The 113,336-nt window shown below is 63.8% G+C and carries 105 protein-coding genes and 1 other RNA gene (2 of these 106 cut by a window edge); 72 read left to right on the forward strand and 34 right to left on the reverse strand.

The window, feature by feature from the left end; all coding sequences use genetic code 11:
- On the forward strand, positions 1-430 hold the 3' portion of the coding sequence (locus FJ977_RS29535) for an FAD-dependent oxidoreductase (RefSeq protein ID WP_140775733.1). It extends 1,997 nt beyond the left edge of the window; only the last 430 of its 2,427 coding nucleotides appear in the window; the start codon falls outside the window, past its left edge; the stop codon is at positions 428-430.
- Positions 431-452: 22 nt separating this feature from the next.
- Here the strand turns inward: FJ977_RS29535 and FJ977_RS29540 are convergent, their stop codons facing one another.
- The gene (locus FJ977_RS29540) at positions 453-845 is read right to left on the reverse strand and encodes a DoxX family protein (protein WP_140775734.1); all 393 of its coding nucleotides are present in this window, start codon (positions 843-845) and stop codon (positions 453-455) included.
- A gap of 201 nt (positions 846-1,046) precedes the next feature.
- Between FJ977_RS29540 and FJ977_RS29545 the strand changes: the two genes are divergently transcribed.
- Complete coding sequence (locus FJ977_RS29545) at positions 1,047-1,535, forward strand: hypothetical protein (protein WP_140775735.1); 489 nt, start codon at positions 1,047-1,049, stop codon at positions 1,533-1,535.
- A gap of 79 nt (positions 1,536-1,614) precedes the next feature.
- On the opposite strand, the gene FJ977_RS29550 is transcribed toward FJ977_RS29545, so the two are convergent.
- Positions 1,615-2,391 carry a VOC family protein gene (locus FJ977_RS29550; protein ID WP_140775736.1) on the reverse strand — a complete coding sequence of 259 codons (777 nt, stop codon included), beginning with the start codon at positions 2,389-2,391 and terminating at the stop codon, positions 1,615-1,617.
- A gap of 174 nt (positions 2,392-2,565) precedes the next feature.
- On the opposite strand from FJ977_RS29550, the gene FJ977_RS29555 reads away from it, so the two are divergent.
- The 6 genes from FJ977_RS29555 (at position 2,566) to FJ977_RS29580 (ending at position 8,018) form a co-directional block, all read left to right on the forward strand.
- The gene (locus tag FJ977_RS29555; protein WP_140775737.1) at positions 2,566-3,300 is read left to right on the forward strand and encodes a gamma-glutamylcyclotransferase; all 735 of its coding nucleotides are present in this window, start codon (positions 2,566-2,568) and stop codon (positions 3,298-3,300) included.
- 120 nt (positions 3,301-3,420) lie between these two features.
- Positions 3,421-4,785: an NAD(P)-dependent oxidoreductase gene (locus FJ977_RS29560; RefSeq protein WP_140775738.1), complete on the forward strand. Its 1,365-nt coding sequence runs from the start codon at positions 3,421-3,423 to the stop codon at positions 4,783-4,785.
- 2 nt (positions 4,786-4,787) lie between these two features.
- A complete protein-coding gene (preA, locus tag FJ977_RS29565) occupies positions 4,788-6,101 on the forward strand; it encodes an NAD-dependent dihydropyrimidine dehydrogenase subunit PreA (RefSeq protein ID WP_140775739.1) in 1,314 nt (437 codons plus the stop codon).
- A 473-nt stretch (positions 6,102-6,574) separates the two neighbouring features.
- Positions 6,575-7,105, forward strand: a complete 531-nt coding sequence (locus tag FJ977_RS29570; protein WP_140775740.1) for an Rrf2 family transcriptional regulator — start codon at positions 6,575-6,577, stop codon at positions 7,103-7,105.
- Between the two features lie 12 nt (positions 7,106-7,117).
- Positions 7,118-7,576, forward strand: a complete 459-nt coding sequence (locus tag FJ977_RS29575; RefSeq protein WP_140775741.1) for a carboxymuconolactone decarboxylase family protein — start codon at positions 7,118-7,120, stop codon at positions 7,574-7,576.
- A gap of 64 nt (positions 7,577-7,640) precedes the next feature.
- Entirely contained in the window at positions 7,641-8,018 is a 378-nt protein-coding gene (locus FJ977_RS29580; RefSeq protein ID WP_140775742.1) for a DoxX family protein, read from the forward strand.
- 8 nt (positions 8,019-8,026) lie between these two features.
- Here the strand turns inward: FJ977_RS29580 and FJ977_RS29585 are convergent, their stop codons facing one another.
- Together FJ977_RS29585 and FJ977_RS29590 are read right to left on the reverse strand one after the other, a co-directional pair.
- Positions 8,027-8,749, reverse strand: a complete 723-nt coding sequence (locus FJ977_RS29585) for an SDR family oxidoreductase (protein ID WP_140775743.1) — start codon at positions 8,747-8,749, stop codon at positions 8,027-8,029.
- Positions 8,746-9,579, reverse strand: coding sequence for an SDR family oxidoreductase (locus FJ977_RS29590; RefSeq protein ID WP_140775744.1), 834 nt, complete (start codon positions 9,577-9,579; stop codon positions 8,746-8,748). The genes FJ977_RS29585 and FJ977_RS29590 overlap by 4 nt, the downstream gene beginning before the upstream one ends.
- A gap of 104 nt (positions 9,580-9,683) precedes the next feature.
- Here FJ977_RS29590 and FJ977_RS29595 point away from each other — a divergent pair, with 104 nt between their 5' ends.
- Positions 9,684-10,556, forward strand: a complete 873-nt coding sequence (locus FJ977_RS29595; RefSeq protein ID WP_140775745.1) for a helix-turn-helix transcriptional regulator — start codon at positions 9,684-9,686, stop codon at positions 10,554-10,556.
- A 9-nt stretch (positions 10,557-10,565) separates the two neighbouring features.
- Here the strand turns inward: FJ977_RS29595 and FJ977_RS29600 are convergent, their stop codons facing one another.
- On the reverse strand, positions 10,566-11,201 hold the full coding sequence (locus FJ977_RS29600) for a TetR family transcriptional regulator C-terminal domain-containing protein (RefSeq protein WP_056571933.1): 636 nt from the start codon (positions 11,199-11,201) through the stop codon (positions 10,566-10,568).
- Between the two features lie 242 nt (positions 11,202-11,443).
- On the opposite strand from FJ977_RS29600, the gene FJ977_RS29605 reads away from it, so the two are divergent.
- The 5 genes from FJ977_RS29605 (at position 11,444) to FJ977_RS29625 (ending at position 16,387) form a co-directional block, all read left to right on the forward strand.
- Positions 11,444-12,772: an aspartate aminotransferase family protein gene (locus tag FJ977_RS29605; RefSeq protein WP_140775746.1), complete on the forward strand. Its 1,329-nt coding sequence runs from the start codon at positions 11,444-11,446 to the stop codon at positions 12,770-12,772.
- A 71-nt stretch (positions 12,773-12,843) separates the two neighbouring features.
- The gene (locus tag FJ977_RS29610) at positions 12,844-14,094 is read left to right on the forward strand and encodes a Zn-dependent hydrolase (RefSeq protein ID WP_140775747.1); all 1,251 of its coding nucleotides are present in this window, start codon (positions 12,844-12,846) and stop codon (positions 14,092-14,094) included.
- 66 nt (positions 14,095-14,160) lie between these two features.
- On the forward strand, positions 14,161-15,612 hold the full coding sequence (gene hydA, locus FJ977_RS29615; RefSeq protein WP_140775748.1) for a dihydropyrimidinase: 1,452 nt from the start codon (positions 14,161-14,163) through the stop codon (positions 15,610-15,612).
- 2 nt (positions 15,613-15,614) lie between these two features.
- Positions 15,615-15,986, forward strand: coding sequence for a hypothetical protein (locus FJ977_RS29620; RefSeq protein ID WP_140775749.1), 372 nt, complete (start codon positions 15,615-15,617; stop codon positions 15,984-15,986).
- Between the two features lie 23 nt (positions 15,987-16,009).
- Complete coding sequence (locus FJ977_RS29625) at positions 16,010-16,387, forward strand: hypothetical protein (protein WP_181180111.1); 378 nt, start codon at positions 16,010-16,012, stop codon at positions 16,385-16,387.
- Positions 16,388-16,404: 17 nt separating this feature from the next.
- Here the strand turns inward: FJ977_RS29625 and FJ977_RS29630 are convergent, their stop codons facing one another.
- Complete coding sequence (locus tag FJ977_RS29630) at positions 16,405-16,809, reverse strand: cupin domain-containing protein (protein WP_140775750.1); 405 nt, start codon at positions 16,807-16,809, stop codon at positions 16,405-16,407.
- Between the two features lie 130 nt (positions 16,810-16,939).
- Here FJ977_RS29630 and FJ977_RS29635 point away from each other — a divergent pair, with 130 nt between their 5' ends.
- From FJ977_RS29635 to FJ977_RS29655, 4 genes are all read left to right on the forward strand, one after another.
- Positions 16,940-17,731 (forward strand): ABC transporter ATP-binding protein, encoded by a 792-nt coding sequence (locus tag FJ977_RS29635; RefSeq protein WP_056571950.1) that lies wholly within the window; start codon positions 16,940-16,942, stop codon positions 17,729-17,731.
- 370 nt (positions 17,732-18,101) lie between these two features.
- Complete coding sequence (locus tag FJ977_RS29645; protein ID WP_140775752.1) at positions 18,102-18,980, forward strand: ABC transporter permease; 879 nt, start codon at positions 18,102-18,104, stop codon at positions 18,978-18,980.
- Positions 18,977-20,131 carry an ABC transporter permease gene (locus tag FJ977_RS29650; RefSeq protein ID WP_140775753.1) on the forward strand — a complete coding sequence of 385 codons (1,155 nt, stop codon included), beginning with the start codon at positions 18,977-18,979 and terminating at the stop codon, positions 20,129-20,131. The genes FJ977_RS29645 and FJ977_RS29650 overlap by 4 nt, the downstream gene beginning before the upstream one ends.
- 41 nt (positions 20,132-20,172) lie before the next feature.
- Positions 20,173-21,144 carry an ABC transporter substrate-binding protein gene (locus tag FJ977_RS29655; protein ID WP_140775754.1) on the forward strand — a complete coding sequence of 324 codons (972 nt, stop codon included), beginning with the start codon at positions 20,173-20,175 and terminating at the stop codon, positions 21,142-21,144.
- 59 nt (positions 21,145-21,203) lie between these two features.
- Here FJ977_RS29655 and FJ977_RS29660 read toward each other — a convergent pair whose 3' ends face one another.
- The gene (locus FJ977_RS29660) at positions 21,204-21,662 is read right to left on the reverse strand and encodes an Lrp/AsnC family transcriptional regulator (protein WP_140775755.1); all 459 of its coding nucleotides are present in this window, start codon (positions 21,660-21,662) and stop codon (positions 21,204-21,206) included.
- A 122-nt stretch (positions 21,663-21,784) separates the two neighbouring features.
- Between FJ977_RS29660 and FJ977_RS29665 the strand changes: the two genes are divergently transcribed.
- Positions 21,785-23,068 carry a cystathionine gamma-synthase family protein gene (locus tag FJ977_RS29665; protein WP_140775756.1) on the forward strand — a complete coding sequence of 428 codons (1,284 nt, stop codon included), beginning with the start codon at positions 21,785-21,787 and terminating at the stop codon, positions 23,066-23,068.
- Between the two features lie 156 nt (positions 23,069-23,224).
- Complete coding sequence (locus FJ977_RS29670; RefSeq protein ID WP_140775757.1) at positions 23,225-23,668, forward strand: CHRD domain-containing protein; 444 nt, start codon at positions 23,225-23,227, stop codon at positions 23,666-23,668.
- Between the two features lie 44 nt (positions 23,669-23,712).
- Here FJ977_RS29670 and FJ977_RS29675 read toward each other — a convergent pair whose 3' ends face one another.
- The 3 genes from FJ977_RS29675 to FJ977_RS29685 all read right to left on the reverse strand — a co-directional run bounded on the left by FJ977_RS29675 (position 23,713) and on the right by FJ977_RS29685 (position 27,566).
- Positions 23,713-25,362 (reverse strand): thiamine pyrophosphate-binding protein, encoded by a 1,650-nt coding sequence (locus FJ977_RS29675; protein ID WP_140775758.1) that lies wholly within the window; start codon positions 25,360-25,362, stop codon positions 23,713-23,715.
- Positions 25,359-26,534, reverse strand: a complete 1,176-nt coding sequence (locus tag FJ977_RS29680; RefSeq protein ID WP_140775759.1) for a CaiB/BaiF CoA-transferase family protein — start codon at positions 26,532-26,534, stop codon at positions 25,359-25,361. Before FJ977_RS29680 ends, FJ977_RS29675 begins: the two co-directional genes overlap by 4 nt.
- Positions 26,535-26,633: 99 nt before the next feature.
- Positions 26,634-27,566 (reverse strand): alpha/beta hydrolase, encoded by a 933-nt coding sequence (locus FJ977_RS29685; protein WP_140775760.1) that lies wholly within the window; start codon positions 27,564-27,566, stop codon positions 26,634-26,636.
- Between the two features lie 183 nt (positions 27,567-27,749).
- Here FJ977_RS29685 and FJ977_RS29690 point away from each other — a divergent pair, with 183 nt between their 5' ends.
- Positions 27,750-28,757 carry a ribonuclease gene (locus tag FJ977_RS29690; RefSeq protein WP_140775761.1) on the forward strand — a complete coding sequence of 336 codons (1,008 nt, stop codon included), beginning with the start codon at positions 27,750-27,752 and terminating at the stop codon, positions 28,755-28,757.
- 139 nt (positions 28,758-28,896) lie between these two features.
- Here FJ977_RS29690 and FJ977_RS29695 read toward each other — a convergent pair whose 3' ends face one another.
- Complete coding sequence (locus FJ977_RS29695; RefSeq protein ID WP_140775947.1) at positions 28,897-30,183, reverse strand: GGDEF domain-containing protein; 1,287 nt, start codon at positions 30,181-30,183, stop codon at positions 28,897-28,899.
- A gap of 253 nt (positions 30,184-30,436) precedes the next feature.
- Here FJ977_RS29695 and ettA point away from each other — a divergent pair, with 253 nt between their 5' ends.
- From ettA to FJ977_RS29715, 4 genes are all read left to right on the forward strand, one after another.
- Positions 30,437-32,086 carry an energy-dependent translational throttle protein EttA gene (gene ettA, locus FJ977_RS29700; protein ID WP_140775762.1) on the forward strand — a complete coding sequence of 550 codons (1,650 nt, stop codon included), beginning with the start codon at positions 30,437-30,439 and terminating at the stop codon, positions 32,084-32,086.
- A gap of 44 nt (positions 32,087-32,130) precedes the next feature.
- Positions 32,131-32,901 carry a trans-aconitate 2-methyltransferase gene (tam, locus tag FJ977_RS29705; RefSeq protein WP_140775763.1) on the forward strand — a complete coding sequence of 257 codons (771 nt, stop codon included), beginning with the start codon at positions 32,131-32,133 and terminating at the stop codon, positions 32,899-32,901.
- 111 nt (positions 32,902-33,012) lie between these two features.
- Positions 33,013-33,348, forward strand: coding sequence for a hypothetical protein (locus FJ977_RS29710; RefSeq protein WP_140775764.1), 336 nt, complete (start codon positions 33,013-33,015; stop codon positions 33,346-33,348).
- Positions 33,349-33,477: 129 nt separating this feature from the next.
- Positions 33,478-34,599, forward strand: coding sequence for a beta-ketoacyl-ACP synthase III (locus FJ977_RS29715; protein WP_140775765.1), 1,122 nt, complete (start codon positions 33,478-33,480; stop codon positions 34,597-34,599).
- A gap of 56 nt (positions 34,600-34,655) precedes the next feature.
- Here the strand turns inward: FJ977_RS29715 and FJ977_RS29720 are convergent, their stop codons facing one another.
- From FJ977_RS29720 to FJ977_RS29730, 3 genes are all read right to left on the reverse strand, one after another.
- A complete protein-coding gene (locus FJ977_RS29720) occupies positions 34,656-35,222 on the reverse strand; it encodes an isoprenylcysteine carboxylmethyltransferase family protein (RefSeq protein WP_140775766.1) in 567 nt (188 codons plus the stop codon).
- 152 nt (positions 35,223-35,374) lie between these two features.
- Positions 35,375-35,773 carry a glyoxalase/bleomycin resistance/extradiol dioxygenase family protein gene (locus FJ977_RS29725; RefSeq protein WP_140775767.1) on the reverse strand — a complete coding sequence of 133 codons (399 nt, stop codon included), beginning with the start codon at positions 35,771-35,773 and terminating at the stop codon, positions 35,375-35,377.
- Between the two features lie 19 nt (positions 35,774-35,792).
- Complete coding sequence (locus FJ977_RS29730) at positions 35,793-36,215, reverse strand: hypothetical protein (protein ID WP_140775768.1); 423 nt, start codon at positions 36,213-36,215, stop codon at positions 35,793-35,795.
- Positions 36,216-36,411: 196 nt separating this feature from the next.
- Between FJ977_RS29730 and FJ977_RS29735 the strand changes: the two genes are divergently transcribed.
- Positions 36,412-36,981: a TetR/AcrR family transcriptional regulator gene (locus FJ977_RS29735; RefSeq protein WP_246683373.1), complete on the forward strand. Its 570-nt coding sequence runs from the start codon at positions 36,412-36,414 to the stop codon at positions 36,979-36,981.
- Between the two features lie 4 nt (positions 36,982-36,985).
- The gene (locus FJ977_RS29740; protein WP_140775770.1) at positions 36,986-37,603 is read left to right on the forward strand and encodes an MOSC domain-containing protein; all 618 of its coding nucleotides are present in this window, start codon (positions 36,986-36,988) and stop codon (positions 37,601-37,603) included.
- Between the two features lie 49 nt (positions 37,604-37,652).
- Here the strand turns inward: FJ977_RS29740 and FJ977_RS29745 are convergent, their stop codons facing one another.
- Complete coding sequence (locus tag FJ977_RS29745) at positions 37,653-38,492, reverse strand: SDR family oxidoreductase (protein WP_140775771.1); 840 nt, start codon at positions 38,490-38,492, stop codon at positions 37,653-37,655.
- Positions 38,493-38,624: 132 nt separating this feature from the next.
- Positions 38,625-39,587, reverse strand: coding sequence for a D-amino acid aminotransferase (locus FJ977_RS29750; RefSeq protein ID WP_140775772.1), 963 nt, complete (start codon positions 39,585-39,587; stop codon positions 38,625-38,627).
- A gap of 156 nt (positions 39,588-39,743) precedes the next feature.
- Here FJ977_RS29750 and FJ977_RS29755 point away from each other — a divergent pair, with 156 nt between their 5' ends.
- Entirely contained in the window at positions 39,744-40,253 is a 510-nt protein-coding gene (locus tag FJ977_RS29755; protein ID WP_140775773.1) for a hypothetical protein, read from the forward strand.
- Between the two features lie 14 nt (positions 40,254-40,267).
- Here the strand turns inward: FJ977_RS29755 and FJ977_RS29760 are convergent, their stop codons facing one another.
- Together FJ977_RS29760 and tsaA are read right to left on the reverse strand one after the other, a co-directional pair.
- Positions 40,268-40,582, reverse strand: a complete 315-nt coding sequence (locus FJ977_RS29760; protein WP_140775774.1) for a DUF2293 domain-containing protein — start codon at positions 40,580-40,582, stop codon at positions 40,268-40,270.
- Positions 40,579-41,103 (reverse strand): tRNA (N6-threonylcarbamoyladenosine(37)-N6)-methyltransferase TrmO, encoded by a 525-nt coding sequence (gene tsaA / locus FJ977_RS29765; RefSeq protein WP_140775775.1) that lies wholly within the window; start codon positions 41,101-41,103, stop codon positions 40,579-40,581. The genes FJ977_RS29760 and tsaA overlap by 4 nt, the downstream gene beginning before the upstream one ends.
- A gap of 193 nt (positions 41,104-41,296) precedes the next feature.
- Here tsaA and FJ977_RS29770 point away from each other — a divergent pair, with 193 nt between their 5' ends.
- Positions 41,297-42,319: a metalloregulator ArsR/SmtB family transcription factor gene (locus FJ977_RS29770; RefSeq protein WP_140775776.1), complete on the forward strand. Its 1,023-nt coding sequence runs from the start codon at positions 41,297-41,299 to the stop codon at positions 42,317-42,319.
- Entirely contained in the window at positions 42,319-43,236 is a 918-nt protein-coding gene (metF, locus tag FJ977_RS29775; protein WP_140775777.1) for a methylenetetrahydrofolate reductase [NAD(P)H], read from the forward strand. The genes FJ977_RS29770 and metF overlap by 1 nt, the downstream gene beginning before the upstream one ends.
- 431 nt (positions 43,237-43,667) lie before the next feature.
- Here the strand turns inward: metF and FJ977_RS29780 are convergent, their stop codons facing one another.
- A complete protein-coding gene (locus tag FJ977_RS29780; protein ID WP_140775778.1) occupies positions 43,668-44,585 on the reverse strand; it encodes a DMT family transporter in 918 nt (305 codons plus the stop codon).
- Between the two features lie 211 nt (positions 44,586-44,796).
- Here FJ977_RS29780 and FJ977_RS29785 point away from each other — a divergent pair, with 211 nt between their 5' ends.
- Complete coding sequence (locus FJ977_RS29785; protein WP_140775779.1) at positions 44,797-46,017, forward strand: alanine racemase; 1,221 nt, start codon at positions 44,797-44,799, stop codon at positions 46,015-46,017.
- Positions 46,018-46,111: 94 nt separating this feature from the next.
- Here the strand turns inward: FJ977_RS29785 and FJ977_RS29790 are convergent, their stop codons facing one another.
- Both FJ977_RS29790 and FJ977_RS29795 read right to left on the reverse strand, forming a co-directional pair.
- Complete coding sequence (locus FJ977_RS29790) at positions 46,112-47,290, reverse strand: lytic murein transglycosylase (protein WP_140775780.1); 1,179 nt, start codon at positions 47,288-47,290, stop codon at positions 46,112-46,114.
- A gap of 297 nt (positions 47,291-47,587) precedes the next feature.
- On the reverse strand, positions 47,588-48,388 hold the full coding sequence (locus tag FJ977_RS29795; protein ID WP_140775781.1) for a GH25 family lysozyme: 801 nt from the start codon (positions 48,386-48,388) through the stop codon (positions 47,588-47,590).
- 289 nt (positions 48,389-48,677) lie between these two features.
- Here FJ977_RS29795 and FJ977_RS29800 point away from each other — a divergent pair, with 289 nt between their 5' ends.
- Positions 48,678-50,057 (forward strand): serine hydrolase, encoded by a 1,380-nt coding sequence (locus FJ977_RS29800; RefSeq protein ID WP_140775782.1) that lies wholly within the window; start codon positions 48,678-48,680, stop codon positions 50,055-50,057.
- A gap of 56 nt (positions 50,058-50,113) precedes the next feature.
- On the opposite strand, the gene FJ977_RS29805 is transcribed toward FJ977_RS29800, so the two are convergent.
- Positions 50,114-50,836, reverse strand: a complete 723-nt coding sequence (locus FJ977_RS29805) for a class I SAM-dependent methyltransferase (protein WP_140775783.1) — start codon at positions 50,834-50,836, stop codon at positions 50,114-50,116.
- On the reverse strand, positions 50,833-52,131 hold the full coding sequence (locus FJ977_RS29810) for a DUF3419 family protein (protein ID WP_140775784.1): 1,299 nt from the start codon (positions 52,129-52,131) through the stop codon (positions 50,833-50,835). The genes FJ977_RS29805 and FJ977_RS29810 overlap by 4 nt, the downstream gene beginning before the upstream one ends.
- A gap of 310 nt (positions 52,132-52,441) precedes the next feature.
- On the opposite strand from FJ977_RS29810, the gene FJ977_RS29815 reads away from it, so the two are divergent.
- Positions 52,442-53,014 (forward strand): hypothetical protein, encoded by a 573-nt coding sequence (locus FJ977_RS29815; RefSeq protein WP_246683374.1) that lies wholly within the window; start codon positions 52,442-52,444, stop codon positions 53,012-53,014.
- 226 nt (positions 53,015-53,240) lie between these two features.
- Here FJ977_RS29815 and FJ977_RS29820 read toward each other — a convergent pair whose 3' ends face one another.
- Positions 53,241-56,891, reverse strand: coding sequence for a hydantoinase B/oxoprolinase family protein (locus tag FJ977_RS29820; protein ID WP_140775785.1), 3,651 nt, complete (start codon positions 56,889-56,891; stop codon positions 53,241-53,243).
- Positions 56,892-57,071: 180 nt separating this feature from the next.
- On the opposite strand from FJ977_RS29820, the gene FJ977_RS29825 reads away from it, so the two are divergent.
- From FJ977_RS29825 to FJ977_RS29855, 7 genes are all read left to right on the forward strand, one after another.
- A complete protein-coding gene (locus FJ977_RS29825) occupies positions 57,072-57,278 on the forward strand; it encodes a hypothetical protein (protein ID WP_140775786.1) in 207 nt (68 codons plus the stop codon).
- 162 nt (positions 57,279-57,440) lie between these two features.
- On the forward strand, positions 57,441-58,160 hold the full coding sequence (locus tag FJ977_RS29830) for a DnaJ family molecular chaperone (protein ID WP_140775787.1): 720 nt from the start codon (positions 57,441-57,443) through the stop codon (positions 58,158-58,160).
- Positions 58,157-58,912, forward strand: coding sequence for an N-acetylmuramoyl-L-alanine amidase (locus FJ977_RS29835; protein ID WP_140775788.1), 756 nt, complete (start codon positions 58,157-58,159; stop codon positions 58,910-58,912). Before FJ977_RS29830 ends, FJ977_RS29835 begins: the two co-directional genes overlap by 4 nt.
- 211 nt (positions 58,913-59,123) lie before the next feature.
- Entirely contained in the window at positions 59,124-59,831 is a 708-nt protein-coding gene (locus tag FJ977_RS29840; RefSeq protein WP_140775789.1) for a transglycosylase SLT domain-containing protein, read from the forward strand.
- Positions 59,832-59,908: 77 nt separating this feature from the next.
- An RNA gene (gene rnpB, locus FJ977_RS29845) (RNase P RNA component class A) lies at positions 59,909-60,308 on the forward strand.
- A 165-nt stretch (positions 60,309-60,473) separates the two neighbouring features.
- Positions 60,474-60,758, forward strand: coding sequence for a type II toxin-antitoxin system ParD family antitoxin (locus FJ977_RS29850; RefSeq protein ID WP_140775790.1), 285 nt, complete (start codon positions 60,474-60,476; stop codon positions 60,756-60,758).
- 85 nt (positions 60,759-60,843) lie between these two features.
- Complete coding sequence (locus FJ977_RS29855) at positions 60,844-61,059, forward strand: type II toxin-antitoxin system RelE/ParE family toxin (protein ID WP_246683375.1); 216 nt, start codon at positions 60,844-60,846, stop codon at positions 61,057-61,059.
- Here the strand turns inward: FJ977_RS29855 and FJ977_RS29860 are convergent.
- Complete coding sequence (locus FJ977_RS29860) at positions 61,049-62,164, reverse strand: cystathionine gamma-lyase (RefSeq protein ID WP_140775791.1); 1,116 nt, start codon at positions 62,162-62,164, stop codon at positions 61,049-61,051. The genes FJ977_RS29855 and FJ977_RS29860 overlap by 11 nt on opposite strands.
- Positions 62,165-62,571: 407 nt before the next feature.
- Here FJ977_RS29860 and mraZ point away from each other — a divergent pair, with 407 nt between their 5' ends.
- The 23 genes from mraZ (at position 62,572) to FJ977_RS29975 (ending at position 90,263) form a co-directional block, all read left to right on the forward strand.
- Positions 62,572-63,030 (forward strand): division/cell wall cluster transcriptional repressor MraZ, encoded by a 459-nt coding sequence (mraZ, locus tag FJ977_RS29865; RefSeq protein WP_056573299.1) that lies wholly within the window; start codon positions 62,572-62,574, stop codon positions 63,028-63,030.
- Positions 63,027-64,061, forward strand: a complete 1,035-nt coding sequence (gene rsmH / locus FJ977_RS29870) for a 16S rRNA (cytosine(1402)-N(4))-methyltransferase RsmH (protein ID WP_140775792.1) — start codon at positions 63,027-63,029, stop codon at positions 64,059-64,061. The genes mraZ and rsmH overlap by 4 nt, the downstream gene beginning before the upstream one ends.
- 4 nt (positions 64,062-64,065) lie before the next feature.
- Positions 64,066-64,461 carry a hypothetical protein gene (locus tag FJ977_RS29875; protein ID WP_140775793.1) on the forward strand — a complete coding sequence of 132 codons (396 nt, stop codon included), beginning with the start codon at positions 64,066-64,068 and terminating at the stop codon, positions 64,459-64,461.
- Complete coding sequence (locus FJ977_RS29880; protein WP_056573290.1) at positions 64,458-66,167, forward strand: penicillin-binding protein 2; 1,710 nt, start codon at positions 64,458-64,460, stop codon at positions 66,165-66,167. The genes FJ977_RS29875 and FJ977_RS29880 overlap by 4 nt, the downstream gene beginning before the upstream one ends.
- 54 nt (positions 66,168-66,221) lie before the next feature.
- A complete protein-coding gene (locus tag FJ977_RS29885; RefSeq protein ID WP_140775794.1) occupies positions 66,222-67,676 on the forward strand; it encodes a UDP-N-acetylmuramoyl-L-alanyl-D-glutamate--2,6-diaminopimelate ligase in 1,455 nt (484 codons plus the stop codon).
- Complete coding sequence (locus FJ977_RS29890) at positions 67,673-69,130, forward strand: UDP-N-acetylmuramoylalanyl-D-glutamyl-2,6-diaminopimelate--D-alanyl-D-alanine ligase (protein WP_140775795.1); 1,458 nt, start codon at positions 67,673-67,675, stop codon at positions 69,128-69,130. Before FJ977_RS29885 ends, FJ977_RS29890 begins: the two co-directional genes overlap by 4 nt.
- 23 nt (positions 69,131-69,153) lie before the next feature.
- Complete coding sequence (gene mraY / locus FJ977_RS29895) at positions 69,154-70,236, forward strand: phospho-N-acetylmuramoyl-pentapeptide-transferase (RefSeq protein WP_126069560.1); 1,083 nt, start codon at positions 69,154-69,156, stop codon at positions 70,234-70,236.
- Positions 70,237-70,247: 11 nt separating this feature from the next.
- The gene (gene murD / locus FJ977_RS29900; protein WP_140775796.1) at positions 70,248-71,648 is read left to right on the forward strand and encodes a UDP-N-acetylmuramoyl-L-alanine--D-glutamate ligase; all 1,401 of its coding nucleotides are present in this window, start codon (positions 70,248-70,250) and stop codon (positions 71,646-71,648) included.
- Positions 71,648-72,799, forward strand: a complete 1,152-nt coding sequence (gene ftsW, locus FJ977_RS29905) for a putative lipid II flippase FtsW (RefSeq protein ID WP_056573273.1) — start codon at positions 71,648-71,650, stop codon at positions 72,797-72,799. Before murD ends, ftsW begins: the two co-directional genes overlap by 1 nt.
- A gap of 1 nt (position 72,800) precedes the next feature.
- A complete protein-coding gene (murG, locus tag FJ977_RS29910) occupies positions 72,801-73,928 on the forward strand; it encodes an undecaprenyldiphospho-muramoylpentapeptide beta-N-acetylglucosaminyltransferase (RefSeq protein ID WP_140775797.1) in 1,128 nt (375 codons plus the stop codon).
- Entirely contained in the window at positions 73,925-75,325 is a 1,401-nt protein-coding gene (gene murC / locus FJ977_RS29915) for a UDP-N-acetylmuramate--L-alanine ligase (RefSeq protein ID WP_140775798.1), read from the forward strand. The genes murG and murC overlap by 4 nt, the downstream gene beginning before the upstream one ends.
- A complete protein-coding gene (gene murB / locus FJ977_RS29920; RefSeq protein ID WP_140775799.1) occupies positions 75,322-76,287 on the forward strand; it encodes a UDP-N-acetylmuramate dehydrogenase in 966 nt (321 codons plus the stop codon). Before murC ends, murB begins: the two co-directional genes overlap by 4 nt.
- A gap of 712 nt (positions 76,288-76,999) precedes the next feature.
- Positions 77,000-77,926 (forward strand): D-alanine--D-alanine ligase, encoded by a 927-nt coding sequence (locus tag FJ977_RS29925; protein WP_140775800.1) that lies wholly within the window; start codon positions 77,000-77,002, stop codon positions 77,924-77,926.
- Entirely contained in the window at positions 77,914-78,855 is a 942-nt protein-coding gene (locus FJ977_RS29930; RefSeq protein ID WP_140775801.1) for a cell division protein FtsQ/DivIB, read from the forward strand. Before FJ977_RS29925 ends, FJ977_RS29930 begins: the two co-directional genes overlap by 13 nt.
- Positions 78,852-80,159, forward strand: coding sequence for a cell division protein FtsA (gene ftsA, locus FJ977_RS29935; RefSeq protein ID WP_010910249.1), 1,308 nt, complete (start codon positions 78,852-78,854; stop codon positions 80,157-80,159). The genes FJ977_RS29930 and ftsA overlap by 4 nt, the downstream gene beginning before the upstream one ends.
- A 66-nt stretch (positions 80,160-80,225) precedes the next feature.
- A complete protein-coding gene (gene ftsZ, locus FJ977_RS29940) occupies positions 80,226-81,914 on the forward strand; it encodes a cell division protein FtsZ (protein ID WP_140775802.1) in 1,689 nt (562 codons plus the stop codon).
- A 280-nt stretch (positions 81,915-82,194) separates the two neighbouring features.
- A complete protein-coding gene (gene lpxC / locus FJ977_RS29945) occupies positions 82,195-83,145 on the forward strand; it encodes a UDP-3-O-acyl-N-acetylglucosamine deacetylase (protein WP_140775803.1) in 951 nt (316 codons plus the stop codon).
- Between the two features lie 263 nt (positions 83,146-83,408).
- Positions 83,409-84,278, forward strand: coding sequence for an outer membrane protein assembly factor BamD (locus FJ977_RS29950; protein WP_140775804.1), 870 nt, complete (start codon positions 83,409-83,411; stop codon positions 84,276-84,278).
- A gap of 122 nt (positions 84,279-84,400) precedes the next feature.
- The gene (gene recN, locus FJ977_RS29955) at positions 84,401-86,074 is read left to right on the forward strand and encodes a DNA repair protein RecN (protein WP_140775805.1); all 1,674 of its coding nucleotides are present in this window, start codon (positions 84,401-84,403) and stop codon (positions 86,072-86,074) included.
- A gap of 112 nt (positions 86,075-86,186) precedes the next feature.
- Positions 86,187-88,391, forward strand: a complete 2,205-nt coding sequence (gene ligA, locus FJ977_RS29960) for an NAD-dependent DNA ligase LigA (RefSeq protein ID WP_140775806.1) — start codon at positions 86,187-86,189, stop codon at positions 88,389-88,391.
- Positions 88,391-89,083, forward strand: a complete 693-nt coding sequence (locus tag FJ977_RS29965) for a TIGR02453 family protein (RefSeq protein WP_140775807.1) — start codon at positions 88,391-88,393, stop codon at positions 89,081-89,083. Before ligA ends, FJ977_RS29965 begins: the two co-directional genes overlap by 1 nt.
- Before the next feature lie 158 nt (positions 89,084-89,241).
- A complete protein-coding gene (locus tag FJ977_RS29970; RefSeq protein WP_140775808.1) occupies positions 89,242-89,970 on the forward strand; it encodes an AzlC family ABC transporter permease in 729 nt (242 codons plus the stop codon).
- Positions 89,967-90,263, forward strand: coding sequence for an AzlD family protein (locus tag FJ977_RS29975; protein ID WP_056573238.1), 297 nt, complete (start codon positions 89,967-89,969; stop codon positions 90,261-90,263). The genes FJ977_RS29970 and FJ977_RS29975 overlap by 4 nt, the downstream gene beginning before the upstream one ends.
- Positions 90,264-90,324: 61 nt before the next feature.
- On the opposite strand, the gene FJ977_RS29980 is transcribed toward FJ977_RS29975, so the two are convergent.
- Entirely contained in the window at positions 90,325-92,169 is a 1,845-nt protein-coding gene (locus tag FJ977_RS29980; protein ID WP_140775809.1) for an aminopeptidase P family protein, read from the reverse strand.
- 505 nt (positions 92,170-92,674) lie between these two features.
- Between FJ977_RS29980 and FJ977_RS29985 the strand changes: the two genes are divergently transcribed.
- Complete coding sequence (locus FJ977_RS29985) at positions 92,675-96,205, forward strand: autotransporter domain-containing protein (protein WP_181180112.1); 3,531 nt, start codon at positions 92,675-92,677, stop codon at positions 96,203-96,205.
- 203 nt (positions 96,206-96,408) lie between these two features.
- On the opposite strand, the gene FJ977_RS29990 is transcribed toward FJ977_RS29985, so the two are convergent.
- Both FJ977_RS29990 and FJ977_RS29995 read right to left on the reverse strand, forming a co-directional pair.
- The gene (locus tag FJ977_RS29990) at positions 96,409-97,281 is read right to left on the reverse strand and encodes a 50S ribosomal protein L11 methyltransferase (protein ID WP_140775811.1); all 873 of its coding nucleotides are present in this window, start codon (positions 97,279-97,281) and stop codon (positions 96,409-96,411) included.
- A 65-nt stretch (positions 97,282-97,346) separates the two neighbouring features.
- Positions 97,347-97,925 (reverse strand): SCO family protein, encoded by a 579-nt coding sequence (locus FJ977_RS29995; protein WP_056573228.1) that lies wholly within the window; start codon positions 97,923-97,925, stop codon positions 97,347-97,349.
- 189 nt (positions 97,926-98,114) lie between these two features.
- Between FJ977_RS29995 and FJ977_RS30000 the strand changes: the two genes are divergently transcribed.
- The 3 genes from FJ977_RS30000 to FJ977_RS30010 all read left to right on the forward strand — a co-directional run bounded on the left by FJ977_RS30000 (position 98,115) and on the right by FJ977_RS30010 (position 100,086).
- Entirely contained in the window at positions 98,115-98,618 is a 504-nt protein-coding gene (locus FJ977_RS30000) for a CreA family protein (protein WP_140775812.1), read from the forward strand.
- A gap of 87 nt (positions 98,619-98,705) precedes the next feature.
- Positions 98,706-99,347 (forward strand): DapH/DapD/GlmU-related protein, encoded by a 642-nt coding sequence (locus tag FJ977_RS30005; RefSeq protein WP_140775813.1) that lies wholly within the window; start codon positions 98,706-98,708, stop codon positions 99,345-99,347.
- Positions 99,348-99,660: 313 nt separating this feature from the next.
- Positions 99,661-100,086: a low affinity iron permease family protein gene (locus FJ977_RS30010; RefSeq protein ID WP_140775814.1), complete on the forward strand. Its 426-nt coding sequence runs from the start codon at positions 99,661-99,663 to the stop codon at positions 100,084-100,086.
- Between the two features lie 11 nt (positions 100,087-100,097).
- Here FJ977_RS30010 and FJ977_RS30015 read toward each other — a convergent pair whose 3' ends face one another.
- Positions 100,098-100,964, reverse strand: coding sequence for an SDR family NAD(P)-dependent oxidoreductase (locus tag FJ977_RS30015; protein WP_140775815.1), 867 nt, complete (start codon positions 100,962-100,964; stop codon positions 100,098-100,100).
- A 134-nt stretch (positions 100,965-101,098) separates the two neighbouring features.
- On the opposite strand from FJ977_RS30015, the gene FJ977_RS30020 reads away from it, so the two are divergent.
- Entirely contained in the window at positions 101,099-101,380 is a 282-nt protein-coding gene (locus FJ977_RS30020) for a hypothetical protein (RefSeq protein ID WP_140775816.1), read from the forward strand.
- A gap of 15 nt (positions 101,381-101,395) precedes the next feature.
- Here FJ977_RS30020 and FJ977_RS30025 read toward each other — a convergent pair whose 3' ends face one another.
- A complete protein-coding gene (locus FJ977_RS30025; protein ID WP_140775817.1) occupies positions 101,396-101,971 on the reverse strand; it encodes a TMEM175 family protein in 576 nt (191 codons plus the stop codon).
- A 237-nt stretch (positions 101,972-102,208) separates the two neighbouring features.
- Here FJ977_RS30025 and FJ977_RS30030 point away from each other — a divergent pair, with 237 nt between their 5' ends.
- A complete protein-coding gene (locus tag FJ977_RS30030; protein WP_140775818.1) occupies positions 102,209-102,619 on the forward strand; it encodes an SH3 domain-containing protein in 411 nt (136 codons plus the stop codon).
- A gap of 66 nt (positions 102,620-102,685) precedes the next feature.
- Here the strand turns inward: FJ977_RS30030 and FJ977_RS30035 are convergent, their stop codons facing one another.
- Positions 102,686-104,158: an MATE family efflux transporter gene (locus FJ977_RS30035; protein WP_140775819.1), complete on the reverse strand. Its 1,473-nt coding sequence runs from the start codon at positions 104,156-104,158 to the stop codon at positions 102,686-102,688.
- Positions 104,159-104,402: 244 nt separating this feature from the next.
- On the opposite strand from FJ977_RS30035, the gene FJ977_RS30040 reads away from it, so the two are divergent.
- A complete protein-coding gene (locus FJ977_RS30040) occupies positions 104,403-105,197 on the forward strand; it encodes a L,D-transpeptidase (protein WP_140775820.1) in 795 nt (264 codons plus the stop codon).
- A gap of 69 nt (positions 105,198-105,266) precedes the next feature.
- Here the strand turns inward: FJ977_RS30040 and FJ977_RS30045 are convergent, their stop codons facing one another.
- Positions 105,267-106,742, reverse strand: coding sequence for an esterase-like activity of phytase family protein (locus tag FJ977_RS30045; RefSeq protein ID WP_140775821.1), 1,476 nt, complete (start codon positions 106,740-106,742; stop codon positions 105,267-105,269).
- A 297-nt stretch (positions 106,743-107,039) separates the two neighbouring features.
- Here FJ977_RS30045 and FJ977_RS30050 point away from each other — a divergent pair, with 297 nt between their 5' ends.
- Positions 107,040-109,451 carry an FAD-dependent oxidoreductase gene (locus FJ977_RS30050; protein WP_140775822.1) on the forward strand — a complete coding sequence of 804 codons (2,412 nt, stop codon included), beginning with the start codon at positions 107,040-107,042 and terminating at the stop codon, positions 109,449-109,451.
- Positions 109,452-109,463: 12 nt separating this feature from the next.
- Positions 109,464-111,017 (forward strand): trimethylamine methyltransferase family protein, encoded by a 1,554-nt coding sequence (locus tag FJ977_RS30055; RefSeq protein WP_140775823.1) that lies wholly within the window; start codon positions 109,464-109,466, stop codon positions 111,015-111,017.
- A gap of 25 nt (positions 111,018-111,042) precedes the next feature.
- Here the strand turns inward: FJ977_RS30055 and FJ977_RS30060 are convergent, their stop codons facing one another.
- A complete protein-coding gene (locus tag FJ977_RS30060; protein WP_140775824.1) occupies positions 111,043-112,377 on the reverse strand; it encodes a nitrate/sulfonate/bicarbonate ABC transporter ATP-binding protein in 1,335 nt (444 codons plus the stop codon).
- Between the two features lie 22 nt (positions 112,378-112,399).
- Positions 112,400-113,336 carry the 3' portion of an ABC transporter permease subunit gene (locus tag FJ977_RS30065; protein WP_140775825.1) on the reverse strand. 821 nt of this gene lie beyond the right edge of the window, so the window shows 937 of its 1,758 coding nt (coding positions 822-1,758); its start codon lies beyond the right edge, outside the window — the gene reads right to left on this strand; the stop codon is at positions 112,400-112,402.

Raw genomic sequence — 113,336 nt, forward strand, 5'->3', positions numbered from 1 at the left:
CAATGCGCTGCGGCTGGAGAAGAATTACGGCTCATGGGGACGCGAATACCGGCCGATCTATGGGCCGCTGGAAGCCGGGCTCGACCGTTTCGTCGCCTATGGCAAGGACGCCGATTTCATCGGCAAGGCGGCGGCGCTGGCCGAGCGCAAGCAAGGCGGCAAGCTACGGCTGCGCAGCTTCATCGTGGATGCGGATGATGCCGATGTCATCGGCGACGAGCCGATCTGGTTCGGCGGGGCGGTGCGCGGCTGGGTGACATCAGGCGGCTACGCGCATCATTCGAGAAAATCGGTCGCCGTCGGCTACGTGCCGAAGGAGATCGCCGATGAGAGCGACGGGTTCGAGATCGAATTGCTGGGCAAGCGTCACGCGGCGCGCATCCAGGCGGCGCCGCTGTTCGACGCGAACTTCGAACGGATGCGGGGGTGAGGCTCACCCCCGGCATGGGGCATCAGGCGTTGCGGCGATTGTCCAGCGCGAAGGCACCGGCGCCGGCGAAGACCAGATAGAGGAAGATGAAGCAGAAGGAGATTGCCGCATCGCCGCCATTGTTGGCCGGGAAGAAGTCGCGCGGATAGTGCGCCATGAAATAGGCGATCGCCATCTCGCCGGCCAGAAGAAACGCGACGGGCCGCGTGAACAGGCCCAGTGCCAGCAGGATGCCGCCGGCGAATTCGAGGATACCCGCGGTGAGCGACAGGCTGTTCAGGGCATGAGGTTGGGCGCTTAGCGGGAAGTTGAACAGTTTCTGGCTGCCATGCTCGATGAACTGCAGAGCGGTCATGATGCGCAGCACGCCGAGTGCCTGCGGCTGGTATCTGGCAAGGCCTTCAAAAAGTTTCATCCGAACTCCATTTCCACCCTCCCGGCCCGGCGATAGATTATCGCCCAGCGATGGACCATTCACTTCCCTTGGCATGTCATCAACAATCGGTGATTGGAAATGTTCCCCGGTATGCCCTTTCATATTATTCTCGCTTGAGTTGCATTTATATCGCTATGGTTGTATTAGCATGAGCACTCTGAACAGGTGGATCTCCTTGCCATGAAAAAAGTCATCATCAGCCTATTCGCACTCGTCGCAGGCACCGGTTTCGCCATGGCGGAGGACGCCGGCTGCGAGGCCTTCAAATGGCCGGTGACGCGGGAACAGACGTTGTTTGCCGCGGCGCCGGCAACGCCGTCCGGAGCGACGCTGGCGGTCGGCGCGGCCGCTGATCTGGCGCTGGTGCCGGTCGACAAGGCCGGCTTCGCGGTGCCCCCTGAGCATGCTCCGGGAGAGGGCACGTTTGGCGCCGTCGCCAGCGTGGCCGTGCCGCCCGAAGGCGCCATTCAGATCAGCCTGTCCGGCGAGGCCTGGATCGATGTCATCCAGGACGGAAAGGCCGTGAAATCGGCCGGTTATAGCGGTGTGAAAACCTGCCCGGGTATCCGCAAAAGCGTGCGTTTCAAGCTTGCGGCCGGCCCGGCCACCATCCAGTTCAGTGGCGCGAAAAAGGCTGAGCTGAAGGTCGCGGTGCTGACGCCGGAATAAGTCGGCCGGTAGAGGCCTGCGGCCCTCCATCGATGGTGCGATGAAGGGCGTCGCTTCGCGCCTGCGGCGTCTATTGTCGTCAGCGCACCGGCGCCATCAAGGCGAAATGCGCGCCTTGTGGGTCCTGGCATTGCACGATCCAGCTGCCGCCGGGCACCTCCATCGGCCCCATCAGGATCTTGCCGCCATTGTCGGTGACCCGTTTTGCGGCCGCGTCGATGCCGGTGACGTTGAAATAGAACTGCCAGACCGGGACGGGGATTTGCGCTGGCTTGTTCATGATGCCGCCGCCGGATTCGGGGCCGGCCGCGAAAGTCTGGTAGATGCCCATCGGGCCCATGTCGAAATCGCCGGCATCGGTCCAACCGAACTGGCTGGAATAGAACTCGAACGCGGCCTTCCAATCGCTGGTGTAGAGCTCGTGCCAGCCGATATGGCCGGGTGTGCTGGCCGGCACCGGCGGCTGCGCGGCAAGGTTCGGCTGCAGGAACATGAACATCGCGCCCTGCGGGTCGGCAACGACAGCGAAACGGCCGACGCCCGGAATATCATCCGGCGCGCGGTGGACGGCGCCGCCAGCCTTTTTGAGTGCTTGCGTCGAAGCGTCGACATCGCCGGTGTAGATGTAACCCACCCAGGCCGGCGGCATGCCCATCTTGGCGGCATCATCGGGCATCGTCATCAACCCGCCGACGCCGCGCTCGCCGACATTCATGACGATATAGCGCGGCATGCCGGGAGCCGTGTCGAAGGGCTGGGCCGTCCAGCCGACAACCTTGGTATAGAAGGCCTCGGCGGCGTCGAGGTCTGATGTCATCAGTTCGTACCAGAAGAAGGGCATTGGGGATTTGGGCATGGTCGGTCTCCTCACCGTTCAGCATCGATCGTTGTCCGATCCATCGCAGGACGATCCTGGCGACGGAAATCCGACATCCGCCCGGACGAATAATGCCGACGCATGACATGCGTTCCCGGGTTGCGCGCCCGACTTTTTTCAATTTCTCTGCGGCAAAAGAGGGGTTGTCGTTTCATGCGCCTGATGTCGCTCACGCCTGAGCTTGTCGCACTGTGCCATCGGCAAGAGGCCGATCCCGGCCCGGACCCAAGCTGGACGGAGCTGAATGACGAGGATTTCCGGACCCTTGCCATGCGGCTTGCCGCTGAAGCGGACGAGGGGCCGCTCTGGGTGTTCGCCTACGGGTCGCTGATCTGGAAGCCGGAATTCGAATCGGTGGAGCAAAGGCTCGCCACGGCCTTCGGCTGGCACCGCTCCTTCTGCCTCGACATGGTGCGCTGGCGCGGCAGTGCCGAGCAGCCAGGGCTGATGATGGCGCTGGAACGGGGCGGACGGTGCAACGGCGTGATCTACCGCTTGCAGGAGGGCGAAAAACCGGCCCAGATCGAAAGGCTGCTGCGGCGCGAGATCAGCGACCACGAGAGCATCAGCTCGGTCCGGTGGCTGCCCGTGCATACGGCGCAAGGGCCGTTGCGGGCGCTTGGCTTCTGGGTTGGCGTGAAGGGGCGGGGAACGTCATTGGATCAGCCACTGGACAAGGTGGCAAGCATATTGGCCAGGGCCTGCGGCCATATCGGCTCCGGCGCTGAATATCTCTACAACACGGTCAGTCATCTCGAAGCGTTCGGCATCCACGACCGCAATCTGTGGCGGCTGCAGGAGCTGGTCGCGGACGAGGTCCGGGCACTCCATGGCCGGCCGGTCGACGAGGGCCATCCGGTCCGGCAAGAGCAGCCGTCCACAGCATAACATGAGTAAAAAAATCATGTTTTTATCAAGCCTTTTCAGCGGCTTGCGCCGAAAATTGACCAATTGATAAAAAAATAAAACGTGCTAGCCTTCCCCAAAACAAAACATGGGGAACTGACAATGCCAGAAGGCCAGTTCAAGGAAGGTATTGCCGGCGGCCGGCTCGCGGCCGAGCAGTATGCGGATAATTTTTCCGACCTGCATCCGCCGCTCGATCACCACGAGGCGCTGGTCGAATCCGACCGCTGCTATTTCTGCTACGACGCGCCATGCATGAATGCATGCCCGACCTCGATCGACATTCCGCTGTTCATCCGCCAGATCTCGACCGGCAATCCCATCGGCTCGGCCAAGACCATCTTCGACCAGAATATCCTGGGCGGCATGTGCGCCCGCGTCTGCCCGACCGAGACGCTGTGCGAAGAGGTCTGCGTGCGCGAGGTGGCGGAAGGCAAGCCGGTGCAGATCGGCCGCCTGCAGCGCTACGCCACCGATGTCGCGATGGCCGAGAACAAGCAGTTTTATCCGCGCGCCGAGGCGACGGGGAAGACCGTCGCCGTGGTCGGCGCCGGCCCGGCCGGCCTTGCCGCCGCGCACCGGCTCGCCCGCCATGGTCATGACGTGACCATCCTGGAAGCGCGCCCGAAGGCTGGCGGCCTCAACGAGTATGGCATCGCCGCCTACAAGAGCGTCGACAATTTCGCCCAGGCCGAGGTCGACTATGTCACGGCGATCGGCGGCATCGACATCCAGAACGGCAAGGCGCTAGGCCGCGACTACCAGCTCTCCGACCTGATCCGCAATTACGACGCGGTGTTCCTCGGCATGGGGCTCGGCGGCGTCAACGCGTTGCGCGCCGATGGCGAGGGTGCCGCCGGCGTCATCAATGCGGTAGAGTTCATCGCCGAGCTACGCCAGGCCAGCGATCTCTCCGGCCTGCCGGTTGGCCGCCGCGTCGTCGTGATCGGCGGCGGCATGACGGCGATCGATGCGGCCGTGCAGTCGAAGCTGCTCGGCGCCGAGGAGGTGACGATCTGCTACCGGCGCGGCCAGGAGCACATGAACGCTTCCGAGTTCGAGCAGGATCTGGCGGCCGCCAACGGCGTCACCATCCGCCACTGGCTGCAGCCGAAGCGTGTGATCGCCGAGGCCGGCAAGGTGTCGGGTATAGAGCTCGAATACACGGCATTGAAGGGCGACAAGCTCGCCGGCACGGGCGAGACGCTGACGCTCGTCGCCGACCAGGTTTTCAAGGCGATCGGCCAGAGCTTTGTTCCAGCTGCCCTCAACGGCAGCGGAGCCTCGATCGACCTCGAAGCCGGCCGCATCAAGGTCGACGCGGAAGGGCGTACCTCGCTGGCGAAAGTCTGGGCTGGCGGCGACTGCATCTTTGGTGGTGACGATTTGACCGTCTCGGCCGTGGCGCAAGGGCGCGATGCGGCGGAATCAATCAACCGGGCGCTGACCTCGAACGGGAGGGCATGAGCATGGCAGACATCAGAAACAATTTCGTCGGCATCAAATCGCCAAATCCGTTCTGGCTGGCCTCGGCGCCGCCGACCGACAAGGCCTACAACGTCATCCGCGCCTTCAAGGCGGGGTGGGGCGGCGTGGTCTGGAAGACGCTGGGCGAGGAAGGGCCGCCGGTCGTCAACGTCAACGGTCCGCGCTATGGCGCGATCTGGGGCGCCGACCGTCGCCTGCTCGGTCTCAACAACATCGAACTGATCACCGACCGCGACCTGCAGACCAATCTGCGCGAGATGAAGCAGGTCAAGATGGATTGGCCTGATCGTGCGCTGATCGCCTCGATCATGGTTCCCTGCGAAGAGGCGAGCTGGAAAGCCATCCTGCCGCTGGTCGAGGAGACCGGCGCCGACGGCATCGAGCTCAATTTCGGCTGCCCGCACGGCATGTCGGAGCGCGGCATGGGCGCCGCCGTCGGCCAGGTGCCGGAATATATCGAAATGGTGGTGCGCTGGTGCAAGCAATATACGCGCATGCCCGTCATCACCAAGCTGACGCCCAATATCACGGATATCCGCAAGCCCGCGCGGGCAGCACATGCCGGCGGCACCGACGCGGTGTCGCTGATCAACACCATCAATTCGATCACCGGTGTCGATCTCGACAGCTTCGCGCCGATGCCAACCATCGACGGCAAGGGCTCGCATGGCGGCTATTGCGGCCCGGCGGTGAAGCCGATCGCCATGAACATGGTGGCCGAAATCGCGCGCGATCCCGAAACCCGCGGCCTGCCGATCTCCGGCATTGGCGGCATCACCACCTGGCGCGACGCCGCCGAATTCCTGGCGCTCGGCGCCGGCAATGTGCAGGTGTGCACGGCGGCCATGACCTATGGCTTCAAGATCGTGCAGGAGATGATCGCGGGCCTCGAAAACTGGATGGACGAGAAGGGCCACCGCTCACTCGACGACGTCATCGGCCGCGCCACGCCCAACGTCACCGACTGGCAGTATCTCAACCTCAACTATGTCGCCAAGGCACATATCGACCAGGATGCCTGCATCAAATGCGGCCGCTGCCACATCGCCTGCGAGGACACCTCGCACCAGGCGATCACCAACATGGTCAACGGGGTCAGGCATTTCGAGGTGATCGAGGCCGAGTGCGTCGGCTGCAATCTGTGCGTCAATGTCTGCCCCGTCGACAATTGCATCACCATGGAGCCGCTGGCCGCCGGCGCCATGGATGAACGTACCGGCAAGCCGGTATCGCCAATCTACGCCAACTGGACGACGCACCCGAACAATCCGATGGCCAAGGTGGCGGCGGAGTAGGGCTGCCTTCACAGAACTTGCGTTCCTCGCCCCGTGAAATGACTGGGCTATGCACACATCTTCTGTGACTTGCGCGACTGGTCAGCCCGAGGCTTGATTGCCACGTGGTTCCCCCAATCCGTCGCTGCTTCGCAGCGCCACCTTCCCCCCTCCAGAGGGAAAGGAAGGGAGCTTGGCTGGACGAGCGTTGACGGCAAGAAGCCTGGCGCGCCTTTCCTCTCCCCCGTCGATCGGGGGAGAGGTGGCTCGGCGAAGCCGAGACGGAGTGGGGGTCGACCAGCATGCGCCAAGCTGCCATGCACGCTATCGCCAAAGACCAACCGCTCGGAAGTGTGTGCATGCCGTTGCATGAAACGGGGTGCGAGGAACCCAAGTTCTGTGAAGCCATCGCGAACGTGTGAATTTTAGCATTTCTCTATTGCGGATAAAAATTATCCACGATAAAAGATATCCATGAATTGGAGATCGGCATCATGAGGCTTGGCGAGGGCGTTGAGGCGGCCATCCACTGTGCGGCCACGCTGGCCAGCGTGGACGGAAACAGCACAATGCCGGGTGCTGCGCTTGCCGAGTCCTTTGGGCTGTCGCCGAGCTATCTGCTGAAACATCTCAACATGCTGTGCGCGGCGCGCATCCTGGAATCGGTATCGGGGCCAGCTGGCGGCTACCGGCTGGCGCGGCCGGCGGAGAGCATCACTCTGCTCGACATCGTGCTGGCCATCGAGGGGCGTGAACCGGCTTTTCGCTGCGGCGAGATCCGCCGCAACGGTCCGGTCAAGCTCGACGCCTCGGCCTATGTCAAACCCTGCGGCATCAATGCCGCGATGCTGAAAGCCGAGCGCGCCTATCGGGCAGCGCTCGCCGAGACGAAGCTGTCCGACATCGTGGCGGACTACGCGTCGGAAGGGGACCCCAGATCGTTCGCCGCGAGCTGCGCCTTCGTCGCGCGCCACCAGCGGCCGCAGAAATCCAGTTCCACCCCGCAAAATCCAAAGCAGACATGAAAGGACATCAAGATGAAACAGAGGATGCAATTCTTCGCCAAGGCGCCCGAAATCATGAAGGCGGTGTCGGCGCTCAACAAGGTGGTCGACGAATGCGGGCTGGAGGTGAGCCTGCTGCACCTGATCAAGCTCAGGGCCTCGCAGATCAATGGCTGCTCCTACTGTGTCGAGATGCACAGCCGCGAGGCGAGGCGCGACGGAGAAACCGAGCAGCGGCTCTATCTCGTCGCGGCCTGGAAGGAATCGCCGCTGTTTTCCGAACGCGAGCGCGCCGCCTTCGCCTGGACCGAAGCGGTGACCCTGATCGCCGACAATGGCGTCTCTGACGAACTTTATGCCCGCACGCTTGAGCATTTCTCGGACGAGGAACTGGTCAAGCTGTCGGTTGCGCTCGGCATGATCAACACCTGGAACCGGCTTTGCATCCCGTTCCACGCCATCCATCCGATGCCGGCTGCCAAGGCAGCCTGATTTTCTTCCGCCATGGGAGCGCCGCCGAGGCGGCGGCGCTCCAACAGTTTCAAAGGGGCGTCTGATGCCTGTCGATTTGCCTTCGACCCTGTTGTTTCTCGGCCGCCTGTTGCTCGGCGGCGCCTTCGTCTTCGCCGGCCTGCGCAACATCCAGAACGCGGCTTTCCTGACAGGGCTGATGACCGCGCGCGGCGTGCCACGGGCGCGGCTGGCCTTGTGGGCCGGCATTGTGCTCCAGATCATTGCCGGCGCCTTGGTGATGGCTGGTCTCTGGACCGCGATAGCCTGCGCGGTGCTGGTGGTGTTCCTGGTCGTCGCGACACCGATGTTCCACAATTTCTGGGACCATCAGGGCCCGGACCGCGCGGCACGCATCAACGGCGTCGTCGGCAATGTCGCGCTGGGCGGCGGCTTCCTGACGCTGATCGCACAGTCATTCTAAAGCCGAAGTCACGCGGCAAATCGCAAGCCGCCGTCGCAGGTCAGCACCTGGCCGGTCATGAAACCGTTGGAGACGAGGAAGGCTATCGCAGAGGCGACATCCTCGGCACGGCCAACCCGGCCCACGGGCGTCTTGTTGGCATATCCGGCAAAGACCGCCTGTCGCTGCTCGTCGGGCAAGAAGTCCCACCACGGCGTGTCGATCACACCGGGCGCCACGACGTTGACGCGCAGCGGCTTCAACTCCACCGCCAGGATCGGCGCCACGGTCAACAGCATGCCGTTGATGGCGCCGATGCCGGCGATGCCTGGCATGGCGACCTGAGCCGATACCGCCGATATGAAGGTGACAGATCCGCTCTTGCTGAGCGTCGGCAGCGCTGCCTGCAGGCACGACAGTTGCGGCCGCACCTTCTCCTCGACGCCACTGCCGATGTCGGCAAGGTCGAGGGTTTCGAAGGGACCAAGGCCCTTGCCGCCGCTCGCGGCCAGAACAAGGTGGTCGAACGGGCCGAGGCCCGCGAAGAACTGACGCACTTCATCCGGCTTCGAAGCGTCGAACGCGGCCTTTTCCGCAGCGCCGCCAAGGCTCTTCCAGGCGCCGTTGAGCTTGTCCGGGTTGCGCCCGGTGATCGTTACCTTCATGCCCGGCCCAATCAGCTTGCGCGCGGTCGCCAGGCCGATGCCGGATGAGCCGCCGATGATGACTGTGTGTTCTGTCCTGTCGGTCATGAATGTTCCTCCTTCGCTGTTGCCAGCCCGACAAGGTCGAGGCTCAGGCTGCGCAATTCTTGTCTTGCCCTGGCGTCGTAGGCCTGGGCGTCGGCGCGGGATTCGCGCAGGCCGTCGAAATAGAGACCGCTGCGTCCTTCGAGCGCGGACGACGTCGCGAGGTTGACGATCGCGTCGGCGCCGGTTTCGACCGAACTCCATGGCGTCACGCCCGCCTGCCGGACCATGGTGGTGTTCATGTAGCTCGCCGGATGCAGCGCGTTGACGGTGACGCCGGTGCCTTTCAGCTCTTCCGCCAGATCGACGGTGAACAGGATCTGCGCCAGCTTGCTCTGGCAGTAGGCGCGCACGCCGCTATAGCCCTCAGCCAACATTACATCGCCGAAGTCGATTGCCTGCTGGCCGGCTGAAGCGACATTGACGATGCGCGCCGGCGCACTCGCCTTCATTAGCGGCAGAAGGTCAAAGGTCAGCAGGAAGCTGGCGAGATAGTTGACCGCGAAACGCAGTTCGTAACCGTCGGCGCTGACTTGTCGCTTGGCACCGGCAGTGCCGATGCCGGCATTGTTGATGAGGATGTGGAGCCGATCCGTTCGGGCGCGCACGGCCTCGGCGATGCGGCGAATTTCGGCCAGCGATGCGAGGTCGGCGGCCAGGAAGTCGGCTCTGCCGCCGGCGGTCTCGATTTCGGCGACGACGGCCTTGCCGCGCGTGGCATCGCGGCCGTGCACCAGCACGCGTGCGCCGACGGCGCCCAGCCTTTGCGCAACGACGCGACCGACGCCATCGGTCGAGCCGGTGATGAGGATTGTCTTGTCTTTCAGGTCCATGTCCGGAGCCTCCATTTCGTCGCTCCGAGCCGAAGATGGGACATCCGGCAGGCCTCAAACAGTTCAAACTTTATCCTGGTATCAGTACTGCTATAATAAGCGTCATGGATGCTCCCTCTCATTCCGCTGAAGACAGCCGCCGGCGCGAGCTCGGCGCTTTCCTGCGCTCGCGACGCGAGAGGCTGACGCCCTCGGCAACCGGTATCGCGACCGGCCTCAGGCGGCGCACGCCGGGCCTGCGCCGCGAAGAAGTGGCGATGATCGCCGGTGTCGGCACCACTTGGTACACCTGGCTGGAGCAGGGCAGGGACGTGCGCCCGTCGGTGGAAGTGCTGACGGCGCTCAGCGAGGCGCTGCGGCTGGACCCGGCTGAGAAGCGTCATCTGTTCACGCTTGCCGGCCGCCAGCAGCCGGAGCGGCGGCGCATCGTGCCGGCGAAGGTCGACGGGCCCTTGCTGCACATGCTGCAGAGCCTGGTCCTGCAGCCCGCCTATGTCGTCGGCCCGCGCTGGGACGTGCTGGCCTGGAATGACGCGGCCGTTGCCATTTTCGGCGATTACGGTCTGTTGGAGGGGGATGCCCGCAACATCATCCATGGCGTTTTCACCGATCCGCACCGTCGGCATCTGCTGGTCGACTGGGAGCAGGTGGCCCGCGCTACTCTCGCCGCGTTCCGTGCCGAAAGCGCGAAGTATGTCGGCGATCCGGATTTCGAGCGGCTGATCGCGCTGATGATGCGCTCAAGTCCGGAGTTCCGGGAATGGTGGCCGCAGCGCGACGTCGTGCACCGCCTGTCCGGCATGAAGCACCTGCGCCACCCCACGGCCGGTCCGATGGTGTTCGAGCATATGAGCCTGTCGATCGATGACGGCTCGGACATGAAACTGATCGTCTACACGCCGCTCGCCGAGCAGAACTCGATCGCCAAGCTGCGCAATCTGCTCGACGACCTTCCGGCCGAGCGTCGCAGCGCCTGAACCATCGGGTCAGCCCTTCGGCTTCAGCCCCTCGAGAAACAACTGCTCCAGAAACCGCGCCGCGTCCTCGAAGCGGCCGTCGCCGCCGCGGTTCGGTCCCAGCACCGCGCGGACCTGGACGTCGAAATCGGCATAGTGCTGCGTCGTCGCCCAGATCGAGAAGATCAGGTGCCAGGGGTCGGTCTTGGCGATCTTGCCGGCACGCATCCAGCCCTTGATGACGGATGCCTTCTCGTCGACCAGCGTCTTCAATTCGCCGGCCAGCAGCGGCATGATGCGCGGCGCGCCTTGCAGGATCTCGTTGGCGAACAGCCGGCTCTCGCGCGGAAAATCGCGCGCCATTTCGAGCTTGCGCCTGATATAGCTCCTGAGCTCGGTCATGGGATCGCCGATGTCGTCGAGTTCACGCAACGGCGCCAGCCAGGTGTCGAGCAGGCGCTGCATCAAAGTCTCATGAATGTCTTCCTTGCGGCGGAAGTAATAGAGCAGGTTCGGCTTCGACATGCCGGCGGCTTCGGCGATCTGGTCTATGGTCGAGCCGCGGAAGCCGTTGGTGGAGAACACCTCGAGCGCGGCCTCCAGGATGACTTCGCGCTTTTCCTGCTGGATGCGGGTGCGGCGGGGGGCTTCCGTGCCGGTGTTCACCGTTGCGGACCCTTGCTTTGCCAAATCTCGCGTTCAAGGTCATCTGGACCAATTCTCTGGACCAGTTTTTCCCCAGGCTGTGGAACGCACTTCAGGAGCCGCATTTCCGCTAGTAATCCCTTGACCGCCGACAGGGCGGTGCTAACGTTTGTCCAATCGGTCAAAAATTTGCGTAGCATGAAAATGGCGCAAAGACCAAGCGTTGGACGCACCGAAACAGGTTACAAGGGGAAGTCTTGGTCATGTCCAACCGGCTGAAAGTCACGCCGAACGATCTCAGTGCATTCTGGATGCCGTTCACGGCAAACCGGCAGTTCAAGCAGGCGCCACGCATGTTCGTGTCCGCCAAGGACATGCATTACACGACCAGCGACGGCCGCAAGGTGCTGGACGGCACCGCCGGCCTGTGGTGCGTCAATGCCGGCCACTGCCGGCCGAAGATCACTGAGGCGATCCAGCACCAGGCCGCCGAACTCGACTACGCGCCTGCCTTCCAGATGGGCCATCCGATCGTGTTCGAACTGGCCAACCGCCTGGTGGACATCGCGCCCAAGGGGATGGACCACGTGTTCTTCACCAATTCCGGTTCGGAATCGGTCGAGACCGCGCTGAAGATGGCGATCGCCTATCACCGGGTGAAGGGCGAGGGCTCGCGCACCCGCCTGATCGGCCGCGAGCGCGGCTATCACGGTGTCAATTTCGGCGGCATCTCGGTCGGCGGCATCGTCACCAACCGCAAGATGTTCGGCACGCTGCTCGGCGGTGTCGACCACATGCCGCACACGCATCTGCCGGAGAAGAATGCCTTCTCCAAGGGCGTGCCGGAACATGGCGCGGAACTCGCCAACGAGCTGGAACGCATCGTCGCGCTGCATGACGCCTCGACCATCGCCGCCGTCATCGTCGAGCCGGTCGCCGGCTCCACCGGCGTCATCCTGCCACCCAAGGGCTATCTGCAGAAGCTGCGCGAAATCTGCACCAAGCATGGCATCCTGTTGATCTTCGACGAGGTCATTACCGGTTTCGGCCGTCTTGGGGCACCGTTCGCGGCCGACTATTTCGGCGTGGTTCCCGATATCATGACCACCGCCAAGGGCGTCTCCAACGGCGTCATCCCGATGGGCGCGGTGTTCGTGAAGAAGGAAATCCATGACGCCTTCATGACCGGCCCCGAGCACATGATCGAGTTCTTCCACGGCTACACCTATTCGGGCAATCCGATCGCGTGTGCGGCCGCACTCGGCACGCTCGATACCTACAAGGAAGAAGGCCTGCTTACCCGTGGCGAGGAACTGGCGCCTTATTGGGAAGACGCGCTGCACTCGCTGAAGGGCGAGCCGCATGTCATCGACATCAGGAACATCGGCCTGATCGGCGCGATCGAACTGGCGCCGATCGCCGGCAGCCCGACCAAGCGCGCCTTCTCGGCCTTCGTCAAGGCGTTCGAGCGCGGCGCGCTGATCCGCACCACCGGCGACATCATCGCGCTGTCGCCGCCGCTGATCATCACCAAGGGCCAGATCAACGAACTGATCGACCATGTGCGTGAAGTGCTGCGGTCGATAGACTAGACTTGCTTTTATCTGGGCGGGTGGCGATGGGAACCGCCACCCGCCCAGAGCATGAAATGGAAGGATTTTGAATGGCCGCACCCGGCGAGAATCTGCGAATCAATTCAGATCGTTTGTGGGATTCGCTGATGGAGATGGCGAAGATCGGCCCCGGCATTGCCGGCGGCAACAATCGCCAGACCGTGACCGACGAAGACGGCGAAGGCCGGCATCTGTTCAAGCGCTGGTGCGAGGCCGCCGGGCTCGAAATGGGCCTCGACGAGATGGGCACCATGTTTGCCCGCCGCGAGGGCACCGATCCCAGCCTGCCGCCGGTCTATGTCGGCAGCCATCTCGACACGCAGCCTACAGGCGGCAAATATGACGGCGTGCTCGGCGTTCTGGGCGGGCTGGAAGTCGTGCGCTCGCTCAACGATCTCGGCATCAAGACAAAACATCCGATCGTCGTCACCAACTGGACCAACGAGGAAGGCTCGCGTTTCGCGCCGGCGATGATGGCGTCGGGCGTGTTCGCCGGTGTGCTCGATCAGGCCGATGTCTATGAGCACACGGACAAGAACGGCAAGAAATTCGGCGAGGAGCTGGAGCGCATCGGCTGGAAGGGCACCGAGAAAGTCGGCGATCGCAAGATCCACGCCTTCTTCGAACTGCATATCGAGCAGGGCCCGATCCTCGAGGACGAAGACATCGACATCGGTGTCGTCACCCACGGCCAGGGACTGAAATGGCTGCAGGTGACGCTGACCGGCAAGGAGGCGCATACCGGCTCGACGCCGATGCCCAAGCGCCGCAATGCCGGTCTCGGCATGGCCCGCGTCATCGAACTGGTGCACGAAATCGCCATGGACTACCAGCCCGACGCCGTCGGCGCGGTCGGCCACATGGAGGTCTATCCCAATTCGCGCAACATCATCGCCGGCCGCACCGTATTCACCATCGACATACGCTCGCCCGAGAAGGAAGTGCTGGACGCCATGGACGGCCGCATCCGCGAAGGCATCGACACGATCTGCGAGGCGCTGGATATCCAGTACAAGGTCGAGCAGGTCGGCCATTTCGATCCGGTCACTTTCGATGCCGGCTGCGTGAAGGCCATCCGCGATGCCGCCGAACGGCTTGGCTACACGCACCGCAACATCGTCTCGGGTGCCGGCCACGATGCCTGCTGGATCAACCGCGTCGCGCCGACCGCCATGGTGATGTGCCCCTGCGTCGATGGGCTTAGCCACAACGAGGCCGAGGAGATCACCAAGGAATGGGCTTCTGCCGGCGCCGACGTGCTGTTCCACGCGGTGGTGGAGACGGCTGTCATCGTGGAGTGAGCTTTAGACATCCAGATTCCAAACGCCGCTCATAAAGAAGCGCGAAAAGAACAAGGGAACAAGAAAATGACCAAAGTCATCAAGAACGGCACCGTCGTCACCGCTGACCGCAGCTGGAAGGCCGACGTGCTGTTCAGCCACGGCAAGATCGTCGCCATCGGTTCCGACCTGCATGGCGACCATGAGTACGACGCCACCGGCTGCTATGTGATGCCGGGTGGCATCGACCCGCATACCCATCTCGAAATGCCGTTCATGGGCACCTATTCGGCCGATGATTTTGAGTCCGGCACGCGTGCGGCCCTTGCCGGCGGCACCACGATGGTCGTCGATTTCTGTCTGCCGGCGCCGCAGCAATCGCTGTTAGAGGCCCTGCAGATGTGGGACAACAAGACCTCCAAGGCGTCGTGCGACTACTCCTTCCACATGGCGATCACCTGGTGGGGCAAGCAGGTGTTCGACGAGATGGCGACCGTCGTCGACAAGGGCATCACCTCGTTCAAGCACTTCATGGCCTACAAGGGCGCGCTGATGGTGGATGACGACGAGATGTATGCGTCGTTCCAGCGCTGCGCCGACCTTGGCGCGCTGCCGCTGGTGCATGCCGAAAATGGCGACGTGGTTGCAGCCCTGTCGCAGAAGCTGCTGGCCGCCGGCAACAATGGACCCGAGGGCCATGCCTATTCGCGCCCGCCGGAAGTGGAAGGCGAGGCGACCAACCGCGCCATCATGATCGCCGACATGGCCGGTGTGCCGCTCTATGTCGTGCATGTCTCCTGCGAGCAGAGCCACGAGGCGATCCGCCGGGCGCGCCAGAAGGGTATGCGCGTGTTCGGCGAGCCGCTGATCCAGCACCTGACGTTGGATGAGAGCGAATATTTCGACAAGGACTGGGATCATGCGGCGCGCCGCGTGATGAGCCCGCCCTTCCGTAACAAACTGCATCAGGATTCGCTGTGGGCCGGCTTGCAGGCTGGGTCGCTGCAAGTTGTGGCGACCGACCATTGCGCCTTCACCACCAAGCAGAAGCGCTTCGGCGTCGGCGATTTCACCAAGATCCCCAACGGCACCGGCGGTCTTGAAGATCGCATGCCGGTGCTGTGGACCCGGGGCGTCAACACCGGGCGGCTGACGATGAACGAGTTCGTGGCGGTGACCTCGACCAACATCGCCAAGATCCTCAACATGTATCCGAGGAAGGGCGCCATCGTCGAAGGCGCTGACGCCGACATCATCGTCTGGGATCCGAAGCGGAAGAAGACGATTTCCTCGAAGAAGCAGCAGTCGGTCATCGACTACAACGTGTTCGAGGGCGTCGAGGTGACCGGCCTGCCGCGCTTCGTCTTCTCGCGTGGCGAACTGTCGATCGAGGAGGCCGAGGTCAAGGCAAAGCCGGGGCATGGCCAATTTGTCGGCCGCGAGCCGAACGCCGCGGTAAACCGGGCGCTGTCGACGTGGAAAGAGATTACCGCGCCGCGCAAGGTGGAGCGCACCGGCATCCCGGCGACGGGCGTCTGAGCTTGGCGCGATCCGCGGCGCTCATCGCCCTGGTCCTGGCGACGGTTGCCGGTGGTCCGGCAACTGCTTCCGGCGTGCTGGCCGGTTCCTGGGGCAATGATGAAGGCTGCGCCGGCGTCAAGGCCGGCCATCAGGACAGCGACGGCTATATCGTGCTGACGGCGGAAGGCATCGAGACCTACGGCAGCGGCTGCCGTTTCGCGCAGCGATTGACGGTGGCGCCGGGTGCGCAATCCGTGAAGTCCAGCTGTTCCGCCGAGGGTGAGGCGGGGACAACGGCCGAAACCGTCGTGGTCACGAATAAGGGAGAGGATGGCTTCTTCGTCACCATCCCCGGCCTTGAGGAATTGGGGCCGCTGCAATCATGTTCTTGAATCTGGGCAATGGGGGAATGAGCATGCGTGGTTTTGGTCTGTCTGTTGCGATGGTTGTCATTTTGGCTGCTGGTCAGGCTTTGGCGGCAGGCATCGACCTGTCGAAACCCTATGGCGACAAATATGGCTGTATCAACCGCAATGGCCAGGAAGTCGCCGCCGACCAGATGCTGCTTTTGACCGACAAGGAATTGATCACCGCCGCCAGCGCCTGCACCTTCTCGAAGACGCAAGCGCAGGCTGACGGATCGCTGGTGGTGACGGCGACATGCGAGGCGGAAGGCGAAGACGGACAGGAGCCGACCAAGTTCACCATCAAGCACAGCGCCAAGAACGCCAAGAAGCTGACGATCACCGATGAGGACGGCAACGTCATGGGAGAAGTCGTGCCGTGCAAATGACGGCGATCCCGTCAGCCTCAGGCGACCAGGCCATCCAGTTCCGGCAGCAGGACGACGCTTTCCTGTTCGTTGGGGTCGGTGCGGGCGATGACGGCCGAGGACGGGGCGTTGCTCAGATTGGCCGGCAGATGCGGTACGCCGGCGGGGATGTAGAAGAGGTCGCCGGCCTTGACGACGATGTGGTGTTCGAGCCGGTCGCCATACCAGGTATGGACTTCGCCGGAGAGGACGTAGATCGCGGTCTCGTGGTTCTCATGCAGATGCGCCTTGGCGCGGGCGCCGGGCGGCATGGTGAGCACATGCATGCAGATGCCGGACGAGCCGACCGATTCGGTGGCGATGCCGGCGAAATAGGTCAATCCCTGCTTGCCTTCATAAGTGCTTTCAGGGCGGATAAGATGGCAAGTGGGTTTGGGCGACATCGGGGAACTCCGGGCGTCGATTTGAGTGGGACAAGACCAATGGGACTGGGCGAGTGGAAAACAACATCGCTATAAAAGCAATCGGAATCCGGACGGCGCCGCAGGGGCGGGAACAGGCAGGCGGCAGCCGATGACCGGAATTTCGCCAGCCGTCGTCGCGGCAAGCAAACTTGGCCTCACCTTCCAGACCAATGACGGACCGGTCCAGGCGCTGTCCAATGTCGACCTGACCATCGGCAAGGGAGAATTTGTCTCCTTCATCGGGCCGTCGGGTTGCGGCAAGACCACGCTGCTGCGCGTCATAGCCGACCTGGAGAAACCGACATCGGGGACGATTTCGGTCAACGGCATGACCGCGGAGCAGGCCCGCGAGAAGCGCGCCTATGGCTATGTCTTCCAGGCCGCCGCGCTGTTTCCGTGGCGCACGATCGAACGCAATGTCGCGCTGCCGCTGGAGATCATGGGCCTCTCCAGGGCGGAGCAGGCCGAGCGCATCAAGCGCACGCTCGACCTCGTCAACCTCTCGGGATTCGAGAAGAAATACCCCTGGCAGCTTTCCGGCGGCATGCAGCAGCGCGCCTCGATCGCGCGTGCGCTCGCCTTCGACGCCGACCTCTTGTTGATGGACGAGCCATTCGGCGCGCTGGACGAGATCGTGCGCGACCATCTCAACGAGCAATTGCTGCAACTGTGGGCGCGCACCAACAAGACCATCTGCTTCGTCACCCACTCCATTCCCGAAGCCGTCTACCTCTCGACGCGCATCGTGGTCATGTCACCGCGCCCGGGGCGTGTCAGCGACATCATCGAATCGACACTGCCGAAGGAGCGGCCGCTCGACATCCGCGAAACGCCGGAGTTTCTGGCGATCGCCGCGCGCGTGCGCGATGGTCTGCGGGCAGGGCACAGCTATGATGATTGAGCGGGCTCAGGACGAGGTTCCTCCTCTCCCCACCGGGGAGAGGGTGGCCGGAGCGAAGCGGGGGTCGGGTGAGGGGGCGGCTATCCGTGTCTTCGTCATCCTAGGGCGGAGCAAGGAGCGAAGCGACGCGGCGCAGACCCTAGGATCCATGCCGTTACCTTTATGCTCCGCAACGGTCCTGAGCGTGGCTCCCTGCACCTCGCACCGTTTGGCGGGCATTCTCAGCCGCTTGCGCCCTTCGACCAACGTCACGGAATGGATCCTAGGGTCTGCGCAGGCCGCTTCGCGCCTGCTCCGCCCTAGGATGACGAAGGCGTGGTGGGCCGCTCGCGTTGCGCGGAGCGGTCGCCTCACCAGCGAGGCTCGCTAGATGGACTCCTTCCGCGACAAGCTCGTCCCTGTCACCTCGATCCTGGCCGGCGTGGTCGTGCTCTGGTACGTCATGGCCGTCGTCCTCAACGCGCCATTCCAGCGCGATCTCGACACTCGTGCCAACGAAACCCCCGGCACCGTCGAATTCATCGGCAAGACGCTGTCGCAGCCGAAGCCGACGCTCCCGGCGCCGCATCAGGTGGCGGTGAACTTCTTCGAAAACACCTTCCTGCGGCCCATCAATTCGAACCGCAGCCTCGTCTACAACGCCTGGGTGACATTGTCCTCGACGCTGCTCGGCTTTGCCTTCGGCACCGCGCTCGGCATCATCATCGCGGTCGGCATCGTGCATGTGGCGACGCTCGACCGCAGCCTGATGCCGTGGATCATCGCTTCGCAGACCATTCCGATCCTGGCGGTGGCGCCGATGATCATCGTCGTGCTGGCGGCGATCGGCATCACCGGCCTGATCCCGAAAGCGATGATCTCGACCTATCTGTCGTTCTTCCCGGTGACCGTCGGCATGGTGAAGGGGCTTCGCTCGCCCGAGATCATGCATCTCGACCTGATGCACACCTACAATGCCAGCCGTGCGCAGACCTTCTGGAAATTGCGTGTCCCGGCCTCGGTGCCGTTCCTGTTCACCTCGATGAAGGTGGCGGTGGCGGCGAGCCTGGTCGGCGCCATCGTCGGCGAACTGCCCACCGGTGCCGTCGCCGGCATCGGTGCCAAGCTGCTCGCCGGCGCCTATTACAGCCAGTCCATCGACATCTGGTCGGCGTTGGTCGCGGGTTCCATCGTGGCGGCACTTCTGGTCATGGTGGTCGGCATTGCCGGTCGCCTCGTCGACCGCGCCATGGGCGGGAGGCCGGCATGAACTGGCTGAAACCCTCCTGGCAAGCGGTGCTGGCGATCGTGCTCTGCCTGATAGCGGTCGCCCTCGGCGCGATGTCGAAGCCGGAAGCGGCAGCGCTTGCGGACCCGACCACCAGCATCAACTATCCCTATCCCGGAACCAAGGGTTTGATGCTCGGCCTGGCGATCGTGGCGGCGCTGATCTCGATGATCAGGATTCCGTCCCTTGCGGAGGCTGCCGTGCTGTTTGTCGGCGCCCATCTCGTTGCCTGGCTGCTGATCTCGGGCATCGCGGGGTTCGAAGGCACGGCACTGGCGCCGTATTTCCTGCTGCTCACGGCCGCCTGGCTGCTTGGCTGGCGCTGCGTGGCGGTGCTGTCCAGCCTTCGTCCGATGAGGGGCTTGGCCCGCAACGCGCTGCGCCTGATCATCCCGGCCATATTCGGCGCCTGGATCCTGATCATCTGGGAAGCGGTGACGCGCGGCGCCGGCATTCCCTTCATTCTGTTGCCGCCGCCCAGCGCCATTGGCGCGCGCATCGCCAGCTCCCTGCCGGTGCTCGGCGCTGATGTCCGGCAGACCATCTTCAAGGCGGTGCTCTTCGGCTATGTCGTCGGCAGCGGCGCCGGTTTCATCACCGCGATCCTCGCCGACCGCGTGCCGTTCCTGCGGCGTGGGCTCTTGCCGATCGGCAACATGGTCTCGGCGCTGCCGATCATCGGCGTGGCGCCGATCATGGTCATGTGGTTCGGCTTCGACTGGCAGTCCAAGGCGGCTGTCGTCATCATCATGACCTTCTTCCCGATGCTGGTGAACACAGTCGCCGGTCTGGCCGCCTCAGGCCATATGGAGCGCGACCTGATGCGTACCTATGCGTCGGGTTACTGGCCGACGCTGGTCAAGCTCAGGCTGCCGGCGGCGGCCCCCTTCATCTTCAACGCACTGAAGATCAACTCGACGCTGGCGCTGATCGGCGCCATCGTCGCCGAGTTCTTCGGCACGCCCGTGGTCGGCATGGGCTTCCGCATCTCGACCGAGGTCGGGCGGATGAACATCGACATGGTCTGGGCCGAAATCGCAGTTGCAGCACTTGCGGGTTCGGTCTTTTATGGCGTGGTCGCTCTTGTCGAAAGAGCCGTCACGTTTTGGCATCCCTCTGTCCGTGGTGGATAGGGGCGGTGGGTTTAAGAGCACTAACTTCAGAGGGTAAAAGAATGAAAAAACTGATTATTCCCGTTCTGGCCGGCGCGATGTCGCTGGCCGCGTTCCAGGCAATGGCCGCCGACAAGGTGACGTTGCAGTTGAAATGGGTCACGCAGGCCCAGTTTGCCGGCTACTATGTCGCCAAGGCCAAGGGTTTCTATGAAGCCGAGGGTCTCGACGTCGACATCAAGCCGGGCGGCCCGGACATTGCGCCCGAGCAGGTGATCGCCGGCGGCGGCGCCGACGTCATCGTCGACTGGATGGGTGGTGCACTGGCCGCGCGCGAAAAGGGCGTGCCGCTGGTCAACATTGCCCAGCCGTTCAAGAAGGCCGGCATGGAGCTGGTCTGCCCGAAGGACGGCCCGATCAAGACCGAAGCCGACTTCAAGGGCCACACACTCGGTGTCTGGTTCTTCGGCAACGAGTATCCGTTCTACGCCTGGATGAACAAGCTCGGCCTCAAGACCGAAGGCGGCCCGGACGGCGTCACCGTCTTGAAGCAGAGCTTCGACGTGCAGCCGCTGATCCAGAAGCAGGCGGACTGCATCTCGGTCATGACCTACAATGAGTACTGGCAGCTGATCGACGCCGGCTACAAGCCGGAACAGCTCACCGTGTTCAACTACTCGGCCATGGGCAACGACCTGCTCGAGGACGGGCTCTATGCCTCGGAAGACAAGCTCAAGGACCCGGCCTTCGAGGACAAGATGGTGCGTTTCGTGCGCGCCTCGATGAAGGGCTGGAAATACGCCGTCGACAACAATGACGAAGCCGCCGGCATCGTCATGGACGGCGGCGGTCAGGACGAGAACCACCAGAAGCGGATGATGAGCGAAGTCGCCAAGCTGATCGACAATGCCGACGGCAAGCTCGATCCGGCGACCTACGAGCGCACCGCCAAGGCGCTGCTCGACCAGAAGATCATCACCAAGGAGCCGACCGGCGCCTACACCACCGCCATCACCGACAAGGCGATCAAGTAAACCTTGCAGAGCGTGATCCCGCAAAGGTCATGCTCACAACGTAAAATGGAACGGCGCCCTCAGAGGCGCCGTTCCTTTATGGTGTTCATGACGAAGCTGGTCTCGATCGAGGCGACGCATTTCAGCCGCGCGATCTTCTCCTTGACGAAGCGCTCATACTGTTCGAGGCTGCCCGTCACCACCTTCAGCACATAGTCGCGCGAACCGGTGACGAGATGGCATTCCAGCACCTCTTCCCAGCCGCGGATCGCGTCCTCGAACATGACGATCTCGTCCTCGTTCTGCCGGCTGAGCCGGATGGTGGCGATGGCGACCATGCTCCAACCGAAGGCGGCGGGGTCGACCAGCGTGGTATAGCCCCTGATGACGCCGGTCTCCTCCAGCCGCCGCACGCGCCTGAGGCAAGGCGACGGCGACAGGCCGATGCGCTCGGCAAGCTCGTTGTTGGTGATGCGGGCATCCGCCCGCAATTCCCTGAGAATCCTGAGGTCGAAGTCGTCGGCTATCTTCTGCTGCACTTTCGCTCTCTCGCGGCAATTTATTGCCGACATGCAGCCATGCGAGCCCAAGAATAGCAACGACTGGCTGATCGGGATCGCATAAATTGCGGCGGAATACCCCTCGAAAAGCAGGAAAAGCCATGACCGCGCCGCGTCCGTCGAAAACCCATATCGGCAACCACAAGCTCCATCCGGAGACGCTGATGCTGAGCTACGGCTTCGATCCGCAGCTTTCGGAGGGCGCGGTCAAGCCGCCGGTGTTCCTGACCTCGACCTTCGTGTTCAAATCGGCGGAAGAGGGACGCGACTTCTTCGACTACACGTCCGGCCGCAAGGAGCCGCCGAGCGGCACGGCGTCGGGTCTGGTCTATTCGCGCTTCAACCATCCCAACAGCGAGATCGTCGAGGACCGGCTGGCGGTCTATGAGGGGACGGATGCCTGCATCCTGTTTTCATCCGGCATGTCGGCGATCGCCACCACGCTGCTCGCCTATGCCCGCCCGGGCGATGTCATCCTGCATTCGCAGCCGCTCTATGGCGGCACCGAGACGCTGTTGACGCGCACGCTTGCCGGATTCGGCATCGGCGCCGTCGGCTTTGCCGACGGTGTTGACGAGAAAGCGGTGCGCACAGCCGCCGATGCCGCGGTGGCGAAGGGGCGCGTGTCGGTCATCCTGATCGAGACGCCGTCGAACCCGACCAACAGCCTTGTCGACATTGCGCTGATCAAGACGATCGCCGACGAGATCGGCGCCAGGCAGGGCTCAAGGCCGATCATCGTCTGCGACAACACGCTGCTCGGCCCGGTGTTCCAGCGGCCGATCGAGCACGGCGCCGACGTCTCGGTCTATTCGCTGACCAAATATGTCGGCGGCCATTCCGACCTGATCGCGGGCGCGGCCATGGGCAGCAAGGCGGTCACCAAGCCGATCAAGGCGCTGCGCGGCGCGATCGGCACGCAGCTCGACCCGCATTCCTGCTGGATGCTCGGCCGTTCGCTGGAGACGCTGTCGATCCGCATGGAGCGGGCCAACGACAATGCGCGCCTGGTCGCCGAATACCTGCGTGACCACGCCAAGGTCGAGAAGGTGCATTATCTGCCGTTCCTGGGCGAGGACACGCCAGCTGGCCGCACTTACAGGGCGCAATGCAGCGGCGCCGGCTCGACCTTCTCCTTCGACATCAAGGGCGGTGAGAAGGCGGCTTTCGCCTTCCTCAACGCCCTGCAGATATTCAAGCTGGCGGTAAGCCTCGGCGGCACGGAGTCGCTCGCCAGCCACCCGGCGGCGATGACCCACTCCGGCATTCCCCTCGACGTGCGGCAGCGCATCGGCGTGCTCGAGACCACGGTCAGGCTGTCGATTGGCGTCGAACATCCCGACGATCTGATCGCCGATCTGACGCAGGCGTTGGCGGCGGTCTGACGACTCTCTGGCGACAGAAGGGGCGGGCGATCGCCCCTTTTGCTGCTTTCCGGTCACAAAACCGTGTGCAGGGAAACATTGCGCCGCCCAGCCGTTGCGGTTGAGCATGCGCGTGACGGGGAGCCGCGACGCATGCGACAGCCACGGAGGTCCTTAATGCGCACATATTCCATCTTGCCGGTGCTTTCGGCGTTGGCCATTTCGACCGCTTTCGTCTTCGCATCCCCGGCCATGGCCGAGGTGGTGAAGTACAAGGCGACGCTCGACGGCAGCCAACAGAGCCCGCCCGTAACCACTAAGGGCAAGGGCACCGCCACCCTCACATTCGACACCACCAAGAAGAAGCTCAGCTGGGACGTGAAATATTCCGGCCTCAGCGGACCGGCGACGGCAGCGCATATTCACGGCCCGGCGGCGATGGGTGCGAATGCCGCTCCCGTCATCCCGTTCAAAGGCAAGCTCAAGAGCCCGATCAAGGGGTCCGCAACGCTGACGGACGCACAGGCTGCCGACCTGGCGGCTGGCAACTATTATGTCAACGTCCACACCGCCGCCAACAAGGACGGCGAGATCCGCGGCCAGATCGAGGCAGCGAAGTAGCGCAAGCGCTTCGACAAAAGGGGCTTATAACCGCCCCTTTTGAATCACGCCTTATCGCGGATCTGAGTGAGTGTGCGGGTCGGCGTGATTGCTTCCGGATCGAGCCTGATTTCAACGATCGCCGGCTTGCCGCTGGCGCGCGCTCGCTCGAAGGCGGGCGCGAAATCGGCCGTCTTCTCAACTGTCTCGCCATGGCCGCCATAGGCACGGGCCAGCGATGCGAAATCGGGGTTCTTGAGGCCGGTGCCGACGACACGGCCGGGATATTCGCGCTCCTGGTGCATGCGGATCGTGCCGTAGATGCCGTTGTTGACGACGATGACGATGATCGGCAGGTCATACTGCACGGCGGTGGCGAATTCCTGGCCGTTCATCAGGAAGCAGCCGTCGCCGGCAAAGGCGATCACGGTGCGCTCCGGGAATAGCGCCTTGGCGGCGACCGCGGCCGGGGTGCCATAGCCCATCGAACCCGATGTCGGCGCGGCTTGTGTACCGAAGCGGCGGGAGCGGTGGAAGCGATGCACCCAGGTGGCGTAGTTGCCGGCACCGTTGGTGAGGATGGCGTCGTCGGGAAGTACCTTCTCCAGATAATTCATGATCGGTCCCATCTGGACCGGGCCGGGGCCGGTTTCCGGTGGTGTCGACCAGTCGAGATAGGCGGCGTGCAGTTTCGCCGGCTCTTCGTTCCAACCTGGTGTCGCAGCCGGTTTGCGTTTGGCGAAAGCCTCGACGAAAGCCGAGGGCGAGGCGTGGATCGCCAGCGTCGGCCGGTAGACGCGGCCGAGCTCGCCGGCATCGGCGTGAACATGAACCAGCGCCTGGTCGGGGTAGGGGCTTTTCAGCAGCGTATAGTCGGAAGACGGCATTTCGCCCATGCGGCCGCCGATCAGCAGCACGAGGTCGGCCTGTTTGATGGCGTTGGCCAGTTTCGGATTAATGCCGATGCCGACATCGCCGGCATAGTTCGGGTGCAGATGGTCGAACAGCATCTGGCGTCGGAAGGAACAGCCGACCGGCAGCGACCATGTCTCTGATATGGCGCGCATGTGCGCCACCGCTTCCTCATTCCAGCGCGTGCCGCCGAGGATGACGAACGGGCGCTTGGCGCTGGCAAGCAGCATCTCCAGCGCGTCGAGTTCGGCCGCGCCGGGGTATGTCTCGACCGGCGTATGGGGAAGTGCGTCCGGCGCGTCGACCACGCTGGTCAGCATGTCCTCGGGCAACGAGATGACCACCGGGCCGGGACGCCCCGATGTCGCCACGGCGAAAGCACGGGTGACGAATTCCGGGATGCGCGCGGCGTCGTCGATCTCGACCACCCATTTGGCGATGTCGCCGAAGAACCTCTTGTAGTCCACCTCCTGGAACGCCTCCCGCTCCTTGGCGTGGCTGGCGACCTGGCCGATGAACAGGATGAGCGGAACCGAATCCTGCATGGCGATGTGGATGCCGGCCGAGGCGTTGGTGGCGCCGGGGCCACGGGTGACGAAGCAGATGCCCGGCTTGCCGGTCAGCCTGCCCTGGCAGTCCGCCATCATCGCGGCGCCACCTTCCTGGCGGCAGACGATGGTGCGGATCGCCGAGTCGTGCAGCGCGTCGAGCACCGCGAGATAGGATTCGCCCGGCACGCAGAAGATACGGTCGGTGCCGTTCGCTTCCAGCGCTTCGACGATCAGTTGTCCACCGGTCTTCATTTGCCTGATCTCTCCAGCTCAGCGAGGATTTCGTCGGTATGTTCGCCTAGGCGCGGCGAAGGGCGTTCATAGACCAGCGGCGTGCCCGACATCACCATCGGCGCGCGCACGGAAGGCAGACGGTTGCCATGGCCGTCGTCGAGGTCGAGCCGCATGCCGCGCGCGATCGTCTGCGGGTCGGCGAACATCTGGCCGATCGTGTTGATCGGGCTCGCCGGCACGCCGGCGGCTTCGAGCTTTGCCAGCAGCGGATCGCGATCAAGGATGCTCAGCGCCTCGACGACGCGTTCGCGCAGCTTGACCCGGTTGGCGACCCGGGCGGGGTTGGTAGCGAAATCGGGATTGGCGGGCAGATCGCCCAGCCCGACGGCGGCGCAGAATTTCTGGAACTGACCGTCATTGCCGACCGCCAGGATGATGTGGCCGTCACGGACCGGCACCACCTCGTAAGGCGCGATGTTCATATGCGCATTGCCCATCTGCACCGGCGACTTGCCGGAGACGAGATAGTTGAGGTTCTGATTTCCGAGCGCCGAGATCTGCGTGTCGAACAGCGCCATGTCGATGTGCTGGCCTTGGCCGGTCTGGTCGGCGTGCCGCAGCGCGGCCTGGATGGCGATGACCGAATAAAGCCCGGTGAAGATGTCCGAGATGGCGACGCCGGCCTTTTGCGGCTCACGGCCAGGCTCGCCGGTGATCGACATCATGCCGGCCATGGCCTGGATGATGAAGTCGTAGCCGGCGCGTGGCGCATACGGACCGTCCTGGCCAAACCCGGTGATCGAGCAATAGACGAGGCGGGGGTTGATCTGGCGCAGGCTGTCATGGTCGAGCCCGTATTTCCTGAGCCCGCCGAGCTTGAAATTCTCGATCAGCACATCCGATGTGGCGACCAGCCGGCGGATGGTTTCGGCACCCTCAGGCGTCGAAAAGTCGATGGCGATGGAGCGCTTGCCGCGATTGCAGGAATGGTAATAGGCGGCCGACAGGTTCTCGCCGTCATGGCTCATGACGAAGGGCGGGCCCCATTTGCGGGTGTCGTCGCCGCCGTCGGGGCTTTCGACCTTGATGACATCGGCGCCGAGATCGGCAAGCAACTGTCCAGCCCAGGGGCCGGCCAGGATGCGGGCGAGTTCGATGACGCGGACGCCTTTCAGCGGGGGTTCAGCCATAAATCACCATGATTGCCGCAATCACCGTGATTGCCGCGAAAGCAGAGGCTCTACCAAGCCCGGCAAGGGCTGTCACGGCCCTTGCAATAGGCCAATCCGTCACGCCTTCAGGGCACCGTCGGCCCAAGCGGCGAAATCGTCCATGATGATGTCGCGATTCACCTCGTTCAGGCTTTCGTGGCGGGTGTCGGCGTAAACCTTTGAAACGAGATTCGAAAAGCCCATCCTGAGCATGCGGTTGGCAAGGTGGGTGATGCCCTTGCCGTAGTCCGAAGCGGGGTCTTTCTCGCCGCCAACGATGGCGACCGGAAGGTCGCGCCGCACGCTCGTGAACCCGGCATCCTTGCCGCCGTTCATCGCCATCGAGACCACATCGTGCCACATCGACACCGAGGCGTCCCAGCCGCATAGCGGATCGGCGATGTATTTTGCCACCTCCGCCTCGTTGCGCGACAACCAGTCGAACAGTGTGCGATGGTTGGGCACCGCCTTGCCCCAGGCCTGGAAGGTGAGTTTCGGCAGCAGGCGCGATGGAACGTCGGAGCCCAGCCGCATCCGTTCCCAGGCAAGGATGCCCAGCGCCACCTGCCCAAGCCGCCCTTGCGAGAAATTGCCGTTCCAGATCGCGGCGGCATGGACACGCGGCGAGTGGCTCAAAAGGTAGTTCAGCGCTATCGACGCGCCCATCGAATGACCGAAAAGGATGACCGGCAGATCAGGGCATTCGCTGGCGATCAGGTCATGGATGGCATCGACGTCGGCGATCACCTTGGCCTGGCCATCCTTGTCGGCGAATTTGCCGAGCGGCGCGTCGGGCGCCTTGGTCGCGCCATGGCCGCGATGGTCGTGAACATAGACGTGGAAGCCGCGCGCGGCCAGGAAATCGGCGAAAACGGCATAGCGCGCGGCGTGTTCGGCCAGGCCATGATTGATCTGGACGACGGCACGTGGCCGGCCGTCGGCATGCCTGACGAGGAGATTGAGATCGGCGCCGGTCGGTGAGCGGACCATGCGTTGTTGACTGAAAGGCATGGCCGCCTGCTCTCGCCCCTATTTATCGTTGTTGGTTTTGTTTGCGCCGGCGCCGGTTTCGCGTCAATCCACAGCAACTGCTTTTGCGCGACGATGTTTCTTGCGTTTGGCCAGCAAAACATCGCAATTCTGACATGGAGACAGCTTCAGTCTGTCGCCCACTTTCTTCAGCCGGGGATTCTCATGCGCATTGGTGTTGTTTTCGGATTGGCCATGCTGGCGGTATCGCTGGCCGGCGCGGCGCATGCCGACGTCAAGATGAGCGGCACTTTCGTCGCCGACGCTGCCTGTCCGGCAACGCAAGCCATCAAGAACAGCAAGAATCCCGGCAATGTCTCGACCGATGCCGGACAGAGCTACCAGCTGCTGGCCGGCAACAAGGACGCGCCGACACATTATCTGATCCTGGTGCCGGGCGCCGATCCGGAGCGCCGCTGGGTGAAGGTCAGTTGCGGCCATCTGTCGGGCAGCAGTGCGGCGACGGTGCCGGCGGCACCTGGCGGACAAGGCAAGCTCGCCGCCTCTGGCAAACCCGAATATGTCTTCGCGCTGAGCTGGCAGCCGGCTTTTTGCGAGACCAAGTCGAACAAGACCGAGTGCAAGGCGCAGAACCCGAACGAGTTCGATGCCACCAATTTCACCCTGCACGGCCTGTGGCCGCAGCCGAACGGCAATTTCTATTGCCAGGTGGCGGCCAACGACAAGGCCAACGACAATCCGGCTCACTGGAAGGACCTGCCGCCGGTCAATCTGGACGCCGGCACCCGCAAGGAGCTCGATCAGGTGATGCCGGGCACGGCGTCCCAGCTGGAGCGGCATGAGTGGATCAAGCACGGCACCTGCTACGGCAAGAGCCAGCAGGAGTATTTTGCGGATGCGCTCAGCCTGATGCGGGAGGTCAACAGCTCGCCGGTGCGCGATCTCTTCGTCAAGAACATTGGCGGCAAACTGACGGCGGACCAGATACGTGGTGCCTTCGACACCGCGTTCGGCGCCGGGGCAGGGGACCGCGTGCGGGTGTCCTGCGTCATCGATCCCACGAGCGGCCGGCGGCTGATCGGCGAACTGACGCTTGGCCTTGCCGGTCCGATCGGCCCGAACGCTTCGCTCAAGGACCTGTTGCTCGCCTCGGTGCCGACCAACAAGGCCGGTTGCCCGACCGGCACCGTCGACGCGATCGGGTTCCAGTAAGCACGCCGCGGCTTCCGGGTACGCGCCCGAACGGCTGTCGACCGCCCGTGAAGCACTGCGCTGAAATGGCTGGCGATCGCGTTGATGACGGCCCTGACGCTGACGAGCATTCGGCGCCAGAGAAAATCCCGGACCGGCGCTACAATTGCCCCGACTTGGTCCAGGCGACCGCCATATCGGCCTCAGGGCCGCCTGGCTCACCGACGACGCGATCGCGCCCGGTCGACTTCGCCTTGTAGAGGCGCTGGTCGGCGAGCGCGAACAGATCGGCAAGGCAGCGGGTCGTTTCGCTGACGGTTGAAACGCCGGCGCTGACGGTCAGCTCGAAGCGGCTGGTGACGGCCGACGCCTTGACCGCGTAGCGGATGCTTTCGCCAAACAGCCTGGCGACCGAATGCGGACGCGAACTCAGGACGGCGAATTCCTCGCCGCCGATCCGGAACACCTGGTCTTCGGCGCTGGCCACCTCGCGAAGCAGGGTGGCAACCGCCTTCAGCACCTTGTCGCCCTCGGCATGGCCGAAACGGTCGTTGATCGACTTGAAATGGTCGACATCGATGATCAGCAGGCTGAGTGGCCTCGCCGTGCGCAGGCTGACCTCGACCGCGGCTTCCCCGTCAGCGTCGAAGCGGCCGCGATGCAGCAGGCCGGTCAGGCCGTCGCGGCCGACATGCTCGACCAGTGCTTCGTAGCGCTCGCGGTAGGTCAGGGTTTGGAAAATGTCGGTCAGTCCGCGCGGCAGCGGAATGTCGCGCTCCTCGAACCATCTCAGGTAAGCCACGAGCATGCCGCTGAAGGCCAGGGCCGCGGCCATCTTGGCGAACCAGCCGCCGAAGAAGACATCGATCGGTGCGCCGGCAACGAAATGCAGCGCGGTGAAGAAACCCGCCTGGTCGAAGGTCAGTACGCAGGCGACGCAAATCAGGATGCGCGCGAACTGCGCCTGGCGCAGGTACCGGCCAAGCTTTTCATAGATCAGGATGAGCAGGATGGCGTCGATGAACAGCAGCGTCGTGCCCCACACCATCAGCCAGCCCATCTCGTCGATGAAGCCGATGTCGGGCAGCCGGCCGTCAGGCAGCGGCGCGATGGCGTGCAGGCGCAAGAGCAGCACCAGCCCGATCATCAGCCCATTGCCCAGCAGCAGGCCGTAGATCGGCTGGCGTACGGTGGCCGCGTCCTCCTTCATGTAGAGCAGGAGGAGCATCACCAGCTTGCCCGAAAACAGCACCGCCGAGCCCGGCGAAACCATGCCGAACGGCAAGGCGACATAAAAGACGCTGGCGAGATAGGTTTCCAGGAAGTGCATGACGCCGAGCGCGCAGACGAAGACGCCCAGACCAATGCGCTTCCTGAAGCGGAAAAGCGTCACCATGACGCTGAAGTAGACGATCGCTTCGGCAAGGAGCAGGAAACTGTTCAACAATGCCGTCGATCCGCTCTCTTTCCAGGAAACGCCGTAAGCCAGCGATTCCACCCCGATCCTGTTTTGACGATGAAGGGTTAACCGGAGCTTTCAGCGGCTTCGTTGCCGATGGAAATCTTCAGGCGGCGGCGCACACTTGTCCGTGTGGTCGGCTTGATCTGGCAAAAGCGATTGCCGTTCGCCGCCGCATCGCCTACATAGCGGCCAACCTCCATTCAAATCGACAATTCAGTCAGTTTCAGGGAAAGCGCGCGTGGCACGCCAGTTCATCTATCACATGTCCGGCCTGTCGAAGGCCTATGGCACCAAGAAGGTGCTCGATAACGTTCATCTGTCCTTCTACCCGGACGCCAAGATCGGCATTCTCGGGCCGAACGGCTCGGGTAAGTCGACGATCCTGCGCATCATGGCCGGGCTGGACAAGGAGTTTCAGGGCGAGGCGTGGTTGGCCGAGGGCGCGACAGTCGGCTACCTCCCGCAGGAGCCGCATCTCGACCCCAAGAAGACCGTGATGGAAAACGTCATGGAAGGCGTCGCACGGAAGACGGCCATCATCGAACGCTACAACGAGCTGATGATGAACTATTCCGACGAGACGGCCGACGAGTCCGGCAAGCTCCAGGACGAGATGGACAGGCTGAACCTGTGGGATCTCGAGCAGCAGGTCGAGATGGCGATGGACGCGCTGCAGTGTCCGCCAGGCGATTCCGAAGTGACCAACCTGTCGGGCGGCGAGCGCCGCCGTGTGGCGCTTTGCCAGCTTCTGTTGCGCCAGCCGGACCTGTTGCTGCTCGACGAACCGACCAACCATCTCGACGCCGAGACCACGGCGTGGCTCGAAAAGCACCTGCGCGACTATCCCGGCTCGGTGCTGATCATCACCCACGACCGATACTTCCTCGACAATGTCACCGGCTGGATCCTCGAACTCGATCGCGGCCGCGGCATTCCCTACGAAGGCAACTACACCAAATATCTCGATGCCAAGGCCAAGCGCCTGATCCAGGAAGGCCGCGAGGACGACGCTCGCCAGAAGTCGATCTGGCGCGAGCGCGAATGGATCCAGTCCTCGCCGAAGGCTCGTCAGACCAAGTCGAAGGCGCGTATCAAGGCCTATGAGGAACTGGTCGAGCAGTCGCAAAACCGCAAGCCGACCGACACGCAGATCGTCATTCCCTCGAGCGAGCGTCTCGGCAATGTGGTCATAGAGGTCGAAGGCCTCAACAAGGGCTTTGGCGACGAGCTCCTGATCGAGAACCTGTCGTTCCGGCTGCCGCCGGGCGGCATCGTCGGCGTCATCGGCCCGAACGGCGCCGGCAAGACGACGCTGTTCAAGACCTTCACCGGCCAGGAAAAGCCGGATGCGGGCACCGTGCGCATCGGCGAGACGGTCAAGCTGGGCTATGTCGACCAGAGCCGCGATGCACTGGATGGGAACAAGACCGTCTGGGAAGAAATCTCCGGCGGCGCCGAAATCATCAAGCTCGGCAAGCACGAGATCAACAGCCGCGCCTATTGCTCGTCCTTCAACTTCCGTGGCGGCGACCAGCAGCAGAAGGTCGGCAACCTCTCCGGCGGCCAGCGCAACCGCGTGCATCTGGCCAAGATGCTGAAGAATGGCGGCAATGTCCTGCTGCTCGACGAACCGACCAACGACCTCGACACCGAAACGCTGGGAGCGCTGGAAGACGCGCTCGAAGCCTATGCCGGCTGCGCCGTCATCATCAGCCACGACCGCATGTTCCTCGACCGCATGGCGACCCACATGCTGGCCTTCGAAGGCGACGCGCATGTCGAGTGGTTCGAAGGCAATTTCGAGGAATATGAGAAGGACAAGCTGCGGCGCCTGGGCGCCGAAGCGGCGGCCCCGCACCGCATGACGCACAAGCGGCTGACGCGGTAGGGACCATGGAGGCGGCGAATTCTCAAACCATATGAGGAGTTCAAATGGCTGACTGGTCCGCCGCCCAATATCTGAAATTCGAGGATGAGCGTACGCGGCCCGCGCGCGACCTGGCAGCCCAGGTGTCGGTCGATTTCCCGCGCCGGGTCGTCGACATCGGTTGCGGGCCGGGCAATTCGACCGAGCTCCTGGTCGAGCGCTGGCCGGATGCTCAGGTGAGCGGTTTCGACACCTCTTCCGACATGATCGAAAAGGCGAGGGCGCGCCTGCCCAATGTCAGCTTCGACCTCGCCGATGCTTCGACATGGCAGCCGGCCGAGCCGGTCAATGTCATCTTTGCCAATGCGGTGTTCCAGTGGCTGCCCGAGCACCCTGCGGTGTTTCAGAGGCTGATGGGCTTCCTCGCGCCCGGCGGTGCGCTGGCGGTCCAGATGCCCGACAATATGGCCGAGGATTCGCACCGGCTGATGCGCGAGACCGCCGCCGAAATGCCGTTTGCGGCAAAGATAAAAGGCGCGGCGCGCGCGGCGCTGCCACCAGTGTCGTTCTACTACGACCTGTTGTCGCCGCTCAGCGACCGGCTCGATATCTGGCACACCATCTACAATCATCCGCTGGCCGATGCCGAGGCGATCGTCGAATGGGTCAAGGCGACCGGGCTGAAGCCGTTCCTCGATCCGCTGGATGCGGACGAGCGCAAGCTGTTCCTCGACAGCTACACGGCCAAGATCGCCAAGGCCTACCCCAGAACGGCAAACGGCAAGGTTCTGCTGCGCTTTCCGCGAATTTTCATTGTCGCAAAAAGGGCCGGCTAGGAAAGAATTACCCACTTTGCTTGAGCCCTGACGCGGCCGCTTGACCCGGTTTGACCGCCGTGCCCAACTCATCGCGCGGGCGACGATGGCCCGCCTGGCAGGGGGTGAGTGATGACTTTGAAAAGATTGCTTTACGGCGGTGGCGTATGCGCGGCGGCACTTCTGGCGTTTTCGGTTTCGGCCGAAGCCAAGCGGGCGCGCTGCTTCACCACGGATGACGGGTATTTTCCGTGCAGCTACCGCGCGATCGATGGTGCGGGCAGCTTCCGCATCTCGGCGCCGGGCTATCCGACCTATGTGCTGGAGATCGACGGGCCGGGCTTTGCCTATGGCTACGTCAATCTCGGCCGCCGCAACGTGCCGTTGCCGGGACAGTATGTGCGCAGCCGCGACGACGGCGCCTGCTGGAACAACCCGCAGACAAGCACCAAGCTGTGCGCCTGGTGAAAGCGGGTCAGGCCGGTCTGAACCCTTGATTTAAGCCGGCGTAAACCGGCCGGATGAGAAAAGTGTTGCGCCGAAGCGTTTCGGCGCCCACATGAAGCCGCAACGCCTGCGGATGGGACGGACTGAAACATGCATCGCGTCATCATCAGCGGCATCGGCGCTGAAATTCCTGAAGCTGTCATCACCAATGAAGAGCTGGTCGAGAGCTTCAACAGCTGGGTCGACACGGAGAATGCGCGCCGCCAGGGTACCGGCGAGGCGCTGCTGCAGAAATCCGACAGCGACTTCATAGTTCATGCCTCGGGTGTGAAATCCCGTCATGTGATCGAGCGCGAAGGCATACTCGATCCAACCCGCATGACGCCGCGCATTCCGGCGCGGCCCGACGATGCGCTGTCGCTGGAAGCGGAATTCGGCATCGCCTCGGCCAGGAAGGCGCTCGACCATGCCGGGCTTCAACCGTCTCAGATCGACCTGATCATCTGCTCGGCTTCGCACCACCAGCGGCCCTATCCGGCGATCGCCATCGAAATGCAGGAAGCGCTGGGGACAAGGGGCGCGGGCTTCGACATGGGGCTTGGCTGTTCGTCAGCCGCCGCGGCCCTTCACATGGCCGTCAATCTGGTGCGCTCGGGCGCGCACAAGCGCATCCTGGTGACCACGCCGGAAATCATCACCGGCCATCTCAATTTCCGCGACCGGCAGACGCATTTCATCTTCGGCGACGCCTCGGTGTCGCTGGTGGTGGAGGGACTTGCCAAGGGCGACAAACGGCCGGGACGCTTCGAGGTGTTGGACACACGCATCTGGACGCAGATGTCGAACAACATCCGCACCAATCTCGGCTATCACACCCGCACCGCCCAGGACGATCCCTACATGATCAACCTGGAAGGCAACTTGATCAAGCAGGTCGGCAACAAGGTGTTCAAGGAAGTCACCGTCGCCGGCCAGAAGTTCATCGTCGAATTCCTGGCCGAGCACGGACTGACCCCCCAGGCAGTCCGGCGCTTCTGGCTGCACCAGGCCAATGCGCGCATGAATGCCATGATCCTGAAGCTCTCCTTTGGCCACGATGTCGATCATGACCGTGCGCCGATGGTGCTGGAGCGGCTGGGCAACACCGCGGGCGCCGGCGCCATCGTGGCACTGTCGGAGAACCATGCCGACATGAAGCCCGGCGATTTCGGCTTGATCTGCGCCTTTGGCGCGGGGTATTCGATCGGCGGCGCGCTTATCCGAATGCTTTGACGCGCGCCGATATTCAGGTGAGGCCGGCCTGCAAACGAAGGCTTTCTGAGCTTCCATCAGGCCGGTGTGAAGGGCACCAGCATCGGCACCCGCCGTGCGTAATCGTCATAGGCGGGGCCTAGTTCGCCGCGCAGGAAGCGTTCCTCCAGCTTTGCCTTCATGACGACGCCGATGATGAGCAGGGCCGCGCCGGCAATACCCCAGACCGTGCCCTTTGCCGCCATGGTGGCGAGCACCGCCAACAGCAGCCCTGTATAGATCGGATGCCGGACTAGGCCGTAGGGGCCGGTGTCGATGATGCGGTGGTCTGCCTTGGAAGTGACCGAGGCCGACCACAGCCTGCCCAGATGAATGCGCGCCCACCACGAGAAGATCAGCCCGATGGCGATCAGGGCAGTGCAAGCCCAGGCCTCGGCGAGGGTTGGGGTCCACAATCTCAACCTGCCTTCATAGCCGTGCGCCGGAACGAACAGCAGGATGGTGCCGGCCAGCCAGAAGACACGGTAGCGGACCTCAGCCCCGATGGTGGCGCGTTTTTGAGCCGGATCAGCCCATGCCGCGGCCGCAATCCACGTGAGCACCCAAATCAGCCAGAGCAGCGTGATTGCCGTCACCGGTCGCATGCCGAACCTCCGGTCCTTGTTTCATGCAGGTCGCGCTCCCAAAACCGGGACTCCTTTTGGGCGACATGCAGTCGAGCACCATGAGAGCGAGCCGACGCGGCGGCAATGCGGCGCAAGTTCCATTTCCGGTAAGAAGATCGTGATCCTTATCCTCACTCGCTGGAACAGCTGAACATCCATTGCACGCCATGGGCGTCGACCAGCATGCCGAAACTGCTTCCCCAATATTGCCGCGCCAGGGGCACGGCGATGCGACCGCCGGCGGCCATGCGTTGGAAAAGCTCCCGCATGGCGGCCGGATCGTCGAATTCCAGCATCATGGCGGAGCCTTTCATCGGCTCCGCATCGTCATTGTCGGAGGCATGAAACAGCACGCCGGGACCTTCGAAGCGCGCATGCAGGATCTTTCCGCGCATGGCTTCGGTTCGTACCGGCATGCCGTTGTCGCCCCAGCGCAACAGGATGGTTGCCCGGCCGAGGCCGCACTCTTCGTAGAAGGCCAATGCCGGCTCGCAGTTGGTGGTGAAGAACAGCGAAGGGGAGAGCCGCATCCTGTCGTTCCCCATCGGTTCAGTGCGCCGCGGCGGTGACGGCGGCGACAAGGGCGTCGCCTGTATATTGCCTGTCGCCGATGCCCCAGCCGCCGTCGGGCGCGTTGACGATGTTGATCCAGGTGTTTTCGGGCTTGTGCTCCGGGACGCAGAGATCGGCGACTATCCCGGCGGCGGCGGTGATGAAGGCCTTGCGGGCTTCAACCGAGCCAAGGCCGATATTGGGCAATTTCAGCTCCACCATGACGACAGGCCGGTTGGCACCGCCGGCATAGATGTGGCGGGACGACAGGACATGGACCGTGCCGCCGACGATCGCGGTGAAGAAGGAATTGCCCGTAGCTCCGGAGGCTTCGATCAGGGCGGCGCTGAGGCGCGGCAGGATTTCACGCTCTCCGGCCGGGGTCAGTACACCTTCCGGCGCGGTCACGGTGATTGGCATCTGGGCTCTCCTGTCCTCGGGTTGCACGGCCTTGCCTGACGGATCGTCTTCCGGCTTGCCATGTTTCATATCAATTGTTACGTTATGTGGAGCAGGCGAGTCAACAGGTTTCGTATCGATCACTATGGATAATTTGGAAAAGGCCAGGGGCGGTCGTCCCCGTGCGTTCGACCCAGACCGGGCACTGGATGCGGCGATGCATCTGTTCTGGGAGCATGGCTATGAAGCGACGTCGCTTGCCATGCTGCGCGAGGCGATGGGGCTGACGCCGCCGCAGATCTACAATGCTTTCACCGACAAGGAGACCTTGTTCCGCAAGGCGCTGACACGCTACCACGAGACCGAGATAGGGTTTGCGCTGGAGGCGCTGAGTGCGCCGGTATCGACGCGCGAGGCGATCCGGCGGTTGCTCATGGGGGCGGCGGAGGCCTATTCCAGGCCTGGCAAGCCAGGCGGATGCCTTTTCGTCAGCGGCGCGCTGGCGGCCTCGCCGCAGGCGCAAGCCATTGCGGATGAACTCAAGGCCTATCGCAAGGCGAGCGAGGCGGCGATCGCGCAGCGGCTGGCCAAGGGCAGGGCGATGGGCGATCTGCCGGAAGGCGTCTGTGCCGAAGGCTTCGCCAAATTTGTTGCAGGCGTCATGAATGGCATGTCGATCCAGGCGCGCGACGGCGCATCGGTCGAAGAGTTGCGCGTTTTGGCCCAAACCGCTCTTGCGGCATTGCCGGACGAAGGGCAAAACCAGGGCGCATCATCCAAGGAATGAAGCCATGCTGGATCTCTTCCCCGAGGCCGAAAAGCCGGTCGAAATCATCCCGGCAAAGAAGCTTTCCGCCCGTGCGGCCGCGCTTTATGCCGCGCCGGCGGACCATTTCCAGACACGCCCGGTGGAGGAATTGCGGCTGGGCTTCGACGGCATATCGGGCGATTTCCATGCCGGCGCGACGCGCCGCTCGGGCGGCCGCGAACCCTGGTATCCGCGCGGCACCGAAATGCGCAACGAACGGCAACTGTCGATCGTGGCAGCGGACGAATTGGCTGTCGTCGCCGAGCGGATGGGGCTAGCAGAGATCAAGCCGGAATGGATCGGCGCCAATCTGGTGATCGAAGGCGTGCCGCATCTGTCGATGCTGCCGGCCGGCACGCTGCTGTTCTTCAAAGACGGCGTCACCCTCAAGGTTGATGCCCAGAACGGACCGTGCCGTGTCGCCGGGCGGTCGATTGCCGAGAATTCTGGAATGGCCGATATCGAAGCCGGCGCATTGTTGTTCCCGAAAGCGGCGAAGCGGCTGCGGGGCGTCGTCGCCTGGGTCGAGAAGCCGGGAACGATCAAGGCCGGCGAAGAGATTTCCGCGCGGGTGCCGGAGCAGTGGATTTATCGGGCCTGAGGGCAAGGGCTACGCCGCCCCTGAGGCGGCGTAGCAAAAGTGCCGCGCCTCAGCCCTTGCGGTTCTTGTTGGGGCCTTGCGCCATGATGGACACCTGGTCCCACTTGTCCCAGGTGGCGAGGCGGTTGGCGTATTCCTGGCGGATCATCGGCAGGCCGCCATCGCCGAAGAACACGCGCAGCGGCGGTTCGGCGGCGTCGACGATGGCCAGCATCGCCGGGCCGGTCGCCTCGGGATCGCCGGCGACCGAGTTGGCGCGGCGCTCGGCCATCTTGGCGCGGGCAGGCGCATAGGCCTCGATCGGCTTGGAGACCTTGGCTGAGGCGCCGGACCAGTCGGTGGAGAAGCCGCCCGGCTCGACCAGCGTGACATGGATGCCGAACTCCGCGACCTCGATGCTGAGGGACTGGCTGAAGGCTTCCAGCGCCCATTTCGAGGCATGGTAGAGGCCGAGCGAGGCAAAGGCGTTGACGCCACCGATCGACGAGATCTGGATGATGTGGCCGGACTTCTGCGACCGCATGATCGGCAGGGCTGCCTGCGTGACCCAGAGCGCGCCGAACACATTGGTTTCGATCTGGTCGCGGGCTTCCTGCTCGCTGACTTCCTCGATGGCGCCGAAATGGCCATAGCCGGCATTGTTGATGACCACGTCGAGCCGCCCGAAGCGCTTGTGCGCCTCGGCGATGGCGGCATCGACGGCCTTCTTGTCGGTGACGTCGAGTTTTATCGCGGCAATGTTGTCGCCATACTTCTCGACCAGATCGGCGAGCGTGCCGGCGTCACGGGCGGTCGCGGCAACGCGGTCGCCACGCGCCAATGCGGCCTCGGCCCAGACGCGGCCAAAACCCTTCGACGATCCGGTGATGAACCAAACCTTTGATGTCATGATGTGGGATCCTTGCCCCTGCGGGCATGATTTTGGGTGAAAACGGAGGCTTCTCCGCTTTCGGGCATATACAGTCCGTCCCCTGATTTTCCAGAGGCGAGGGGAAATCTTTTTGAACAGGGCGGCCGGGTATCAGGGATATTTCACGGGGCTCGACCACGCCGGGTGATCGTGCTTTCGCCAATAGAGCGCCATCAGCCGGCTGGTAACGGGCCCGACCTTGCCATCGGCGATCGCCGCGCCGTCGATCCGCGTCACCGGCATGATGCCGCCGGCGGTCGAGGTGATGAAGACCTCGTCGGCCGCCTTGAGCGCGGCGACGCTGACATCGATGGCCTCCACGGTGAGCCCTTCCTCGCCGCAGAGATCGAAAACGGTGCGGCGGGTGATGCCGGGCAGCACGCCGATGGCCGGCGTCGACAGTCTGCTATCCTTGACGCAGAAGACGTTGAAGCCCGGGCCCTCGGCGACATTGCCGTTGAAGTCGAGAATGAGCGCGGTCTCGGCGTCGCGGTCATAGGCATCGTAGAGGCCGCGCACCAGGTCGAGCCAGTGGTAGTTCTTGATGGCAGGATCGATCGAAGCCGGCGGAATGCGTACCTTGTCGCTGATGGCGACGTGCAGGCCGCGCCGCAACTGTTCGGCATTGGCGACCGAGCCGAATTGCACCGCGAACGCCATGAAGCGGTTGATCGCCTGACGTGGATCGCGGCTAAAGGTCGGCGAGGCGCCGCGGGTGCACAGCATCTCGACATAGGCGGCGCGATGACCCGACAGCGCGACGCAATTGTGCAGGATCTCGGCCACGCCATCCCTATCGAAGGGGATCGCCATGCGCAGCTTATCGAGCCCGCCGAAGAAGCGGTCGAGATGCAGGTCGAGCCGGAAGAAGCGGCCGTCCCAGACATGCACCGTATCGTAGGTGGCGTCCGAGTGCAGGAATCCCCAATCCAGTACCGACACCTTGGCCTGCGACATCGGCAGGTACTGACCATCGAGGAAGGCGATGCCGTCGGGATAGGAATGCGGGTCGACGTGGCGATCGCCAACCAGGGGCAGTTGCGCCTCGTCCTCTGTTGCCTTCGTCCGGTTCATCGCGGCCTCCTCTCGCACAAGGCGGATCAGCAGGCTATCGGCGCCGGACAGAAGCGATAGAGCCAGCCATCAGGCGCTGTTCGTCCTCCATGATCTGGCCGATACATCGGATTGGAGTTGCCTTATGATCCGGCAGCTTGGAAATGGGAGGGGGATATGGTCAGGCTTGGGACCGTCATCGCAATCATGATGATTTTCGCCGCCGCGGGCGAAGCCAGCGCGCAATGCGTGAAACAAGGCGACGAACTCTGCCAGAACGGCCAGACCTATCGCTGCGAGAAGACCGGCAGCGAACTGACGCCGATCTTCCAGAACCTGCCTTGCGCGGTGAATGTGCCGGCACAGACGCTGGCCGGCACCTGGGTCGGCAGTGGTCACCAGAGCCCGGCGGGTGATGCCGGCGCCGACTGGTCGATCGCCATGACGATCAGGGATGATGGCGCATCGATCGATTATCCGTCACTCGGCTGCGGCGGGTCGCTGTCGCAGACGTCGCGGGACGGGACATCCGCTGAATTCCATGAAAGCATCACTTACGGCCAGGACAAATGCATCGACGGCGGCGACATCACCGTCCGGTTTTTCAAAGGGAACCTGTCCTGGACCTGGGTCGGCCAGGCCGACGGCCAGCCCTACAATGCGGTCGCCGTGCTGAAGCGAAAATAAACGGACCTGCCGTCTCATTCATCCTCGTCGTCGGCGTCGAGCAGGCGTGTCGCCCGCCAGCGGGTGAGCACCATGTTGGTCTGCTCGATGACGAAGAAGCGTGCGGAGTCGCGGTCATACCCCTCGGCCAGCAGCTTTTCGTAATCGGTGTGCATGTGGCGGATGTGGGCGATCGTCGCCAGCCACACCGCGATCGTCGGCGGCAAGGTCTTCATATGCACCGAGCCGGCATCGGCACGAATTTTCTCCATGTCGGCATAAGGCCCCAGCGGCAGGAGTGCCGTCAGCGCCTTGGCGATGGCGCGGCGGCGGCCGGTCGACGCCGTCATCGCTCCTCGCGCCCTTCGATGGTCGCCTCCGGCACGGCGTCAGTCGAGGCGAAGTAAGGCTTGATGTCGATGACCGGGGTGCCGTCAAGCGCATCGATGGCCTCGATATCGATGCGCCCGGCGGCGATATCGAGCCCGACAAGTTTTGCCACATGCAGGCCGATCGGGTTCGGCCGGGCAGGGGAGCGCAGGCCGAATACGCCTTTTGCTTCAGCCGCATGGCGCGGTTTCTGAACAATCAGATTCCGCGGCGCGTGATGCAGCCAGGACAGGATGACGACGTGGCTGGCGCGCTCCAGGCCCTGCAAGCCGCTGCGAAAGGGCGCGTCGATGGTCAGCAACGCCGGCTGGCCGGTCTCGCGGGCGGCGCGCATGTTCTTCGGGCAGCTGTCGCGTGTCGTCCATGGCGAGGCGATGCGGCCGATGAAGACGACGCCGCCATCCGCGGGCACCGCAGCCGGATCGTGTTCCAGCTTCTGCTCACCTTCGCGCGCCTCAAACATCTCACGCGGTGCGGTCATTCTGCCATCTCTGTGTCGGTGCCTGCCATTGTCCCGAAACCGCTACACGTTTTTGGGCGATATGCACCGGGAAATCACGCATGCGGCATTTTCTTGTCCGGAAGCGACATAGCGCTTGCAAGGTTTTGAAAATCGACATAAACATATGTTTATATCTTTTTCAAATCTGAAGCGCTGAAAAGAGAATACGCGGATGCATGTCTCGCTCGACACCATGGTGGATACGCTGAAGGCGGCGGCCGAATCCAGCCGCCTGCGCATATTGGCACTGTTGTCGCGCGGCGACCTCACCGTTTCCGATCTTACCGAAATTCTCGGCCAGTCGCAGCCGCGCGTCTCGCGGCACCTGAAGCTCTTGCTGGAGGCCGGGCTGATCGGCCGTTACCAGGAAGGGTCGTGGGCTTTCTTCCGCCTGTCGGATGCCGATTCCGCGCGGGACTTTGTCATGGGGCTGGTTTCCAGCATTCGCGGCGCCGATCCGCAGGTCGAGCGCGATCTCGAGCGCTTGGCCTCGGTCAAGCGCAAGCGGCAGGACCGGGCGGCGGAGTATTTTTCCGTGAACGCGGCAAGCTGGGACCATATCCGCTCGCTGCACGTGCCGGACCGCGCCGTCGAGGCCGCGATGCTGAAGCTGGTCGGCAAGCGGCCGTTCCAGTCGATGCTGGATCTCGGCACCGGCACCGGGCGGCTGCTCGAAATCTTCTCGCCGCTCTACCGGCGCGGCGTCGGCATCGACATGTCGCGTGAAATGCTGACCGTGGCGCGCGCCAATCTCGACAAGGCTGGCGTTTCCAACGCGCAGGTGCGGCAGGGCGATATCTTCTCGCCGCCGGTGGAGCGCGACGCCTTCGATCTCGTCACCATACACCAGGTGCTGCACTATCTCGACGATCCGGCCCGCGCCATCCACGAGGCGGCGCGGCTGTTGCGCCCGTCGGGCCGGCTGGTCATCGTCGACTTCGCGCCGCACACGCTGGAATTCCTGCGTGACGAGCATGCGCATGTCAGGCTCGGCTTTTCCGACCGGCAGATCGGCGAGTGGTTTGCCGAGGCGGGCCTCGATCTCGAGGATGCCCAGGAGTTCGAGCCGCGCGGCGGCAACGAGGCCAGGCTCACCGTCAAGCTGTGGCTTGGCCGCGACCGGCGCCTGCTGATCGCCGATCCTGCCAATGACAGCCAGCAGAGCAAAGTGAATTCGATAGGGGAAATCGCCTGATGAACCAGTTCCGCTTTTCCCGCCGCCCCGACATTGGCGACAAGGTCAGGGTTTCCTTCGAATTCTTCCCGCCCAAGAACGACGAGATGGAGGCGCGCCTCTGGGACACGGTCACGCGGCTGGAGCCGCTGAAGCCGAAATTCGTCTCGGTGACCTATGGCGCCGGCGGCTCGACGCGCGAGCGCACGGCGCGCACCATTAGCCGTATCCTGAACGAGACGAGCCTCACGCCGGCCGCGCACATGACCTGTGTCGACGCCGCCCGCCATCAGGTCGACGCCGTGATCCAGGAATTCGCCGATATGGGCGTGAAGCGATTCGTCGCCTTGCGCGGCGACCCGGCCGCCGGCGTGGGCACCGCCTACCGCCCGCATCCGGACGGCTATGCCAACGGTGCCGAACTGGTCGGAGCGCTGAAGGATGCCGGCGATTTCGACATTTCGGTCTCGGCCTATCCGGAGAAGCATCCGGAAAGTCCTGACTTCGCCACCGATATCGACATGCTGAAGCGCAAGGTCGACAATGGCGCGACGCGGGCGATCACCCAGTTCTTCTTCGACAATGATCTCTACGAGCGCTATGTCGAGCGCGCGCGCCGCGCCGGCATTTACATCCCGATCGTGCCCGGCATCCTGCCGGTGCACAATTTCACCCAGGTCGCCAATTTCTCGGCGCGCTGCGGCGCGCTGGTGCCGGCATGGCTGGCGGAGCGCTTCGACGGCCTGCAGAACGACCCGCAAACCCATGCGCTGGTGGCATCGGCGGTCGCCGCCGAGCAGGTGCTGGACCTGGTCGAGCGCGGCGTGGGTGACTTCCACTTCTACACGATGAACCGCGCCGACCTTGTCTTTGCCATCTGCCACATGATCGGCATCCGCTCGCACGAGGCGGAGGTGGCGGGCTCGGCTGCTGCGTGAGGCAGGGCTGAACAGCAAAAGGCCGGGTAAAAACCCGGCCTTTCGAATTGCTTAGACTATCTGGTGCTGGTCTTCCCCGGGTTGGCGGGTTCAGGGAAGGACGCCCATAATGAGGGCGCCGATGAAAGCAAACGCAGCACAAATCATCAATGCGTTGATTGGCCTCGTGAGTCCCATGACATAGCCTCCTCTTAAAGAGCTATGCCTAGGAGTCTAGGTCCATTTGTGCCACAGGCAAGCGGAAAATGTGCTGCATTGCGACGTAATTGCTAGAATTGCGACCTCGGTTTTGCCGTTAGCCGTTGAAACTTCTCGGCAAAAACCCGCTTCAGACCTGTGAATAAATTGTGGCGGGATGGTGTCGCGAGCGTGTCATGGTAGCGCTACATCAGCGAAAGCCGACTTCGATTTTCGCGCCAATGCGGTTCAGCCTACCGCCTTCCAAGGATGCGTCCGTCGATTGTGAGAAGACCAAGTCCGATCAGCACAACGCCGCCGATCTCGAACAACTCCAGACGTTCGCCGAGGAATAGAAAACCGAGCAGCATGGCACTGGCCGGAACGATCAGCGTGACCAGCGAGGCGTTGGTGGCGCCGGCCGAGGCGACGAGGTTGAAATAGAGGATATAGGCAAAGGCGGTGGACAGGAGAGCCAATGCCAGCACCGCCGCCCAGACCGGCGGCGAGGCCGAGAACAGTCCGGCCGGGCCGTAGGTGAAGAGCACAATGGGAATCATGATGATGGTCGAGGCGGTCAGTTGCCCGGTGGCGATGACCGGCGAGGGCACGCCCTTGAAGCGGCGGGCGACCATCAGCGCAATACCATAGGACAGCGAAGCGCCGATCAGCGCGAATTTCGCCCAGACCGGGCCGCCAAGCCCGGCGAGCAGGCCGGGACCGATCATCACGGCGGTGCCGGCAACGCCGAGCGCGATGCCGGCGAGCTTGTTCCAGGAGAGCTTTTCATCCGACGTCATCACGTTGGCGAGGATCAGCGTCCAGAACGGCGTGGTTGCGTTGAGCACCGAGGCGACGCCGGCGCCAAGCTGGGTCTGGCCGGCGAAGATCAGCGAGAAGGGGACGACGTTGTTGGTGAAGGCGAGCAGGAAGAACAGGCCGGCATGCGGAAGGGCAAGGCGGAACGAGGGGCCGCGCAGGCCGAGATAGAGCTGCAGCGCGATCGCCGCGATGGCGACGCGAAACAGCACCAGCACCAGCGGATGAAGTTCGGCCACGGCGATGCGGGCGAAGAAGAACGAGCCACCCCAGATCGCGCCGAGCAGCAGCAATTGCCCCCAGTCGGCAAGCGTCATCGGTCCGCGCGGTGCTGATGTCGCGGCTATTGCCATGTCTATCGTCCTCCCCCAGACGGCCCGGATGCAGTCGGTCAGACACAAGGCATATCCGTTCCGGCGACAAGGGCCACCCGAAACCTGATCGCTGGCAAACGACGCCGCCAAAAAGCTAGCGCCGCTGCGTCAGGTGCACGAGACATAGAATTGTTTTCATTAGCCGCTAGCTTGGATTAATTGTGCGCAGGCTGAAGTCGAGGATTCGTCAATGCAGCGATTCGAGAATGCCCGCGAAGCGGCTCTGGCGCTTCGCCCGGACGATCCCGTCTATTGCTTCCGCCCGCAGGTGCTGAAGGCCGATGCCAGGCAGTTCATGGGCATGTTTCCCGGCAAGACCGCCTATGCGGTCAAGACCAATGGCGAGCAGATCGTGCTGAAGACGCTGGTCGAGGCCGGCGTCACCGCCTTCGACGTCGCTTCACCAGGTGAATTCGCGGCCGTGCGTGCCGTCTCGCCCGATGCCGAGATGCTCTACATGCACCCGGTCAAGGCGCAGTCGGATATCAAGCTGGCGCTGGAGAAATACGCCATCCGTGTCATCTCGCTCGACCACGAGGACGAGATCACCAAGCTGACCCGGGTGGTGCGGGCACTCGACATCGACCCGGGCTCGGTCAGCGTGTTCGTGCGTGTCCAGACCAAGGGGCATGCCGCCTACGAGCTGTCGAAGAAGTTCGGCGCCGGTCCGGCCTATGCCGTGGAACTGGCGGAGCGGCTGAACCGTACGGGCTACAAGGTGGGCCTGTGTTTCCATGTCGGCAGCCAGATCGAGGATCCAGATACCTATGAGCGGGCGCTGGCTTCGGCCGACTGGGTGCGCAACCGGCTGACCTTCGATCTTGCGGGGCTCGACGTCGGCGGCGGCTTTCCCGCCGAATACGGCCATGATCCCAACCGCAAGCAGATCGAGATGCCGTCGCTCGGCCAGATCATGTCACGGCTTTCCGGCGACCTGAAAGAGTACCAGTTCGACCAGATGCCGCTGGTGGCCGAGCCGGGCAGGGTGATCGTGGCGCGCTGCCTGTCGCTGATCGTGCGGGTGCTGTTGCGCAAGGGCAAGCGGCTCTACATCAATGACGGCATCTGGGCATCGCTGTCGGATTCCTGGACCGGTAAGATCACGCTGCCGGCGCGCTTCATTCCCGATCCGGCGATCAGGACCCGTAATGGCGATGAGAGCAAGATCGTGCCGTTCAAGGTCTGCGGCGCGACCTGCGATTCAGTCGACATCCTGTCCAGGCCATTCTGGCTGCCGGAAACCGTCGATACCGGCGACTGGATCGAGATCGGCCATATCGGCGCCTATTCGCTGTCGCTGCGCACACGCTTCAACGGCTTTTATCCCGACACCTTCGTCGAGGTGACGACGCCGTTCGACGAGGGCGACGCCCCGCAAGGGTTCGCGAGCTTGGAGACGATGGCGGATTAGGGAATAGGGCAATAGTGAGCAGTGAGCAGTGAGCAGTGAGCAGTGAAAATATAGAAATTCCCTACTGACTATTCCCTACTCACTACTCACTTTTTCATAATTTCCCCAACAGCTCCGGCGTCGGCCAGCCGTCTACCGGCAGGCCGAGCCGCATCTGTTCCTTGCGGATGGCTTCGCGCGTGTTGGTGCCCAGAATGCCGTCGACCGTGCCGACGTCGTAGCCCCGGGCTTCGAGCTTGGTCTGCAGCGCCTTCATCTGCTCGTTGTTGAGGCCTTGTTCGGGGTTGCGCGGATCAAGCGGCGGCGCGCCGGCGAACCGCGCGGCGAGATTGGCCGCGGTCAGCGCGTAGGTGAAGGACTGGTTCCATTCGAGATAGACATCGAAATTGTCGTAGGTCAGGAAGGCTGGCCCCTTGCGGCCCATGGGCAAGGCCAGGCCGGCTTTCAGGCCCTTGTCGACGAGCGGCGAGCCGTCGGGATTGGTGACGCCCCACTGCGCCCACTGTGTCAGCGGCAATTTGTTGGTGCGCCCGGTCTGGTCCCAGGGCATCTCGTCGGGCACCCGCACTTCCTGGATCCAGGGTTCGTCACGCTTCCAGCCGCGCGAAAGCACCTTGTTGGCGGTGGTCATGATCACGTCCGGCACGCTGTTGCGCAGGTCGATCTTGCCGTCGCCGTCACCGTCGACACCACGGGCCAGATAGTCCGAAGGCAGGATCTGCGTCTGGCCGATTTCACCGGCCCAGGCGCCCTTGACGTCGGCCGGCAGCACGCCGCGGTCGATCAGTTCCAGAAGCGGCACCAACTGTTGGCGGAACAGTTGCGGGCGGCGGCAGTCATGCGAAAGCGTCACCAGCGCGCTCAGCGTGTGGAAATCGCCCTGCACGGCGCCGAAATCGGTTTCGAGCGCCCAGAAGGCGGTGATGACCGGCGCCTGGACGCCGAACTGCTGGTCGGCACGGGCGAAGATGTCGGCGTATTTCTTCATGTTCGCCGCACCTTGCTTCAGCCGGTAGGCGGAGATCATGCGGTTGGAAAACTCGATGAAGGTCTGGGTGAAGACGCCCTGGGCGCGGTCGCGCGCCAGTGCCCTCTCGTCAAAATTTGCATCTTCCAGCGCGTCGAGGCCGACGGCGCCGACACCGGCCGCCTTGGCTTCCGCCGCCACGCCCTGTTTCCAGGTTTCGAAGTCGCCGCCGCATTCCTGTGCCATCGCGGGCAGGGCCGTAGCGCACAGGAATAGCGCCGCGAGGGCTTGGGAACGCAGTCGCATCAGCTTCCTTCCGAAACGAAGAGGGCATTGTCGTGATCGGCTGGAAGCCCAACGCCCCGAATTACCAGCGGTTGCACACTTTGCCGCTGGCTGTGTCGAAAAGCAGGCGGCAGGCCCGGTGTCAACGGTTCTTCTGCCACAGTCGCTTGTTCAAGGCGGCTTTGCCGGCGTTGAACCCGGTTCAACGGAAACTCTGCCGGAGTGATTTAATCCAAGGCGGTGCCACCGTTGAACCCGGTTCAACGGAAACTCTGCTGGAGTGATTTGGTCGAAGGCTTGCCGCCGTTGAACCAGATATCAGCGGGTGTTCTGCCGCAGCCACTTGTTCCAGGCGGCCTCGCTGCCGTTGAAGACGTTGATGTCGGACTTGCCGGTCATGCCCGGAACGATGCCGGTCCCGGTGTACTGCCAGAAGGTGAAGGGATGGCTGCCATACTTCTCGCGCGGGTGGCCGGCGACGGAGCGTAGCCAGTAGGGGTAACCACGGAAGCCCGAGAGCTCGTTGTCATCGAAGAAATCGACCGAGGTGTAGATGATCGGCTTCTTGCCGTAATGCCGCTCGACGATTTCGAGGAAGGTGGTCATTTCCGCGCGCACCGTGGCCGGGTCGGGGCGCAACCTGCAGGTCGGTGATTTCGGGTTCCATTCCATGTCGAGGACCGGCGGCATGGCGGATCGGTCGACGGGAACATTCTGGATGAACCAGCGTGCCTGCTGGGCGGCCGGAGTGCAGAAATAGAAGAAATGATAGGCCGCGCGTGGAACGCCTGCGGCCTTCGTGCGCGACCAATGCTCGTTGAAATACTCATCGAAGCGGTCGCCGCCCTCCGTCGCCTTGATGAAGGCGAAGGAAATGCCGCTGGCCTTGGCCGTCGGCCAGTCGACCGAGGTCTGGTATTTCGACACGTCGGTGCCGTGAACGGCATAGTTCCAGGGCGCGCCACTGTCCCATTCATGCGGTTTGGAATCGGCGAAGCGCGGCGCGCGCACGGCCACTGTCGGACTGCTGGAGGCGGACGGCGACACCGGCGAGAGATCGTCCACGGTCGAGCAGGCGCCAAGCAGTGTCAGCATGAAAAGGGCCGCAAGACGGCGCATCGCAACTTCCAAGCCGGAATCAGCCGGTCGCTGATGGGTCTGTGAACCGATGGCCGACGACTGGTCGAGCCCCCTCCAGGCGATCGCCCCACAGCATCGCCCAGCATATCCATTTCTGTGCATGTCGTTGTCTCAAAACCGCTATGCGGTCTTGAGCGGCATGCATCCCCCGTGATCGCCGATCATGGTTGATAATCCGTTGACGGCGCTCGACAAGTACCCCGATTTGCGGAAGCAATGGCGGCAAATCGATGACATAAGGGTCGGGCGACAGCCCGGGAGGATGCGAATGCGGATCGTCGTCAAGATCGTCAGATGGCTGCTTGGCCTGATCGTGCTGGCGGTCGCCGCGCTGTTTGCCTGGCTTTACATCGCGCCACCCGAACTGATCCGCGTCGGCTCTGGCTATTCGGCCAAGATCGTCTGCTCCAACGTCTTCATCGCCGGGCGCGATCCCAACGAGGTGCTTGCCGTCGACGTGCAGGCGCCCGGACACCCGCTGCTGCGGCTGATGCGGGTCTCGGTCGACAAGAACCGGGGCACGGTTTCCGCCGGCCTGCTTGGTTTCCTGGGCAAGAGCGAGGCGGTTTCCCGTGATGGATTGGGCTGCGCCTCGATTCCCGACGGCGATGTCGGCAAGGCGCGGCGCACGGCGGTCCATGTCGAACCGTCGGCGACCAGCCAGGACACGCTGTGGCCGGAGGGCGAGCGGGTCGAGGCATCGCAGGATCCGGTGATCGGCAAGCTGCTGGACGACGCGGCGCTGACCGGTACCGGCATGCGCGCGGTGGTCGTGGTCAAGAACGGCCGTGTCGTCGCCGAACGCTATGGCGACGGTTTTTCCGCCAAGACGCCACTGCTTGGCTGGTCGATGACCAAGACGGTGAATGCCGCCATCATCGGCACGCTGGTCAAGGACGGCAAGATGGCGGTCGACAACAAGGGCCTGTTCGCACCGTGGAAGGCGGATGGCCGCGCCGCCATCAGCCTTGCCGACATGATGGCGATGTCGAGCGGACTTGAATTCAACGAGGACTATGGCGACGTCGCCGACGCCACGCGCATGCTCTATCTCGAGCCGGACATGGCGGGCTTTGCCGTATCCAAGCCCTTGGTGGGCGAGGTCGGCAAGGTGTTTTCCTATTCGAGCGGCACCGCGGTGATGCTGTCGCGGCTGTGGCAGGATGCGATCGGCGACAAGGCCAAGGCGCTGACATGGCCGCGCACGGCGCTGTTCGAGCCGCTCGGCATGCACAGCGCCGTGCTCGAAACCGACGAGCAGGGCACGTTCGTCGGCTCATCCTATCTCTACGCCACGGGGCATGACTGGGCCCGCTTCGGCCAGTTCCTGCTGCAAGGCGGGGTCTGGAACGGCAACCAGATCCTGCCGGCCGGCTTCGTCGACTGGATGCGCGAGCCGGCGCTGGCCTCGAAAGTCTACGGCAAGGGCCAGTTGTGGATCGAGGCGCCGGGCGATGAGGAAAATCCCGGTGCCGGTGTCGCGGCCGGCCTACCCAAGGACACCTACTGGATGGAGGGGCATGACGGCCAGACGGTCACCATCATTCCCTCCGAGCAATTGGTGATCGTGCGGCTGGGCTTGACGCCGGCCAAGCTCGGCTACCGCCCGCAGGCGATGGTGGGTGCGCTGGTGAAGGCGCTGCACTAGCTCTCTTTACCCTTCCTTGATGGGGAGAGTCGGCGCGCAGCGCCGGGGTGGGTTGCCTAGCGCTTCATCCCCGCCCGCGCTTTCGGCGCGACCTCCTCCATCGAGGGGGAGGCAAGGTTGCGCGGCCCGATCACCGCCAGCCAGACGTAACCGCGATAAAGCGTGCGGAAACGGAAGGTTGCGCCGTTTCGCCGAGATTCCGATTCCAGGACTTCGCGCAGGGTTGAGCGCGGCGTGACGTGGAATTTTCTGAGCCAGCCGCGCAGCATCGCCCGGAACCAACCCGGCAGGCCTTCCTGCTGGCCGAAATCGACGACATGCAGCGAGCCATTGGGGGCGAGCGTCGCAAGGGCTGCCGACACCGTCTTTTCCCATCCCGGGATCATCGACAGCGAATAGGACACGAAGACGCGGTCGAAGCGCTCGATGCCGTAAAGGGAGACCGCATCGAAATCGGTCGCGTCGCCCCTTGCCAGCGTGACGCGGCCGGACAGGCCTTCGCGGTCGATCGCCTTGCCGGCGGTCTCCAGCATCTCGGCCGAGATGTCGAGGCCGAAGAAGCAGGCATCGGGATAGCGACGGGCGGCAAGGATGATGTTGCGGCCGGTGCCGCAGCCGAGCTCCAGCACGGTGCCGCCTGCCGGCACGTCCAGTCCCGATATCAGCTGGTCGCGGCCGAGCAGATAGTATTTGCGGGTCAGGTCGTAGATGTGGCGCTGCCAGCGGTAGACGCCGTCCATCAGTTCGGCATGGTTGGCCGGCAGCTCCGTCGTGCTCATGCCGCGCGCTTCACATAGAGGTGGAAGCCGCCATAGATGGCCGAGCGGTCGCGGGCCGAGAATTCGCGCGACGCCTCGTTCTGATAGTCCCACTGGTCGAGCAGCGAGGTCGAGACGCGGCCCGGCAGCAGGCTGGGCTCGGCGGCGGTGCGGAAGATGACGCGGGCGCCAGTGGAGGCGGTGCGGCTGATTTCCGACCACAGCGCATTGAGCTGGTCATCGGTCATCCAGTCCTGCGCGTCGAGCAGGATGAAGCGGTCGACCGTGCCCGCATCCTTGCCGGCGAGGAATTCGATCAGATTGGCATGGTGGATGGCGACGCGGTCGACATTGCCGCGGATGGTGTCGTAGTTCTGCTTTTCGAGATAGGCGGGCAGGGCGGCCTCGCCGGGATTTGGATAGCGGCGGGCAAAAGCCTGCCAGGCGAAGTAGTTGTTTTCCAAGGGAAAATCGCAGGCGAGCTTTTCCAGCCGGGCCTTGAGCACGCTGGCCATTGTGCCGTCGCCGGAGGTGATCAGGGAATCATACTGCGCCGGCGGAATGCCGAGGCCGAACAGCGAAGCCTTGCGCGACGTTGCCCATTTCAGGAGCTTCTTGTCGAAAACCGGCGCCAGTTCCTCGTTGAAGAAGCGGCGCTGTTCGCCGATGTTCCTGGCTTCCATCATGCGGGCCGGATTGACGCCGAAGAATTTCGCCGTGCGGTGGCCCATGGCGATGAACAGGCCAAGCAGGCCGGTCTGGTAGAAATTGCGGTCGAAGACACCGATGCGCCTGATGCCGCGCCAGTTGCGGCGCTCCCAGTAGTGGCGGCTCACCGGGTCGAGATGCGGCGCGATGAAACGGTCATAGGCTTGCGAATTGTGGCTGGTGTCGGCGGCGCCGAAGAAGCGGAACAGGTCGCCCTGCGAGGGCAGGCGGCGCACCGCCTCCAGCTTCATGCGGTTCAGCGCGATGTGCGCGGCGTTGAGATCGACGGCGTCGATCCGTGCCGGCGAGCGGGTGAGGTAGGCCAGGATGTTGCAGCCGCCTGAAGCGATCGTGACGATGCGGTGACCCTGGCCAAGCTGCATGGCCTCCATGTCGACATCGGGGTCTTCCCAGATCTGCGGATAGACCAGGCCGGAAAACAGAAGGGCAAACAGCCGCTCCGAGATGCCGGCTTTGGAAAGCGCGCGGTTCTGGTAGACGGCCTTTCCAACTTCCTTGCCGCGGCGAAAAACCAGATCCGAGGAGACGTCCGTCATGACAAAGTGATTCCCCATTTGCTTTGGCGCAAGCGGGTACCGCAGGGGCATGACAGGCCGGTGACAGCCTGTTGACGTGAGGATTCATGTGACGCGCAAATCGAATGGCACCTAGGTGGAACTTCGCCCAGCTTCTGAATTCCATCCCGGTCGAGATTGCTATGTTTGAAATTGGCCGAGTGGGCTGAACAATGCCAAGTACCCCATGGTGCTCGGAAGTTCGACCTGGTGAACGCAACGAGGCCGATTTCCGTTCACTGAGATTGGCGCTGATGCTGTTCAGCCCTGTCTCTCCCGAGGCGATGTCGTCGATGACACAAATATGTCCATCGATTGATCACATTTCGGGAGCCTCGTTCAGATGGCGATGAAGAGCGAAGAGACTGACATGTTAATTCGGCCCGCGGATACTTGGCGCGTTGGGCGGATGGCCATTGGTGCCGTGCTTGGTTTCGTTTGTGCGATCGCGATCCGCGCCTTAGATTTTTGGCCTGTCGAACGAGCTTCTGATTTGCGAGCATTTGTTGGCCTATTGGGAATCCCTCTGCTCTTGCTCGTAATCTTGACAGCGTTGCTAGCGTGTCTCGTTGCCGCACTGGTTTCTTTATGCCGCCGCCAATTTCGTCGAATGGCGAGCGGTTTTGTAGGGATTGCCGTAATTCTGCTATGCTTCTTGACGGTAGTCAGAGCGCCGTTATTCGATCCGTGGCTTTGGTATGTCATTCTAGACAAATCAAGATTGGATACCGAGGCAGGGGCGTATAAACAAACGATTATAGAGGAGCGCGATGTATCGACGGGTCTGGCCGGACTAAACCCCGCTCATGTCATCGACCTCATTTACAGCGAAAGCAATATTGACGGTCAGAAAACATCCAATTCATCGACAACACACCTCTATGGCAATTTTTACAGGCGCGACGAATTCGATTAAAGAGACGGTCTGGAGATGCGTCATGTCGCTTCAGGCTTACGCGCCGCACTCTCGCACCGAGTGGACGGCGGCCGGAGTTGCCATCTTGTCTTAGTGTCGGTGGGGTCGCAGAGATCTGCCGCCGGTTCGTCTGCACCGAGTGCGGGATGACAGGTGGCGCGATTGCGGGCGCCGCCAACAACACGCCAGTTGGCTGGTCGAAGTGATGTCATTCGATCTTGCGCGATTACAGCTTACCAAACCCGCCCGGCGTCGGCGTCGTCAGGATAACTGCCTCACCGGCATCCAGCACGGTCTGGTCACAGGCCTTAAGCACCTCGACCGCCCCATGCTTGCGGCGGACCTTGGTCGAGCCGACCTCGCCGTCGCCGCCTCCGTCCAGTCCCTGCGGCGGGCGGTTGCGGTGCGAGGACAGGATCGCGCATTCCATCTTCTCGAGGAAGCGTATGGTGCGTTTGGTACCGTCGCCGGCATCCCATTTGCCCTTGCCGCCGGAGCCCTCGCGGATGTGGAAATCCTCCAGCACCACGGGAAAGCGCAGTTCCAGCACCTCGGGATCGGTGAGGCGCGAGTTGGTCATGTGGGTATGGACGCCGGAGGTGCCGGCAAAGCCGCGGCCGGAGTTCATCCGCCCGGCCGGGGAGCCGGAGCAGATCGTCTCGTAGTACTGGTACTGTCTGTTACCGAAGGTCAAATTGTTCATCGTTCCCTGCGCGTTGGCCATCGCGCCCATGGCGCCGAACAGCGCGTTGGTGACATGCTGCGAGGTCTCGACATTGCCGGCGACGACAGCGGCGGGGTAGGCGGGCTTCAGCATGCAGCCATCGGGAATGACGATGTTGATTGGCCGCAGACACCCGGCATTCATCGGGATCATGTCCTCGACCATGACGCGGAAGGCGTAGAGGACCGCCGCGCGGGCGACGGGCTCCGGCGCGTTGAAATTGTTCTTCATGACAGGTGACGTGCCGGTGAAGTCGACCGTCGCTTCGCGCTTTTGCCGGTCGACCGATATCTTCACCTTGATCACCTGGCCGGTATCGGTGGGATATTCATAGGCCGATGTGTCCGGCAGCCGCTCGATCACCCGCCGCACGCTTTCGGCGGCGTTGTCCTGGACGTGCCCCATATAGGCCTCGACGACATCAAGGCCGAAATGCGCGACCATCTTGCGCAACTCGGCGACGCCTTTCTCGTTGGCGGCGATCTGCGCCTTGAGGTCGGCGATGTTCTGGTGCGGGTTGCGGGCCGGGTAGGGGTGATCGGTCAGCAGCGTCTGCAGCTCCGTCTCGCGGAAGCGGCCGCGGTCGACGATGCGGAAATTGTCGAACAGCACGCCTTCCTCGTCGACCGTGGTGGCCAGCGGCGTCATCGAGCCGGGCGCGGTGCCGCCTATGTCGGCATGGTGGCCGCGCGAGGCCGTCCAGAACAGGATATTCCTTTGGGCATCGTCGAAAACAGGCGTCACCACCGTGATGTCGGGCAGATGCGTGCCGCCGTTGTAGGGTGCGTTCAAGGCAAAGACGTCGCCGGGGTGGATGTCGCCGGAGTTCAGCCGGATGATGGTTTCGACCGAACGGTCCATCGAGCCGAGGTGCACCGGCATGTGCGGCGCGTTGGCCACCAGCGCCCCGGTGTGGTCGAAGACGGCGCAGGAAAAATCCAGCCTTTCCTTGATGTTGACGGAGTAGGCGGTGTTCTGCAGCGTGACACCCATCTGCTCGGCGATCGACATGAACAGGTTGTTGAAGACTTCCAGCATGACCGGGTCGGCTGATGTGCCGAGGGCGGCTGCCCGCGCCTTCCTTTCGGTGCGGCGGATGACGACGTGGTTGAGGTTGGTGATTTCGGCCCGCCAGCCCGGTTCGACAACGATGGTCTGGTTCGGCTCGATGATGAGGGCGGGGCCTGGGACCAGATTGGATGGGCGCAGGTTTTCGCGACGATGAATGCCGGCTTCATGCCAGCGGCCTTCGGTGTAGATACGCCGCGTTCCAGAAGCGCCGGCTTCAATCCTTGCAGGTCCGGCGGGCGCATAGGCTTCGGCGCTGCTCTCGCCGATTTCGCTGCCCTCTACGCCGACAGTCTCGACGATCATCGGCTTGTCATCATAGACGAAGCCGAATTGCGCCTTGTGGGCTATTTCGAAATCGCGCTTGGCCTGGAAAATCGAGTCACTTTCGAAATTCACCGGCAGTGTCGTGTCGGTGCCGTCATAGCGGATGTGCAGCACGGGCCTCGTCGCAACCGTGTCCTCGGTGATCCCTTGCGCCACAAGTTCGGCAATGACGGCCTTTTTCAAGATGGCGATGAGGCTGCCGATCTCCGTTCTGGATTCTTCGGCAAGCGGCTTGAGCAGTGCCTGCTGGCGCGAGGCAAAGACCGACGCCAGGCCGATCCCGTAGGCCGAAAGCAGGCCGGAGAAGGGATGGATAAGCACCGCCTCCATGCCGAGCGCATCGGCGACCAGGCATGCGTGCTGGCCGCCAGCACCGCCGAAGCAGTTGAGCAGGTATTCGGTGACGTCGTAGCCGCGCTGCACGGAGATCTTCTTGATGGCGTTGGCCATGTTCTCGACGGCGATGGTGACGAAGCCCTCGGCAACCGCCTCGGGTGAACGGCCGTCGCCGATTTCGGCGGCCAGAGCCGCGAATTTCGCGCGCACGGTTCCGACGTCGAGCGGCTGGTCCTGGCCGGGACCGAAGATCGCCGGGAAGAAATCGGGCTGCAGCTTGCCGAGCATCACGTTGGCGTCGGTTACGGCCAGCGGGCCGCCGCGCCGGTAGGCGGCGGGGCCGGGGTTGGCGCCGGCGGAGTCCGGCCCGGCGCGAAAACGGCCGGCCTCGTAATGCAGGATCGAACCGCCGCCGGCGGCGACGGTGTGGATGCGCATCATCGGGGCGCGGACGCGCACGCCGGCGACTTCCGTGTCGAAAGCGCGTTCGTACTCACCATCATAGTGGGCGACGTCGGTGGACGTGCCGCCCATGTCGAAGCCGATGACCTTGTCGAAGCCGGCGAGCTTCGCCGTCTCGACCATGCCGACAACGCCGCCGGCCGGACCCGACAGCAGCGCATCCTTGCCCTGGAACATGTCGGCGGCGGTGAGGCCGCCAGAGGACATCATGAACATGAGGCGAGGGGTTTGTTCGCTCGCTTCTTGAGGTGGGGAGACTGGCGCCGCCCCCAGCTCTCCCGCCACTCTCTCCACATAACGTGACAGGATGGGCGAGAGATAGCTGTCGACCACGGTGGTGTCGCCGCGGCCGACCAGCTTGATCAGCGGCGAGACCTCGTGGCTGACCGAGACCTGGCTGAAACCCAGCTTGCGGCAGACCATTGCCACCGCCTTCTCGTGGTCGGGGTATTTCCAGGCATGCATGAAGACGATTGCGACGGCATCGATGCCGTCGGCCTTCGCCTGCTCGATCGCCGGCCGGCAAGCGGCGATGTCGAGCAGCCGTTCGACGCAGCCATCGGCCAGCACGCGTTCGTTGATCTCGATGACGCGCTCATAGAGCTGCTCGGGAAGGATGATTTCCTTGGCGAAGATATCGGGCCGCGCCTGGTAGGCGATCCTGAGCGCGTCGCGAAACCCCTTGGTGATGAGCAGGAGCACGCGGTCGCCCTTGCGTTCCAGAAGCGCGTTGGTGGCGACCGTGGTGCCCATCTTGATATCTCCGATCAGGCCGGATGGGATCGTGGCGCCCGATTCGAGACCGAGCAGGTCGCGGATGCCCTGGATGGCGGCATCGGCGTAGGCTTCGGGGTTTTCCGAAAGCAGCTTGCGCGGATGCAGTCCACCTTGCGGGTCACGACCGATGACGTCGGTGAAGGTGCCGCCGCGATCGATCCAGAAATCCCATTTCGCGGCCATTGCGGCTGTCTCCGGCGTTTTCGTTTCCAGCTTTCGTTGTTAATGCGCCAACGCGCCGGCAGCAACGTATCCCGTTGATGTTACATGCGGAAACGCAACGTTATGAAACTCATGGCCGGGTGGTGCATTTCCCCTTCGACCGCTCACTGCAACGTGAGCGTGTGTTGAAGGAGAGATGTGATGAAAAAGCTCATTCTAGCTTCCCTGTCCGCCCTTGCCCTGCTGGGCGTCGCGGCCTGCAGCGACAGCGGCACTGACAAAACCACGACGCAGAGCACCAATCCGCCGGCCGCGGAACAGCCGATGAAGCCCGCGGCGCCGGCTGACAATTCGACCAAGCCCGCCGAGCCGGCTCCGGCAACGCCTGCTCCTGCGCCCGCGCAGTAGTCTGTAAGTTGTAAAGCGTGTCTTGGGAGGAAGGCCGGCATGATGCCGGCCTTTTCTCGTGAAGGCGGCTATCGGACCGACAAGGTGCGTCTCGTTCCCAGACCCGGACAGCAGCCGTTATTGGCTTGATAGGGGGGACCGGTTGGCTCTATGAAGCGGGCCATGTCGATTTGGGACCGCCTCGGCGAGTTTATCACACGGGTATCGTCTTCAGCGACGTCGGGCGTTGCCGACGTCGTCGAGGCTGTGCGCACAGTGTTTTCCGGCGATGCGGATCTGCGCCGCCGCGTCGCCTTCTCGGTGGCGATGATCGCGCTATCGGCCAAGATGGCCAAGGCAGACGGCATCGTCACCCAAGACGAGGTGCGCGCCTTCCAGGAAATATTCGAAGTGCCGCCGAAGGAGACGCGCAACGTTGCGCGGCTGTTCGATCTCGCCCAGCAGGACGTGGCCGGTTTCGAAACCTATGCCGAGCGAATGGCACAGCTGTGCGGTTCCGGGCATTCCAATTGCGTCATGCTGGAAGACATACTCGACGGCCTGTTCCATATCGCCAAGGCCGATGGGCTGGTGCATGAGCGCGAAGGCATCTTCCTGCACCGTATCGCCGAGATATTCCGCATCGACGAAGCGCATTACGAATCGATCCTGGCCCGCCACGTCAATCTTGGCGCCGGCGATCCCTATGTCGTTCTCGGCATCGAGCGCGGCAAGCCGTTCGAGGAGGTCAAAAAGCGGTATCGCAAGCTGGTTTCCGACAATCATCCGGACCGGCTGATCGCGCGCGGCCTGCCGCAGGAATTCATCAAGATCGCGACGACCAGGGTCGCCGCGATCAACGCCGCCTATGAAATGATCGAGCGGGGCCTGCGGCACGTATGAGCGGCTTCCTGCCCGACGAGCCGAGCGCCGAGGTCAGGGTGTCGCCGAATTTCGGGCTAAGGCGCGATATGCTGAAGCCCGACATGATCGTGCTGCACTATACCGGCATGGCGACAGGGGCCGGGGCCGAGGCATGGCTGTGCGATCCGGCGAGCGAAGTCTCGTCGCATTATCTCGTCCATGAGAACGGCCACATCGTGCAGATGGTCAGGGAAAGCGATCGCGCGTGGCACGCCGGCAAGAGCTCCTGGTTCGGGCGCACCGATATCAATTCCTGTTCGGTCGGCATCGAAATCGTCAATCCTGGACATTCGCTGGGCTATCCCGGCTTCCGCCGGCGCCAGATCAATGCGGTGATCGGCCTGTGCAAGGGGATTGCCGGGCGGCATGCCATCCCCGCCACGCGCGTGCTGGCGCATTCCGATGTGGCACCGGGTCGCAAGATCGATCCGGGCGAGAAGTTCCCGTGGGCCGCTCTGTTCGAGGCCGGTGTCGGCCATCTCGTACCGGCCGCCCCCGTCAGGCGCGGAGCCGCGCTGAAGCCCGGCGACAACGGTGCCGATGTCGAAGCACTGCAGTCGATGCTGGCGCTCTATGGCTATGGTGTTGAGATATCGGGCATTTTCGACCACCAGACACGGATTGTCGTCGAGGCCTTCCAACGGCATTTCCGACCCCGCCTGGTCGACGGGCTGGCCGACGGCTCGACGATGCGCACGCTGCAAAAACTGCTTGCTTCCGTAAGCCGTTGACCTCAGGTCAAGGCGCTGCCCAAGTAATCTTATCCTGAATCAGGTTACAAACTGTCACTCAAAGTGACTTGCCCCGCCTTCATTGGCGCCAATTCGGGCTTCAAAGGGCAATTCGTACAGTTTGTCGGACGTCTTTCCCCCCGGATGTTCCGATAGTAATCAAGCCGCGCCGTGCGAAGATCTTCGAACGGTCCAGACAGAACAGGATCACATGCAGAAATTGACCGTTGTAACGGCAGCTCTTGCTGCCGGCGTAATGACTTTTGCCTTCAGTGCGGCTGACGCCGCGCCGTTGAGCCCGCGGGCCGATCAGGGGTTCGTCACGGCGACCGCCAAGGGCAAGGCCATTTCGGCCAAAAGCAGCAAGAGTGCGAAGGCAACGACGAAGCAGGCTTCCGCCAAGGTGGAAAAGGCCAGCTGGGCCAAAGCGCAGAAATTCGCCTCCAAAAGGCAGACGAAGCGTGGCCGAAAGACCATCGACATGACGACAACGGCCTCGATCGGCCTCAGGAATGTCGCCGCGTCGACGGCGGCGGTGGCCAGCGGCGGCCAGTATTCCGCGATCGTCGCCCGCTATGCGGCAAGCTACGGCGTTCCGGTGTCGCTGGCGCACGCCGTCATCAAGATCGAGAGCAACTACCGGCCGAACATGGTCGGCGGCGCCGGCGAGATCGGCCTGATGCAGATCAAGCCGGCGACGGCGCGGATGATGGGCTACAACGGTTCGGCCAAAGGCCTGTTCGATCCCGACACCAACATCAGATACGGCATGAAGTACCTCGCCTTGGCGCAGAACCTTGGCGGCGGCACGACCTGCGGCACGATCCTGAAATACAATGCCGGCCATGCCGCGACGCGGATGAACCCGATCTCGGCCGCCTATTGCAGCAAGGTCAAGGTTCAGATGGCGGCGCTTTGACTGCAAGTTGCGAGAGCCGGCGCATAAGCCGGCTTTTTCATTTGCGTTTTCCCGGCTGAACCCCTTTATACGCCTTGCCAGCTGGCTGGGCGGCCGCACTCGCAAACGCCGAAAGGCCGCGAGTGAGGAAAGTCCGGGCTCCATGGAGACACGGTGCCGGTTAATGGCCGGCGGGGGCGACCCCAGGGAAAGTGCCACAGAAAGCAAACCGCCGCGACTTTGTCGGGGTAAGGGTGAAAGGGTGGGGTAAGAGCCCACCGCGCGACTGGCAACAGGAGCGGCACGGTAAACCCCACCGGGAGCAAAACCGAATAGGGGCGGTGCGAGGGGAAACCCTCGAGGGCTGTTTCCGGCTCACCGTCCGGGTAGGTTGCGTGAGGCGCATGGCAACATGCGCCCAAGATGAATGGCCGCCACGTTCTCGTCCCGCAAGGGCCGAGGGCCATACAGAACCCGGCTTACAGGCCAGCTGGCAGTTTCGTCTCGAAAAGAAATCCTTTGAGATCAGCAGGTTGCGCCCTTGGGCGCGCCTGTCGATTCAAGCCTTTCAGCTGTTTGCCCATGGACCCAACCTGGGCCAGTTGCTTGAAGCTGGTGCGATTAAATCGTACCATGGTTCGAGAACGATATCAGGAGCCCATCATGGGACAGGTCGACAAGCGCAGCATCACGCTTTCACCGGAACTGGCGCAAGCGGTGGACGATGTGGTCGCGGCAGGGGAGTACGCCTCGGCGAGCGAGGTCATCCGCGACGCGCTGCGGCAGTGGAAGGATCGTCGCGACCTGCTCGGCTACACGGTCGAGGAATTGCGCAAACTGGTGCAGGAAGGGATCGACAGCGGACCTGCGCAGGACGGTCAGCCAATCATGGAACGACTGCGCGCCAAATACCTGAAGATGGCCCAGATCAAAGGCTTTCAGGAGTGAAATACCGCCTGCTTCCTTAGGCACTGGTCGATCTCGAAGCATCGGTGACTACATCGCCAGCCACGATCCACGAGCTGCGGCACGGTTGGTTGACACGCTGGAGCGACGATGGGACCTGCTCACCTTGCATCCCTTCTCAGGTGCTCCACGCGACGACATAGCACCTGGCATCCGTCATCTGGTCGTCGGCGATCATCTCACTCTCTACCGTGTCCGCGGCGAGGACGATCGAAATCGTCCGCGTGCTACACGGGCATCGAGGCCGACGACCTCGGTGAGTGACCGGTCCGTCAGCCGCTGATCCTGTCCAGCGACGTCTCGATAGCCTTCCACAGTTCTTCCACCGGCTCACAGCCGACCGAAAGGCGGACAAAACCTGGCGGCACCGCATCGCCTCGCTTCAAACGCCGCTCGGCCGAGGTATGGACGCCGCCGAAGGAGGTCGCGGCCTCTATCAGTGGGCAATTGTTGATGAAATCCTCGGCCTTCTCCTCCGAGGCGAGTTCGAAGGAAATGAGGAAGCCGAAGCGCTCCATCTGGGCGCGGGCTAGGTTGTGCGAGGCGTCGCCGTTCAAACCGGGAAAACGCAGGCCACGCACCGCGCGGTGTTCCTTCAGCCGTTGCGCGATCGTTTCGGCTGAAGAACACATGCGGTCGAAGCGCACCTCGAGTGTTTCGAGGCCGCGATGCACCAGCCACGCCTCGAACGGTCCGGGAATGCCGCCGGCCATTGCGCGCCAGTCCGTCACCCTGGTGACGATGTCGGCGTTACGGCTGGCGACGTGGCCGAACAGCACGTCCGAGTGCCCGTTGACCGCCTTGGTGTCGGCGGAGACGACGATATCGGCACCGAAGTCGAGCGGACGCTGGCCGAACGGCGTCATCGTCGTATTGTCGACGACAAGGACCCCGCTTTGTTCATGGACAGCCTTGGCGATGGCCGAGATGTCGCAAATGTCCAGCCGCGGGTTGGACGGGGTTTCCACGAAGACAAGCGAATAGCCCGCGAAGCCGCCGTCGAGGAAGGTCGGCGTCGGCCTGGTGTCGCAAACTATGCCGAGCGGCTTCAGGAAGCGTTCGGCCATCGCACGCGTGGCGTGGTAGCCATCCGCGGGCAAGAGCACGCGATCGCCCGATTTCAGCAGTGCGAAAAACACCGACGAAATCGCAGCCATTCCTGAGGGAAAACTCACGCATTGCGCATCTTCCAGATGGCCGAGCACATGCTCCACGGCGCGCCAGGTCGGGTTGTCGTAGCGGCCATATTGATCGATGCTGGTCTCGACGCCCGGTGTGTGAAAGATCGAAGCCATGGTGAGCGGCAAGGGGATCGGGTCGCCGTTGGCGAAATCGCGGCTGCGCAAATGGGACAGTTCGGCGGCGCGTGACTTTGCCGTCTCGGACATGAGCTCGATCCTTGTTTTTGGGCGGAATGCGTTGCTCGACGCTATGCGGGCGGGTGATGCGCGGCAAGCCCAAGTCTTTTGGGCCAGAGGGCTCTAAACGCTTCGTTAGGCTTAATGATCCATAAAGACGAGACGTGCCGTCAAGGCTGCTCGGATTGGTCGCGATGCGCGTGTTTGTGAAGCCTATTCCCGTTGACGCCCATAGTGCCCCATGATATCCCATTCAGACATCAAAGCCTTCGTTCCGCGTCAGTGTAAAGCGTACGCCAATCGGGCAGCCGCGGCGGCTGCGCTTTTGCCGATTTTTGCCTGTGTGGACGCGGCTGATGCGGGGCAGGGAACGCGCTGCGGCGGCGCGTGCAAGACGATGAAGAGGGGTGCGGCGGCGCAAGCGGCTGTAACGTTTAATGGACCGGTTTCTGTCGAACACGGTGAGCAGGATCGATGCGAAGGGACGGGTGTCCGTTCCGGCGCATTTCCGCGCCGTCGTACAGAAACGCGGCTATTCGGAACTCTACGCACTGCGCTGCCTCGACCTGCCGGCGATGGATGTCGGCGGGCTCGACCTGCTCGACCGCTACGAGCAGCGCATCGCACAGGAAGATCCGTTCCTGCAGACTGCGGACGACATGTCTTTCTTCTGCCATGGCGATGGGACCTTCCTGAAACTCGATCAGGACGGCCGCATCACGATGACCGATTTCATCCGCGAGCACACCGGCATCTCGGCGGAGGTGGCCTTTGTCGGGCGTGGCAATTTCTTTCAGATCTGGGAGCCGGGGCGGCTTGCGGCCTATGGGGCGCAGGCGCGGGCCCGGCTTTTGCAGCTTCGGCAGGGGACGAAGCCTGGGGAGCGACCGGAATGACGGTGGGCCACGGCGATGACCTTCCTAACGCTGTAGGTGGGCACGCCGTTGGCGGACCGGTCCGCCACATTCCGGTCCTCCTTGGCGAAGTGCTCGAGGCACTGGCGCCGGCGGCGGGCGACATCATCATCGACGGCACGTTCGGCGCCGGCGGCTACACAAAGGCCATTCTGGCGACCGGGGCTTCCGTCGTGGCGATCGATCGCGATCCCGACGCCATCACGGCCGGACGCGATCTCGAGGCGCAATCGGGCGGCAGGCTGAGACTGGTGCAGGCACCGTTCTCGACGCTGGACGAACATGTCGAAAGTGTCGACGGCGTCGTGCTCGACATTGGCGTGTCCTCCATGCAGCTCGACCAGGCCGGGCGCGGCTTTTCCTTCCGCACCGACGGGCCGCTCGACATGCGCATGGCGCAGGCGGGTCTCAGCGCCGCCGACGTCGTCAACAGCTTCAAGCCGGGCGACCTTGCCCGCATCTTCGGCTTCCTCGGCGAAGAGCGCCACGCAGGCCGCATCGCCCGCATGATCGAGGCGCGCCGTGAAAAACGGCCGTTCGAGCGCACGTTGGAACTGGCGGACGCCATCGAGACGCATATCGGCCGCGCGCCGAAGGACAAGATCCATCCTGCCACCCGCGTGTTCCAGGCACTGCGCATCTACGTCAATGACGAACTTGGCGAACTGGCCAAGGCCTTGTTCGCGGCCGAACGCGCATTGAAGCCGGGTGGGCGCCTGGTGGTGGTGACGTTCCATTCGCTGGAAGACCGCATCGTCAAGCGTTTCATAGCCGACCGGGCCGACGTCGCCACCGGCTCACGCCATTTGCCCGAGGCGCAGGCGCGTACCGCGACCTTCCGCAAGGCTGGCGGTGGCGTGACGCCAGGTGATGCCGAGACCGCCGCCAATCCGCGTGCCCGTTCGGCCAGGTTGCGCGCGGCGATCCGCACCGAGGCACCGGCGCGTGCCGGCGATTTTTCTATTTTCGGCCTTCCAAAACTTCCCGGCATCAACCTGCCGGGGGAGAGGTAAGCACGTGTTCCGTACCAGCGACATTGTCCTGATCGCCGTCATGGTTTCGGCGGCGGCCCTGACCTACAAGACCAAGCGCGAGGCCGAGGATCAGTTGGCGGCGGTGCAGAAAATCCATACCCAGATCCGCTATGAGGAGGAGACGATCGACCTGCTCAAGGCCGACTGGAGCCTGCTCACCCAGCCGTCGCGGCTGCAGAAGCTCACCGAACTCTACAAGTCGCAGCTCGCACTCGAGCCGGTCAGCGCACGCCAGATCGTGGGCCTGGGCGATCTGCCGGCCAAGGCCCTGGATATCCAGGACATCCTGAACGGACGCCAGGGCGCCATGGCCGACAATTCGGACAAGGCGCCCGCGGGCGACAAGGATCCCGTCGTGACCGGAGGCATCGCCCAATGATCGGCAAACTGCTGAGGCGTCGCGCCAGGACGGGTGAGGACGGATCGATCGTCGTCGAGGGCGCCCGCAAGGCGACAGGCGGCAAGGGCAAGGCGCGCATCGTGATGACGATGGCGGTGTTCTTCGGCATCTTCTCGACCATTTCAGGCCGGCTGGTCTATCTCGGCTTCCAGACGCCTGATCTGTCGGGCGGCCCGCAGAGCCGGGTCACCGCCTCGCGGCCCGACATTGTCGATCGCAACGGCGAAGTTCTGGCGACCGACATCAAGACAGCGTCGCTGTTCGCGGAGCCGCGCCGCATCGTCGATGCCGACGAGGCGATCGAGAAACTGTCGACCGTGCTGCCCGAGATCGATTACGAGCAGACCTATCACAAGCTCAAGAGCGGCGCCGGATTCGTCTGGCTGCAGCGGCAGCTGACGCCCAAGCAGCAGGCCGATATCATGCAGCTCGGCATTCCCGGTTTCGGCTTTCGCACGGAGAAGCGCCGTTTCTATCCGAGCGGCGAGACCTCGTCCTACATTGTCGGCCTGACCAACATCGACAACCAGGGCATCTCCGGGATGGAGAAATATATCGACGAGCAGGGCCTGAGCGACCTGCAGGCGTCGGGCCTTGCGGTGGCCAAGGATCTCAAGCCGGTGAAGCTTTCGATCGATCTGCGCGTCCAGCATGTGGTGCGCGACGAGATCGCCGCCGGCCTGGAGCGCTATCGCGCCCTGGGTGCCGGCGCCGTCGTGCTCAACGTCAAGACCGGCGAAGTGGTGGCCATGGCCTCGGTGCCGGATTTCGATCCGAACAATCCATACAATGCACAGGAGAAGGACCGGCTGAACCGGATGTCGGCGGGCCTCTACGAGATGGGTTCGACCTTCAAGAGCTTCACCTCGGCGATGGCGCTCGATTCCGGCAAGGCGACGATGAATAGCCGTTTCGATGCCTCGCATCCGATCCGGGTCGGCCATCAGGCCATTCACGATTTCCACGGCAAGAACCGCGTGCTGTCGTTGCCGGAAGTGTTCCTCTATTCGTCCAACATCGGGTCGGCCAGGGAGGCCGAACTGGTCGGTATCGAGGGGCACCGGGAATTCCTGCATCGCCTGGGCATTCTGGAGAGAATGCAGACCGAACTGCCGGAAGTCGCCCGCCCGACTGAACCGAAAGTCTGGAAACAGGTCAATTCGTTCACGATCGCCTTCGGCCACGGCGTATCGACGACGCCACTGCAGGCAGCTGTCGGCTGCGCGGCACTGATGAATGGCGGCTTCCTGATGAACCCGACCTTCCTGGTGCGTACGCAGGCGGAAGCGATGGCCACTGCCAAGAAGGTGGTGAGCGAAAAGACGGTCGAGGGCATGCGCTACCTCTATTCGCTCAACGCCGAGAAGGGCTCGGCCAGAAACGCCAGAGTCCCGGGCTACCGCGTTGGCGGCAAGACCGGAACGGCCGAGAAGGTCATCAACGGCCGCTACTCGAAGGACTTGAATTTCAACACGTTCGTCGCCGCCTTCCCGATGGACGATCCGCAATACCTCGTCTTCACGATTGCCGACGCCCCGCACCCTGAAAAGCCTGGCATGACGGACGTCGCGGCCGCGAATGCGGGGGTTATGGCCGGCAATATCATCAGGCGTTCCGCGGCCATGCTTGGCGTGAAACCAGATTTCAGCCATGAAAATGGTGCAACGTTGGTTTCCTATGAGTGATTCTTGGGGCGCGCCGGCGACTGCGCGCTATTTTATTGCGGTGAACGGAACTCGATGAAGCTAAGAGATCTAGCCGGTGTCCTGCCAGTCGAAGGAACAGCTTCCGCCGATCTGGAGGTTACCGGGATTTCGTCCGATTCCCGGCAGGTAAAGCCCGGCGTCGTCTTTTTTGCGCTCGCCGGTACCAAGGCGGACGGCGCGGCCTACGCTGCCGACGCGGCCAGGCGTGGCGCGCTTGCGATCGTGACAGGCAAAGGCGGTTCCGTTGCGGGATTGCCGGTTCCGGTGCTGGCGGTCGACGATCCGCGCCTGGCGCTGGCGCTGAGCGCTTCCCGCTATTTCGGCAGACAGCCGCAAACCATGGTGGCGGTGACCGGCACCAGCGGCAAGACATCGGTCGCCGCCTTCACCAGGCAGATCTGGGAGCAGGCGGGCTATGCCGCTGCTTCGATCGGCACCACCGGCGTGGTGGCGCCAGGGCGCAACGAATATGGCTCGCTGACCACGCCCGATCCGGTCGCCCTGCACCAGTTGCTCAAGGAGTTGGCCGATGCCGGCGTCACCCACGCTTCGATGGAGGCTTCCAGCCACGGCCTCGACCAGCGCCGGCTTGACGGCGTGAAGCTGGCGGCTGGCGGCTTCACCAATCTTGGCCGCGACCATATGGATTACCACCCGACGATCGAGGATTATCACCGCGCCAAGCTGCGCCTGTTCGACACGCTGCTGCCGAAAGGCGCGCCGGCGGTGATCTTCGCCGACGACCCGTGGTCGGCGCCGACCATCCAGGCGGCGCGGGCCGCCGGGCTCGACGTGCTGACGGTTGGCCGCCATGGCGATTTCCTCACGCTGAAGCGCGTCGAGCACGAACGCCATCGCCAGCGTGCCGAAGTGGAGGCCGAGGGCGTGCTTTACGAGATCGACCTGCCGCTGGCCGGCGATTTCCAGATTTCGAACGCGCTGGTTTCGGCGGGGCTTGCCATTTCCACGGGAACGCCGGTCGCCAAGGCCTTGATGTCCCTGGAGAAATTGAAGGGCGCGCCGGGCCGGCTCGATCTCGTCGGAACCACCGCCAGTGGCGCGCCAGTCTATGTCGACTATGCCCACAAGCCCGATGCGCTGGAAAATGTGCTGGCTTCGGTGCGCCCGTTCACGACGGGCCGCGTCATGGTCGTGTTCGGCTGCGGCGGCGACCGCGACCGGGGAAAAAGGCCGATCATGGGCGAGATCGCGACCCGGCTTGCCGATGTCGTCATCGTCACCGACGACAATCCGCGCTCCGAAGTGCCCGAAACGATCCGCGCCGCCATCATGGCTGCCGCACCCGGCGCCATCGAGATCGGCGACCGGCGCAAGGCGATCCACGAGGCCGTCGGCATGCTTCATGCCGGCGACACGCTGATCGTGGCCGGCAAGGGCCACGAGGAAGGCCAGACGATCGGCTCCGAAACCCTGCATTTTTCAGATCATGAGGAAGTCCGCGCCGCTTTGCGGGAGCGTGCCGCATGAGTTTGCTGTGGAGCTCCGAGGCGCTGGTTGCCGCCATGGACGGGAGGCCTCTTGGGCCCATGCCCGAAGGCATATCGGGCATTTCGATCGACAGCCGCAGCCTGCAGCCGGGTGACGCCTTCTTCGCCATCAAGGGCGAAGCCATGGATGGCCACGACTTCGCCACCGCGGCCATCAAGGCCGGCGCCGGCGTGCTGGTGGTGGCGGAAGGCAAGCTGCCGTCGCTCGGCCGACTGACGGCGCCGATCATCGTCGTCGAGGACGTGCTGGTCGCACTGGAAAAGCTCGGCGTCGCATCGCGGACCCGCTCGGCTGCCAAAATCATCGCTGTCACCGGTTCGGCCGGCAAGACCACCACCAAGGAAGCGCTGCGCCATGTGCTTTCGGCGGTCGGCAAGGTGCACGCCTCGGCGCAGTCCTTCAACAACCATTGGGGCGTGCCGCTGACCCTGGCACGCATGCCCGCCGATTGCGATTATGCCGTGTTCGAGATCGGCATGAACCATCCTGACGAGATCCGGCCGCTGGTGAAGATGGTACGGCCGCATGTCGCCATCGTCACCATGATCGCGGCCGCGCATCTGGGTTTCTTCCGCAATCTGGACGAGATCGCCAAGGCCAAGGCCGAGATTTTCGAAGGGCTGGAGCCCGAAGGTGCCGCTGTCCTCAACCGCGACGATGCGCGCTTCAAGCTCCTCGACAAGATGGCGCATGCCGCCGGCGTCGAGCATGTCTACGGCTTCGGCGAGAATGCGCGCTCGACCTTCAAGCTCACCAAATGCGAATTGCATGCCGACCATTCCGACATCGCCGCCAGGATTGGCGGCCATGATATGATCGCCCGTATCGGTGCGCCCGGCCGGCACATGGTTCAGAACGTGCTGGCGGTGCTGGGCGCGGCGCAGCTGGTCGGTGCCGACCTCGACAAGGTAGCACTGGCCCTTGTCGATCTCTCGGCCGAGCGCGGCCGCGGAAAACGCCATGTGCTGCGGCACCCCGGTGGCTCGGCTTCGGGCCACCCCGGTGGCTCTATCACGCTGATCGACGAGAGTTATAACGCCAATCCGGCCTCGATGGCGGCTGCCATGGCGCTGCTCAACGCAACGCCGGTGACGGGCGAGGGCCGCCGCATCGCCGTGCTCGGCGACATGCTCGAACTCGGCGAACATTCGGCCAAGCTGCATGCTGCACTGGCCGATCTCATCGTCGGCACCGGCACCCAGACCGTCTTTCTCGGCGGGCCGGAAATGCGGGCGCTGGCGGAAGCATTGCCGGGCGACATCAAGACGGAATACCGCGCCGGCGTCGAGGAACTGAAGCCGGTGCTGCTTGCCGCGCTGAGGCCGGGCGACGTGGTGATGATCAAATCGTCGAAGGGCATCGGTTTTGCAAAACTGGTCGATGCGCTGCTGGGCAAGTTCCCGGCTGAAACGACAACCAGCAAACTGACCTAGGTCAAGTCGGGGGACGAAAGCGCATGTTTACACTGCTGGTTGATTTCGCGGACAAGGTCTCCGTCTTCAACGTCTTCCGCTACATCACCTTCCGCACCGGCGGGGCGCTGATCACGTCGGCGCTGATCGTCTTCATCTTTGGGCCGACCATCATCAATTCGCTCAGGCTGCGCCAGGGCAAGGGGCAGCCGATCCGCGCCGATGGACCGCAAACACATTTCAAGAAAGCCGGCACGCCGACCATGGGCGGCCTGATGATCCTGTCGGGCATCATCGGCTCATCGCTTTTATGGGCGAACCTGTCGAGCATCTATGTCTGGGTGGTGCTGTTGGTGACGCTGGGTTTCGGCTCGATCGGCTTCTATGACGACTATCTGAAGGTCACCAAGCAGTCGCATCTCGGCTTCTCCGGCAAGGCACGGCTGGCGCTCGAATTCGTCATCGCCGGCATCGCCGCCTGGGCGATCATGCACAATGGCCAGGCGCCGTTCTCGTCGTCGCTGACATTCCCCTTCGCCAAGGAGTTCATCATCAACCTCGGCTGGTTCTTCATTCCGTTCTCCTGCTTCGTCATCGTCGGCGCGGGCAATGCGGTGAACCTGACCGACGGCCTCGACGGCCTGGCGATCGTGCCGATCATGATCGCGGCGGCATCCTTCGGCGTCATCGCCTATCTCTCGGGCAATGCGGTGTTCGCCGAATATCTGCAGATCCATTTTGTTCCCGGCACCGGTGAACTGGCGGTCGTGCTGGGCTCTGTCATCGGCGCCGGCCTCGGCTTCCTCTGGTTCAACGCGCCGCCGGCGGCGATCTTCATGGGCGACACCGGTTCGCTGGCCATGGGCGGCCTGATCGGCACGGTGGCGGTCGCCACCAAGCACGAGATCGTGCTGGTCATCGTCGGTGGATTGTTCGTCGTGGAAATCCTGTCGGTCATCATCCAGGTCGGCTACTTCAAGATGACCGGCAAGCGGGTGTTCCTGATGGCGCCGATCCACCATCATTTCGAAAAGCTCGGCTGGACCGAAAGCCAGGTGGTGATCCGATTCTGGATCATCGCCGTGATCCTGGCGTTGGTCGGCCTGTCCACCCTGAAGCTCAGATAGGACCCCCCCCCTTGATCCCCGCCGCATCCTTCGCAGGCAAGCAGGTTTCGCTCTTCGGGCTCGGCGGCTCGGGGATCGCGACGGCGCGCGCGCTGATCGAGGGCGGCGCACAGGTGCTGGCCTGGGACGATAATCCCGACAGCGTCGCCAAGGCGGCCGCCACCGGTATCGCAACCGCCGACCTGCGCGGCGCCGACTGGGCGAAATTCTCGGCCTTCGTGCTGTCGCCGGGCGTGCCGCTGACCCATCCCAAGCCGCACTGGACGGTGGAACTCGCGCGTGGCGCCGGCGTCGAGGTGATCGGCGACATCGAACTGTTCTGCCGGGAGCGGACGCTCAGCGCGCCAACGGCGCCTTTCATCGCCATCACCGGCACCAACGGCAAGTCGACGACGACCGCGCTGACGGCGCATATCCTGAAGGCTTCCGGCCGCGACACCCAGATGGGCGGCAATATCGGTCGCGCGGTGATGACGCTCGATCCGCCGAAACCCGACCGGCACTATGTCGTCGAGTGCTCGTCCTATCAGATCGACCTCGCGCCCTCGATCAATCCGACCGCAGGCATCCTGCTCAACCTGACGCCGGACCATCTCGATCGCCACGGCACCATGCAGCACTACGCCTCGATCAAGGAGCGGCTGGTGGCCGGCAGCGAGACGGCGATCATCGGCATCGACGATTCCTGGTGCGCGCAGATCGCCGAGCGGCTGGAGCGGGCAGGGCGGCAGGTCATCCGCATTTCCAAGCGGTTGCCGCTGACCGACGGCTATTTCGCCGACGGCACCAATCTGATGGAAGCCGTGCACGGCCGCTATAGCCGTGTCGCCTTCCTCGAAGGCATCGGCTCGCTGCGCGGCCAGCATAATGCGCAGAATGCGCTGGCCGCCGTCGCCGCTTGCCTGAAAGTCGGGCTGGACCTCGGCGAGATCCAGTCGGGGCTCGAAAGCTTCCCGGGGCTCGCCCACCGCATGGAGCAGGTCGGCCGCAAGGACCATGTGCTGTTCGTCAACGACTCCAAGGCGACCAACGCCGATGCGGCGGCACCCGCGCTGTCGAGCTTTCCTCGTATCTACTGGATCGCGGGCGGCCTGCCCAAGGAAGGCGGCATCGAGCCGCTGCGCGGCTTCTTCCCGCGCATCGCCAAGGCCTATCTGATCGGCGAGGCGGCGCCCGCCTTTTCGGCGACGCTGGGCGAGGCTGTGCCCTACGAGATATCGGGCACGCTGGCCGCCGCGGTCGCGCATGCCGCGCATGATGCGGCCAGGGACGACAGCGGCGAGGTGGTGGTGCTGCTTTCGCCGGCCTGCGCCAGTTTCGACCAGTTCAAGAATTTCGAAGTTCGCGGCGAAGCCTTCAGGCAAGCTGCGAGCGCTATAGATGGCGTCAAACCCATCGGAGGGGCACGATAATGCAGAGCCGTCTCGATAAAAGTCCCGTCGCAACCTGGTGGTGGACGATCGATCGCTGGTTCCTGGCGGCGTTCCTGTCGCTGATGGGGCTCGGCATCGTCTTGTCCTTCGCCGCCAGCCCGGCGGTGGCCGAACGCATCGGCCTCGACAGTTTTCACTTCGCCACCAGGCAGATCATCTTCACCGTGCCGGCGCTCGGCGTGATGCTGGCCGTCTCCTTCCTCGATTCCAGGGAGATCCGGCGCATGTCGCTGATCATGCTGTGCCTGATGCTGGTGCTGATGGTGGCGGTGCTCTATGTCGGCGTCGAGGTGAAGGGGGCGCGGCGTTGGGTCTCGCTGGCCGGCCTGTCGATCCAGCCGTCGGAATTCCTGAAGCCGGCCTTCGTCATCATGTGCGCCTGGCTGTTCGCCGAGCACAAGCGCCAGCCCGACATTCCGGGCAATCTGTTCGCCATGCTGCTCCTCGTGCTTGTCGTGTCGCTGCTGGTGGCGCAGCCCGACCTTGGCCAGACCATGCTGACGACCGGCACCTGGGGCATCATGTTCTTCATGGCGGGGCTGCCTTGGCTGTGGATCATCGTGCTGGGTGCCGCCGGCGTCGGCGGTGTCTTCGCCGCCTACACGGTGTTTCCGCACGTTGCCTTGCGCATCGACAAGTTCCTCACCGGCGAGGGCGACACGTTCCAGGTCGACATGGGACGCGACGCGCTGATCAATGGCGGCTGGTTCGGCGTCGGGCCGGGCGAGGGTACGGTCAAGCGGGTCATCCCCGACAGCCATGCCGACTTCGTCTTCTCGGTCGCGGGTGAGGAATTCGGGCTGATCATGTGCTTCTTCATCATGTCGATCTTTGCCTTCATCGTGTTGCGCGGCCTCAACACGGCGCTCAAGGAACATGACGATTTCACCCGCTATGCGGTCGGCGGCCTGGTCACCGTGTTCGGCCTGCAGGCCGTCATCAACATGTGCGTCAACCTGCAGCTGGTTCCGGCCAAGGGCATGACGCTGCCCTTCATCTCCTATGGCGGCTCCTCGCAGATCGCCATCGCCATCTCGATGGGCATGGTGCTGGCGCTGACGCGCAAGCGGCCGGAAAAGCGCAAGCAGATGGGCTTTACGCTGCCGCAACGCGCCCTGCCGGCGGAGTGACATGGCGAGGGGTGTCATCCTTCTCGCGGCGGGCGGAACCGGCGGACATCTGTTTCCGGCCGAGGCGCTGGCGCATGAACTGATCGAGCGCGGCTGGACGGTGCAGTTGGCGACCGACGAACGCGCCGAGCGGTTTGCCGGCCATTTTCCGGCCACCGCCATCCACCCGATCCAGTCGGCTACGATGGGGTCGAAGAATCCCATTGCCGTGCTCGGTGCCTTTTGGAAAATCTGGCGCGGCGTGCGGCAGGCCTCCGCCATTATCGGCAGGATCAAGCCGGACGCGGTGATCGGCTTCGGCGGCTACCCGACCCTGCCGCCGCTCTATGCGGCGACGCGGCGCAAGGTGCCGACGCTGATCCACGAGCAGAACGCGGTGATGGGGCGCGCCAACAGGGCGCTGGCCGGCCGTGTCGATGCCATCGCCGGCGGCTTCCTGCCGCAGGATACGAGCGCCGCTGGCGCCAAGACGGTAACGACAGGCAATCCCGTCAGGCCGGCTGTGCTGGAAGCGGCCAAGACGCCCTATGTGGCGTCGACCGGAGAGCAGCCCTTCCGCCTGCTGGTGTTCGGCGGCAGCCAGGGCGCCCAATTCTTTTCCGATGCCATGCCGGGGGCGATCGCACTGCTTTCGGATGCGCAGCGCAAGCGGCTGGTGATCACCCAGCAGGCGCGCGCCGACGATGTGGCGCGGGTCAAGGCGGCCTATGCCGCCCTTGGTATCGCCGTCGAGGTCTCGCCCTTCTTCACCGACATGGCGGCGCGCCTGGCGGCGGCGCATCTGGTGATCTCGCGCTCCGGCGCCTCGACCGTCTCGGAGATCGCCGTCATCGGCCGGCCGGCGCTGCTGGTGCCCTATCCCTATGCGCTCGACCACGATCAGGCGGCGAACGCGGCTGCCCTTGCCGCCGCCGGTGGCGGCGAGGTGCATCCGCAATCGACGCTGTCGCCCGAGCGTATCGCGGCCCTCATTGGTGGGCTGATGGACAATCCCGAGCGGCTGGCGACGATGGCCGCTGGCGCGAAATCGGCCGGCAGGCCCAACGCGGCGCGGTTGCTCGCCGATCTCACAGAGGCTATTGCGTCCCGCAAAAGCGTATCGGATTTCAAGAAGGGGACGCACGCATGAAGATGCCGCAGACCATCGGCCTTGTGCATTTCATCGGCATTGGCGGCATCGGCATGAGCGGCATTGCCGAGGTGCTGCACAATCTCGGCTACAAGGTGCAAGGATCCGACCAGGCCGACAGCGCCAATGTGCAGCGGCTGCGTGACAAGGGCATCGAATGCTTCGTCGGCCACAAGGCCGAGAACCTCGGCGACGCCGAGGTGATCGTCGTCTCGACGGCGATCAAGAAATCCAATCCGGAGCTGAAGGCCGCGCGGGAAAAACTGCTTCCCATCGTGCGCCGCGCCGAGATGCTGGCCGAGCTGATGCGTTTCCGCCAGGCGGTGGCGATCGGCGGCACGCATGGCAAGACGACGACGACCTCGATGGTGGCGACCTTGCTCGAAGCCGGCGGGCTTGATCCGACCGTCATCAATGGCGGCATCATCAATGCCTATGGCACCAACGCCCGCATGGGCGATGGCGAGTGGATGGTGGTCGAGGCCGACGAGAGCGACGGCACCTTCCTCAAGCTGCCAGCCGATATCGCCGTGATCACCAACATCGATCCCGAGCATCTCGACCACTATGGCAGTTTCGACAATGTGCGCGAGGCGTTCCGCCAGTTCGTCGAGAACGTACCTTTCTACGGTTTCGGCGTGATGTGTACCGACCACCCGGAAGTCCAAGCGCTTGTCGGCCGCATCGAGGACCGCCGCGTCATCACCTATGGCGAAAACGCGCAGGCCGATGTGCGCTTCACCAACCACCGCATGGCCGGCGCGACCTCCGAGTTCGACGTGGTGATCCGCGACCGCAAGACCGGCAGCCAGAAGACGATAGAAGGCTTGCGCCTGCCGATGCCCGGCCGGCACAATGTCTCGAACGCCACCGCGGCGATCGCCGTCGCGCATGAGCTCGGCCTGTCCGCCGAGGCGATCAAGAAGGGCCTGTCGTCCTTCGCCGGCGTCAAGCGCCGCTTCACCCATACGGGGTCCTGGAACGGCGTCGATGTGTTCGACGATTACGGCCACCATCCAGTCGAGATCTCGGCGGTGCTGAAGGCGGCGCGCAGCGCCACCAAGGGCCGCGTCATCGCCATCGCCCAACCGCACCGTTTCACCCGGCTGCATGATTTGTTCAACGAGTTTTCGGCTTGCTTCAACGACGCCGATACGGTGATGGTCGCGCCTGTGTACGCTGCCGGCGAAGATCCGATCGACGGTGTCACGTCGGACGAACTGGTGTCGCGCATTCGCGCTGGCGGCCATCGCGACGCGCGCTACATAGAGGGGCCGGCCGATATCGCGCCAATCATTCGCGATTTGGCCAAGCCTGGTGATTTCGTTGTCTTTCTTGGCGCCGGCAACATCACCCAATGGGCCTATGCCTTGCCCAAGGAGCTTGCCGCCTCATGATGCACGGCCAGGTCCTGATCGACAGTCTCGGCGACCGGCTTGCCGGCCTGCGCGGCCGTCTCACGCCGAATGCCGAGATGGACAAGATCACCTGGTTCCGGGCCGGCGGCCTGGCCGAGGTGCTGTTCCAGCCCGCGGACGAGGAAGATCTTGCCGCGTTCCTGCGCGCGGTTCCTGAAGAGATACCTCTCACCGTCGTCGGCATCGGCTCGAACCTGCTGGTCCGGGATGGCGGCATTCCGGGCTTCGTGATCAGGCTTTCGGCCAAGGGCTTTGGCGAGGCCGAGGTCGTTTCACCGATCAGGATCAAGGCCGGGGCGGCGACGCCCGACAAGCGCGTGGCCGCCCTGGCGCTGGAAGCGGGCATTGGCGGCTTCCATTTCTATCACGGCATTCCAGGCGCCATTGGCGGCGCGCTCAGGATGAACGCCGGCGCCAATGGCGTCGAGACGCGCGAGCGCGTCGTCGAGGTGCGCGCGCTCGACCGCAAGGGCAATATCCAGACGCTGAGCAATGCCGAGATGGGCTATGCCTATCGCCATTCGGCGGCTCCTTCCGGGCTGATCTTCACATCGGCCGTGTTCGAGGGCTTCGCCGAGGACAAGGCCACGATCAAGGCGGCGATGGATGCGGTGCAGAACCATCGCGAGACCGTGCAGCCGATCCGCGAGAAGACCGGGGGCTCGACCTTCAAGAACCCGGAAGGCACGTCGGCCTGGAAGGAGATCGACAAGGCGGGCTGCCGCGGCTTGATGATCGGTGGCGCGCAGATGTCGCCGATGCACTGCAATTTCATGATCAACACCGGCACGGCGACCGGTTACGACCTCGAATATCTCGGCGAGACGGTGCGTGCTCGGGTGCTCGAACATTCCGGCATCCGGTTGCAGTGGGAGATCAAGCGCATCGGCAATTTCCGTGCCGGACATGCGGTGCAGGAGTTTTTGGGCCAGCTGCTTTAAGGCACAGCGGATTTGGCGAGTTGCTGGTCTGCCGGCCGGAGCCACTCATCGTTCGGGCTATTGCAGACCTTGGAGATTGGCAGATGCCTCTCCGACTTCGTCATCCACGGGCGGAGCAGGAGCGAAGCTCCGTCGCGGAGACCCGAGGATCCATTCCGTGACCTTGGCCGTGGAGTGCAGCGGAGCAGAATTTTGAACCGTGGCGGCGCTCAGGAGTCCCGGCATGGATCCTATGGTCTGCGCCGCGTCGCTTCGCTCCTTGCTTCGCCATAGGATGACGAAGTGAGGGGTGCTTCCAACTCTTTGTTTGACGCAATTCCGAACGGAAAACCGTTCACACTTTTCCTGGAATTGCTCTGATCGCCAAGGCATGCGATCTATCAGTGCAGGCTCCGTCGATCCGTCAGCGCGCCGCCCGCGAAGTTCATGTGATGGATGAACTTCAACGCGTCCGCAGAACGCAGAAACCGTTGCTGCAAAGACTCAGCGACACGGTTTTCGCATCCATTTTCTCAGAAAGTGAATCTCTCGGAATCATAAGTACTTGCCAGTGAATCAACTCTCTGATTCTCTGCTCGAAAGCGTTTCCTGATTTGAGTCGTTCGACGCGTTACCCGCGTTTTCCGTCTGGGGGGGCATCCTGCCGGAAGACTCGGACTCAATGTTGCGGAAATCTTGGTTTTTGGTCCGCCGTGAGAGGGGATGACGGGGAATGAAAAGCAAGCATGTGGCCGTCCTGCTGGGAGGTTTTTCGTCCGAGCGGCCCGTGTCCCTGTCTTCCGGAAAGGCCTGTGCCGATGCTCTGGAGAAGGAAGGCTATCAGGTCACCCGCGTCGATGTGGGGCGCGATGTCGGCTTCGTGCTTGCCGAGCTCAAGCCTGACGTTGCCTTCAATGCACTGCATGGCCCCTTCGGTGAGGATGGAACCATCCAGGGCATCCTCGAATATCTCGGCATTCCCTATACCCATTCCGGCGTGCTCGCCTCGGCGCTCGCCATGAACAAGGAGCAGGCGAAGAGGGTCGTCAAATCGCTCGGCGTTCCCGTCGCCGAATCGAAGGTCGCCAATCGCTTCGCGATCCAGAGCAAGCATCCGATGAAGCCGCCCTATGTGATCAAGCCGGTCAGTGAGGGGTCGAGCTTTGGTGTCGTCATCGTGTCGGAGGGGCAGTCTCATCCGCCGCAGGTCGTCGGGTCGTCCGAGTGGAAATATGGCGATATCGTCATGGTCGAGCGCTACATCCATGGGCGGGAGCTGACCTGCGCCGTCATGGGTGACGTGGCGCTCGGCGTCTGCGAGATCATTCCGACGGGGCATTCCTTCTACGATTACGATTCAAAATATGTCGCGGGCGGATCAAAACACGAATGCCCCGCAAAAGTTTCACCGAATATTTACCAAAAAATACAGACACTGGCGCTCAAGGCTCACCAAGCTGTCGGCTGTCGGGGCGTTTCCCGGTCGGACTTCCGTTATGACGATCGTCACTCCGAAAATGGCGAGGTTGTATGGCTCGAGGTCAATACTCAGCCGGGCATGACGCCGACGTCTTTGGTGCCTGAAATAGCAGCCCATGCCGGGCATTCGTTTGGTGAATTGTTGAGTTGGATGGTGGAGGACGCTTCGTGTCTGCGTTGAAATGGGGACAAGGCAAGGAGAGGGGTGCGGCTGGGCCGTCGCTTTTCGGCTTGTCGCTGTCATCAGGCCATTTCGTGCTGCCGCGGGTGCTTCGCCGCCCGGTGCGCATCCTGGCGCGCCTTGGCGATGGTGAATTCGAGGCGCCGCGTTTCTCCGCGGCCATGATGTCGGCGGTGCTGCTCGCTTCGAGCGGCGCCTATGGTGCCTATCTCGGCGGCCATGCCGACGGGATCATCCAGAGCATCACTGCCCGCACCGGCTTTGCCGTCGATCAGGTCAAGGTGGTCGGCAATCGCCAGACCTCCGAGATTGACATTCTCGACAGGCTCGAACTCGACGGCTGGACGTCGCTGATCGGCTTCGATGCGGAGGCCGCGCGCGAGCGCATTTCCGGCCTGCCCTGGATCGAGGTGGCGGCGGTGCGCAAAGTCTATCCGCATACGCTGGAAGTGCGCGTCGAGGAGCGCGAGGCCTTCGCGCTCTGGCAGCAGGGCAATGATCTCTCGGTCATCGAGAAGGATGGCGCTATCATCGCGCCGTTCTCCGGCGGCAAGCAGGTGCTGTTGCCGCTGCTGATCGGCGACGGCGCTCCGGCCAAGGCGCCCGACTTCCTCGCCAAGATCGAAAAGTATCCCGAACTCGCGAGCCGCGTGAAAGGCTACATCCGTGTCGGTGACCGGCGCTGGGATCTGAAGCTGGACAATGGTATCACGGTCAAGCTGCCCGAGAATGACGAGGACCAGGCGCTCGCCGAGCTGGTCAAGATGGACCATGACAAGGGGCTGTTGTCGCGCGATATCGCCGCCGTCGACATGCGGCTCACGGATCGGCTGGTCGTGGAACTGACGCCCGAGGCGGTGACGCAGCGCGAGGCCGCCCTCAACGAGAAGCCGAAAACCCTCAAGCGCAAGCCGGAGACGAAGATATGAGCTGGCTTGGCGGTTCTGGCGATGCCTCGTCGCGCCGGTCCGGCACCCTGACGGTGCTGGACGTCGGCTCGAACAAGGTCTGCTGCATGGTGGCCAAGCTCAAGCCGAACGATGACGGCAAGCTTTTGCGCGGCCGCTCGCACCGCATCCAGGTGATTGGCATCGGCCACCAGAAGTCGCAAGGCGTGAAGTCGGGCGTGGTCGTCGATCTCGACCGGGCCGAGCACGCCATCCGGCTGTCCGTCGATGCTGCCGAGCGCATGGCGGGACTGACGGTCGATTCGCTCATCGTCAACATGACCGCCGGCCGGCTGAAGAGCGAAGCTTTCTCCGCGACCATCAATCTCGGCGGCCATGAGGCGGATGAAGCCGACATCAAGCGGGTGCTCGGCGCCGGCGCCAAGCAGGCGCTCAAGGCCGAGCGCGAGGTGATCCATTCGTTGCCCGTCGGCTTCTCGCTGGATGCCGAGCGCGGCGTGCGCGATCCGCGCGGCATGGTCGGCGACGCGCTCGGCGTCGACATGCATGTGCTGACGGGGGACGCGGCGCCGATGCGCAACCTCGAACTCTCCATCAACCGCTCGCATCTGTCGGTCGAGCGCATGGTGGCGACGCCCTATGCCAGCGGGCTGGCGGCGCTCGTTGATGATGAACTGGAACTGGGTGCTGCCTGCATCGACATGGGTGGCGGCACGACCACGATCTCGGTGTTTTCGGAAGGCAAGTTCGTCCATGGCGACGCCATCGCGATCGGCGGCAACCACGTCACGCTCGACATGGCCAAGGGGCTCTCGACCTCGCTTGATGCCGCCGAGCGGCTCAAGGTGATGCATGGCTCGGCGCTGCCGGGCAGCGCCGACGACCGCGATCTGGTCTCGATCCAGCCGATCGGCGATGACGGCGACGTGCCGCTGCAGATACCGCGTTCGGTGATGACGCGCATCGTGCGCGCCCGCATCGACGAGACGCTTGAACTGCTGCGCGACAGGCTGAACAAATCCGGCTACGGCAATGCGGTCGGCAAGCGCGTCGTGCTCACCGGCGGCGCCAGCCAGCTGGCCGGCCTGCCGGAAGCGGCGCGCCGCATCCTGGGGCGCAATGTGCGTATCGGCCGTCCGCTCGGCGTGGCGGGCCTGCCCGAAGCGGCGAAGGGGCCGGCCTTCTCGGCCGCCGTCGGGCTTCTGATCTATCCGCAGATGGCGAGTTTCGAGAGCCATCCGGCGAAAGGCATTTCCGGTCTCAGGATGACCGGAACGGGTGGAAAACTGCATCGCATGAGTCAGTGGTTGAGAGACAGTTTCTAATTGACGGGGACAGCCCCATAGGCGGCCGCGGCGGCGAAGCGGCGTGAAAGGCAAAGGACGGAGACAATGACCATCAATCTGCAGAAGCCGGACATCACCGAGCTTAAGCCGCGCATCACCGTGTTTGGTGTTGGCGGCGGCGGCGGCAATGCCGTGAACAACATGATCACCGCGGGCTTGCGCGGTGTCGAGTTCGTCGTGGCCAACACCGACGCGCAGGCGCTGACCATGTCGAAGGCCGACCGGCTTATCCAGCTTGGCGCGCATGTCACCGAAGGCCTCGGCGCCGGCTCGCAGCCGGAAGTCGGTCGCGCGGCGGCGGAAGAATGCATCGACGAGATCATCGATCATCTGTCCAACACCCATATGTGCTTCGTCACCGCCGGTATGGGCGGCGGCACCGGCACCGGTGCTGCTCCGGTGGTTGCCCGCGCCGCGCGCGAGAGAGGCATCCTCACTGTCGGTGTCGTCACCAAGCCGTTCCACTTCGAGGGCCAGCGCCGCATGAAGACGGCCGACATGGGCATCGAGGAACTGCAGAAATGCGTCGACACGCTGATCGTCATCCCCAACCAGAACCTGTTCCGGCTGGCCAATGACAAGACCACCTTCGCCGATGCCTTCGCCATGGCCGACCAGGTGCTCTATTCCGGTGTTGCCTGCATCACCGACCTGATGGTCAAGGAAGGTCTGATCAACCTCGACTTCGCCGACGTGCGCTCGGTGATGCGCGAGATGGGCAAGGCGATGATGGGCACCGGCGAGGCTTCGGGCGAGGGCCGCGCGATGGCCGCCGCCGAAGCCGCTATCGCCAACCCGCTGCTCGACGAGACCTCGATGAGGGGCGCCAAGGGCCTGCTGATCTCGATCACCGGCGGTCGCGACCTGACCCTGTTTGAAGTCGACGAAGCGGCGACCCGTATCCGCGAGGAAGTCGACCAGGACGCCAACATCATCCTGGGTGCCACCTTCGACGAGGAACTCGAAGGCGTCATCCGCGTCTCGGTGGTCGCCACCGGCATCGACAAGTCGGCGGCTGAAATCGCCGCCGCGCCGATCTCGATCCGTACGGCGCCGCAGAAGCCGGCCGCCCGTCCGGCCGTGGCCGCGATGGAAAGCCGCCCGGCACCAGTCCAGCAGCCTGTCTATGAGCCGCGTGCCGCCGACCCGGTCGCCGAGGCCATCCAGCTCGCCGAGGCAAATGCCGCGGCCATGGCGCAGGCTCGCCCGGCTCCGGTCGCCCATGCGGACGATTTCCGCCCGCAGAGCAAGATCTTCCAGGCGCCCCCGGCACAGCCGCAGCCCATGCCGCAGCCGGTCGTCCAGCAGATGATGCAGCCGGCCCCGCAGCCGCGTGAAATCCTGCGTGAGGTCCAGCAGCCGGTGGCGATGGCGCCGCAGCGCATGCCGCGCGTCGAGGACTTCCCGCCGGTGGTCAAGGCCGAGGTGGACGCCAAGAGCCGTCCGGCGGACCATGAGAACAACAGCGGACCGATGGGTCTGTTGAAGCGCCTGACGAACGGCCTGACCCGCCGCGAGGAGGAGCCTGCACGGCTGCAGCCGGCGCAGCCGCGCGAGCCCAAGCTGCGCCAGGCCGCCCCCGAAGTGCGCCGTCTCGCCAGCCAGGACGCCCAGCTCTACGCGCCGCGCCGCGGCCAGCTGGACGACCAGGGCCGCCTGACGCCGCAGACCAGGGCGACTCAGGAAGACGATCAGCTGGAGATTCCGGCGTTCCTGCGCCGCCAGGCCAACTGAGCGGTTAACGGACTGTAATAATTGTTAACAGGCAAGCAAGGAATTGCTTGCCTGTTAACGTTTTAAACGCTGCAAAATCAAAAGGTTACAATATCGAGCGTGCTCCGGCTTGCGGTTACAAAGGGTAAGAAACCGTGATTTGGAGTCTCCTTGCCGGAACACTATCTTCGCTGCCTACCATAGTCGGTGTGCCGGGATTTCGGGGGAAGTGACCCTGCCTGCCGATTTAACAAGAGCCGCGCCCTCGGGCTGGAGAAGCGGACCTAGGCATTTCGGGCTTATGGGGATTGTCTTGCACGACTACCAGACGACAGTGAAGACGCGCGCGTCGCTTACAGGCACCGGCGTTCACAGCGGCAAAGAAGTTTCCATCAGTTTCCTGCCCGCGGATGCCGATACCGGCATCGTGTTCCAGCTGATCGGTGGAGAAGGACAGGGCCGCGAGTTCCGCGCTCTGTTTTCCGAGATCGGCGCCACCGACCTTTGCACCATGCTTGGCGATCCCTCCGGCGAGCACATCGCCACCGTCGAGCACATCATGGCCGCGCTGCTCGGGCTCGGCATCGACAATGTCCTCATCGAAATCGATGGCCACGAGGTTCCGATCCTTGATGGCAGCGCCATGGCCTTCGTGGAAGCCATCGACCAGGCTGGAATCGAGACGTTGCTGGTCAAGCGGCGCTACATCAGGGTCGTCAAGCCGGTCCGCATCGAGAACGGTGCGTCCTGGGCGGAATTCAGGCCCTATGACGGCACCCGCTTCGAGATCGAGATCGATTTCGAAAGCCCGGCCATCGGCCGCCAGCTCTTTGCCTCGGATATCAATGCGGACATTTTCCGCCGTGATATCGCGCGCGCCCGCACCTTCGGCTTCATGAAGGACGTTGAACGGCTGTGGGCCGCCGGCTATGCGCTTGGCTCGTCGCTCGAGAACTCGCTGGTGATCGGCGACGACAACCGGGTCATCAACATGGGCGGCCTGCGTTATCCCAACGAATTCGTGCGCCACAAGACGCTCGACGCCATGGGCGACCTGGCGCTGGCCGGAGCCCGCTTTATCGGCTGTTTCCGCTCCTATCGTGGCGGCCACAGGCTGAACGCGGCCGCGCTGCGCCGCCTGCTGTCGGACCGCACGGCCTTCGAGATCGTCGAGACCACACGCCGCGAGCGTGGCCGCGCGGCGGAGATGAGCGCCGTCAATGCGCCGCTCTACGCGCCCTGGATGATCTGAGTCCCGCGACGTTTTCGCCCCGGTGACGGGGCGCCGAGTGTTGCAGGAATGCACCACCCGCAGGCGAAATTGCAGGGATGCTTCGGCGCCGGTCGGCCGCCACAAAAATGTGCGATTGGCTAGACATAGCGTTGCCGGGCAAGGCGGTTATGGTTTATGGCTGCTGCCGTCGATTAGTGCATGTCGCTCAAAAGTGGGGACCAATTTTGGGACAACAGCATGCAAGAGGCACTAAAATAACGCCGAAAGGGCGCAATCCAATCATGTTCTTCAAGCGAGTCGATCAATCGAAAGCGCCCCAGCGGTCTGTTCTCCTGGCGCTTTCGCTGGTTGTTCCGTCGCTCTTCCTGTCGGCCTGCATGTCGTCGGAGAAAGACATCGACCTGTCGACCTATGTCGACCAGACCGAGCCGGCCGACGTCCTCTACAATCAGGGCCTCGCCAACATGAACGCGGGACGCCTGGATGAGGCGAGCAAGAAGTTCGACGCCGTCGATCGCCAGCATCCCTATTCGGAATGGGCCCGTAAATCGATGGTCATGGGCGCTTTCGCCGACTATCGAAAGGGCAGCTACGACGATGCGATTTCGTCGGCCAAGCGCTATCTGGCGCTTTATCCGTCGACCGATGACGCGCCCTATGCGCAGTACATCATCGGCCTGAGCTACTATCGCCAGATCAAGGACGTGACGCAGGATCAGAAGGAAGCACGCCAGACCCTGCAGACGATGCAGGATCTCGTGACGCGCTGGCCGAATTCGGAATATGTCGACGACGCCAAGGAGAAGATGCGCTTCGCCAACGACCAGCTCGCCGGCAAGGAAATGCAGATCGGCCGCTATTATCTGGAGCGCCGTGAATACATCGCTGCCGTCAAGCGCTTCCGCACCGTGGTGGAGAGCTATTCCAACACGCGCCATGTCGAGGAAGCACTCGCCCGCCTGACCGAAAGCTATTACGCGATGGGGCTGACCTCGGAGGCGCAGACGGCGGCCGCCGTGCTCGGCACCAACTATCCCGACAGCCCATGGTACAAGGATTCCTACAAGCTGCTGCAGAGCAACGGACTGACGCCGCGCGAGAATGCCGGATCGTGGATATCCAAGGCCGGAAAGCTGATCACCGGCGCCTGACCCCAGAGCCATCGGACCGGAGCGTGCGTAGCGCTTTTTCGGATTGATCCGATGGTCAAACAAAAAGATAGTGCGGCACTGCGATTCCAACTGGTCGCCTGCCGTTCTAGATCCGGGTTCTGATGCTTTCCAGACTGTCGATCCGCGATATCGTCCTGATCGAGAAGCTGGATATCGACTTCCAGCCGGGCCTTTCCGTGCTGACCGGCGAAACCGGCGCCGGCAAATCCATCCTGCTCGATGCCCTGTCGCTGGCGCTTGGCGCGCGCGGCGACGCCTCGCTGGTGCGCCATGGCGCGGCACAAGGCCAGGTCATTGCCGTGTTCGATGTGCCGCGAAACCATCCGGTGCGCGCGCTGCTTGTCGAGAACGCCATCGAGGATGACGGCGACATCATCCTGCGCCGCGTGCAGACGGCGGACGGCCGCACCCGCGTCTTCGTCAACGACCAGCCATCCAGCGTGACCCTGATGCGCGACGTCGGCCGTGCGCTGGTCGAGATCCACGGCCAGCACGATGAGCGCGCCTTGGTCGATCCGGGAGCGCACCGGGATGTGCTCGACGCCTTCGGCGGCCATCTTGGCGCCGTTCGGTCGACCGGCGAGGCCTGGCGGCACTGGCGCGCCTGCGAGCAGGAGCTGACGCGCCACCGCGCCAAGGTGGCGGCGGCGGCACGCGAGGCCGACTATCTGCGCGCCGCGGTCGCGGAACTGACCAAGCTCGATCCGCAACCCGGCGAGGAAACGGAACTTGCCGAACTGCGCGCCCACATGATGCGCGCCGAAAAGATCGCTTCCGAAATCCATGATGCTCAGGATGTGCTGTCCGGTCCGTCGTCGCCCTTGCCGCAACTCGCCAGCCTGCTGAGGCGGCTGCAGCGCAAGGCGACGGAGGCGCCCGGCCTGCTCGAGGACGTGGTCAAGTCGCTCGACGAAGCCATGTTGTCGCTTGACGCGGCGCAGTCTGGCGTCGAGGCGGCATTGCGAGCCACCGAATATGACCCGCAGCGGCTGGAGAAAGCGGAGGAGCGGCTGTTTTCGCTGCGCGCGGCTTCACGCAAGCACAGCGTTGCCGTCGACGATCTTGCGCAATTGCGCGACACGATGGTGGCGGACCTCGCCGATCTCGACGCCGGCGAGGAGCGGCTGCATGGGCTGGAAAAGCAGGCCGCCGCGGCCCGTGAAGCCTATGACATCGCCGCCGCGCAGCTTTCCTCGCTTCGTCACGCGGCGGCCGTTGGCCTGACCAAGGCCGTGATGGCCGAATTGCCGGCGCTGAAGCTCGAACGCGCAGCCTTCATCGTCGAGATGAAGAGCGAGGCCGAGACCCGCATGGAAGAAGGCATAGACCAGATCGAGTTCTGGGTGCGCACCAACCCCGGCACGCGGCCCGGGCCGATGATGAAAGTTGCATCCGGCGGCGAGCTGTCGCGCTTCCTGCTGGCGTTGAAGGTGGCGCTGGCCGACCGTGGCTCGGCGCCGACACTGGTTTTCGACGAAATCGACACCGGCGTCGGTGGGGCCGTGGCGGACGCCATCGGCCAAAGGCTGGCGCGGCTGTCGAAGCGCGTGCAGGTGCTGTCGGTGACCCACGCCCCGCAGGTGGCGGCGCGCGCGGCGACGCATTTCCTGATCTCCAAATCGGGCGGCACCGATCGCGTGGCGACCGGCATTGCCGAGATGGACAGGACGGCACGGCAGGAAGAGATCGCCCGCATGCTGGCAGGCGCCACGATCACCGACGAGGCACGAGCGGCCGCCGAGCGGCTGCTGCGCGAAAATACAAACGCGGCGTAACAATATCCGGCGTCACGGATCGAGTCAGGATATGGCTCCATGCTGCTGGTCAGGAATGATTTTCCCAAAATCCTGATCTATTGTGACGCGCCACCGTTCGGGGACGAAAAGCATGTCGGAAAAACCTGTCGATTCGCTCAGCGAAAGCGAGGCTGAAGCCGAACTCCAGCGGCTGGCCGAGGAGATCGCCGGTCATGACCGGCGCTACCATGCCGAAGACGCGCCGACGATTACGGACGCGGAATATGATGCGCTGCGGCGCCGCAACCTTGCCATCGAGGAGCGCTTCCCCGGGCTGGTGCGCGAGGATTCGCCGTCGCTCAGGGTGGGCGCTGCGCCGGCGGAAGGTTTTGCCAAGGTGCGCCATGCCGTGCCGATGCTAAGCCTTGCCAAGGCCTATACCGACGAGGACGTCACTGATTTCATCGAGCGCGGCAGACGATTCTTCGATCGCGACAAGGATCTCGACATCGCTTTCACCGCCGAGCCGAAGATCGACGGGCTATCGGCGTCGCTGCGCTACGAAAAGGGCGTGTTCGTGCAAGGCGCGACGCGCGGCGATGGTGCCGTGGGCGAGGATATCACCGCCAATCTCAGGACCATCGCCGACATCCCCGCCAGGCTGAAAGGCTCAGGCTGGCCCGAAATCATCGAGATACGCGGCGAGGTCTACATGACCTATGCGGAATTCGAGGCGCTGAAGCAGCGCTCGGCGGCGGCCGGCGGCCAGGATTACGTCAATCCGCGCAACACGGCGGCCGGCTCGCTGCGCCAGAAGGATCCCTCCGTCACCGCCACCCGAAACCTCAAATTCTTCGCCTATGCCTGGGGCTTCACGACGGCGGATCCGGCGCCGACCCAGTACGAATCGGTGCAAAAATTCGGCGACTGGGGTTTCAAGATCAGCCCCTTGATGGTGCGGGCGAAGTCGGTCGAGGAACTGGTCGCGCATTACCATCTGATCGAGGAGCAGCGCTCGTCGCTCGGCTATGACATTGACGGCGTCGTCTACAAGGTCGACCAGTTGGAGCTGCAGCGCCGCTGGGGTTTCGTCACCGGCGAGCCGCGCTGGGCCGTCGCCCATAAATTCCCCGCCGAACAGGCAATGACGACGGTCGAGAAGATCGACATCCAGGTCGGCCGCACCGGCACGCTGGCGCCGGTCGCGCGGCTGGCGCCAGTCACCGTCGGCGGCGTCGTGGTCGAGAACGTCACGCTGCACAATGAGGATTACATCAAGGGTTTCGACAGCAACGGCCTGCCGATCCGCGACGGCATCGATGTGCGCATCGGCGACACGGTGGTGATCCAGCGGGCAGGGGACGTCATCCCGCAGATCGTCAGCGTCGTCGTCGACAAGCGTCCGGCCAATGCCGTGCCTTATGAATTCCCGCACACCTGTCCGGTTTGCGGTTCACCGGCCACGCGCGAGATCAACGAGAAGACCGGCAAGGAGGATTCCCGGCGGCGCTGCACCGGCGAGCTGATCTGCGCGGCACAAGCCGTGGAACGATTGCGCCATTTCGTGTCACGTGGCGCCCTCGATATAGAGGGTCTGGGCGCGGAGAACATCGACACCTTCTTCAATGCCGGACTGATCAAGACGGCCGCCGATATCTTCACGCTCCGGGACCGTCGGCCCGCCGTCACCAAGGCGCTTGCCGAGCGGCGAGAGGAGCAGGCCAGGCAGCGCGAGGCGGCGTCCGGCAAGACGCGCAAGAATGTGCGCAGCGTCGAGGATCGCAACTATGAAGGCCTCGACAAGCTGTTCGCGGCGATCGATTCGCGCCGCGAGCCGGAGCTCGACCGCTTCATCTTCGCGCTCGGCATCCGCCATATCGGCGAGACGACGGCGGCTGTGCTTGCAAAGACCTTCTCGACCATCGAGGAATTGATCCGCGTCGGCAAGGAGACGGCGGCGGCGGAGGATCCGCATGCCGTTTTCCCGTCGATCAACGGCATTGGCGACACGGTGATCGACGCGCTGCGCGATTTCTTCGGCAATGAACGCAATGACGACGTGCTCGATAAGCTGCTCGAACAGGTCAAGCCGAAGCCGTATATCGTCACCGTCTCGGCCGACAGCGAGGTCGCCGGCAAGACCATCGTCTTTACCGGCTCGCTGGAAAAGATGACCCGCTCCGAAGCCAAGGCGATGGCCGAGCGCCTCGGCGCCAAGGTCGCCGGTTCGGTTTCGGCCAAGACCGATCTGGTGGTGGCGGGACCGGGTGCCGGCTCCAAGCTCAAGCTTGCCAGTGAACTCGGCGTCGAAGTGATCGACGAGGACACCTGGCTGCAGCGGGTCGGCAAGGCGTGATGGACGGAGCGTTCAAAGGGTTCGGCCCGAAGGCCATTCCGTTCCTGAAGGCGCTGGACTTCCACCAGAGCCGCGAATGGTTCGTGGAGAATCGCGACTTGTTCGAGAGCGAATTGCGTGATCCCCTGGGCGATCTCGTCGATACGCTGACGCAGCGTTTCGCCGATGCAGGCCTTGGCTTGCGCGGCGACCGCAAGAAGTCGCTGTTCCGCATCAATCGCGACGTGCGCTTTGCCAAGGACAAACGACCCTACAACCGGCATGTCTCGGCGATCCTGTCACCGGACGGTACCAAGATGTCGCAAGGCGTCTTCTATGTTCATATCGGACTGGAGCGTTGTTTTGCCGATGTCGCCTGGTGGGCCCCGGAGCCGGCCTTGCTGCTCGCCATGCGCAAGGCCATCGCAACGCGGCCGGACACATTTCGCGGCCTGGCGGCGGCCTTGAAGAAGAACCGGCTTGGGCTGGAGGCGGAGGGTCGCATGAAGCGGACGCCGCGCGGCTTCGAGCATACCGGCGATCCCGATCTGGCCGAGGCCATCCGCAACCGGCATTTCGTCGTCCAGCACGTCATCGATCCGGCGGGAATCCATACGCCCGCGCTGGTCGAGGAACTCGTCGATTTCGTCATGCGTGCCAAGCCGCTGCTGGACTGGGGCAGGGCGATCGAGGGCGGCGCGGCGAAAGACTGATCCTGCGGCGACGATCATTTCCGCTGATCGTTTGGCTCAAGCGAATTCGTGTGACAAGGCACGGTGTGCCACCTACATACCGCCACTCCTTGTTGTTGTGCATGTCGTACTCCCAAACCGCTACGCACTTTCGGGCGAACATGCATCAGGAGTGGTCGATGGCGACGGACGTGATCTCGCAGAGCGGCGGCAAAAGCGACTTCTGGCAAGGCGTGCGGCTCTCCATGCCTGTCGTGGTGGCGTCGGCGCCGTTCGCGGTGCTGTTCGGAGCGCTTGCCGTTGACCAAGGTTTCTCGGTCTTCGAAGCCTTCCTGATGAGCGCGCTGGTCTACGGCGGCGCCAGCCAGATGGTCGGCATCCAGCTGTTCGGCCAGCATGTCGCGCCGTGGCTGATCGTGCTGTCGATCTTCGCCGTCAATTTCCGCCATGTGCTCTACTCGGCCGGCATCGGCCGCCGGATCGCGCACTGGCCTGTCATCAGCCAAGCTCTCGGCTATTTCATCCTCACCGATCCGCAATACGCGGTGACCGAAGCGCGGGCGCAATCGGGCCAGACCATCAGCGTTGCCTGGTATCTGGGACTCGGCCTGCCGGTCTATCTGTTCTGGATCATCGAAAGCGCGCTCGGCGCGGTGTTCGGCAAGCTGATCCCCGATACGCATGCGCTGGGTATCGATTTCCTGCTGCCGATCTATTTTCTCGGCCTCGTCATGGGCTTTCGCAAGCGGCCGCTGTGGCTGCCGGTGGTCATCGCCAGCGCCGCGGCGTCCATCATCGCCTACAAGACGGTTGGCTCGCCCTGGCACGTCTCGATCGGCGCTGTTGCCGGCGTGCTGCTCGCCGTCATCCTGCCGCCGCACCATAGCGGCGTTGGAGAGCGGCCATGAGCACGACGTTCTGGATCATCATCGCTGGCGCGATCGCCACTTATCTCACGCGCGTCGGCGGACATCTGGTCATCTCCCGCTTCGAGAACATCCATCCGCGCGTGGAGGCAGGCCTCAATGCTGTGCCGGCGGCGGTGCTGACGACGCTGGTGGCGCCGGAACTGTTGAACGCCGGACCGGCGGAATGGGCCGCACTGGTCGTTACTGCCGTGGTCTCGCTGCGCGGCGGGCTGATGGCGATGTTCTTGGCGGGCGCCGCGGTGCTGATCCTGGCGCGGCAGTTTGTCGGGTAATTCCTGCGAGCGCGATCGTTTTCGAACGTTGGCGCCGCCCCTTCAAACTACAGGCCAGCAATCAAATCTTCGCGTCGTGCGGCAGTGGGGCGGTCGCCTTTTCCAGCCAGGCCAGGGTTTCGCCATCGAGCATCGGTCCGATCTCGGCCAACACACGGGCATGGTAGGCGTCGAGCCAATGCAGTTCCTCGCGCGTCAAAAGGTCTGACCGCACCAGCCTGACGTCGATCGGCGCCAGCGTCAGCGTCTCGAAGCCGTGCATGGCGATGTCGCCGCCCTCGATCTGTTCAGCCGGCGTCACCAGGATGAGGTTCTCGATGCGGATGCCGTAGGCGCCTTCCTTATAGTAACCCGGCTCGTTGGACAGCATCATGCCTTCGAGCAGCTTTTCGGTGCCGGTGCGGGCAATGCGCTGTGGACCTTCATGCACGGCCAGATACGAGCCGACGCCATGGCCGGTGCCATGGGCGAAGTCGCAGCCATGCTTCCACAGCGCCATGCGGGCGACGGCGTCGATCTCCGAACCGCGCGTGCCGGCGGGGAAGCGCAATGTGGAAATGCCGATCATGCCTTTCAGCACCAGCGTGAAGCGCTCGCGCATCTCCTCGGTCGGCTGGCCGATCGGCACGGTGCGGGTGATGTCGGTGGTGCCGTCCTGATACTGCGCGCCGGAATCGAGCAGGAACAACTCGCCGGCCTGGAGCTTGCGGCTGGTGGCGCGCGACACGCGGTAATGCATGATGGCGCCGTTCGGACCGGCGCCGGAAATAGTGTCGAAGGAGACGTCGCGCAGCGGCATCTGCGTTTCCTCCCCGGTCTGCCTGCGGCTCTCTTCGAGCCTGGTGACCACCGCGATCTCGTCGAGCGAACCGGGTTTCTGGCGCTCCAGCCAGCACAAGAGCTTGGCCACCGCCGCACCGTCCCGGCGATGCGCGGCGCGCGAGCCGGCGATCTCGGCCTGGTTCTTCGTGGCGCGCGGGATGCGGGCCGGGTCGGGCGCGGCAATCATCGTACCGCCATTGTCCTCGACCAGCATGCGCAGCCTGTCGGCCGCCAGCACCGGGTCGAGCGCGATCTTGGCGCCGCCCTTGGCAAGCGCTGCGATCGCCGCCTCGAACTCGCCGGGCTCATGCGGGTCGGCGAGCTGGGTGAGATAGGCCGCGACCTGGCGCGAGAATTTGCGCTTGTCCATGAACAGCTGGTGCGACCCGTCGGCGGCCAGGATGGCGAAGCCGAGCGCCAGCGGCGTGTGCGGCACGTCGCCGCCGCGGATGTTGAAGACCCAGGCGATGGAGGAGGGGTCGGTCAGCACGGCGTGGGTGGCGCCGTCCTTGCCGATCGCTGTTGCCAGCCGCGCCAGCTTGTCCTTGGCGAGCTCGCCGGCAAAGCCGATCGGGTGCAGCTCGACCGGGGTCACGGGTGCGGCGGGCTGGTCCTTCCAGATGATGTCGATCGGGTTTTTGTCGAGCGGCACCAGCACGGCGCCGGTCTTGTCGGCCGAGGCCTGCAGCGCCTTGACCTCGCCGACCGTGTGCAGCCATGGATCGAAGCCGAGCCGCGCGCCTTTGCCGATATTATCCTTGAGCCAGACGGCGGGCGGGTTGTCGACCAGGCTTTCGATCGAAAAAATGTCGAGATCGACCTCATTGCGCACCTGCAGCGTGTAGCGCCCGTCGACGAAGACGAAGGCGCGGTCGCGCAGAACGATGGCGACACCGGCCGAGCCACTGAAGCCGGTCAGCCATTTCAGCCGTGCCGAACGATCGGCGACATATTCGCCCTGATGCTCGTCCGCGCGCGGCACGATAAAACCATCGAGGCCATTGGCGGCCAGCCATTGGCGCAGCAGCGCCACGCGCGGCTTTCCGACTGCCGGGTCGCCGGCGGAATCGAAGGTCTGGAACATGATGGGCCTCCTTGGTAGTCGCGCGACCGTAACCTATGGGCTGGGAAAGCGGAATCGATTTCCCGGCCGGCGCAAACTGCTACAGCGCCGCCTGGCTGACAACCAGATGGGGCTGGTCCAGCCATTTGCACAAAGGGCCGCTTCAGCTCCGCCCGACGACGCCATGTTGCAGGCGCGCAATCGTGACCAGAAAAAGTCAGCAAGCACTGTCTTTTGAGCGTGCGCCAGGTTGCAGGGCAAGCTATCTGTATCGCCGTTTCTTGGGTTTGACCGGACGGGTGGGGGCCTTCCGATCGGAGTCGTTGTCGGAGGGCGTTGATGAACATGGGAAATCCTTGGCCATTTTTGGCCAGTCAACGTCAGGCTGAGCCCGGCACGCACCCCCGATAGAATGATCTGAACGTTGAGCGCGGGTGCCACCCGCGTGCCGTTCAAGGCTGTCTTCAATCAACATCACGGCAATACCAGCATGCCCGTTGGGCGGGCGCGGAATATGGGGCGAGGCATGAATTCTTCAACGATGGCCGGCGGGATCGACTTCCTGTCGCGAGCGCTCGGCAGGCCGGGCGCGAGCCTCGGCGCACGGCGGCGGAGCCTGCTGGTGGGCACGGCCTTGGCCGGGCTGGCGTTGCTGGCGACGCCGGCGGCCGCGCAGGAGTGGACGGGCGCGACGAGCTCGGATTACGCCGTTGGAACCAACTGGAACGGCGGCTCTGTGCCGAATTCCACCACCGCGGACATTGTCTTCGGGGCGGGTGCCGGCACGACGAATGTCGATCTGACGACGCCGAATTCGTCCACTCTTTTCTTCGCCCGCACCGTTACCTTCGACGATGCCAACAGTGCCTACACCGTATCGCTCTCGAACAAGGGATATCTCAATATCTACGGCGGCGTGAACAACACGTCCGGGGTGACCCAGAATTTCGCGGTGACCGGCGTTTCAGCAACCGGCGAAGCTTCCTATCTCATCTTCAGCAACAGCAATGCCGGCAGCGATGTCACCTATACGGTGAACCCCTATGGCGTCCTGCAGTTCAATTCCAGCAATGCATCGCCGGCTTCAGGCGCCGACGCGAAGTTCGTCCTCAATGGCGGCGCGGTCTCGCTATCGGGGTCGGGTACGCTCGCGCTCGGCTCGGTCGAAGGATCCGGCATCCTTTCCTATTATGGAAATCCGTCAGGCTCGACAGGAACGATCCAGATCGGCGGCCTGAACACCAGCACCACGCTCAACGCGCAAATCCAGGAACAGAACGGCGCCCTTTCGATAGAGAAGGTCGGATCAGGCACGCTGACGCTCACGGGGGTAAGCAATTACAGCGGCGGCACGATCCTGACTGGCGGAACCCTGTTGATCGGAGACGACGCCGCGCTCGGCACTGGCGGCCTGACCATGGCCAACGGCACGACATTCGGCGCCAGTGGAACGCACACATTCGCCCAAGCCGTGACGTTGGAGAGCGGGTCGGAGACGATCGACACCAGCAACGGAGACCTGACACTTTCATCGGGCATCAGCGAGAGCGGAGGCCCGGCTTCGTTGACCAAGACCGGAAGCGGCACCCTGACGCTGAACGGGGCAAGCACCTACAGCGGCGGCACCTACCTTAATGTTGGCACGCTCAGCCTGGGCAATGACCTGGCCCTTTCAACGGGGGAGGTTTTTGCATCGGGCGGTACTCTCGACATCCACGACGGGGTCACGATTGACAATGACCTGCACCTGTACGCCAACGCGACGCTGAACGTCAGCTCCGGCACAGGCACCTACACCGGACATATCTCGGACGAAGAGGTCGCTGGAATCTTCAAGACCGGTGCGGGCACACTGGTCTTGAGCGACGGCAACAGCTTCAGCGGCGGCGCGACGATCAGCGACGGCATACTGCGAATCATGGGCAGCAATTCCTTGGGGGCCACCGGATCGGGAATGGTCACGCTGGATGGCGGTACCTTGCAGGCCGGAGCCGACAACATCGTCATTTCCAACGCCATGATCCTGTTTGGCGCGGCCGGCGGCACCATCGACACAAACGGCTTCGACGTCAGCACGACCGCCAGCATGGGCGACAACGATACGCCAAGCGGGACGTTCACCAAGACGGGAGCGGGAACGCTGACAGTGGACGGTTTCGCCGGCAACAACACCTACGCCACGGCCACCGACGTCGCCCAAGGCACGCTGAAGGCGGCCACGGCCGACATCTTCAGCGCGAACAGCGCCTATACGGTGGAAAGTGGAGCCACGCTTGATCTCAACAATTTCGACCAGGCGATCGGCTCGCTTGCCGGCGCTGGCTCGGTCAAAACCGGTTCCGGCACGCTCACGACCGGAGGCGACAACAGTTCGACGGTGTTTTCCGGCGCTCTCAGCGGAACGGGCGGGCTGAAGAAGGCGGGAAGCGGAACCTTCGAACTCTCCGGCGACAACAGTGGTTTCTCTGGCGCGACAAGGGTGCAAGCCGGCACATTGCTGGTGACGGGAAATCTTGGCGGTTCGGTTGTCACGGTCGATAGTGGCGCCACGCTCGAAGGCGATGGCAGCATCGGCGGACTGGTGGCCGAGGGCACGGTCGCGCCGGGCGAGCACGCAATCGATACGTTGAACGTCAAGGGCAATCTCAGTTTTGCGGCCGGGTCCACCTATGCCGTGGATTTGAACGCCGCCGGCGATTCCGATCTCATAGATGCCACGGGCACGGCGACGATCGGCGCTGGCGCCAATCTGACGCTCGCGAATTCCGGCGCCTATGTGCCGGGTCAGTACAAGGTGCTGCATGCCGGAGGCAATCTGCTTGGCGACAAGACCTTCACCATCATCGACCCCCAGGTTTCCTACTTCCTGGCTGCGTCGATCGGCCAGGACCTGAACAACATCTATGTCGATATCGCGCAGAACAAATCCCTCGCCTCGGCCGGCCTGACATCAAACCAGATCGCAACGGGTACCGGATTTGAGAGTGTCGGCAGCGGCCCCTTGTTCGGGGCGATCCTGGCGCTGCCGACCGCCGAAGCCGCGCAGGACGCCTTCGACCGGCTTTCGGGCGAAGTCCATGCCTCGGCCAAGGGCATGCTCCTCCAGGACAGCCACTTCCTGCAGGACGCGGTGACGGCGCGCCTGCGTGCCGCCTTCGGCGACAGCGGCAAGACCGCTTCGCTGCCGGTCATGGCCTATGGCGAGGACGGCGTTCAGTCCGTCGCCGCCGACACCGACCGCTTCGCCATCTGGTCGCAGGGTTTCGGGTCCTGGGGCCGTACCGACAGCGACGGCAATGCGGCCGCCTTCGACCGGTCGACGGGCGGTCTGCTGGTCGGCGCCGACGGTCTGGCCGGCGACTGGCGCATCGGCGTGGTCGGCGGCTACAGCCGCACCAGCTTCAATGCCGACGACAGGGCCTCGTCGGGCGATAGCGACAACTATCATCTGGGCCTGTATGGCGGGACCAATTGGGGCGCCATCGCCTTCCGCACCGGCGCCGCCTACACCTGGCACCGGATCTCGACATCGCGCTCCGTCGCGTTCCAGGGTTTCACCGACAGCCTGTCGGCCGACTACGACGCCGCGACCGCGCAGGCCTTTGGCGAACTGGCCTACAAGACCGATGCCGGACCATTTGCCTTCGAGCCCTTCGCCAACCTCGCTTACGTGAACCTGCATACAGACGGCTTCGCGGAGAGCGGCGGCACCGCGGCGCTGACCAGCGGCAGTTCGTCGTCGGATACGACCTTCACCACGCTTGGCGTCAGAGCGTCCACCGACGTCACCATTGGCGGCGTGGCGGCGACCGCGCGTGGCATGTTCGGCTGGCGTCATGCCTATGGCGAGGTCACGCCGCTGTCGACCTTCGCCTTTGCCGGCGGAGACGACTTCACCATCGCCGGTGTGCCGATCGCCAGGGATGCGATGCTGGTCGAAGCCGGCTTCGACGTGCAACTGGCGCGCAACGCGACGCTCGGCCTGTCCTATGCCGGACAGTTCGGGCCCGATGCCTTCGACAACGGCTTCAAGGCCAATCTGGGCATCAAGTTCTAAGCGGCGATCGGGCTTTTTGCTGTTGGGCCGGAACATCCATGCGGTGGCGAAGTTCTGAAAGGCCTGTTTCCCTCACAGGCATCTGAAGCTGGTGGAAAACAGCATTCAAGGCTCCGCTGGCTCCGGTCGGCGGAGTTTTGGGTTTTGGCAACAATTTCGGAAATGGATCTCGCGATTGCCGGCGCTGCGGTGCTCGCCCTGTCTCAATGCTTGAGATGGATCGTCACCCAGCCCTCGCGGTGCAAGGTGCGCACGTGCCGGAAATTCTGGCCGACATAGGCCGAGATGACGGCATCGCGCTGGCGATCGAGAATGCCTGACAGCACGATCGAGCCGCCGAGCGCGATATGCCTGGCCATTTGCGGCGCCAGCCGCATCAGCGGCCGCGCCAATATGTTGGCGACGATGAGATCGAAGGGGGCACGCTTGCCGAAGATCGGGTGGTGAAAGCCCGGCGCGGTCACCGTTTCGACGAGTGCCTTGACATGGTTGAGCCGCGCATTGGCGGCGGCGACCTTCACCGCCACAGGATCGATGTCGGTGGCGAGCACTGGAATATGCGCCAGCTTGGCGACGGCGATGGCCAGCACGGCGCTGCCGGTGCCAAGGTCGAGCGCATTGCGCGGGTGCTCGCGCCGCACCACGTTCTCAAGCATTTCCAGGCAGCCGGCGGTGGTGCCATGATGGCCGGTGCCGAAGGCGAGGCCTGCCTCGATCTCGATGGCGAGTTCGCCGCTGTGGCGCTTTGTGCGATCATGTCCACCGTGGACGAAGAAACGCCCGGCGCGCACCGGCTTCAGGCCTTCCAGCGAACGCGCCACCCAGTCGATGTCGGGCAGTGCCTCGCGCTCGACCGGCTTCGACAGAGCGAGGCCGGCAAGAATGTCCTTCACCCGGGCCTCGACGGCGTCGACGTCGCCATCGGCATAGAGCGAGACCTCGTGGATGTCCTTGTCCTCGTCGACTTCGAGCACCGCAATCGGCAAGCCTTCATCCTCGAAGGCCAACTCAAGCGCCGCGAAGACGCGCTCAGCCTCGATCTTTCCGGTGGTGAAATGGAGCCGCGTCTGGGTCATCGGGAGTTTCTTCTTCGGGTTTGATCTTTGTCCGAAAACCGGTTTCCACTTTTCGGGATCAAACTCTAGCCCTTCGCGGCAAGACGCTTCAGCTTTTCGACCGCGGTGCTGGCGCTTTCGCCATAGGCGATCGTGCCGGCGAAGTCGCCCTTGCCGTTGAGCAGCAGCACCGAGGCGGTGTGGTCCATCGTGTAGTCGCCGTCGCCGGTATCGACCTTCTTCCAGTAGATGCCGAAGGACTTTGCCATGGCATGGACCTTGTCCGGGTCGCCGGTGATGCCGGTGATGCGGTCGGAGAAGTTGCTGACATAGGCATTCATCACCGCCGGCGTATCACGCTCCGGGTCGACCGACACGAAATAGGCGTGCAAGGTCTTGCCGTCGTCGCCGAGGGTCTTCAGCCAGCCGGAGAGTTCGAACAGCGTGGTCGGGCAAACCTCGGGGCAGTGGGTGAAGCCGAAGAAGACGACGCTGGGTTGCCCCCTGAAGGCCGCTTCGGTGATCGGCGCGCCTTTCTGGTCGACCAGGGTGAAGGGCGCGCCGAACGGTTCGCCGCCATAGTGGCCGCGATACCAGTCGAAGGTCAGCCAGCCGATGCCGGCCGCCATCAGGACGAGAATACCGACCAGGATAGAACGCATCATCAGAAAAGTCCGTCCGCAGAAATCATCGCGCCGGCTCAATGCCGCGCCGGTGCGACAGTCTTAGCGGTTCGGCCCCGCGCAGGCAAAGTGCCGCGTTGCCGCAACCGTGGTGGTGTTGACGCATCCGCTTGCAAAGCGGCACAACGCGTCCCACCTGAAACCGGCAACTCGAACCGCAGGAGACCTCCTTTGCGCAAACTGATTGGGCGAAAAGTGATCGGCGGCGCCTTGGCCGCATGCGTTGCGCTCGGCGCCGGCACCGCCGTCGCCGAGGAAGTCGGCAAGGTGGGCGTCGACTGGGTCGGCAACGACATCAAGATCGACGCGATCAAGGACCCCAAGGTGGATGGCGTGACCTGCCATGTCGCCTATTTCGACCGCAGCGTCATCGATCGCCTGCACAAGGGCAACTGGTTCGAGGATCCCAGCGATTCCTCGATCTCCTGCCGCCAGACCGGCCCGATCACCATCGGCGACATCGACATGAGCGAGGGCGGCGAGGAGGTGTTCAAGCAAGGCCTCAGCCTGATCTGGAAGAAGCAGGTGGTGAACCGCATCTACGACAAGGCCAACGAGACGTTGATCTACCTCTCGCATTCCCGCCAGGTGCAGAACGGCTCGGCGAAAATGTCGGTCACGACAGTGCCGCTCTACGGCCAGAACGTGGTGTGGAGCAAGGGCAAGCCGAACTAGGCGGGGCGGACGTCTTTCGTGCTGATCGGCCCCGCGGACAATTGCTCCTGCCTTGCAGGAGCAATTGCTCTGACGTAAAGCCGCCGCATGGACCGTTCCGAAGACCTCGTCCTCAAGGACCCCGAGCCGCGCATCCATCCGACCGCGGAACTCAAGGCGTGCAAGCTCGGCCGCTACGCCTCGATCGGCGAGCGGGTGGTGCTGCGCGAGGTGATCGTCGGCGACTTCTCCTATTTCGAGCGCCATGCCGAGGCGATCTATACGAGCATCGGCAAATTCTGCTCGATCGCCGCCAACAGCCGCATCAATGCGCTGGAACATCCGATCGAACGGCTGACGCAGCACAAGGTCAGCTATCGACCGAACGAGTATTTTCGCTGGCTGGGCGTCGATGCCGCGTTCCGCGAGCGGCGGCAAGCGAATGCCGTGACCATCGGCCATGACGTATGGGTGGGCCACGGCGCGGTGATCATGCCTGGCATCACTGTCGGCAACGGTGCTGTCATCGGCGCCAATGCGGTGGTGACGCAGGACGTACCGTCCTACATGATCGTCGCCGGCGTGCCGGCGAAGCCGCTGCGGCCGCGCTTTCCCCCGGCTGTCGCGGCACGGATCGAAGCGCTCGCCTGGTGGGACTGGCCGGTCGAGAAACTCGCCAGGGCGGTTCCCGACATCCAGGCAATGCCGATCGAGGTCTTCCTCGACCGTTGGGAAAACGACGCCGCTTAGAGCAGGTCACCGTCTCAAGGAACGGCGAACAGCTCACTGGCGCACAGGCTGCGAAGCAAGTTGCGGGAAAGTGGACCCCTTCCGCCATGCGGGGGTGGCGCGGCGGAAGGGGCTGGAGTTAAACCGCCGTGAAGCGGAAGGAACAGGCTCTTTGCCTGCATGGTTACCATGCCACTAAACCGATAAGGTGTGTTTTCCGTCAAACGCCCTCATTGCGTGTATTCAATTGCGCCTGACGTATTTGTTGCCCGTGGGAACCTGGAACGGCCGTCGATTGTTTCTCATCGCGGCAGCCATTGAGGGTTCTCGACAGATGGAAAAGCTTTTCACCAAGGTCGCCAACCGGGTCGCCCATATAACCGGCCTCCCGCTGACCTTTGCCGCCTGCTGCGTGATCGTGGTCGTCTGGGCGGTAAGCGGGCCGTTCTTCGGTTTCTCGGACACCTGGCAATTGGTGATCAACACCGGGACGACCATCATCACCTTCCTGATGGTGTTTCTCATCCAGAACACCCAGAACCGCGATGGCGCGGCGATCCAGGCCAAGCTCGATGAACTGATCCGGGTCAGCGAGGGCCACAACCATTTCATCGGCATCGAGCATCTGACGGAATCCGAGGTCGAGGAGATCCGCGACAGATGCGAGAAAGCAGCACTACGCCATGACAAGGAGATCGCCGCGATGGCCGCAAAGAAGGCCGTGGCGCAAAAACGAGCTCCGAAAAAGCGTGCGGCTTGAAGATGTGAAGATCAATTTTTCATGAAGGCCGCGAAAGCATCCTTGTGGTCCGGGTGCCAGCGCGACAAGGCCGGGCGGTTTTCGATGATGTCGCCGATGGCCCAGGCCATGCGCTTTTCATCCACGGGGCGCGCCACGTCGTTGTCCGGGCACAAGATGTAGAAATCGCCACTGACCAGGGATTCCAGCATGAAATCAACAACCTGCTCGCCGGTCCAAGCACCGGCTGGCTTTTCCGTGGCACCCTCGGTGAGGCCGGTATAGGTGAAGCCGGGGATGAGCGGATGCGCCGACAGGCGGGCGCCCGGCTCGTTGCGCAGCGCATGCGCGAGGCCCTCGGTGAATGTCTTCACGCCGGCCTTGGAGACATTGTAGGCAAGGTTGCCGGGCGGCGTGGTGATGCCTTGCTTGGAGCCGGTGTTGACGATCAGGCCCGGTTTGGCCGACGTCAGCATGCGCGGTGCGAAGGCTTCGACACCATGCACGACACCCCAGAAATTGATGTCGAGCAGCCGCTTCCACGCATCGCGGTTTTCCCAGGGCTTGCCGGGGTTGTCGCCGACGCCGGCATTGTTCATCAGCAGCGAGATTTCGCCGAAGGCGCCGAATGCCCGGTCGGCAAGACGATCGACCTCATCGGCCTTCGAAACGTCCGATGCAACGGCAAGCACGGCGTCGCCGCCGGCAATGGCCGAGACGGCCCGGGAGGCATCGTCGAGGCGGGTACCGGCGATGTCCGCGAGCACGATCTTCATGCCCATCAACGCAAGCCGTTTGGCGGCCGCCAGACCAATGCCGCTCGCGGCGCCGGTGATGACGGCGGTGTTGCCGGGGCCAAGCGCGGGCAGGGCGGTCTGGATTTCGGCGTCGGTGATCATGAGCGATGGGTCCTTTTCTCGATGGTGCCGAACTTAGCGCTGGAACAGGCTTGCGCAAGCCTGCGTCGGCACGTGTGCGGGTTGACCGGGCCGGTCGAGGCTGCGCATGCTGTCTCGGTAATGGAGATTTTCTATTGACGGATTGGGTTGCAATTCTGAAGGAACAGACCGCCACCGGCGACCAGATGGGGCGCGAGGTGCCGCAGATGCTGGCCAACCCCGATATCAACGAAGCCCAGGTGAAGACACTGTTTTCGGCGCTGGAAAAACAGGCCGAGTTCGTCGAGAAACTGCGCATGGCGCTGGAGAAGTTCGGCCATGATTTCTCGATCATCAAGGCGGCCGAACGGCTGGAGGAGCGCTATGCCGACCTTGCCGCTTCGGTGGCGGAGAAGCTGAAGGCGATGCGTAAATAGGGCTGGTTTACCGCGCTACTTCTCGAGAACGCGCGAAAAGCGCGTGTCCGGCACAAGCCACACCAGGGCGACGACAACATAGAGGCCCACGCTGATCCACCGGTTGAGGAAGGCAAGTGCGATGGCCGCGAGGTAGACGGCAAGCGAAAGCCTTCCCTTGCGGTCGCTGCCGATCGCCTTGGCGAAGGCGGTGTCCGGCCCATGCAGACAGTGCAGGGCGATGACCAGGATGCCGTAGGCGGTCGCGCACATTGCAAGGTCGAAACCGTAGACCGCGACCGGGACCGTGGCGAAATGGTTCTCGCCCATGAAAGCCGTCGTTACCGGCATCAGGGACAACCAGAACAACAGATGCAGGTTGGCCCACAACACGCCACCATCGACGCGCTGTACGGTGTGGAACATGTTGTGCAGATTGTTCCAGTAGATGCCGACATTGATGAATGAGAGCACGTAGCACAGGAAGATCGGCAATTGCGGCACCAGGGCGGAGAGGTCCTCGCCCTCCGGTACCTTGAGATCCAGCACCATGATGGTGATGATGATGGCCACCACGCCGTCGGTGAATGCCTCGACCCTGCCTTTGCCCATGCTCACCGCCTCTGCCTGCAACGAATTGTCGAAAGACAGTAAACTGTTAGCGGAAGTTCCCGGGCCGATAAACGGCACTCGGGAAATTCCTCAACTATGTCCGGGAAAACTCCCTCGTCGGGACTGCCGATGTGATGATCAGCCTTGGCCAGTTGTTGACTTCCGGCTGCTTTCTCTCCCTTTTGATACAACCCTTGGTCGAGCAGTCGAGCGGCCGGGGCTCGAATGGAGGGACTGATGAGATTTCGATTTCTGCTTGCGATGGCGACCATTCTGGCCGCCGTCTTCGGAACATCCGCCGCGGCCTTCGCCTACAGCGCCCATACCACGACAAATCTCAACGTGCGTAGCGGGCCCGGCGCCGAATTCGCCAGGGTCGGGACGTTGCCGGCCGGCTTCAGGGTTGACGTGGCCGGCTGCCAGCCGGGTTGGTGCCGGATAGATGGTGGTGGTGTCAGCGGCTGGGCCAGTTCCGGTTATCTTTCACGCGCCCATGTCGTTCGTCCGCCGATCGTCATCGTTCGTCCGCCGCATCATCGGCCGCCGCACTGGCACAAGCCGCCCCATCACCGTCCTCCGCACCATCGCCCGCCGCATAAGCCGCGGCCCGGCAAGTGCAAGATCGCTCCCGGCTTTCCCTGCAAATAGGCAGATCGCGAATGCCGTAACGAAAAAGGGGCCGCCTCATCGCGGCCCTTTTGGCTTTGTCGGTGATCAGCCGTTCGGCGTCTCAGGCGCCATGTTCGCGCGCCCACGCGGCACGCCAAGCCCGGTATCCGGTGGCTCGCCCGCGGCCGGCCTGTCCTCGATCATGTGCATGGTGCGCCAGCCGCCGAAGCGGTAATAGGCCGCGGCCAGAACCAGCGAGGTGATCGAGCCGGCCGGAAAACTCCACCACAACGCTTCCTCGCCGATCACGCCACGCATGAAATAGGCAAAGCCGGTGCGTATGACGAGCACCGAGATCACCAGGATGATCAGCGGCGGCATCACCGCACCGGTGGCGCGCACGGTGGCGAACAGCACGATGGTGATGCCGAACAGGATGAACGACCAGGACGCCACGGTGTTGATATGGGCGGCGATATCAATTGCCGCGCTGTCGCTGCTCAGGAACAGGCTGAGGATCGAGCGGTCGAAGAACCACAGCAGCGCGACGAGAGCGCCGGTCAGGACAAGGTTGAAGCCGACGCCGGAGGCGGCGACGCGGCCGATCCGGTCCCAGCGGCCGGCGCCGACATTCTGCGCCGCCATCGAGGAGACCGCGGCACCGATGGCGAGCGCCGGCATCTGGATGTAGGTCCACAGCTGCGCGGCGATGCCGTAGGCGGCGGCGACTTGCGAGCCGTAGGAATTGACGATGCCCATCACCGTGAGTGCCGCCGCCGAAATCACGATCATCTGCAGCCCCATGGGCACGCCCTTGAAGACGACAATGCGCAGCAAGGCAGGGTCAGGCCGCAGCAGAGCGAGATTGGCGCCGGCCAGCCGCAGCGGATGCTTGCGCGCATAGAGCACGACAAGGATAGCGATGACGCTCACGGTCTGACCGATCAGCGTCGAGGTCGCGGATCCGGCGATGCCGAGTTCGGGGAAGGGGCCGATGCCGCGGATCAGCAGCGGGTTGAGCACGATGTCGAGCACGACCGCCAGCGCCATGAAGAAGAAGGGTGTGCGCGAATCGCCGGCACCGCGCAGCACGGTCATGACGAAGGACAGAAGGTTCATCATCGGCACGGCGATGAAGATGATGCGCAGATAGGAACGCGCCAGCGGCAAGGCGTCCGCCGGTGTGCCAAGCGTGTTGAGGATGGCGTCGACCCAGATCCAGCCGCATACCGCGAAGACTATGGAAACGAGAAAGAAGAAGGTGGCGCTGGTGCCGACGATGCGGCGCGCCTCGGGCAGGTCGCGGGCACCGACCGACTGCGCCACCAGGATCGTCGCCGCCATGCCGATGCCGAACACCGTGCCCAGGATCAGGAACAGGACGAGGTTGGCGTTGGAGGTGGCCGTCAGGGCCGATTCGCCAAGGAAACGGCCGACCCAGACGGCATTGATCGACCCGTTGAGCGACTGCAGCACGTTGGACCCCAACACCGGCAAGGCAAACAGCAGCAGCGTGCGCGGGATCGGGCCGCTGGTCAGGTCGCCGGTGCGCCGGCGCGTGGGCATTTTTTCGGTCATGGCTGGAGGCTTATCCCAACTCGGTCCGCGATGATTGCCGATTCAACGGCACAGGTCGATGCGGCGTCGGAAAATTCCGCTTGGCGCGTGTCATGCGGTTCGCCGTTTCACGAAAGCGGCGAACCCCTGATTCTCCTCGTTTACGCAACCCAATCATGTTCTCAAAGCTCCCGGAATGGGGTATTTGATCCTTGGGGCGTGGGGCCCGCATATCCTTATCGGATATGGACAAGCCGGGGGGATCATGTCCGATATTCCGCTGTTTTCCGAGCGCCTGAGCCGGCGCGCGTTTCTGGGTGCGTCCGCCTTGGGCGCGGCCTCCGTGGCTCTTTCGGCATGCACCACGACGGAGGTGGTGACGCCGCCACCGCCCGTGGCAGCGCCGCCGCCCGATACGGCGTTCGGTGATACCGTCAGCATGTACGCGGCGCGCACCGACGAGGGCTACCAGCTGCCGGCAATCCCGGTGGCCAAGCTCGATCCGAAGTTCGTGCGCCAGGTCGTGGCCGACCCGACCGGAGAAAAACCCGGCACCATCGTCGTCGATGTCTCGGAGCACTTCCTCTATCTGGTGCGCGACGGCGGAAAGGCGATCCGCTACGGCGTCAGCCTCGGCAAGGCTGGTTTTGGATGGACCGGCAGCGCCGTGGTCCAGGCGAGGAAGAAGTGGCCGGTGTGGACGCCGCCGCCGGAAATGATCCAGCGCCGGCCGGAACTGGCGAAATACAAGGACGGCATGCCGCCCGGCCCGCAGAGCCCGCTGGGCGCCCGCGCCCTCTATCTCTTCCGCGACGGCAAGGACACGATGTACCGGCTGCACGGCACGCCGGAGTGGGATTCCATCGGGAAGAATGCTTCGTCGGGCTGCGTGCGCTTCATGAACCAGGACATCATCGACCTCTACAGCCGCGTCAACGGCCCCGCACAGGTCTTCGTCCGCCCAAACCTGTCGGCCGCCGGCAAGATCATGGCCGTGTCGAGCAGGACGGCCGAGCCGATCGATGCAGGCGTGCCGAAGGACGCGGAGTTCTTGAAGTAGGCGTCCTCACGGTCAGCCGTTTGAGGTCGTTCAGGCGGACGCGCCGGGCGCGCCCGCCTTTTTTATGCGTTACTTCTTGGCGAGGCCGGGAAGCGTGACCTGATAGACCAGGAACATGGTGTCGACATTGGCGCCGTCGTCGGCCTTGTAGGGCGCGCCGACCTGGAAGCCGTCCTGGGCGAGGAAGTCGTTGTCATTGGCGACGAACAGGAAGTAATCGTCGGGCAGTTTCGGATCGAGCACGCTGGCCAGCGACATCGCTTCCCACTTCTCGGACAGGTTGTTGTGGTCGTTCGGCGCGCCATTGTGCAGGCCGAAGCGGCCAAGCTCGGCATTGTTGTTGATGTCGATGAACGGGGTCAGCTTGGCCGGCGTCACCGACGGGTCGAGTACGCCCTTGGGGGCGAGCGGCTTGTCAGCGGCGTCGAAAGGACCGCCGGCGATGTCGGTCGCGGCCGAGACATCGACGATGCTGATTTCGCGGTAGAGCGATGTATCGCCCTTCAGGCCCTGGCCGTTGCCGCTGTCGCGCGCCAGCATCAGGAACGCCGTGTCGGACAACGCCACGATCTCGCTCTGGGCGGCGACCTTGGTCTTGCCCTTGGCGTCCTTGAACACCGGCAGCGGCACGACATATTCGTGCGCCAGCTTGAGATGGGCGAGGTCTGAGGCGTCATAGACCAGCGCCCGTGTGTTCTGCCGGGTCGAAGCTGAATCGCCGCCGTCCTGCCTGGTCGCCGACTGCAGCACGGCGATCAAGAACTTGCCGTCCGGGGTCATCGCCATGCCTTCCAGGCCCTGGTTGTTCTGGCGGCCGGTATCGGGATCCTTCGGATCGGGTTCGGCGGCACCTGGACCGGGATTGTCAGAGGAGAAGTTCGGCGCGCCCTTGCGCATCGGCACCAGCGCCGCCGGCGGCTGGGTCGCCGACATCAGACGGCCTTGCGCCGAGAACCGGTAGATATTCGGGCCATATTCATCGGAGATGAACATCGAACCGTCGGGCAGCCGCACGATCGCCTCGTTGTCGAGGGCGAGCTTGCCGTTGGTGGCGGCGGGCAGCATCGGCATGTCGCCAGCCGCCGCGCGCACATCCGACAGCGGATCGAGGCCGGTGGCATCAGTGCCCTTGTCGTCGGTGAGCAGCAAGGTGTCGGCAAGCGTTGCCTTCACGCCTGTCTGCTCCTGGCCAGCAGCACCTGGTGCTGCCGGCGTGAACTCGATGCCGATGGTGTTGAGGCGCGGCCGGTAGTCGGTGGTGCCGGCGACATTGTAACCGCGATCCGGCAGCAACCAGAGCGACCCCTTGTAGGTGCCCGCGTCATGCGTCCAGCCGGCGACGTCGAGCGACATGCCGGAGCCTGAGCCGAACGTCTCGCCGAACTTGTCGCGCTGGGCGGCAGGAATGCGGCCGACGCCGACCAGGCCCTTGTTGACAAAGCTGGTGGCTCCGACGGTCGCGGTGCTGTCGGCGAGCGCCGGCGTCAAGGCGGTGAACAAGGCCAGCGCGACGCCGAGCGAGACGGTTCGGTGCAGGTGTTTCATGGATGGTCCTCTTGGTGACGGATGTGCCGGAGCGGCCGAAGAACGAAAAAGCTCAAGGGGGCGGCACATCGATGATGCCGCGCGCCGCCCCCCGAAAGCGGTCTACGGCGCGAACATGATGCTTGCGTGACAGGGGCGGCACGTATGCCGACCGGCGTGTTCATTGCCCTGCGAGGACATGCGCCCGGGGTGAGAATTCGATCAATCCCGCATCCATTTGGGACAGGCAAGCGCAGCACTGGACACTTATGTACAGCGCGTATATGGTGCCGCTTCTGACAGACCGGGAGGGAAGCCTTGAAGCCGCACTACCGCGCAGTCGTCATCGGGGGTGGAGTGGTCGGCGCCTCGGTGCTCTATCATCTGACGCGGTTCGGCTGGTCCGATGTGGCGCTGATCGAGCGGGCTGAATTGACGGCCGGTTCGACCTGGCATGCGGCGGCCGGATTTCACGCGCTCAATGCCGATCCCAACGTCGCGGCGCTGCAGGATTACACCATCAACCTCTATCGCGAGATCGAGTCCGAGTCCGGCCAGGACATCGGCCTGCACATGACCGGCGGCGTCAATATCGCCAGCGACCCCCAGCGCTGGGAGTGGCTGAAATCGGCCTGGGCGGTGTTCCAGTCGGTCGGCATCGAAAGCGCGCGGCTGGTGACCCCCGAAGAGATCAAGGCGATCTGCCCGATCGTCGATGTCACCGGCGTGCTCGGCGGCCTGCATGATTCCAACGAGGGCCATCTCGACCCCTACGGCACCACGCATGCCTATGCGGGTGCCGCGAAGAAGCGCGGGGCCGAGGTGATCCTGCGCAACCGTGTCGTCGAGTTGAAGTCTCGCGCGGACGGTCACTGGGACGTCGTCACCGAACAGGGCACGATCGTCGCCGAGCATGTCGTCAACGCTGGCGGGCTGTGGGCCAAGCAGCTCGGCCGCATGGCCGGCGTCGACCTGCCGGTGACGCCGATGGAGCACCATTATTTCGTCACCGAGGACATTCCGGAGATCGCGGCACTGGACCGGGAGATCGGCATCGCCGTCGACCTCGACGGCTTTTCCTACCTCAGGCAAGAGCGCAAGGGCGTGCTGCTCGGCGTCTACGAGCAGAACCCGAAGCATTGGAACATGGACGGCGCGCCCTGGGATTACGGGATCGAACTGATCCCGGAAGACATCGACCGCATCAGTCCCGAACTCGCCAAGGCGCATGAGCGCTTTCCCTGCCTGGCCAGCGCCGGCATCCGCAAATGGGTCAACGGCGCCTTCACCTTCACGCCGGACGGCAACCCGATCGTCGGACCGGTGCGCGGCCTGAAAAACTACTGGGTCGCCTGCGGCGTCATGGCCGGCTTCAGCCAGGGCGGGGGCGTCGGCAAATCGCTTGCCGAATGGATGATTTACGGCGAACCGCAGGCCGACATTTTCGGCATGGACATTGCCCGCTACGGCGCCTTCGCCGCCAATCGCGAATATCTCAAGCAAACGACGCGGCAGTTCTATTCGCGCCGTTTCGTCATGACCTTTCCCAATGAGCGTCTGCCAGCCGGCAGGCCCTTGAAACGCCCGGGCGCCTATGACGGCATGAGCGCCGCGGGTTGCGAATGGACGGCGTCGTGGGGGCTGGAAATCCCGGCCTATTTCGCGCCGATGGGTTTTCGCGAGAACACCACGCTCAAACGCTCCAATGCCTTCGACATCGTCGGCGACGAGGCGCTGCAGGTCCGGCGTGCCGCCGGCCTCGTCGATATCTCGGCCTATTCACGCTATGCGGTGTCCGGGCCGAGTGCCGAAGCATGGCTCGACCGGCTGCTGGCCTGCAAACTGCCGAAGACGGGACAGGCGCGGCTGGCGCCGATGCTCGGGCCGGACGGGCGGTTGAAGGGCGACCTCACCGTGATCAACTGGGGTGGCGGCGACTATTGGCTGATGGGTTCCTACTATCTCAGGGAATTCCACATGCGCTGGTTCGAGAGCCAGGCAGGAGAGGGCGTCGCGGTCACCGACATTTCCGACGCGACGGGCGGCTTCCTGCTGACCGGGCCGAATGCGCGGAAAATCCTGGAGCGTACAACACATCAGGACGTCTCCGCCGCCGCACTGCCGTTCATGGCTTGCGGCGCGTTCGACATCGGCATGGTGCGGGCGCGGGTTGCCCGCCTCTCTATCGCCGGCGAACTCGGCTTCGAGATCAGTTGCCCGGTAACCATGCATGCCACACTGCGCGACACGCTGCTCGCGGCAGGCGAGGATCTCGGTCTGGCCGAGATCGGCTACTACGCGCTCAACGCGCTCAGGCTGGAGAAGAGCTTCGGCATCTGGTCGCGCGAATTCACGCAGGGCTACACGCCGGGCCAGACCGGCCTCGACCGCTTCATCGCCTTCGACAAGGGCGATTTCGTCGGCCGCGAGGCGGCGCTGAAGGAACGCCAGTCAGGCACGTCGCAGCGGATCGTGACGCTGGAGATCGAGGCGCTCGATGCCGACGCCAGCGGCTTCGAGCCGGTCTGGCGCGACGACCGGCGCGTCGGCTTCGTTACTTCGGGCGGTTTTGGCTACACGATCGGCAAGAGCGTCGCGCTGGCGTTGGTGGACGACGATTTTGCCGAGGAGGGGACGGCGCTTTCGGTGCACATTGTTGGCGTCGAGCGGCCGGCACGGATCATCGCGGCCTCGCCCTACGATCCCTCGGGCAAGGCGATGCGGCAATGAGGAGGATTTTCGATGGTCGATGACGCGGCACGAGACAGCAGGCGCGAACGCCGGCGCGGACGCACCGGCGAGGCCGGCAGCGAGAGCAGCCGCCAACCCAACTACCGGTCGCTGAAGAACCCGTTCCTGCCGCAGCCGGTCTTTTCGGATGACCAGGTGGCTTCGATCCACGACACGGCGCTGCGCGTGCTGGAGGAGCTCGGCATCAAGGTGCTCTTGCCACAGGCACGGGAGCTTTTCGCCAGCGCCGGCGCGCTGGTCGACCCCGACACCGACATGGTGCGCATCGGCCGCGACATGGTGGCGGCGGCGCTCGCCTCGGCGCCGAAGTCGATCCAGGCGCGAGCCGGCGACCGTTCCCGCGACCTGACGCTGGAACTCGGGTCGATGACCTTCCTCGCCGGATGCGGCGCGCCGAACGTCACCGACCTCGAACGCGGCCGGAGGCCCGGCACGCTCGCCGATTTCGAGGATCTGCTGCGGCTGGTGCAGCATTTCGACGTGCTGCACATGCTCGGCCCCTGCATAGAGCCGCAGGATGTCGACAACCGCTTTCGCCACTATGCCGTCAACCGCGCGCAGCTGACGCTGTCCGACAAGTTTCCGTTCGTCTTCGCGCGCGGCACGCCGCAGGTCGAGGATGGCTTCGAGATGATCCGGCTGGCGCGTGGCCTGTCGCAGGACGAGTTCCTGGCGACCGCGCATTGCTACACGGTCATCAACACCAACTCGCCGCGCCAGCTCGACATTCCGATGGCGCAAGGCATCATCGATTTCGCAAGGGCCGGCCAAGTCTCCGTCATCACGCCGTTCTGCCTGGCTGGCGCGATGGCGCCGATCACGGTGGCCGGCGCGCTGGCGCTGCAGCATGCCGAGGCGCTAGCTGGCCTGACGCTGGCGCAGATCGTGCGGCCCGGCGCGCCGGTGGTCTATGGCTCCTTCTCCTCCAATGTCGACATGAAATCCGGTGCGCCGGCCTTCGGTACGCCGGAGCATGTCAAGGCGACGCTGGGCGCCGGCCAACTGGCGCGCTTCACCGGACTGCCCTGGCGTTCCGGCGGCGGCAGTGCCGCCAACATCTCGGACGCGCAGGCCGCGCACGAAACGCAGTTCGCGCTGTGGGGCTCGGTGTTGGCCGGCGCGACCATGTGCATCCACGCCGCCGGCTGGCTGGAAGGCGGCCTGAGCGTCTCCTTCGAGAAGATGATCACCGATATCGAGGCGCTGCAGACGGTGGCCGAACTCTGCGCCGCGACGCCCGGTGACGACGATGCGATCGGCTTCGAGGCGATCGCCGAAGTGCAGCCGGGCGGTCATTTCTTCTCGGCCGGCCACACCATGGCGCGCTACCGCACCGCCTTCTACGAACCGCTGGTGGCCGACTGGTCGAACTTCGGCAACTGGACGCAAAGCGGATCGAAGACGGCGAGCGAACGCGCCACCGGCATCTGGCGGCGCGCCGTTGCCGATTTCGAGCCGCCCGCCTCGGCCGCCGCCACATCAGGCGTACTCGACGAATTCATCGCGCGGCGCACCGAGGAGGGCGGCGCGGCACCGGTGTCGTGACCGGCATCCGCGGCGCCCAGATGGGCTATGTCGGGTTGTCGAGCGTGAACAGATCGCTCTCCTCGTCATAGGCAAAATACTCGGCGTAGCGGGCCCAGCTGATGACGGCGCGCACCGTCTGGTCGGCATAGCCCTCGGACATGTGGTCCTCCAGCTCGTCGCGGAAGCGGCGGGCCGGCGCCTTGTGGTTGGCGCGTTCGTCGAGCACGCGGCGGATGTGGCCGGCCAGCGGCACATAGGTCGCGAGCTGCTGCGCGAACAATTGCTTGCGCGCGTCGACCTCGCTTTCGGCGAAGCGTTTGCCGGCCAGGGTCAGCTGGATGTCGCCCTCGGCCAGTTCGGCAAAGCGCAGCAGCTGAAGCGTTTCGGCGATCGGGAACAGGTCATCGATCTCGAGCTGCAGGCTGGCGGCCAGCGGCGGCAGGTCGGCATGCCCGTTGTAGGGCGCCGCCGCGACGGCCTCGATCAGGCCGGCGAGCAGGTTGGTCGAGACGCGCGGCAGCACCATGGCGATGCCCGAACCCGGGAAGACGCCGTCGCGGGCAGGGCTGCCCGGCTCCTTCCTGGCGGTCATGCGGGCATAGATGTCCTCGACCAGCGCGCGGAAGGCCGGGTCCAGCCGGTTGCGTGGTTGCGGCAGATCGATCCTGAGCTCGGCGACGACGCGGCCCGGATTGGACGAGAAGATCAGCACGCGGTCGCACATCAGCACCGCCTCCTCGATGTTGTGGGTTACCATCAGGATCGACTCGATCGGCATGCGGCCTTCCGACCAGAGGTCGAGCAGGTCGGTGCGCAGCGTCTCGGCCGTGAGCACATCGAGCGCCGAGAACGGCTCGTCCATCAGCAGCACCTTGGGATGCACCACCAGGGCGCGGGCGAGCCCAACGCGCTGGCGCATGCCGCCCGACAGCTCCTTCGGATAGGCGTTTTCGAAACCATCGAGGCCGATCAAGTCGATGGCCGACAGCGCGCGCTTGCGGCGCACTGCCGGCGAGACGCCCTGTGCCTCGAGCCCGAGTTCGACATTCTGCAGTACGGTCAGCCAGGGAAACAACGCAAAACTCTGAAAGACCATGGCGATGCCGTCCGGCGTGCCTGAGACAGCCTTGCCCTCGAAGGTGATGGCGCCCTGGCTCGGCCGGATCAGGCCGGCGATCGAGCGCAGCAATGTGGACTTGCCGGAGCCGGAGCGGCCGAGCAGGCCGACGATCTCGCCGGAACCCAGCGTCAGCCCGACCTGGTCGAGGACGATGAGCTTGCCCGCGCTTCCCTTGTCATAGGTCTGGCAGACGCCATGGACTTCGACGAGCGGACGGTTCTTGGTGACGACAGCTTGGGTGATGACAGCTTGGTTCATGATCAGTCTCCTGAGGAATGGGTCAGTCGAGCCGCATGCGGCGTTCGGCGAAGACATAGAGGGGGCGCCAGAGGGTGCGGTTGAAGAGGGTGACGAAGAGCGACATCACGGCGATGCCGAGGATGACGCGCGGAAAATCGCCGGCTTCTGTCGCCTTCGCGATGTAGGAGCCGAGCCCGAAGGCTTCGAGCCTGGTATTGCCCCAACTTGCCAGTTCGGCGACGATCGAGGCGTTCCACGAACCCCCGGAGGCGGTCAGAGCGCCAGTGATGTAATAGGGAAAAATCCCCGGCAGCATGACGTTCTTCCACCACGACCAGGACCGTATCTTGAAGACCCTGGCGGCCTCCTTGAGGTCGGAAGGGAAGGCGCTGGCGCCGGCGATGACGTTGAACAGGATGTACCATTGCGTGCCCAGCACCATCAGCGGCGACAGCCAGATGCTGGGGCTGGCGCCGGTGGCGACGATGGCGATCACCGCGAACGGGAACAGCACGTTGGCGGGGAAGGCGGCTAGGAACTGCGCCAGCGGCTGCACGCGTTCGGCGACCGCGGGCCGCAAGCCGATCCAGACGCCGATCGGCACCCAGATCACGCTGGCCACCGCGATCAGCACGACCACGCGCAGCAAGGTGAGCAGGCCGCCGCTGAAGGCTTCGGCCACATCGTTCCAGCCAAGGGTCTGCCGCAGATACAGGACCGTCTCGACCACACCCCACAGGGCCACAAGCAGCACCAGTCCCAGCCAGGCGATGTCGAGCGCCCGCGAGAAGCGGCGCGACGTGGCGGTGGACGCTGCCGGCATGGACCGCTTGCCCAGGCGTAGCAGCATGGCGCGCTGCCAGAGCCATGCGATCGGCAGTCCTACGGTGTGCAGCAACCGGGCCCGGCGCAGTATGTCGTAGACCCAGGAGCGGGGCTTTTCCTGCCCGGCGGTCTGCTCGAAACGGAACTTGTCG

Origin of the sequence: Mesorhizobium sp. B2-1-3A (genome assembly GCF_006442655.1) — a bacterium.
Lineage (GTDB): Bacteria > Pseudomonadota > Alphaproteobacteria > Rhizobiales > Rhizobiaceae > Mesorhizobium.

Bases quoted from the DNA above. Each gene is read 5' to 3' on its own strand.
- FJ977_RS29540 (WP_140775734.1), bottom strand. From the start codon at position 845: ATGAAACTTTTTGAAGGCCTTGCCAGATACCAGCCGCAGGCACTCGGC.
- FJ977_RS29545 (WP_140775735.1), top strand. From the start codon at position 1,047: ATGAAAAAAGTCATCATCAGCCTATTCGCACTCGTCGCAGGCACCGGT.
- FJ977_RS29550 (WP_140775736.1), bottom strand. From the start codon at position 2,391: ATGCCCAAATCCCCAATGCCCTTCTTCTGGTACGAACTGATGACATCA.
- FJ977_RS29555 (WP_140775737.1), top strand. From the start codon at position 2,566: ATGCGCCTGATGTCGCTCACGCCTGAGCTTGTCGCACTGTGCCATCGG.
- FJ977_RS29560 (WP_140775738.1), top strand. From the start codon at position 3,421: ATGCCAGAAGGCCAGTTCAAGGAAGGTATTGCCGGCGGCCGGCTCGCG.
- preA (WP_140775739.1), top strand. From the start codon at position 4,788: ATGGCAGACATCAGAAACAATTTCGTCGGCATCAAATCGCCAAATCCG.
- FJ977_RS29570 (WP_140775740.1), top strand. From the start codon at position 6,575: ATGAGGCTTGGCGAGGGCGTTGAGGCGGCCATCCACTGTGCGGCCACG.
- FJ977_RS29575 (WP_140775741.1), top strand. From the start codon at position 7,118: ATGAAACAGAGGATGCAATTCTTCGCCAAGGCGCCCGAAATCATGAAG.
- FJ977_RS29580 (WP_140775742.1), top strand. From the start codon at position 7,641: ATGCCTGTCGATTTGCCTTCGACCCTGTTGTTTCTCGGCCGCCTGTTG.
- FJ977_RS29585 (WP_140775743.1), bottom strand. From the start codon at position 8,749: ATGACCGACAGGACAGAACACACAGTCATCATCGGCGGCTCATCCGGC.
- FJ977_RS29590 (WP_140775744.1), bottom strand. From the start codon at position 9,579: ATGGACCTGAAAGACAAGACAATCCTCATCACCGGCTCGACCGATGGC.
- FJ977_RS29595 (WP_140775745.1), top strand. From the start codon at position 9,684: ATGGATGCTCCCTCTCATTCCGCTGAAGACAGCCGCCGGCGCGAGCTC.
- FJ977_RS29605 (WP_140775746.1), top strand. From the start codon at position 11,444: ATGTCCAACCGGCTGAAAGTCACGCCGAACGATCTCAGTGCATTCTGG.
- FJ977_RS29610 (WP_140775747.1), top strand. From the start codon at position 12,844: ATGGCCGCACCCGGCGAGAATCTGCGAATCAATTCAGATCGTTTGTGG.
- hydA (WP_140775748.1), top strand. From the start codon at position 14,161: ATGACCAAAGTCATCAAGAACGGCACCGTCGTCACCGCTGACCGCAGC.
- FJ977_RS29625 (WP_181180111.1), top strand. From the start codon at position 16,010: ATGCGTGGTTTTGGTCTGTCTGTTGCGATGGTTGTCATTTTGGCTGCT.
- FJ977_RS29630 (WP_140775750.1), bottom strand. From the start codon at position 16,809: ATGTCGCCCAAACCCACTTGCCATCTTATCCGCCCTGAAAGCACTTAT.
- FJ977_RS29635 (WP_056571950.1), top strand. From the start codon at position 16,940: ATGACCGGAATTTCGCCAGCCGTCGTCGCGGCAAGCAAACTTGGCCTC.
- FJ977_RS29645 (WP_140775752.1), top strand. From the start codon at position 18,102: ATGGACTCCTTCCGCGACAAGCTCGTCCCTGTCACCTCGATCCTGGCC.
- FJ977_RS29650 (WP_140775753.1), top strand. From the start codon at position 18,977: ATGAACTGGCTGAAACCCTCCTGGCAAGCGGTGCTGGCGATCGTGCTC.
- FJ977_RS29655 (WP_140775754.1), top strand. From the start codon at position 20,173: ATGAAAAAACTGATTATTCCCGTTCTGGCCGGCGCGATGTCGCTGGCC.
- FJ977_RS29665 (WP_140775756.1), top strand. From the start codon at position 21,785: ATGACCGCGCCGCGTCCGTCGAAAACCCATATCGGCAACCACAAGCTC.
- FJ977_RS29670 (WP_140775757.1), top strand. From the start codon at position 23,225: ATGCGCACATATTCCATCTTGCCGGTGCTTTCGGCGTTGGCCATTTCG.
- FJ977_RS29675 (WP_140775758.1), bottom strand. From the start codon at position 25,362: ATGAAGACCGGTGGACAACTGATCGTCGAAGCGCTGGAAGCGAACGGC.
- FJ977_RS29680 (WP_140775759.1), bottom strand. From the start codon at position 26,534: ATGGCTGAACCCCCGCTGAAAGGCGTCCGCGTCATCGAACTCGCCCGC.
- FJ977_RS29685 (WP_140775760.1), bottom strand. From the start codon at position 27,566: ATGCCTTTCAGTCAACAACGCATGGTCCGCTCACCGACCGGCGCCGAT.
- FJ977_RS29690 (WP_140775761.1), top strand. From the start codon at position 27,750: ATGCGCATTGGTGTTGTTTTCGGATTGGCCATGCTGGCGGTATCGCTG.
- tam (WP_140775763.1), top strand. From the start codon at position 32,131: ATGGCTGACTGGTCCGCCGCCCAATATCTGAAATTCGAGGATGAGCGT.
- FJ977_RS29710 (WP_140775764.1), top strand. From the start codon at position 33,013: ATGACTTTGAAAAGATTGCTTTACGGCGGTGGCGTATGCGCGGCGGCA.
- FJ977_RS29715 (WP_140775765.1), top strand. From the start codon at position 33,478: ATGCATCGCGTCATCATCAGCGGCATCGGCGCTGAAATTCCTGAAGCT.
- FJ977_RS29720 (WP_140775766.1), bottom strand. From the start codon at position 35,222: ATGCGACCGGTGACGGCAATCACGCTGCTCTGGCTGATTTGGGTGCTC.
- FJ977_RS29725 (WP_140775767.1), bottom strand. From the start codon at position 35,773: ATGCGGCTCTCCCCTTCGCTGTTCTTCACCACCAACTGCGAGCCGGCA.
- FJ977_RS29730 (WP_140775768.1), bottom strand. From the start codon at position 36,215: ATGCCAATCACCGTGACCGCGCCGGAAGGTGTACTGACCCCGGCCGGA.
- FJ977_RS29735 (WP_246683373.1), top strand. From the start codon at position 36,412: ATGCATCTGTTCTGGGAGCATGGCTATGAAGCGACGTCGCTTGCCATG.
- FJ977_RS29740 (WP_140775770.1), top strand. From the start codon at position 36,986: ATGCTGGATCTCTTCCCCGAGGCCGAAAAGCCGGTCGAAATCATCCCG.
- FJ977_RS29745 (WP_140775771.1), bottom strand. From the start codon at position 38,492: ATGACATCAAAGGTTTGGTTCATCACCGGATCGTCGAAGGGTTTTGGC.
- FJ977_RS29750 (WP_140775772.1), bottom strand. From the start codon at position 39,587: ATGAACCGGACGAAGGCAACAGAGGACGAGGCGCAACTGCCCCTGGTT.
- FJ977_RS29755 (WP_140775773.1), top strand. From the start codon at position 39,744: ATGGTCAGGCTTGGGACCGTCATCGCAATCATGATGATTTTCGCCGCC.
- FJ977_RS29760 (WP_140775774.1), bottom strand. From the start codon at position 40,582: ATGACGGCGTCGACCGGCCGCCGCCGCGCCATCGCCAAGGCGCTGACG.
- tsaA (WP_140775775.1), bottom strand. From the start codon at position 41,103: ATGACCGCACCGCGTGAGATGTTTGAGGCGCGCGAAGGTGAGCAGAAG.
- FJ977_RS29770 (WP_140775776.1), top strand. From the start codon at position 41,297: ATGCATGTCTCGCTCGACACCATGGTGGATACGCTGAAGGCGGCGGCC.
- metF (WP_140775777.1), top strand. From the start codon at position 42,319: ATGAACCAGTTCCGCTTTTCCCGCCGCCCCGACATTGGCGACAAGGTC.
- FJ977_RS29780 (WP_140775778.1), bottom strand. From the start codon at position 44,585: ATGGCAATAGCCGCGACATCAGCACCGCGCGGACCGATGACGCTTGCC.
- FJ977_RS29785 (WP_140775779.1), top strand. From the start codon at position 44,797: ATGCAGCGATTCGAGAATGCCCGCGAAGCGGCTCTGGCGCTTCGCCCG.
- FJ977_RS29790 (WP_140775780.1), bottom strand. From the start codon at position 47,290: ATGCGACTGCGTTCCCAAGCCCTCGCGGCGCTATTCCTGTGCGCTACG.
- FJ977_RS29795 (WP_140775781.1), bottom strand. From the start codon at position 48,388: ATGCGCCGTCTTGCGGCCCTTTTCATGCTGACACTGCTTGGCGCCTGC.
- FJ977_RS29800 (WP_140775782.1), top strand. From the start codon at position 48,678: ATGCGGATCGTCGTCAAGATCGTCAGATGGCTGCTTGGCCTGATCGTG.
- FJ977_RS29805 (WP_140775783.1), bottom strand. From the start codon at position 50,836: ATGAGCACGACGGAGCTGCCGGCCAACCATGCCGAACTGATGGACGGC.
- FJ977_RS29810 (WP_140775784.1), bottom strand. From the start codon at position 52,131: ATGCCCCTGCGGTACCCGCTTGCGCCAAAGCAAATGGGGAATCACTTT.
- FJ977_RS29815 (WP_246683374.1), top strand. From the start codon at position 52,442: ATGGCGATGAAGAGCGAAGAGACTGACATGTTAATTCGGCCCGCGGAT.
- FJ977_RS29820 (WP_140775785.1), bottom strand. From the start codon at position 56,891: ATGGCCGCGAAATGGGATTTCTGGATCGATCGCGGCGGCACCTTCACC.
- FJ977_RS29825 (WP_140775786.1), top strand. From the start codon at position 57,072: ATGAAAAAGCTCATTCTAGCTTCCCTGTCCGCCCTTGCCCTGCTGGGC.
- FJ977_RS29830 (WP_140775787.1), top strand. From the start codon at position 57,441: ATGTCGATTTGGGACCGCCTCGGCGAGTTTATCACACGGGTATCGTCT.
- FJ977_RS29835 (WP_140775788.1), top strand. From the start codon at position 58,157: ATGAGCGGCTTCCTGCCCGACGAGCCGAGCGCCGAGGTCAGGGTGTCG.
- FJ977_RS29840 (WP_140775789.1), top strand. From the start codon at position 59,124: ATGCAGAAATTGACCGTTGTAACGGCAGCTCTTGCTGCCGGCGTAATG.
- FJ977_RS29850 (WP_140775790.1), top strand. From the start codon at position 60,474: ATGGGACAGGTCGACAAGCGCAGCATCACGCTTTCACCGGAACTGGCG.
- FJ977_RS29860 (WP_140775791.1), bottom strand. From the start codon at position 62,164: ATGTCCGAGACGGCAAAGTCACGCGCCGCCGAACTGTCCCATTTGCGC.
- mraZ (WP_056573299.1), top strand. From the start codon at position 62,572: ATGGACCGGTTTCTGTCGAACACGGTGAGCAGGATCGATGCGAAGGGA.
- rsmH (WP_140775792.1), top strand. From the start codon at position 63,027: ATGACGGTGGGCCACGGCGATGACCTTCCTAACGCTGTAGGTGGGCAC.
- FJ977_RS29880 (WP_056573290.1), top strand. From the start codon at position 64,458: ATGATCGGCAAACTGCTGAGGCGTCGCGCCAGGACGGGTGAGGACGGA.
- FJ977_RS29885 (WP_140775794.1), top strand. From the start codon at position 66,222: ATGAAGCTAAGAGATCTAGCCGGTGTCCTGCCAGTCGAAGGAACAGCT.
- FJ977_RS29890 (WP_140775795.1), top strand. From the start codon at position 67,673: ATGAGTTTGCTGTGGAGCTCCGAGGCGCTGGTTGCCGCCATGGACGGG.
- mraY (WP_126069560.1), top strand. From the start codon at position 69,154: ATGTTTACACTGCTGGTTGATTTCGCGGACAAGGTCTCCGTCTTCAAC.
- ftsW (WP_056573273.1), top strand. From the start codon at position 71,648: ATGCAGAGCCGTCTCGATAAAAGTCCCGTCGCAACCTGGTGGTGGACG.
- murG (WP_140775797.1), top strand. From the start codon at position 72,801: ATGGCGAGGGGTGTCATCCTTCTCGCGGCGGGCGGAACCGGCGGACAT.
- murC (WP_140775798.1), top strand. From the start codon at position 73,925: ATGAAGATGCCGCAGACCATCGGCCTTGTGCATTTCATCGGCATTGGC.
- murB (WP_140775799.1), top strand. From the start codon at position 75,322: ATGATGCACGGCCAGGTCCTGATCGACAGTCTCGGCGACCGGCTTGCC.
- FJ977_RS29925 (WP_140775800.1), top strand. From the start codon at position 77,000: ATGAAAAGCAAGCATGTGGCCGTCCTGCTGGGAGGTTTTTCGTCCGAG.
- ftsA (WP_010910249.1), top strand. From the start codon at position 78,852: ATGAGCTGGCTTGGCGGTTCTGGCGATGCCTCGTCGCGCCGGTCCGGC.
- ftsZ (WP_140775802.1), top strand. From the start codon at position 80,226: ATGACCATCAATCTGCAGAAGCCGGACATCACCGAGCTTAAGCCGCGC.
- lpxC (WP_140775803.1), top strand. From the start codon at position 82,195: ATGGGGATTGTCTTGCACGACTACCAGACGACAGTGAAGACGCGCGCG.
- FJ977_RS29950 (WP_140775804.1), top strand. From the start codon at position 83,409: ATGTTCTTCAAGCGAGTCGATCAATCGAAAGCGCCCCAGCGGTCTGTT.
- recN (WP_140775805.1), top strand. From the start codon at position 84,401: ATGCTTTCCAGACTGTCGATCCGCGATATCGTCCTGATCGAGAAGCTG.
- ligA (WP_140775806.1), top strand. From the start codon at position 86,187: ATGTCGGAAAAACCTGTCGATTCGCTCAGCGAAAGCGAGGCTGAAGCC.
- FJ977_RS29965 (WP_140775807.1), top strand. From the start codon at position 88,391: ATGGACGGAGCGTTCAAAGGGTTCGGCCCGAAGGCCATTCCGTTCCTG.
- FJ977_RS29970 (WP_140775808.1), top strand. From the start codon at position 89,242: ATGGCGACGGACGTGATCTCGCAGAGCGGCGGCAAAAGCGACTTCTGG.
- FJ977_RS29975 (WP_056573238.1), top strand. From the start codon at position 89,967: ATGAGCACGACGTTCTGGATCATCATCGCTGGCGCGATCGCCACTTAT.
- FJ977_RS29980 (WP_140775809.1), bottom strand. From the start codon at position 92,169: ATGTTCCAGACCTTCGATTCCGCCGGCGACCCGGCAGTCGGAAAGCCG.
- FJ977_RS29985 (WP_181180112.1), top strand. From the start codon at position 92,675: ATGAATTCTTCAACGATGGCCGGCGGGATCGACTTCCTGTCGCGAGCG.
- FJ977_RS29990 (WP_140775811.1), bottom strand. From the start codon at position 97,281: ATGACCCAGACGCGGCTCCATTTCACCACCGGAAAGATCGAGGCTGAG.
- FJ977_RS29995 (WP_056573228.1), bottom strand. From the start codon at position 97,925: ATGATGCGTTCTATCCTGGTCGGTATTCTCGTCCTGATGGCGGCCGGC.
- FJ977_RS30005 (WP_140775813.1), top strand. From the start codon at position 98,706: ATGGACCGTTCCGAAGACCTCGTCCTCAAGGACCCCGAGCCGCGCATC.
- FJ977_RS30010 (WP_140775814.1), top strand. From the start codon at position 99,661: ATGGAAAAGCTTTTCACCAAGGTCGCCAACCGGGTCGCCCATATAACC.
- FJ977_RS30015 (WP_140775815.1), bottom strand. From the start codon at position 100,964: ATGATCACCGACGCCGAAATCCAGACCGCCCTGCCCGCGCTTGGCCCC.
- FJ977_RS30025 (WP_140775817.1), bottom strand. From the start codon at position 101,971: ATGGGCAAAGGCAGGGTCGAGGCATTCACCGACGGCGTGGTGGCCATC.
- FJ977_RS30030 (WP_140775818.1), top strand. From the start codon at position 102,209: ATGAGATTTCGATTTCTGCTTGCGATGGCGACCATTCTGGCCGCCGTC.
- FJ977_RS30035 (WP_140775819.1), bottom strand. From the start codon at position 104,158: ATGACCGAAAAAATGCCCACGCGCCGGCGCACCGGCGACCTGACCAGC.
- FJ977_RS30040 (WP_140775820.1), top strand. From the start codon at position 104,403: ATGTCCGATATTCCGCTGTTTTCCGAGCGCCTGAGCCGGCGCGCGTTT.
- FJ977_RS30045 (WP_140775821.1), bottom strand. From the start codon at position 106,742: ATGAAACACCTGCACCGAACCGTCTCGCTCGGCGTCGCGCTGGCCTTG.
- FJ977_RS30055 (WP_140775823.1), top strand. From the start codon at position 109,464: ATGGTCGATGACGCGGCACGAGACAGCAGGCGCGAACGCCGGCGCGGA.
- FJ977_RS30060 (WP_140775824.1), bottom strand. From the start codon at position 112,377: ATGAACCAAGCTGTCATCACCCAAGCTGTCGTCACCAAGAACCGTCCG.